Genomic DNA, 85,054 nt, shown 5'->3' on the forward strand with positions numbered 1-85,054 from the left:
CTCCGCCAGTGAGACGAATCGGCAGGATAGCAAAGCTCACGCGACGACCAATCTGAGAAAAACGTGACTCAGTAGAACTAGCAGGCTGCTGAAAAAGTCCCGTTCCGACGGCGATGGTTCGAGACGGCTGCTTCGCAGCCTCCTCACCATGAGGGAGTTTATTTATATATAACAACCGCGTAGCCCTCACCCTGAGGAGCCCGCCTTGGCGGGCGTCTCGAAGGGCGGGGGCGGCCCACGGGTTTTTCAGCAGCCTGCTAGAGCGAAGCGTCAGGTCGCGGGTTTCTTGCTGGGGGCGGGGGCGCGGGGCAGACTGTCGAGCGGCAGGGCGTTGTCGGGCAACCGCGTCCAGGTCTTGGTCTGGCCGAGGACGGAGATGCCGACATAGCCGCGCAATTCCAGCTTCTTGCCGTCGTCAGCCAGATCCATGCGCGCGTCGTAGACGGTGCCGTCGCGGGGATCGAGCACTTTGCCGTCCTCATAGGCCAGACCGTCGCGCTTCATGCCGGTGACGATCGGCAGGCCGAGGATCGGCAGCCCCTTCAACGGTCCCTCGCACTTGTCACAGGTCTTGACCTTGCCCTCTTCGCCGGGCTTGGGGAAGGATTTGACCAGACGACCCTCGAAAACCCCATCCTTTTCCGTGAAATAGAACCAGGCGTTGGGCTTTTCGGAATCGTCGTAGGACTGCCAGAATCCCTTGACCGTGCGCTCCTCGGCCGCAACCGGATTGTGCATGATCGAAAAAAGCGCCAGAACGGCGCAGGTCGCAGACAATTTTTTCATGCGCAACGCTCCTTCGCGGAGTCCGGCGCAACCCGGCGTCCGCGCTTCGCGGAAAAGTTCGCGATAGAACAAGGTCCACACGGCGGCGACCCGAGCCTCGGGCCGTCCATCGCACGTTGCGTTCTATAGACCCTGAGCCGGCGGTTGACCAGACAGAATCGGCCGATCCTGCCCGCGCGCGAGCACGATGCTGCAGTAGAGACGCCAGCCGGGCGCCGATCCGGCGCGGCGCGCCACGCGCAGTTCCAGTTGCGAGACTGGCCCCGGAATGCGCGCGCGATGCGCCTCGATGCGCCACCGGGCGGCGAGCCAGGCAACGCCCGCGAGAATACAAGCGACGCCGATCAGCCCCCACGACAATGCGCCCATCGCAGCCTCCCCAGAACGAAACAAAAACAAACAAGATTGTAAGGCATTCTTACACAGCATGCTGAATTGTCAATGTCCGTTAACCAAAAGCGCTGCGGCATCCGCGCATTGATTCAAGCGAAGGCCTTGCGTATGGTTATCTTACGCGGAGGCGCGGCATGGCTTACAATCCCGAAGACGACGAGATGCGCCGGGCGGCGGCGCGCGATCTCGCCAAAATGCTGCTGAGCGAGGCGAAGCGGCTAACCCTGCAGTTCGAGACCATCCAAACACTCGATCCCGCCACGTTTCAGGACGCCGTCGCCGAATTCGCCGCGCGCGTCGAAACGCTCCGCGGCGGGGCCGGCGCGGCCCGCGTCGAAGGCTTGGCCCGCCCGGAGCCCGAGCGCCCCTTCGACGCCGGCAATACCGAGAATTTCATCCTCGACATCATCGGGATTTTCCCCGAGGGCGCCTCGGTCGAGAACATTTATAATGGCGTGGTGGAATCCGGCGCCGCCATGAGCCGCGAAGCCTTGACCGTGCGCCTGCACCGGATGTTGCGCGCCGGGAAGATCATGCGGCCGTCGCAAGGCCATTACGCCCTGCCCCAAGCGCCCGTCACCCCGCTGCGGCGCGTTCCGTAAGACGGGCTTACAAAAAAAACGGGCCGAACCGGCCCGCCTTTCCGTGGTCTGGACACAGCCCCTCAGGCCATGGCCTTCTGCAGATTCTCGGAGACCTTGTCGAGGAAGCCTGTGGTGGTCAGCCATTTCTGGTCGGGACCGACCAGCAGGGCCAGATCCTTGGTCATGAAGCCGCTCTCGACGGTGTCGACGCAGACTTTTTCCAGCGTGGCCGAGAACTTGGCCAACTCTTCATTGTTGTCGAGCTTGGCGCGATGGGCGAGGCCGCGGGTCCAGGCGAAGATCGACGCCATGGAATTGGTCGAGGTCTCCTTGCCCTTCTGGTGCTCGCGATAGTGGCGGGTCACCGTGCCGTGCGCCGCTTCCGCCTCGACCGTCTGGCCGTCCGGGGTCATCAGCACCGAGGTCATCAGGCCGAGCGAACCAAAGCCTTGCGCCGCCGTGTCGGACTGCACGTCGCCGTCGTAGTTCTTGCAGGCCCAGACATAGCCGCCCGACCACTTAAGGCACGAGGCCACCATGTCGTCGATCAGGCGATGCTCGTAAGTCAGGCCGAGCGCCTTGAACTTGTCCGCGAATTCGGCGTCGAAAATCTCCTGGAACAGATCCTTGAAGCGGCCGTCATAGGCCTTGAGAATGGTGTTCTTGGTGGAGAGATAGACCGGATATTTCCGCGCGATGCCGTAGTTGAAGGAGGCGCGGGCGAAATCGCGGATGGATTCGTCCAGGTTGTACATGGACATGGCGACGCCGGCGCCCGGGAATTTGAACACTTCCTTCTCGATGACCGTGCCGTCGTCGCCCTCGAATTTGATGGTCAGGCGCCCTTTTCCCGGCACTCTAAAATCGGTGGCGCGATACTGGTCGCCAAAGGCGTGACGGCCGATGACAAAAGGCTGCGACCAGCCGGGCACGAGGCGCGGCACGTTCTTGCAGATGATCGGCTCGCGAAAGATCACGCCGCCGAGGATGTTGCGGATCGTGCCGTTCGGCGATTTCCACATGTCCTTGAGGTTGAACTCTTTCACGCGGGCTTCGTCCGGCGTGATGGTCGCGCATTTCACGGCGACGCCGTATTTCTTCGTGGCTTCCGCCGAGTCGATGGTGACCTGGTCGTTGGTGGCGTCGCGATGCTCGACCGAGAGATCGTAATATTTCAGGTCGAGGTCAAGATAGGGATGGATCAGCTTGTCCTTGATGAGCTGCCAGATGATCCGGGTCATTTCGTCGCCGTCCATTTCGACGACCGGATTGGCGACCTTGATCTTGCTCATGCCCTGATCACTCCCTAGCTCTGCGGCGAATTGGCGCACCGGGCGCGCCAAGCCGCCGCCCTATAGCATCGGGTCTTGCCCTCGCCTAGTGCGGCTTTAGGGGAGCGCCGGGCGAAAGCCTGACATCTTTCCGATTTTGTCAGAGGCCATCCGTCTCATCGGCGAGGTCGGGAAGCAAGCTTGCAACGCGGCGCAAACCCCGCCTCCAAGACCGCGCCCTCCCCGGCCGGCCCTTCCCCGCACGCGTCGTTTCGTCTCAGGGTCGATCCATATACGCCGGGCGATTGCGCGGTATAATCACAAACAGGACATTTTAAGTCCACTTTCAGACGGTTAATTCCACGCGCTTTTCCACGCTTCATCAAGGTATGGTTTCATGTCCGACGCGCGCCTCGCCCGCCATGTCCTGATTGTCGAGGATGACCGTGACGACGCGTTCTTGCTGAAGCGCGCGCTCGGCGTCGCGGCCAAGGAAAAGCGCATCGACCTCAGCGTCGTACACACCGAGGACGGCCTGGACGCGCTCGGCGACATCGCCTGCAAGGATTTGATGAACCGCCTCCCCGACATCATCGTCGTCGATCTCAACATGCCCAAGGTCGACGGCGGGCGTTTTCTCTCCGCCCTGCGCTCCGATCTGGAGCTCACCCACGTGCCGGCGGTGGTGCTGACCACGGCGACGGAGAACTACGTGCTCGACAACGCCATGGCCGAGGGCGCGGACGCGGCCTTCTCCAAGCCGAACTCGCAAGAGGAATTGCTGGCGATCGCGCGCGTGATCCTGTCCTACGGCTCGGGGGCTGCGACCACGCGTCCCTAGAGAAAAGCTGGACAGACGCCGGCTGTCGCCGCTATTCAGCGAGACAGCCGGAGCCTGAGCCATGACGCCGAGAGCGCATCCGACCAATTTCATTGAATTCACGGCGGACTTCTTGTCGAGCCCGGAATTCAACACGGGCGGCGCGCGCATCGAAATCACCAACGTCCGCACCTTCAACCGCGACCTGTTCGCCATGCTCGACGACTCGCCGACGCTCGCGGACGCGGAAAACGCCTTCAAGCTCTACATGAACGCGGCCTTCGCCATCGACGTCGAGCAAGCCCCCTCCAGCGCCCGCACGCCGTTCCGCTCGTGCTATCTGAAATTGCTGCAAGGCTGGGGGTTCGACTCCAACGGTCCCGAGGGCGCGGTGATGAAAGGCTGGGTGGAGAGCCGCTTCGGCCTGCGCCCGAGCTACCACAAGCACCCGCTTCCCCCCGGCGACGCGGCCGCCTGGGGGCCTTATCTCAAGGAGAAGATGGACAGCCGTTTTCACTCGAACTCGATCTATTCGCAGCTCGACCTGTTGTACGAATTCACCCAATACCTCCTGCGCCGCTTCGTCCACGGCGAGCGCACGCATGTCACGCTCTATCGCGGCCTCAACCTGTCCGAGGCCAGCCACCTGACCCGGCGCACGTGCTGCCTGATCTGGCTCAACAATTGCGTCTCGACCTCGACCGACCCCGATGTCGCCGGCTGTTTCGGCGACATCATCGTCAAGATTCGAGCGCCCGTGTCCAAAATCCTGTTCGTCAACAACCTGCTTTCGATCAGCCCGCTGCGCGGCGAGGGCGAGGTTCTGCTCATCGGCGGCGATTTCTGGGTGACCCCGCAATCATGACCCAATCCCGCGCCCTCGCTGTCACATCGCTTGATCTCGAAAGCCGCGCCAGCGCCGCTTTTCTCGGCTTAGCCATCGGCGACGCCTTCGGCGCCACCGTCGAATTCATGACCGAGCGCGAAATCGCCGCGCAATATGGCGTGCACTGGAACATTGTCGGCGGCGGCTGGCTGCGCCTCAAGGCCGGCGACATCACCGACGACACGCAAATGTCGCTGGTGCTGGCGCGTTCGCTGGTGAAGCGGGGCGGGTTCGACGCCCAGGATGTCGCGGACGGTTTCGCCAACTGGCTCAAGTCCGGCCCGCTCGACGTCGGCAACACCTGTCGGCGCGGCATCCGCCGCTACATGACCCACGGGACCGTGGAGGGGCCCTATTCCGAGGGCGACGGCGGCAATGGCGCGGTGATGCGGGTGCTCCCCGTTGCGCTGGCGAGTTTTGGGCGCCCCGAGATCGGCGAAACCTGGGCATTGGCGCAGGGCCGCATCACCCATCACCAGGAAAAGTCGGACGCGGCCTGCGTCTGGTTCGTACGGCTGATCCAGCAGGCGCTTTTGACCCCCGACAAGACGGTCTTGCGATCTCTGGCGGACCGCTGGATCGAGGAACACCCGTACTTTCGCTACGCCGCCTACACCGGCCCGTCCTCCGCCTATGTCGTCGACACCATTCGCACCGTGCTGTGCGGATTTTTCGAGACCAACACGTTTGAGGACTGCCTCATTCGCGTGGTGAACCGGGGCGGCGACGCCGACACGACGGGCGCGATGGTCGGCGCCCTCGCGGGAGCTTTGTATGGCCTCGACGCGATCCCAAAACGCTGGGTGAAGGCGCTGCAAAAGGAAGTGCGCGAAGAAATCGCGACGATCACGCCAAAACTGCTCCGATTGGGGGTCGCCTAGCAGCGAAGCGACGGCCCTGCCTTTTCTCCCCGCATCAGCGGCGCGGACATCCAAAACGCGTTCGGCTGTGCTTTCCGGAACCATTCAACCCACGAGCGTCATTCCAGGGCTTGTCCCGGGCATGACGCCGGCCCGCCAGACCGAAGGGGGCATCCAAAACCGCCCCGGTCGTCATTGCGAGCGAAGCGAAGCAATCCATGGCTCTCGCGAGTGACGCATGCCCCTCGCGAGCGAAGAATGGCGGACCAAAACCGCGTTTTCGTAAAAAGTGAAAACGGACAAGCGGGGCTTGACAAAGGAGAATTTTTGTTCGCGTTATGTTCCACGTGAAACATTTTCATCACAAGTCATTGAAACTGAACACATTTCCGCCAACCTCACGCAATCCCGCCCTCGCGCTCCCACGTCCACAACCGCGAGGCTGCAATGCCAAAAACCAACGTATTTTGCTCAAAATTTCGCACAAAAACACAAAAAATCACGCGATTACGATCACTTTTCGCGAATCGATTTCAACCAGAAATAGAAACTCGACAATACCCCCCGCTGCGCACCGTCACCCGAAATACCAAAAAAATGTCATGAGACGCGAACGACTCGCGCTGAGAAGCGCGACCCTTAGAGGCCGCTACACCCCAAGACCCAGGGTTTCGCTTGCTGCAATTCATTTCTGACTCGACTTTCTCGCTGCGTTTACACACGCTATGCTACCCAAACCGAGTCCATCATCGGGTCGGGAGGCGTGTTCATAAAGCGCGACGGATAGCGTCTTGAAGCGTTATCGCGTGAGTTTATCTTTCTAATTGTTGTCTCCGATGCCCAATAGCCCCGACATGCTAAGAAAATTCGCAATTTTAAACGCAAGCAACGCGCCAGCGGCCCGCTATTATCGGCTTCAGGTCAATCCGCCAACTAATACTCCCAAGAACGGTGAATTATCGACCGACAAAATGTTGCCAATCCAAGCATCAGCACCGCCGGACATATTTCAACACCATATCTCAACCAATGACACACGTGTTATTCTTGGCCGCATTAACTTTTGTATCTATTGCGGAGCGCCTACTAAAACTGCCAAGGGGGACGCCCCTCCAACCGACGAACACGTCATACCAGAAGGCCTCGGAGGGAATCTTATTTTGGAGCGGGCAAGTTGCCAATCGTGCGCTATTTTGATCAACAGCTTCGAAGGAAAGTTACAAAAAACCCTATTCCACGCCCCGAGGCGAAAGCTGAACATTCGCGGAAAGAGGCGTCCAAAAGACACATTGTTTGAAGTGACAACGCGCATTAACGGCACAGACACAACGCTTAAACTTCCTCTAGAATCGCACCCTACAGCATTACTGCTTCCACAAATGCTACCTGCTCGTATAATGACCACACGAGCACCTAATGTTCCCGGCTTTTCCGGGATAAGCTTGCATTCTCTTGTGCCAACCGACCCGCTGCAATACTCATCCTTAGATAATTTCGCTACACCTGGGCTTGATCTTGTGAGGTTTTGTCAACTTCTAGCAAAAATCGCACATTCTTATGCCTCTGCGTTCATTCAGATAAAATCATTTAATCTGTCCAAGATACCAGAAGTAAATCACGAACCATCAAGATTGGTGCCATTAATACTGAGACGTTATGAAAGAACAGAATACGACATTTCCTGCTACGATTACGTGGGAGGATTAAGCGGAGATTTTTCTGCGTCTGGTTTTCTTCATGAGATAGGAATTGGAAATATTTCAATTTCAAGGATGGATTTCACGTGTGTTTTCGTTCGTTTGTTCGCTAATATGGGCGCACCAATCTATTGTGTCGTAGTTGACTACAAAATTTGATTAAACTAGATTTTATATTTTTTTGGGGGGTCCACGCCTATTCTCGAACCCATCTATTGATCGATCCGCTCCGGCCTTGGCGGCACTTAATAGGGCGCAAGATCCCGTTACCCGCCATTCCGCCCACGCCCCCCCGCCTTGCCATCCCCTCCCCCCGCGCCTAAAACCCGCGCGACAAAAAAGGAGGCCATCTTGGTTGGAGCAGGCGCGGACCGCACCCCCCTGTTCGAGGGTGAGCCGTCCATCATCCTCGTCCGCCCCCAACTCACCGTGAACATCGGCATGGGCACCCGCGCCACGGCCAATTTCGACACCAAACCGTTGACGCGGCCGTATCTCTGAGCGATACATTCAAGGACAAAATGCAGACGTACCATGATCCGGTCGTTCAAGGACAAGGTCGCCGAGGCCGTCTTCTCCGGAAAATGCCCAAAGGGTTTTCCGGCCGATCTTTTCAAGGCCGCGCGACGCAAACTGGAAGCCGTCAATGCGGCGGCGGTCCTCGACGACTTGCGAGCGCCCCCTGGCAATCATCTTGAGGCCTTGTCCGGCGACCGCCACGGACAATATTCGATCAGGATCAACAGCCAGTGGCGCGTTTGCTTTTCCTGGACGAGCAGCGGCGCCGAGAATGTGGAAATCGTCGACTACCATTGAGAGCAACAGGGAGGGACACTTGACCGATCAACTCGAAATCGTCGCAACCCTTCCGCCGATGCATCCCGGCGAAATGCTGCGTGAAGAGTTTCTTCAACCGCTAGGCCTTTCCGCCGGGCGCGTCGCCAAGGCTTGCGGCGTGCCGCGAACCCGGATCGAGCGCATCGTCCGCGAAGAACTGGGCATATCCGGCGACACCGCCGTGAGGCTGGCGAAATTCTTCGGCACGACCCCGGAATTCTGGATGAACCTGCAAGCCCGCTATGAGGTCATGAGGGCGCAGCGCGACTCGGCGACCGCTTTGGCCGGTATCGTGCCTTATGAGCGCAATCGGGCGGCGTGAGGCGACGCGGCGAAAACACCTGCCCAACTCCAAAAATTGCGCTAGAACCCGCCCACACATTTCGGGGAGCAAAAAATTGGTTGGAGCAGGCACGGACCGCACAAAACCCCTGTTCGAGGGCGGGCCGTCCATCATTCTCGTGCGCCCCCAGCTTGCCGTGAACATTGGCATGTGCGCGCGCGCCATGGCGAATTTCGGCCTGTCCGACCTGCGCCTCGTCAGCCCGCGCGAAGGCTGGCCGCGCACCGGCGCCCGCCGCAAGGGGGCCTACGCCGCCGCCGCCGGCGCCGTCCATCTGCTGGAAAAAGCCACCGTCTACGAAAGCACCGAAGCCGCCACCGCCGACTTAAACTTCGTCTGGGCAACGACCGCGCGCGAACGCGGCCAGTTCAAGCGCGTCGAGACCCCGGCGCAGGCCATGCCGGAATGCGCCCGCGCCACGCTCTCGGGCGAAAAGCACGGCATCCTCTTCGGCCCCGAGCGCACCGGCCTCGACAACGACGATGTCGCATTGGCCAGCGCCATCCTCACTTTCCCCGTCAATCCCGCCTATGGCTCGCTGAATCTGGCCCAGGCGGTCCTTCTCTGCGGCTACGAATTTTTCAAGGCCCGCGAGGGCGGCGAAAAACCCTTCGCGCAAGACGAACGCTCACCCCCGGCGCAGCGCGAAATGACCCTCTCCTTCTTCGAGTTTTTGGAAGGCCATCTGGAGCGCTCGGAATTTTTCAAGCCGGATTCGAAGCGCCCGGTGATGCAGCGCAATCTGCGCAACATGTTTCATCGCATGAACCTCACCCAGCAGGACGTGCGCACGCTCTGGGGCGCGGTGGTGCGACTGGTCGAAGGTCCGCGCAAGGAGATCCAAACCCGCAAGCGGATAAAACAACCGAAGCCGGCGCCGCAGCCCGCGGAAGACTCAGCCGCCGACTGAGCCCGAAAACATTCCGGCCAGTTTTCTCCGCAGCTCCTCCACCGACACCGGCTTGTGCAAGAAATCGCAGCCGCTGGCGCGAATTTCTTCAAGGCGCTCCCGGGCGGTGTCGCCGGTGACGATCAGTTTCGGCAAGGCATGGCCGCAAAGCCGCTCCACCTCCAGCGCCGCCTGAATGCCGTTGAGGCCCGCGCCCAAGCGATAATCGGTGACCACGGCGTCGATCCGGGCGCCCGCCTCGACCTGTTCCACGGCGGCCTCGCCGCTCTCCACCGAAACGGTCTTGTAGCCCCACTCGGCCACGGTCTCTTCAAGACTCAGGCGCAGAATCCCATTGTCCTCGACGATCAGGACGCAGCCGAGATGGCCGGGCGACGGATCGGGCGACGGCGGCTCCACGCTGGCGCACAAAACGTCCGGCAGGCTCAGCGAGAAGCGCGAGCCGCGCCCGACGCGCGAGGACACGTCCACCTTCACCCCGAGCAGCGCGCTCAAACGGGCGACGATCGCCAGACCAAGGCCGAGCCCCCGCTCCAGGTCCCGGCCGGGATTGTGCAACTGGTGAAATTCCTCGAAAATTTCGGTCTGCTTCTCCCTGGGCACGCCGACGCCGGTGTCGATCACGTCGACGCGGATGCGATCGCCGCGCCGCCGCGCCCCGATCAGCACGCCGCCGCGCTCCGTATAGCGCAGGGCGTTCTCGATCAGGTTGCGCAAGGCGCGCTCGAACAGAGCGGCGTCGGTGGACACGCAACAAAGGTTTCCCGCCACGCGCACGCGCAAAAACAGCCCCTTCGCCGAGGCTTTGGGCCGGTACTCGCGCGCCAGGCGATCGATGAACGCCGGGATGGGAACCGGCTCCAGCGTCGGCTCGATAATGCCGGCGTCGAGGCGGGAAATGTCGAGAATGGCGGTGAGCAGCCCGTTGATGCCGCCGACCGCCTGTTTCATCATGTCCACGGTGCGGGCGGCGCGGGCATTGTCCTTGACCTGCCCTTCCACCAGCGACAGCAGCAGCACCAGCGACTGCACGGGCTGGCGCAGGTCGTGGCTGGCGGACGCCAAAAATTTCGATTTGGCGACATTGGCGCGCTCGGCCTCGGCGCGCGCGTGGCGCATCTCCGCCTCGAGCTGCTTCTGCTCGGTGACTTCGGTGTTGGAGCCGAACCAGCGCACCACCTGTCCGCGCGCGTCCAGTTGCGGCGCGGCGCGGGTCAGGAAGGGACGATACTTCCCGTCGACGCCGAGAAGGGGGAAGGTCATGTCGAAAGGCTTGCCGGTGGCGACCGAGGTGGACCAGCGCGTCATCACCTCGGGCAGGACTTGCGGATCGTGCACGCTCCGCCAGCCCCAGCCTTCCATCTGCTCCGGCGTCGTCCCGGTGTATTCGTACCAGCGCCTGTTGTACCAGCGGATGGAACCCTCTTCGTCGGCGATCCAGGCGAGCTGCGGCATCGCGTCGGCGAAGGCGCGCAGGTCGGCCTCGCGTTCGCGCAACGCCTCTTCGGCCTGCTTCTGCGTGGTGATGTCGCGGAAATAGACGGAAAGGCCGCCTTCGAGCGTCGGAGAGACCGAAAAGAACACCCAGCGCCCGAGGATCGGCGAAACCATCTCGAAATCGACCGCCCGCCTGTCCTCCATGGCGCGCCGGTACTGCGCGTGAACCTCGGACTCGCGGACCATCGGGAAGACGTCGAAAAACGGCTTGCCGAGAACGTCCGCGCCGGATTTTTCCAGCATGGCCTCCGCGCGCCGGTTGAAATAAACGAACCGCCAATCCGCATCGAGCGCGTAAAAGCCGTCGGTGATGCTGTCGAGAATCTCGTCGGCCCTGCGCTTGGCCGCCGCGAGTTCATCGCGGGCGCGCGCCCGTTCGGTGATGTCGAGCAAGGTCATGAAGGCGCGCGCGGGCCGGCCCCCGGCGCCGCTTTCGACGCGCGCGCTGCAGTCGATGACCCGTTCGAGCCCGGCCGCGCCTGTCACCCGGAATTCGATCCGGCCATCCGCGCCGTGCTCGAAAAGCGCGGCGACGAACGCCTCAAGGCCGGCCCGGTCCGCCGGATGGACGTGCTTCAGCGAATGCGCGAACCCGGCCTTGAAGGCGCCCCCCTCGACAGGCGTGAGCGGCGCATAACCCATCACTTTCTCGAAATTGTCCGCCGGACGAATGCGCCGCGCGATCAGGTCGATCTCGATGAAGGTGAGACGCGCGGCGTCGGCGGCGTGGCTCAGATAGTTCTGGCTCAACCGCAGCTTCGCCTCGCCGTCGCGCAGGCGCTGTTCGGCGCGCTTGCGCTCGGTGATGTCGATGTTGGTGCCGATCACCCATTCGGTTTCGCCGCGCGCATTGGCCCGCAGGGTTTCCGTCGCCTGGATGATCCGGATTTCGCCGTCGCGGGCGCGGCGGATGCGGAATTCGCGCCGGCCGACGCCGCCCGTCTCCGCGTGCGCGCGCAATTGCGCCTCCTGGTCGGCCCTCTCCTCGGGGAGCAGCGCGCTGGCCCACAGATCGTAACGGGCGCGCCCGCCCGGCGTCGGCGCGAGCCCGTAGATGCGGAACATTTCCGCGTCCCAGACCAGTTCGTCGGTGCGCAAGTTCCATTCCCAAACGCCAAGGCCGGCGGCCTCGGCGGCGAGCTGGAAGCGCTGCTGGCTCTCGCGCAGGGCGTTTTCCGCGCGCCGCTCCGCGTCGATGTCCCTGACCACGCAGATCGCGCCGGTCACGGCGCCGCTGTCATCGCGCAGCGGCTTCGCGGCGACATGGGTCCAGATGGCGGCGCCTTCGGGCGGCTGGTAGAGCGACTCGAAGGCGACGGCGTCCTCGCCGCGCAGGACCCGCTCCACGGCGAAATCCGAGGCCGCGACCCGCCGCCCCCGCGGGTCGAGGGAGATCCAATGCGCAGCGGCGTTCGCGTCCCGGCTTGGCGCGACCTCGCCGACAAAACGGGACATGGGCGCGTTCTTGAGAACGATTCGGCCCTGCGCGTCGAGGACCGCGATGGCGACGGGCATATGCTCGAAGGCCTCGGCCAGCATCAGCTGGCTTTCGCGCGCTTCGGCCTCGGCCTGCTTGCGCGCGGTGATGTCGGTGCGAATGGCGACATAGCGCTCGGGGCGGCCGCTTTCGCCCAGGAAGGGCACGATGGTGGTTTCCACCCAATAGGACGAGCCATCCTTGGCGCGGTTGCGGATTTCGCCCCTCCAGACGCCGCCGCCGGCGATCGTCCGCCAAAGCTCGCGAAAAAATTCCTTGGGGTGATGGCCGGAATTGACGATCTGGTGGGTCTGGCCGAGCAATTCCTCGCGGGCGTAGCCCGAAACGGCGCAGAACTTGTCATTGGCGTAGGTGATGACTCCCCTGGGATCGGTGATGGCGACAATGGCGTGTTCGTCCAGCGCCACCTTGAGGTCGCCGACCTCGCGCAGCGCGGCGCGCAGATCAGACTCGACAGAGCGCTCCTGGGTGATGTCGGCGCAGACGCCGCTCCAGACCACGGTTCCGTCCTCGAGCCGTCGCGGCCGCGAGCGAAACCGCAGCCAGCGCGTCTGCGAGCCGTTGGGGTGATGGAACGGAACCTCGAGGAAAAAATCCGTCAGCTCGCGGGCGCTGCGCTCTTCCTCCTTCAGCAGCCGGCGGCGGTGCTCCAGCGGAATTTGGCCAAAGACAGCGTTGGCGTCGGCGAGAATCTCCGCCAGCGCGACGCCGTTGATCGCTTCCACGCCGGCGCTGAAATAGAGAAAGCGCCGCGTCCCGTCGGGCGCGCGCGAAAAACGGTAGATCGCGTGTCCCGGCAGATTGTCGCCGAGCGCCCGCAAATCCTCCTCCCTCGCGCGCAGCGCCTCTTCCCAAGCGCGCAGCGCCTCTTCCCTCGCGCGCACCTCTTCCCTGGCGCGCGGCGCCTCTTCCCCCGCGCGCGGGGCCTCTTGGACCCGCTTGCGGGGGAAAATGTCCTCCGAGGTGATGATGATCCCGGCGATCTCGCCCTCGACGTCGCGCCAGGGCCGAACCTGCCACTTGACCCATTGCGGGGAGCCGTCGGCGCGCACAAAAAGATCGCCCTCCGCGCTTTCCTCGGCCCCCGCCAGGCAGCGCCGATGAACGGCCGTCCACGCGTCGCCGATCGCGGGAAAGATGTCGTAATGGCTGCGCCCGAGCGGCGTCTCGCCCAGATTGTAAGCGTCGCGCCAGCGGGCGCTCGCGGCGAGATAGCGCATGTCGCGGTCGAACATCGCGATGGCCGCCGGCGCATGTTCGATGAATTCCGCGAACATGCGGTCGCGGCGGCGCAGATGCGCGATCTCCACATCGCCGGCGGCATTCGGCCCGGTCATCCCGCCCCATCCCATCACGCCCAACAATGGCGTGGCCGGCGATCATGCCGGAAGCCGGGGGCGACCGCAAATGGGAAAGTCGAACGGCGCTTTCCAAAGCGTTGGAATAGCTGAGTTTCAGCTCGGTCTCTCGCGTCGGGCGACCGCGCTCAGCCGGCCATGCGGCGCGCGCGCTCCATGGCGGAGAGACCGTAGCAGCCGCGCCCCGTGGAAATCAGCCGCCCGGCCTTGATCATGCGGTGTAATTTTACAGAAAGATTTCCCTTGGTCATTTCGACGCCCATTTCGGCGAGCAGTTCGAAAAGGGAGTCGACATGCATGCCGGCCTCGTCGCCCTCGACGAGTTCGAGGAGAATCGATTCGAGTTCGCCGTGCTTTTCGGACGCCCGATCGGCCGGCCGCGCCGAGGCGACCACGGACAAGCCGGACCGCATCGGCAGGTCGCCCGAGGCGACGAGGAACTCGACCGCGGCGCGGCGCAACTCCAAGCCCGCGTGAGGGTCCTTGGCGGCGAGGCCGGCGATCAGGATTTCAAGCCGCGCCAGCAGGCGCTGGGCCTCCTCGCGCGCCTCGCGCCCGGCCAGGGCGATGAAGTCGCCGTTCTGTTCGAATGTCGCGCGCATGGTTCCGCCTCCTCAAACTCGCCGCCAGGCGAGGCCTAACCCATGGTTAAGCTTGAAAACCGCCAGGGAAAATCTTTAAAAAAATTTTAGCGGCGCCGCGCCGATTGGCAATTGTAATCTTTACACGCGCCATGCTTGAGCCTAAAGATGGTAACTGTAAATTAACCATATTGGCCGCAATTTTTACAAATTGTGACCAAACGGCGCCATTCGGGGGAACGGTCGATGAGCAGCAGGTCCATATCCGGCGCGAACAGTTCCAAGCGAGCCCGCGAAAGCAAGCTTCTGGCCCTTCTCGCGCCCATCTTCCGGGCACATTCGCCGATCCGCGCGAAAACCGTCGCCGCCTCGGGCGATGTCGATCACGGCGAACTCGGCTGGACGGTGAGACTGCGCCGCGGCCACGACCTGCCGCCGCTGCAACTTTCGATCCTGCCGCAACCCGGCGCCCGCATGGCGCTGCGGTTTGATTGCTGCGCCCGCGAGCGCAACGAAGGCTGCTGAGGCAAGGCCAAGCCCGGCGTTTTTTCCGCCCCCGGCGCCAGTCCGGATTGTCGCGGCAGACGCCGCGATATATACAGGCCGCGCCTTGGGGTTGGGGAGAATGCAAGCATGGCCGCGGACATTGCAGCGGAAAACTACCGCCCGTCCGACGACGAACCGTTCATGAACGATCGTCAGAAGGAATATTTCCGCAGAAAACTGTTGAAATGGAAAGACGAAATTTTGCAGGAGGCGCGCGAAACGCTCGCAGCCCTGCAGGCCGAGAGCGAGAATCACGCCGATATCGCCGACCGCGCCTCATCTGAAACCGATCGCGCCATCGAACTGCGCGCCCGCGACCGCCAGCGTAAACTGATCGCAAAGATCGACGCGGCGTTGGCGCGCATTGACGATGGCAGCTACGGCTATTGCGAGGAAACCGGCGATCCGATTTCCCTCAAGCGACTCGACGCCCGGCCGATCGCCACGCTGTCCATCGAGGCGCAGGAACGCCACGAGCGCCGCGAACGCGTCTACCGCGACGATTGAAAATGTTCAGGCGAATTTTTTCGCGCCTGATTTTGGCAATGAACACGACGCCGCCCCGGTCGCCCGGGGCGGCGCTCTTGTTTTCACGGACGCCCTGCGACACTCACGGTCTCGGCGGGCGACCCAAAAGCTTCGCCATTTCCTCTTCCAGGGACTCCAGCGTCTCCGGGTCCGGGCGCGGCGGCGGAGGAGCCTGGGGCGCTTCCTGCTCCGGCTTGTTCGGCTCGGGCTGCTGCGGCGGCGCGAACAGCTCGGGCGCCGGCGGCTCAACCGGGGACTGCGGCGGTTCGGGCGCCGCGACGGGCGGCGGCGGCTCCACGGCGGGCGGAGGCGGCGGCGGGTTGCGGCGCGCCAGCGGCGGGATGACGAAGCGCGGCCGTTGTTCCGCGCCCGGCGCCGTCGGGGCGCCGGGGAATCCCGCGGCCCCGCCTTGCGGCATCCTCGGCGGCAGCGGCGCCCTGAAGGTGGGACGCGGCGGCGGGGCGAACCGCGACGGCGGCGGGGGCGGCGGCTCGACCGGGGCGGGTTCGGGCTCGGACGGCGTCAGCGGCGTCGCCTCCAGAGCCGCCTTCAGCTCTTCCTCCAGATCGATTTCGGGCAGCCCCTCCAGCTTGGGCTCGGGGTGAGGCTCCGCCTTGTCCTGCGGTTTGGGCGACAGCTGCGGCGCCGGCTTCGGCTCGAACCGCGCGACATCGGAGCGCGGAGGCGGTTCGGGCGCCAGGGGCTCGGGCTTGGTCTCGTGCGCGGGGGCGAGCACCAGCGGCGAGGGCGCCGAAGGCGCGACCTGCCCCGATTCGAAACCGCCGCGCGGCGCGCGGGCTTCCGCGCGGACGATGCCGGATTCGACCAGGACGTCGTTCGGCCCGCCGATCAGCAGCAGATGCTCGACATTGTCGCGGCGCACCAGCAGCAGCTGCCGCTCGCCGTCGAGATCGAAATTCTCGACGAAGCCGAGGCGCAATTGCCGCGATCGCTCGCCGCTCGGAATCCGGCGACGCAATTCCAACAAGATCTTCACCATATGCAGAAGCAAAATGACGAAGACGACGAACGCCAGACCGGCCCCGATCCAGGCCACCAGGGGATGGCTACGCAGAAACTCGTCCATTGGCGGCGCATGCTCCTTTGCCACATTTACCTTAAACTATAACGCAGGGTCGGCGCGTGCGCGCGCCAAAGGTTAAAGTTTGGTTAATTTCCGTTTGGAGCCGAAGCAAATTTCCGCGAAATCGTCGGCCGCCTTAAGCTGTTATTTGTCATGAATCCTTATAAACTCCCGTCACCGCGTCGCGATTCCGGCGCTTTTTCCGGCAAGCGTCGGCTTCGCCCCACCATCTTACGACAGGCCCCGCATGAGCCCAAGTTCCATGCACATCGCCGCACAGCGGAGCGAACGCGCGGGCCAGCCGATGCTGGTCCTGGCGCTCGCGAGCGCCTGCATCGCGGTCATGGCGAGCTTTGCCTGGCTGCCCAACGAACAGACCCCGATGCTCCTGCTTGTCCTGTTGCTGAGCCTGGCCTCCGTCGGCGCGCTGGCTCTGATCGGCTTCGCCGCCGGCTTTCTCCGCACCAACGCCACGCGCGCCGGCGACGACATCGCGCGGCTGCTGGCGGACACCAGCCCCGATGGCTTGCTGGTGACCGAGGGCGAATCCGCGATCCTCTACGCCAACGACGCCTATGTGGCGCTGGCCGGCGGGACGGCGCCGAGCGGCCGCGACGGCGGCCCGCGCACGGTCGACCGGCTGTTTTCCGGGGCGCCGGAGGTGGCGGAGCCGCTGTACCGGCTGGCGACGGCGGCGCGCGAGGGCAAGCGCTGCGCCGAGGAATTGCGCGTCACCCCCGCCCTGCTCGGCGACGCCGAGGTGGCCTGGTACCGGATCCGCGTGCGGCCGCTGGAGCGCCACGACGCCGGCCGGCTGATCGGCAAGGCCGGCAAGGGCGGACGCAAGCTCGCCCTGTGGACCATCGCGGATGTGACGCGCGAGCGCGAACGCCACGAGAACGTCTTTCAGGAACTCCAGCACGCCATCGATTTCCTCGACCACGCGCCGGCCGGCTTCTTTTCGACCGACGGGCGCGGCAACATCTCCTACATGAACGCCACGCTGGCGGACTGGCTGGATTTCGATCTCGCCCAGGTCGGCACCGGCGGGCTCGCGCTGCGCGACATCATCGCCGACGATTCCGCCTCGCTGCTGGTGTTCGGCTCCGGGACCCCCAACACGGTGCGCACCGAGCAGATCGACCTCGACCTGCGCCGCCGCGACGGCTTGCGCCTGCCCTCGCGCCTGCTGCATCGCGTCGCCTTCGGCGCCGACGGCGCGCCGGGCGCCTCGCGCACCCTGGCGCTGAACCGTTCGCCCGGCGGCGAACCGGCGGAAGAGGCGCGCGCGGCGGAAGTGCGCTTCGCCCGCTTCTTCAACTCGACCCCCATGGCCATCGCCACCGTGGACCGGTCGGGAAAAATCCAGCGCTCCAACGCGGCCTTCGCCAAATTGCTGCCGGGCGCGGCCAGCGCCGGCATTGTTCTCGCCGGCGTCGCCGAAGCCCATCGCAACGGCCTTTTGCGCGCGATTCAAGACGCCTCCAGCGGCAGCGAGGACAACGCGCCCATCGACGCCGCCCTCAGCGAAACCGGAAAATCCGCGCGCCTGTTCGTCACCCCCAACGAGGACAGCGGCGAGCGCGGCGCCTCGGTGTTCGTGCTCGACACAACGGAGGAGCGCAACCGCGAGGAGCAGCTCCACCAGTCACAAAAAATGCAGGCGGTGGGCCAGCTCGCCGGCGGCGTCGCCCACGATTTCAACAACGTCCTGACGGCGATCCTGGGCTATTCCGAGCTTTTGCTGGCCAATCACCGGCCGACCGACCCGTCCTTCCAGGACATCATGCAGATCAAGCAGAACGCCAACCGCGCCGCCGGCCTGGTGCGCCAGCTCCTGGCTTTTTCGAGACGCCAAACCCTTCGCCCGCAAGTCCTGCAACTCGGCGACGTTCTGTCCGACCTGCAAATGCTCACCCGCCGCCTGGTCGGCGAAAAGATCGAGGTCAGCTCCAAACAGGCCCGCGACCTCTGGCTGGTGAAGGCCGACCTCAACCAGTTCGAGCAGGTCATCATGAACCTGATCGTCAACGCCCGCGACGCCATGCCCGACGGCGGCAAGATTTCCTTGCGGGTGAAAAACGTCGCGGCGTCGGAATGCGCGGCCTACAGCTACAAGCAATTGCCGGAAGCCGATTATGTCGTGGTCGAGGTCGAGGACACCGGCACCGGCATTCCCTTGGAAATCCGCGACAAGATTTTCGACCCGTTCTTCACCACCAAGGAGGTCGGAAAAGGCACCGGCCTCGGCCTGTCCATGGTCTATGGCATCGTCAAGCAGACCGGCGGCTTCATCTACTGCGATTCCACCATCGGGCGCGGCACGGCCTTTAGAATCTTCCTCACCCGCCACATCCCCGGCGTCGAAGCCCCCGCCGAGGAGGAAAAGCCGGCGACCCCGGAGAAAAAGCCCGCCGCCGACCATACCGGCGCCGGCGTCGTCCTGCTGGTCGAGGACGAGGAGGCGGTGCGCTCGTTTGGCGCCCGCGCGCTCTCGTCACGTGGGTACACCGTGCTCGAGGCGGAAAGCGGCGTCGACGCCCTGCGCGTGGTCGACGAGAACCCCGGCCGGATCGACCTCGTCGTCTCCGACGTGGTCATGCCGGAAATGGACGGCCCCACCATGTTCGGCGAATTGCGCAAGCGCGGGATCAAGGCGCGGGTGATTTTCGTCTCCGGCTACGCCGAGGACGCGTTCTCGAAAAACCTGCCGGAGGGCGAGGACTTTGGTTTTATGCCGAAGCCGTTTACCCTCAAGCAGCTGATCGAGACGGTGAAGGCCAATATGAGGTAAGCATAGGCCATCATGGCGCAAGCTTGCGATGGCATCAAACTTTCGCCGGCTTCGCCGTCCACGCTGCAAGGCTCGAAAAGACTTGATCCGAATTTCATGATTGTTCGCCTGCTTAGCCTGTCCTTCCTCCTGGCCGTCCTCGCCGTCGTCGGGCTCGGCGGGCTGGCCTTTTATCGCGTCACCCGCGCGGAGGACGCGCGCGCCAGCGACCGGGGCGATCTCTGGCTGGTCGCGCACAATCTCTGTTCCGCCATGGACCGGCTGACGGGCCTGCCCCTGCCCTGCCTCAAGGTCGATCGCGACGCCGGCTTCATCGTGCTGCGCGCCCCCATGGACCACGCCCGCGTGCTGGTGGTGCCGATCCGCAAAATCACCGGCATCGAGAGCCCGCTGCTGCTGAAGCCGGACGCGCCCAACCCCTGGGCCTACGCCTGGAGCCAGCGCGCCTATGTCGCCGACGGCGCGGGCCGCACGCTCGGATGGGACGATTACGGGCTGGCGATCAATTCAAGCCGGGCGCGCACCCAGGACCAGTTGCACATCCACATTTCCTGCGTCGACCCCAGGCTGAAGCGCTATCTGGCCCGCCACGCCCCGCCGCTCGGCAAATGGACCACCATCGACCTCGCCCCCTGGGCCGACCGCTACCGGGTCAAGCGCCTGGACGAGACCGGGCTGAACCGCGATCCCTTCAAGATCGTCGCGGAGGAATCGCCGGGCGCCCGGGCCAATATGGGCGCGCATTCCCTCGCCCTGGTCGGCTATGGCGACGCCAGCGCGCGCCAATTCGTGCTGCTCGACGCCAGCGGCTACGGCCATGCCGAGGAATTGCTCAACCACAGCTGCTGAGCGGCGCCCGCGCGCCCAGTATACTGACGTTGCGTCAGTATAGCGTGAATTTCGACTGCGCAAAACAGCGATATATTTCACCGTCTTATTTGTAATTTAACGATGTTCGACAATCATGCCCCCGTTCATTCCGGATTTGCTGGAGCAATTTCATGCTCGGTCGTTTCAAGATTGGCCACCTTTTGCTCGCCATGGCGCTGGTCTCCGCGCTCGGCTTCGGCGCCGTCCTCGTCAATGTCGTCTGGACTCTCAAGGCCCAGGGCGACTTCCAGGCGCGGGCGCGCGTCGCCGCGCAGACCGCGCTCGACGCCTCGCAATTCGGCGCGATCCTGCTGCAAATGCGCCGCAGCGAGAAAAATTTCATTCTGCGTCACGACGACTCCTATATCGCCGAATTCGACACGCGAGCGCAGGCCGCGCGCGACCAGTTGCGCGCCCTGACGGAGAAAGCCGCGCAACTCGATGACCCCGAGTTGAAACGCGATCTCGGCGCCATCGAACAGCCGCTCAACGCTTACGCCGTTTCATTCGCGGAATTCGCCGCGACCTTGCGGACCATGGGCGTCACGCCGGAAAATGGCCTCGAAGGCGAGGTGCGCGCCGCCGCGCACGAGCTTGAAAAAGCCTTCACCGCCCTGGAGCGCCCCGCCCTGAACGTGAAGGTGTTGACGCTGCGCCGCCACGAGAAGGATTTCATGCTGAGGCGCCTGGACAAATATGTCGCCGCCAACGCGACGGTCGCCGACGAGTTGAAGCGCGCCATCGCCGCCGACCCGGGCCTGGAGTCGCAGCGCAAGAAACTCGACGATCTCGTCGACCTCTATTCGGCGCGCTTTTCCGCCTGGGCGCGCGCGGCGCAGTCGCTCGGCGACATCGAGAAGAAGATCATCGAAAGCTACAAGAGCGCCGACAAGGCCGCCAACGCCATCGTCGCCCGCGCCACCGCGCTCAGCGCGGAAAAATTCGCCGAGAACGAAGCCGAGGCCGGCCATGCCCTGAATGTCCTGATCGCCAGCATCGCGGTCGCGCTCATCGCCGCCTTCGCCCTGGCCATCGCGGTCTGGCGCTATCTGGCGGGTTCGCTTGGGCAATTGCACGACGCGATGCGCGCGATCACCCGGGGCGAAACCGCGCTCGACCTCAAGCGCCTCGACTCCGCCAATGAAATCGGCGCCATGGCCCGCGCCGTGGAGGTGTTTCGCGAGAACGCCGAGGCGCGCGCCCGTCTGGAGGGCGAGGCCAGGACGGAGCGGGCGCGGGAGTCCGACCGCCAGCGCGGGCTCGAACAGATGATCGCCGGTTTCCGCTCCAGCGTGAACGACATTGTCGCTGCGCTCGGCGCGCGCACCGGCGATATGGACGACACGGCGAAAAAACTCGGCGCGGTCGCCTCCCGCGCCAGCGGCGCCGCCGGCGAAGCCCTCGGCGCGGCCAGCCAGTCCTCGGAAAACATGCAGACAGTGTCCTCCGCGGCGGAGGAGCTGACCTCGTCGATCCTGGAAATCCTCCGGCAGATCGAAGGCATGCGCCATCGCGTCGACCAGACCAGCGCCTCGGCGCGGGAGACGGACCGCCATGTCGGCGCCCTGGTCGCCCTGGCGGAAAAGATCGGCGCCATTGTCGAGATCATCCGCAACATCGCCCAGCAGACCAACATGCTGGCGCTCAACGCCACCATCGAGGCGGCGCGCGCCGGCGAGGCCGGTCGCGGTTTTGCGGTGGTCGCCTCGGAGGTCAAGACGCTGGCCGAACATACGGCGCGCGCCACCGACGAGATCGGCGCCCAGATCGGCGACATCCAGGCCGCCACCAGGGAGGCGGAAAGCGCCATCCAGGCGATCGCCCAGGCCGCCGAGGACATTGACGGTCTGACCGCCACCATCGCCGCGTCGGTCAGCCAGCAGAGCGAAGCCACGGAGGAAATCGCCCGCGCCGTCTCCCGCGCCGCGCAAAGCTCGACGGTCACCAGCGACAGCGTCACCCATGCGGCGAGCGTGATCGGCGAAACCAATGTCGAGGCCGGGCGCGTCGCCTCCGTCACCGAGGCTCTGGCGCAGGCCGGGACAACGCTGACGCAGACGGTCGAAACGTTTTTGGTCGATCTGACGCGCGACATCGGGGAGCGGCGAAACGCCCTGCGCCGCCGCTCCACCCAGGCGCTGGTGATTTTTTCAAACGGCGAGAACGAGCCGGCGCAATTGGTCGACATCTCCGACAATGGCGCGAAATTCACCTCGTCGGGACGGCTCAAGACCGGCGACGCCATTACGCTGCAATTCGAGGACGGCTCAAAAATCCGCGCCAAAGTGGCCCGCACGGAACCGGGTTTCGCCGCGGCGCAATTTGCGGAAGCCCAAAGCGGCTCGCTCGACCGCACCGCGGCCTGATACGATTTCCGAAGGATCAGTTCGGAAATCGTATTCCGCTCGCGCGGAAATCCGCCCTTCGCCTGAAGGATTTCCGCGCGATTTCGTTTTCGCGGATCGCGAAGCGATCTTGCGGAAACCGTATGACGCATTTTCTTCACGCGAACCGGCATCCACTTCGCTCGAAAATGCTCCAAGCAGGATTTCCGAAAAGTGGCCCCCGGTTTTCGGATAAAAATCCTGCAAAAACGAAGGAACCTAAGCAAGCATTCGTTGGGCGACCAACGAATGCTTGCTTAATGGGGAGCGGGCGGGGGGTGAGGGGCTGGAGCATTGGCTTCAGCGGCGTCGCGTTTCTCAAGACCCGCCCCCAAATCCTGCCTGAGCACGGCGGCAAGACTGCGAAACAGCACCTTTCGGTTCGAGGAGGGCCGCCAGATCAGCGCGATTTTTCGCGCCGCGCCCTCTTCCGCCAGCGGAACCGACGAAAGATCCAAGCCGCGCAAAATGCCCGAAACCACCGCCATTTCCGGAACCAGCGTCACGCCGAGCCCATTGGCCGCCATCTGCACCAAAGTGTGCAGGCTGGTCCCCTGAAATCCGGCGTTGCGCCGCGCCCCTTCCAGCGCACAGGCGGCGAGCGCGTGGTCGCGCAGGCAATGGCCCTCCTCGAGCAACAACAAATCCTCCCCCGCCAACTCCTGCGGCGGGACGTTTTTGCGGGCGGCGAGCCGGTGGCGCGGCGGACAGACCACATAAAAACGGTCGCTGGCGAATTCCGCGGTCTCCATGTCGTCGCACGGATAGGGCAAGGCGAAAATCGCCGCGTCGATCTGGCCGCTCTTCAGCCGCGCCAGCAGTTGCGCGCTCTGCTCCTCGCGCAAAAACACTTTCAGGTCCGAAAATTTCTCGCGAAAAATCGGCATGATGCGCGGCGCGAGAAACGGCCCGATGGTGGGGATCACCCCCAGATGTAGCGCGCCCGACAACGGATCGCGCGCGGAATCGGCGGCCTCCACCAGTTCCTCGGCGTCGCGCAGCAATGTTTCCGCGCGCGCCGCGAGTTCGAGGCCGATGGCGGTCGGAATCACTTTTCGTTTGCTGCGCTCCAGCAAACGCACGCCCAAAAGCTCTTCCAACTCCTGAATGGCGGCGCTCAGCGTGGACTGGCTGACCAGACAGTCTTCCGCGGCGGCGGAAAAATGCCGCCGCTCGACGACGGCGACAAGGAAGCGAAGCTGGCGCAGCGTGGGAAGATTCCGCATGTGTGACCTCTTGCTTCGCCCCCCGCGCAAGAGACCACCCCGTAGCCCTCACCCTGAGGAGCTTGCGCAGCAAGCGTCTCGAAGGGCGGGGGCGGTCCACGGGTCAGCCATCGAAAGGCAAGCCGATGAGCGAACGCGCCCTTATAATCGTTTTTTCCGATCAACAAAAATCATTTTTTGCGTTTTACCCGATCACGGCTTCCGTCTAGGTTGCGTTTGCCGGCGACAAAGCCGAGCCCCAGCCGAACGGCGGGATAAAACGTTTTCGAGGTCGCAAATGTCGCTCATCAACACTCAAGTGAAACCCTTCAAGGCCACTGCGTTCAAGCAGGGCAAATTCGTTGACGTCTCCGAGGCCGATCTCAAGGGCAAGTGGTCGGTGTTCTTCTTCTACCCGGCCGATTTCACCTTCGTCTGCCCGACCGAGCTCGAGGATCTCGCCGACAGCTACGCCGAATTCCAGAAGCTGGGCGTGGAAATCTACGGCGTCTCCACCGACACCCATTTCTGCCACAAGGCCTGGCACGACACCTCCGCCGCGATCAAGAAGATCAACTACTTCCTGGTCGGCGACCCCACCCACGCGATTTCCCGCAACTTTGACGTGCTGATCGAGGAAGCCGGCCTCGCCGACCGCGGCACCTTCGTGGTCGACCCCGACGGCAAGATCGCCATTCTCGAAATCAGCGCCGGCGGCGTCGGCCGCGACGCCAAGGAGCTGCTGCGCAAGATCAAGGCCGTTCAGTATGTCGCCAGCCACCCCGGCGAAGTCTGCCCGGCCAAGTGGAAGGAAGGCGAAAAGACCCTCGCCCCCTCGCTCGACCTGGTCGGCAAGATCTGATCCAACACAATTCCAGAGCCGCGGTCTCCCCTCTCCTGCGGCGCTGAGAACCCCCGGGCCACGGCCCGGGGGCCTTTTTTAAGAAGAAAACGCGAATAACTTTTGGAGACTGGACCATGCTGGACGACGCCATCAAGAGCCAATTGCGCGCCTATTTCGAGCGGATCGTCTCCCCGATCACCCTGACCGCCACGCTCGGCGCCGACGAAAAGTCCCAGGAGATGAAAGCGCTGCTCGAAGACGTGGCGGCGCAATCGGACAAGATTTCGCTCAAGCTCGACGGCGGGGACCCCCGCGTCCCGAGCTTTGGCATCGCCCGCGACGGCGAGGCGCCGCGCGCCAGTTTCGCCGGCCTGCCGATGGGCCATGAATTCAACTCGCTGATCCTCGCCCTGCTGCATGTCGGCGGCTACGCGGCCAAGGAATCGCCCGAAGCCATCGAACAGGCCAAGGGTTTGAGCGGCGATTTCGTCTTCGAAACCTTCTTCTCGCTGTCCTGCCAGAACTGCCCCGACGTGGTGCAGGCGCTGAATCTGTTGGCGGCGCTGAATCCGCGCGTAAAACACGTGGCCATCGACGGCGCGCTGTTCCCGGCGGAGGTCGAGTCCCGCAAGGTCATGGCGGTCCCGGCCATTTTCCTCAATGGCGAACCGTTCGGCCAGGGCCGCATGGGCTTTGAGGAAATCCTGGCGAAACTCGACGTCAACGCCGGCGCCAAAGCCGCTGAAAAACTCGCCGACAAAAAGCCGTTCGACGTGCTGGTGGTCGGCGGCGGCCCGGCCGGCGCGGCGGCGGCGATCTATGCGGCGCGAAAAGGCATCGCCACCGGCGTGATCGCGGAACGGTTCGGCGGGCAGGTGCTCGACACCATGTCCATCGAAAATTTCATTTCCGTCCCGCACACCGAAGGACCAAAACTGGCGGCAGCGCTGGAGCAGCACGTCAAAGCTTACGAAGTTGACGTGATGAACCTGCAAAAGGCGTCAAAACTGATCCCCGCCGGCGCCGATGGTTTTGTCGGCGTGCAACTGGAGAACGGCGCGACGCTGACGGCGAAAACCGTGATCCTCTCGACCGGCGCGCGCTGGCGCTCGATGAACGTGCCCGGCGAGCAAGACTACCGCAACAAGGGGGTGGCCTATTGCCCGCATTGCGACGGTCCGCTGTTCAAGGGCAAGCGCGTGGCGGTGATCGGCGGCGGCAATTCCGGCGTCGAGGCGGCCATCGACCTCGCCGGCATTGTCTCGCATGTCACCCTGATCGAGTTCGACGCGCAATTGCGCGCCGACGCGGTGCTGCAAGCCAAACTGCGCTCGCTGAAAAACGTCGATGTCCTCGTCTCCGCCCAAACCACGGAAGTCCACGGCGACGGCGAAAAGGTCGTGGGTCTCTCCTACAAGGACCGCAAGACGGGCGCCGCGCACACACTCGACCTGGAAGGCATTTTCGTGCAGATCGGCCTGGTCCCCAACACCGAATGGCTGAAGGGAACCCTCGCGCTGTCGCCGCGCGGCGAAGTCGAAGTGGACGCGCGCGGCGCGACATCGCTCCCCGGCGTGTTCGCGGCCGGCGACTGCACGACCACGCCGTACAAGCAAATCATCATCGCCATGGGCGACGGGGCGAAATCAGCGTTGTCCGCCTTCGACCACCTGATCCGCATGGCGCCGGAAGCGGTGGCGGCCTAGCCACGACTGGTCGGGACGATCCCTTCTCCCCATCGCCCGTCTTTAGACGGGCGTTCTGACGAACGCCCTGCGGCGGGAGAAGGTGGCTCGCGGCGACAGCCGCGAGACGGATGAGGGGTTCGGAGCCTGCCTCCCCTGCGCCAAGGGCCTGCAAACCAAGCGTTTGCGGGCCCTTGATGCTTTGGCGCGCCTCCCCATCTAAAGTGCGGCGCTGATCGATGCGCGCCCAACGCGCAAGAGCGCGCTCCTCCCGACATTCGAACGCTTCAGCCACGGGGTCGCCTGTGAACGCTTCCGCTCGCCCGCAAGTCCTGATGTGCCCGCCCGATTTTTTCGGCGTGTCCTATGTCATCAATCCCTGGATGGAGGGCCAGCAGGGCCACACCGACGCCGCCGAGGCCCAGGCGCAATGGACAGGCTTGAAAGATCTGATCGCGCGCCACGCCGACGTGAGCCTGATCATGCCGCACGCCGGCCTTCCCGATCTCGTCTTCACCGCCAACGCCGGCCTCGCGCTCGAAGGCAAGGTTCTGCTCAGCCGCTTCCGCCGCCCGCAGCGCCGGGGCGAGGAACATTGGTGGCGCGCCTGGTTTGAAAAAGCGGGCTACGAGATCATCACGCCGCCGGAAGAGCTGTGCTTCGAGGGCGCCGGCGACGCGCTCTTCGACGAGGCCCGGCAAACAATCTGGCTCGGCCACGGTTTTCGCTCGGACCAAGAGATGGCGCCGCTGGCGGCAAAGATTTTCGGTCGCGAAACCGTGCCGCTACGGCTGATCGACCCGCGCTTCTACCACCTCGACACCTGCTTCTGCCCGCTGCCCGACGGCGCCCTGCTCTACTATCCTGCCGCCTTCGACGCGCCATCGCGGGCGGAAATCGAGCGCCGCGTCGCCCCGGACCAGCGCATCGCCGTGGACGAGTCCGACGCGATAAAATTCTGCTGCAATGCCGTGGCGCTCGACGCCATGCTGGTGCTCAACGACGCCAGCCCCGCGCTGGAGGCGCAGGCGCGGGCGCACGGACTGGCGCCCACGCGCGCGCCGCTCACCCAGTTCATGAAGGCGGGCGGCGCCGCCAAGTGTCTGACCTTGCGGATTTAAGTTCGTCCGCACGACGCAGGGGATTCGACCAAGGCGAAAGCCGGCCGCAACCGCCCGGTCGCCAACACCCACAACCTTGAACGCGAACAAAAAAAGAACTTGTGAACAAGAACAAACGCTGTACATTGGGGTTCAGAGCGGTTGCGTCAGCCGCGTCAAACATGCCAGAAGGGTCAGTCCGATGTCGCAAGCGAATCTTCGCCTCGTGGAAGGAACCTCCGTGGACAAGACCAAGGCTCTCGACGCCGCCCTGTCGCAAATCGAACGCGCCTTCGGCAAGGGCTCGATCATGCGGCTGGGCAAGAACCAGGCCGTCACTGAAATCGAGACGATCTCCACGGGATCCCTGGGCCTTGACATCGCGCTGGGCGTGGGTGGCCTGCCGCGTGGAAGAATCATCGAAATCTATGGCCCGGAATCCTCCGGCAAGACCACGCTCGCGCTCCATACCATCGCCGAAGCGCAAAAGAGCGGCGGCGTCTGCGCCTTTGTCGACGCCGAACACGCGCTCGACCCGGTTTACGCCCGAAAGCTCGGCGTGCAGCTCGACGACCTGCTGATTTCCCAGCCCGACACCGGCGAGCAGGCGCTGGAAATCACCGACACGCTCGTGCGCTCCGGCGCGATCGACGTGCTGGTGGTCGACTCGGTCGCGGCCCTCGTCCCTCGCGCGGAAATCGACGGCGAAATGGGCGATGTCCAGCCCGGCCTCCAGGCCCGCCTGATGAGCCAGGCGCTGCGCAAGCTGACGGCGTCGATCTCCAAGTCGAAGACCATGGTGATCTTCATCAACCAGATCCGCATGAAGATCGGCGTGATGTATGGCTCGCCGGAGACGACGACCGGCGGCAACGCGCTCAAATTCTACGCCTCGGTGCGCCTCGACATCCGCCGCATCGGCGCGATCAAGGACCGGGAAGAAGTCACCGGCAACCAGACGCGCGTCAAAGTGGTGAAGAACAAGGTGGCGCCGCCGTTCAAGCAGGTCGAATTCGACATCATGTATGGCGAAGGCGTCTCGAAAATGGGCGAGTTGGTCGATCTCGGCGTCAAGGCCGGCGTGGTGGAAAAATCCGGCGCCTGGTTCTCCTTCGACAGCCAGCGCCTCGGCCAGGGCCGCGAAAACGCCAAGGCTTTTCTCAAGGCCAATCCCGAAGCCGCCGCGCGCATCGAACAGACCATCCGCGAGAACGCCGGGCTGATCGCCGAGAAGATTTTGGAAAACGCCGATCCGTCCTCCGGGGACGACGAATAGCGAGCCGTCCATCGCTCGACCGCCCAAAGAGTAGCCCTCATCCCGAGGAATCCGCCATAGCCCGCGTCAGACGGGCGTCTGAAGACGCCCTATGGCCCGCGTCAGACGGGCGTCTGAAGACGCCCTATGGCGGCTGTCTCGAAGGACGAGGGCGGTCCACGGTTTCCGAGTTTGCGCCGACGCCGCCCAGGCGTCGGCTTTTTTCGTCGCGGAATGGCCGCGACATCCCCCCTCGGCGCGCACCGCCTTGAACCGCCTGAAAACTCCGCGAATGCGCGCGTCGCGCCCCTCTCGACTTAAGGACGCCCCTCCATTAGATAGAGCCGCTTGCACCCGTGAACCCGTTCCGCCCGGCGCGACGTTCAGGCAAGTCGGAAAGCAAAGGTTTGGGCAGTCCATGAGCGGCGTCAACGAGATACGGTCGGCATTTCTGGATCATTTCGCCAAGCACGGCCACACCAAGGTCGAGTCCGCGCCCCTGGTGCCGCGCAACGATCCGACCCTGATGTTCACCAATGCCGGCATGGTGCCGTTCAAGAACGTGTTCACCGGCGCGGAAAAGCGCGACTATGTCCGCGCCACATCGTCGCAGAAATGCGTGCGCGCCGGCGGCAAGCACAACGACCTCGACAATGTCGGCTACACCGCCCGCCACCACACGTTTTTCGAAATGCTGGGCAATTTCTCCTTCGGCGATTATTTCAAGGAACAGGCGATCGCGCTGGCCTGGGAGCTGATCGTCAAGGATTTTGGCCTGCCGAAAGACCGCCTGCTGGTCACGGTCTACCACGACGACGACGAAGCGTTCGGCCTGTGGAAGAAGATCGCCGGTTTTTCCGATGACCGCATCATTCGCATCCCCACCTCCGACAATTTCTGGTCGATGGGCGACACCGGCCCCTGCGGCCCCTGCTCCGAGATTTTCTATGACCAGGGCGAGGCCCTTTTCGGCGGCCCGCCCGGCAGCCCGGACGAGGACGGCGACCGTTTTCTGGAATTCTGGAACCTGGTGTTCATGCAATATGAGCAGGTGGCGCCGGGCCAGCGCGTCCCCCTGCCCCGCCCCTCGATCGACACCGGCATGGGCCTGGAGCGCATCGCCGCCCTGATGCAGGGCGTGCACTCCAACTTCGACATCGACATGTTCCGCGCGCTGATCCGCGCCGTCGCCGACGCCACCGGCGTCGAGCCCGACGGCGACATGCGCGCCAGCCACCGCATCATCGCCGACCACCTGCGCGCCTCCGCCTTCCTGGTCGCCGACGGCGTGCTGCCGTCCAATGAAGGACGCGGCTACGTCCTGCGCCGCATCATGCGCCGCGCCATGCGCCATGCGCAGCTGCTCGGCGCCCGCGATCCCCTGATGTGGCGTCTGGTCCCGGCGCTGGTGCGCGAAATGGGCGCAGCCTATCCCGAGCTGGTCCGGGCGCAGGCCCTGATCGAGGAAACGCTCAAACTCGAGGAAACCCGCTTTCGCACCACTCTTGCGCGCGGCCTGTCGATCCTTGACGAAGAAGCCCGCGACCTCACCGCCGGCCAGAATCTCAACGGCGAAGTCGCCTTCAAGCTCTACGACACCTTCGGCTTCCCGCTCGACCTGACGCAAGAAGCCCTGCGCGCGCGCAAAATCGGCGTGGACACCGACGCCTTCAACGCCGCCATGGCGCGGCAAAAAGCGGAGGCGCGAAAAAGCTGGTCGGGTTCGGGCGAAGCGGCCACAGAAACGGTCTGGTTCGCCGTCAAGGACCGCGTCGGCGCCACGGACTTTTTGGGTTACGAGACCGAGCGCGCCGAGGGCGTGGTGGTCGCGCTGGTGCGCGACGGCACCGAACGGCAAAAATTTTCGGCCGGCGACAAGGGGGGCGTCATCCTCAACCAGACGCCATTTTACGCGGAATCCGGCGGTCAGGTCGGCGACACCGGCGTCTTGCACGCGGCCGGCGTCAAATTCCGGGTCGACAACACGGCGAAAAAGCTCGGCGACCTCTTCGTCCACGAGGGCGAGGTTCTGGAGGGCGCCTTCGAGGTCGGCGCAGCGCTGGAGCTTGACGTGAATGTCGAGCGCCGCGCCGCCATCCGCGCCAACCATTCCGCCACCCACCTGCTGCACGAGGCGCTGCGCCAGGTGCTCGGCGATCACGTGGCGCAAAAAGGCTCGATGGTCGCCGCCGACCGCCTGCGCTTCGATTTTGCTCACCCCAAGCCGGTCACCGATCAGGAACTGGCGGAGGTGGAAGAAATCGCCAACCGCGTGATTTTGGAAAACGCCGCGGTCGAAACCCGCCTCATGGACCAGGAGCAGGCGATCAAATCCGGCGCCCGCGCCCTGTTCGGCGAGAAATACGGCGACGAAGTGCGCGTGGTGTCGATGGGCCATGGCGACCGCCACGCCTTCTCCGTGGAGCTGTGCGGCGGCACCCATGTGCGCCGCACCGGCGACATCGGACTTGTCTCGATCGTCGGCCGCAGCGCGGTGGCCGCCGGCGTGCAGCGCATCGAAGCGAAAACCGCTTTTGGCGCGCGCAAACATCTGAATGCGGAAGCGCGCGTGCTGCGCGATCTCTCGGGCCTGCTCCGCGCCCCCGTGGAGGACGCCGCCGAGCGCCTCGCCGCCCTGCTCGAAGAGCGCAAAAAGCTCGAACGCGAACTCACCGACGCGCGCAAGAAACTCGCCATGAGCGGCGGGGCGTCCGCCGAACAGCCGGTGAAAGAAATCGGCGGGATCAAATTCTTCTCGCGCGCCGTGACCGGCGTCGAGATGAAGGATTTGAAGTCGTTGGCGGACGAGGCCAAGCAGGCGGTCGGCTCCGGCGTGGTCGCCATTGTCGGGGTGTCGGACGATGGCCGCGCCGGCGTGGTGGTCGCGGTGACGCCCGACCTCACGCCAAAATTCAATGCGGTCGATTTCGTCCGTCTGGCTTCCGAAAAACTCGGCGGCAAGGGCGGCGGCGGCCGTCCCGACATGGCGCAAGCCGGCGGCCCCGATGGCGCGGCGGCAGATGCAGCCCTGGCGGCGGTGGCGCAGGCGCTGGAGCAACGCGCAAGCGCGTGATACGATTTCCGAACGATCAGTTCGGAAATCGTATTCCGCTCGCGCGGAAATCCGCCCTTCGCCTGAAGGATTTCCGCGCGATTTCGTTTTCGCGGATCACGAAGCGATCTTGTGGAAACCGTATGACGGCCTCTTCCTTCTCCCCTTGCGGGAGAAGGTGGCTCGGCGGCGAAGCCGCCGAGACGGATGAGGGGGACTACCTCTTCTCCCGCCGGTGCAAAAACGCCAGCCTTTCAAACATATGCACATCCTGCTCGTTCTTGAGCAGCGCGCCGTGCAGCGGCGGAATCAGCTTCGACTGGTCGGACTCGCGCAATTGCTCCGGCGAAATATCCTCCGACAGCAGCAGCTTCAGCCAATCCAGCAGTTCGGACGTTGACGGCTTTTTCTTCAGCCCGGGAACCTCGCGCATCTGGAAGAACAGCCGCAGCGCCTCTTCCACCAAAGCCTTTTTGAGCCCCGGGAAATGCGCGGCGACAATGGCCTCCATCGTCTCGCGGTCGGGAAATTTGATATAGTGGAAGAAGCAGCGACGCAGAAACGCGTCGGGAAGCTCCTTCTCGTTGTTCGAGGTAATGATCACCAGCGGGCGTTTTTTCGCCCGCACCGTCTCGCCGGTCTCGTAGACGTGGAACTCCATGCGGTCGAGTTCAAGCAACAAATCGTTGGGGAATTCGATGTCGGCCTTGTCGATCTCGTCGATCAAGAGCACCGTGTGCTGGTCCGCGTCGAAGGCGTCCCAAAGCTTGCCGCGCTTGATATAGGCGCCGATGTCGGCGACGCGCGGATCGCCCAGCTGCGAGTCGCGCAGGCGCGACACCGCGTCATATTCATAAAGGCCCTGCTGCGCCTTGGTCGTCGATTTGATGTGCCACGTCAGCAACGGGGCGCCCAAAGCCGCCGCCACTTCCTCCGCCAGCACGGTCTTGCCTGTGCCCGGTTCGCCCTTGACCAGCAGGGGCCGTTCGAGCGCCAGCGCGGCGTTGACCGCGACCTGCAGGTCGCGGGTGGCGATATAGCTGTCGGATCCAGTGAAGCGCATGGGGGGTTCCGCGATGAAGACGCCGGGATTGTGGCGCCGCAGCATCACGACGGCAAGCGTCGGGACTCGCGAATCCGAAGGCGCGAGCTTGCGGCTAAACGTAAGCAAAGTCTTAAAATTTCTCCTCCCAAAGGAGGAGAGAGGCGGAACAAGCCGGCCAAAACTCGGTCAGCGCTCGGATTTTCTGTGACATTTGTACAACGTGCGGTCTCAGAATAGCCCGTTTCGCCCGGTTTACGCCCCGAATGAGGCCACGGCGCCTTCTTCGAGCGGGGCCGCTGGATTATTGTGAAGTTCTTGGAAGCTCCCGGTCGCGCCACATGGCTAACCCGCGCTGCGACCGGGTGAAGAAATTCAAATCCGTCACTGAAGCCCTCGGGAGGGGTATTCAAATGAAACTCACCGCCAAATTCGCCGGAGCTCTGCTCGGCGCAATGACCTTCTCGGGCGCCGCGCTCGCCAGCATCGCCGGCCCGACCAACCCGACGGGCGAACGCGCCGGTCTCGACCTCGCCTCGCCGCTGCCGGAAGGCGTGTATTTCCTCGACTTCGCGTCGGTCGGTTCCTGGCGCTCGCTGAAGGGCGACAACGGCTTCGACTACAACGTTCCGCTCATCGCCTGGTCGACCCCCTGGACCGTTGCCGGCGGCCGCATCCAGCTGATCGCCGCTGCTCCGATGATCTCGGCGAGCAACAACGTCCCGACCGCGCACATCCGCGGCATGTACAACCCCTTCGTCGCGGGCCAGATCGCCTGGAACATCGGCAACGGCTTCTCGGTCTCCTATCTCGCCGGCGCCTATATCGGCATCAGCGGCACCAACCTCTTCGTGAACGGCGCCCTCGCGGCCCAGAACCCGATCAACCAGACCACCTTCCATCAGCAGTTGGCTTTGGCTTGGCACGGCGACGGCTGGAACGCGACCGCCAACCTGATCTACAACCTGATCGGCGACACCAACAGCGTCAACCCGCTCGCTCCGGTGCCGGTGCGCAACGCCAGCTTCTTCAGCTATGACCTCGGTCTGACCAAGACCCTCGGCAAGTGGGAAGTCGGTATGGTCGCCTACGGCACGGTCGCTCAGACGGGCACCTACAACGACGCGAACCTCGGCCCGAACACCTTCCTCGCCTGCAGCGGCTGCTCGCAGTTCGCGCTGGGCGGCCTCATCGGCTACAACTTCGGCCCGGTCATCACCCAGGCGACCATCGCGACCGACCTCTACGTGCACAGCGACGGCAACTACTGGCAGCAGAAGGAGACCCGTGGTCTTCTGCGCACGATCATCCCGCTGTGGAACCCGGAAGCCCCGAAGGCCGTCGTCGCCAAGTATTGAGATTTTTCTCACGCGGTCAGGCCCCGCGCCTGACCGCTCCGCTTATGACCGCCGGTGGCTCTCCATCGGCGGTTTTTCTTTTGCGGGTTTCCGGCGCATAATCACGCCATGCTGATCTCCTTCTTCACGGCGCTGCGCGAGGCGCAGGTTCCGGTTTCGCTACGGGAATATCTCACCCTCTGCGACGCGCTGTCGCGCGACCTCGCGCAAAAGTCGGTCGAGGATTTTTATTACCTCGCCCGCGCCGCGCTGGTGAAGGACGAGCGCAATCTCGACAAGTTCGACCGCGTGTTCGCAACCGTGTTCAAGGGCCTGGAGCCCGGCGAGGATTTTTCCGCCAAAGCCGCCATTCCCGAGGACTGGCTGCGAAAGCTCGCCGAAAAATATCTGACCGAGGAAGAAAAGAATCAGATCGAGGCGTTGGGCTGGGACAAGATGATGGAGACGCTGAAAAAGCGTCTGGAGGAGCAAAAAGGCCGGCACCAGGGCGGCAACAAATGGATCGGCACGGCGGGAACCTCGCCCTTCGGCGCCTATGGCTACAATCCCGAAGGGATTCGCATCGGCCAGGACGGCAACCGGAATTTCCGCGCCGTAAAGGTGTGGGACAAGCGCGACTTCAAGGATCTGGACGGCGACGAGGAGCTGGGCCCGCGCAATATGAAGCTCGCCCTGCGCCGGCTGCGAAAGCTGGCGCGCACCGGCGCGGCCGAGGAACTCGACCTCGACGGCACCATTGCCGCCACCGCCCGCCAAGGTTTTTTAGATCTCCGCCTGCGCCCCGAGCGCCGCAACGCCGTAAAAGTCCTGCTGCTGCTCGATATCGGCGGCTCCATGGACTGGCACGTCACCCAGGTCGAACAGCTCTTCTCCGCCGCGCGCTGCGAGTTCAAGCACTTGGAGCATTTCTACTTCCACAACTGCCTGTACGAAGGCGTGTGGAAGACCAACACCCGCCGCCACGCCGAAAAAACCTCGACCTGGGACCTGCTCCACACCTTTCCGCACGACTACAAGCTGATCTTCGTCGGCGACGCCGCGATGAGCCCCTACGAAATCGTCATGGAGGGCGGCTCGGTCGAGCATATGAACGAGGAGCCGGGAAAAGTCTGGCTGGAGCGGGCGCTCACCTGCTGGCCGCACGCGGTCTGGCTCAATCCCACGCCCGAGACGCATTGGCCCTATACACAGTCGATCGCCATGATCCAGCGCATCATGGAAAACCGCATGTATCCGCTGACGCTCGAAGGGCTTGAAACGGCCATGCGCGAGTTGACCCGCTGAGCCGCTGTCGCCCGATACGGTTTCCGCAAAATCCCTTCGCGATCCGCGAGAACGAAATCGCGCGGAAATCCTCCAGGCGAAGGGCGGATTTTGCGCGAGCGGAATGCTTCCTTGCACACAAAGAAACGCCCGGTCTCACGACCGGGCGTAAAGTTCTCGGGGAGACCGCCGGCTTATTCGCGCCGGCGGGAACCCGGATTACTTGAGGTCCTTCGAGCTCAGGTCGAAGGAGAGCGTCGCCACGAAGCGCTGGTTGGCGTAGGTCGAGCTGTTCGAGCAGGCCACGGCGCTGCAATTATCCGGAATGCCCGTCAGAGTGTAGGCCTGCGTGGACGACAGGCTGGTGCCGTAGTAGCGCAGGTCCAGCGTGGCGAACTTCCAGGTGTAGGACACGCCGGCGTTCCAGTAGGCGTAGCTCGGCAGCTTGCCGGTGACCGGGTTGCCGACATAGGTGTAGAACGGAGCAAAATTGTTGTTTCTGTAGACGCCGTCAACATTGCCCAGCCACTGATAGCCATACTCGCCGGAAATGGCGAAGGCCGACAGCGAACCCGGCATAATGTACTTGACGGTGCCCGACAGATACTCGCCGTCCGCGCCGGTGTTCAGGTAGCTCGGGGTCGCGAAGAAGTTGAGGCCGAGCGTCAGGCTGTCGTTAACCGCATAGGTCGGCTTGAAGTAGGCCTCGACGAAGGTCGGATTGCGCGGCGCCAGGCCAGCCGGAGCGCCGCCGGCGACGCCCGTGAGACCGATCGGGGAATCGACATAGCCGTAGACGATGGCGCCGACATCAAAGGCGAACGAGCCGAACGTGCCGCGCACGCCGCCCATGCCGTCGATCTCAGCCGCCGGCGAGCCGACCGGGAAGACGTTGTTGGTGAACTTGATCGATTCGGCGGACGTGCCGATGTAGAGCTGCCAGCTCGGATCGAGGTTGTAGCGCAGTTCCGCGCGGCCCCAGACGGACGGCTGGTGGTTGGACTGGGTGATGCCGCGGAACAGGTAGTCCGAGGTCAGCGTCGCGCCGATGTTGAAGTCCCACGGGCTGACGGTGATGACCGGAGCGATCGGGGCAGACTTGCTGCTCGGCAGGTCGCCGGCGAAGGCCGATCCGGCGGAAATCGCCAGCACAGCGGCGGCGATGGAGATCTTGTTCATTTTCTTTCTCCGACTTGGAAGAATTCAGTGAGGTGAACATGCTCCCGCAACCGCCAAGCTCTCAAGGTCAAGACTTGGGCATTTGCCTAATTATTGGCCAATTATCGCCGGCTTGCGTGACTTGCCGGACGCACGTTGCTTAAATGTCACATAATTGGGCGCCGCTCGCAGCGAGCCGCCCCCCTCCGAGGAAAGTCCATGGATTCTAAGGGGAAGCGCGCGGCGGCCCGAGGCGCGTCAGCCGGGCGCGCGCCGATTCGTCGAGCAAGTCGCCGGCCGGCGTGACGAAGCGGTGCCGCCAGTTGGGCTTTTCGACGGTCGTGCCGGGAACATTGGGCTGCACGTCGCTCGCCAGAGCGTCCTCCAGCGACACAAGCTTCAGCACGCACGAGGTCTTGGCGATAAAACTCAGCGCGGCCTCTACCACCGGCTCGGCGTCTTCCGGCGCCGGGCGCTCGCCCGAGGCCACGCCGGCCTGCTGGAACGCCCACCACAGCAGGCCACGATCCCAGGCGCGAATATCCTCCAGCTCTTGGCGCTCCGCCTCGCCCTCCAAATCGGCGCCCTTCCACCAGCCGGCCGTCGAAATCATGTCGTGGGTCGAGGTCAGCGCCGCCGCCTGCGGCGACCACGCCTCCGGCGCCCTGAAACCGTTGGCGTCGCGCTCGAAGCGCAGCACGCGCATGCCCGCCACCCCCTGCGCCGCCAGTTGGTCCTGATAGCCCATCGGCAGGGTTCCCAAATCCTCGCCGATCACCAGCGCGCCATGGCGCCAGGATTCCAGCGCCGCCAGCCGGTACAGGGTTTTTGCGGGATAATCGACATAGGCGCCGTCGAGCGCGCCGCCGCCCTCGGGAATGAGCCACAGCCGGCTCAGGCCCATGACATGGTCGATTCGCAGCCCCCCGGAATGGCGCAGATTGGCCCGCAAGGTGTCGATGAAGGGCTCGAAAGTCTTCGCCGCGAGCCCGCGCGGCGAAAAGCCGGTCAGCCCCCAGTTCTGGCCCTCAGCGGAATAATAGTCCGGCGGCGCTCCGATGGTCAGGCCCTGCAAGACTTCGTCGGGACGCGCCCAGGCATGGGCGCCGCTGGGGTCGATGCCGATGGCGAGGTCCGCGATCAGACCGGCGCGCATGCCGTTGTCGCGGCAGGCGCGCTGCGCCGCGCCATAGCTGCGGGCGACGAGCCATTGCAGGAAAATCTGGAATTCCATCTCTTCCGAACGGGCGGCGGCGCTCTTTTTCGCCTCGCGCGGTCCCAAACCCTCGGGCCAGCGCCGCCAGCTCCACAGCGCGGGATCGGCGCCGGATTGGGCGCCGTGCAGCACCTCGAACAGCGCGAAATCCTTCAAAAGGTCCGAAGCGCCGTCACGGAAGGCGCGGAAATCCGCGAGAGTTTTTTTGCCAGCCTTGGGCAGCAGGTCGTAGAGGGCGCGAAACAGCGCGCGCTTGGCCGCATGTCCCGCCGGCCAGTCGATCTGCGGCGCGTCCGCGAGCCTGTTCATCCGCTCGCCCAGGCCCGCGGTCTCGACGGCGCGCCTGATCAGGGATTCGGGAAAAACCAGCGCCGCGCTGGCGCAGAGCGGATTGTAAAACAGCCGCGTCGAGGGGGAATAGGGGCTGTAATGGTCGGGCGTCGCGCCGAACAGGGCGTGAACAGGAGAAATCGCCAGGAAATCGGCGCCGAGCCCGGCCGCCGAGCGCGCCAGCGCGGCGACGCCGCCGAAATCGCCGATGCCGCAATCGTGATCGCCGCGCAGCGAATAGACCTGCGCCGCCAGCCCCCAGCCGGACGCGCCGCCGCTCAGGTCGGCGAAGGTCGTGCAACGCTCCGGCGCGACGGCGAGGACGCGATCGCCGCCCGGCAGATGCAGGCGATGGTAGCCGGGCGCGTCAAAACCCGGAAGGGCGAGGCCGGACGCCGTCTCGACCGGCCGGATCAGACGGCGCGTTCCGTCTTCAAGCGTCGCCTCGACCGGGGTCGCCGCGCCCGCGAGGGGAAGGGGTATGGACTCGCCGACGCGCACGGCGAAACCGTCGCGCTTTCCGCCTTCGTCCTCGATCAGCCTCAGGGAATGCCGCAAGTCGCCGTCATTTGAAGCGGGAAGCTCGAGCGCGGCCAGAATGGCGCGCAGACTTTCGGCGGAAACGCGACGATCGGCTCCGCTCTGGTCGCGCCAGAAAATTGAGACTCCCGCGCGGGTTGCGAGGTCCTCGAGCAGCTCGTCCGACATGATTTTCCTCCCGTTGCCTCATGTCGCGAACGATGCGCGACGCGCAAAGCCAATGCAAGTCCAAGGCTTTCTCATTGATGTTGCGTCGCAAAAAAGGACTCTCGCTTTCCAGAACATGTGCTACCATGCGTTGACAACAAAACTGACATCGAATCTTTACAGTTGCGTCATAGGAAATCCTATCGGCCAGGGCGAACAGACCATGTGCACGTTGCTTTGCGAGAGGGATTCTGAGGTTTCGCGATCGGTCGCGCGAGCGCTGCGCCATCGCGGCATCGCCGACATCCAGATCGTCAGCAACGCCGCGATGGCGTCCCGCCTGCTCGACGTGCATGAGGTCGCCGTCGCCGTGGTGGATTTCGCCGGGGAGCAGGAAACGGCGCGACTGGTGCGCTCGCTGTCGGCGCGGGGCGCCGAGGTCATCCTCTATTCGCACCAGCCGCCCGAACCGGACGCCTTCGCCGACCTGCACTATATTTTCGTCGACAAATCCTTGGACATCGAGGCGCTCGCCCGTGTCGCCGCCGCCCAGCGCCGCCTCGCCCAACGCCACACCGCCTTGGTCGCCCTCGCGCCCCCTCCTCCCCTGTAGCCGATCAGGACCGGCGCGCCGCCCCGACAAGGTTCGCGCCAGTCTTTGATGCTTTCTTCGGCGAGTCTCCCTCGGTTCGGACTCGCCATGCTGTCCTTTTCTCGCCTGCGCGCCGCCGGCAAGGTCTCGAGCACCGGAAGCGGCGACGCCGCGCCGCTCGAACACGCGGCCGCGCGCCTCGTTCCGCAGCTGGGCGCGGTGGTGGAGGCCTACCACCAGGAATTCGGGCAGGACCCGGAGCTGGCGCTGCTGACGCGCAAGGGCGTCGCGGCGGTGAAGCGGGAGCAGGCCGAGCATTGGCGCGACCTCCTGACCGCGCCGGCCGACGAGGCGTTCAAGGCGCGGGCGCGCCGGATCGGCGTGGCGTACGCCAAGGCGGGCGTTTCCCCGCGATTCTACCTGCAAAGCTACCTGTTCTTCTTCGAATCCCTGGTTGAGCGGGCCGGAGGGGAGTCCAGCGAAACCCGGCGCGCGCTCGCGCGCGCCCTGTTCGCCGACATGGAGCTGGCGCTCGCCGCATACGTCGAGAACGCCGAGGACCAGATGGTTCAGCTCAGCGCTCAGAACATGGTCAAGTCGGTCGAAGAGGAGGTGCGGGTCGCGCATCGGACCGCGCGATCGCGCGCCAGCGATCTCACCGAGATCGTCGGGGAATTGTCGCGCTCCATGGAGGAATTGCGGCGCGGATTCGAAATGATGGAAGGCAGTTCGCGGACCAACCGCGACGAGATCAAGTCGGTCGCTTCGGCCGTCGAGGCGTTGCAGGGCAGCAGCCGCGAGGTCGGCGACCAGGCGGAGGAGACGTCGCGACGGGCGAGCGAAGCGGTCGCCGTCTCGCAGGAGGCGGCGCGGCGCATGGCGCGGCTGACGGAAACGGCGGGACGGGTGGCCGAAATCGTCAAGATGATCGCCGCCATTTCCTCGCAGACGAACCTGCTGGCGCTGAACGCCGCCATCGAGGCGTCGCGCGCCGGAGACGCCGGGCGCGGCTTCGCCGTGGTCGCGGCCGAAGTCAAGCAATTGTCCCAGCGCACCGCCATCGCCACCAAGGAAATCTCCGAGCAGATCGCCGAGATCGTCGCGGCGACCGACGCCACTTCGGCGGCGCTGGCGCAGGTCGGGGACATGATCGGCGACATGGACGGCATGGCCCGCGGCGTCGCCAGCCACGCCGCCCATCAGGTCGCGCAACTCGACGAAATCACCGTCAACGCCCGCACGGCGGCGTCCAACGCCAACAATCTCAGCCGCAGCGCGCGCATGTTCACCGCCGGCGTCATCGAGATCGAGACCATCGCGACAAACGTGCAGGATTTCGGGGCCAAGGTGGCGGGCATGCTGCGCAGCCTGACCAACCGCCTCACCATCACCGTGCGCGGGTTTTTGGGCGTCGATGGTCGACGGCATCCGCGCGTTCCCGTCCGTCTGCGCATCGACGTCGACTGCGGCGAACGCCACAACGAGATTTCGACGCTGGAGATTTCGGAAGGCGGCTGCTCGCTCTGGATCGTCGGGCACGCGTTCGAGGACGGCGCCGACATCGTGCTGCACATCCCCGAAATCGGCTCCGTTCGGGGCAAGACGAGGGGGCGGGATCCCGATGTCGCGCACATCGAATTCGTCGAACTCTCGGCGGCGCAGCGCGACGCGCTGGCGGCGCTGGTCACGCGCGAGATCGACAAGGACGCGCCGCTGCGGGCCATCGCGGCCCGGCGCCGCGACCTGGTGCGCGAGGCGATGGAACAGGCGCTCGCCCGCGACGAGATTTCGCTCGAGGACCTGTTCAGCACCGACTACACCCCGATCCCCGACACCAATCCCGAACAGGTCGCGACCCCCTCGCTGGAGCTGCTCGAACGCATCCTGCCGCCGATCCTGGAAGCCGGGCTCGCGGACGATTCCCGGCTGGCCTTCTGCCTCGCCGCCGACCGCAACGGCTATATTCCCGTCCACAACACGATCTGGTCGCGCCCCCAGGGCGACGATCCCGTATGGAACGCCCGTCACGCGCGCAACCGCCGCATTTTCGACGACCGCGCCGGCCTTGCGGCGGCGCGCAATCTCCATGATGTGCTGGTGCAGTCCTATCCGCGCGACCTCGGCGGCGGCGCGGTCGAGATGATGAAGGACATTTCCATGCCGATCGCCATCGGCGGCCGGCATTGGGGCGCCCTGCGCATCGCCTTGCCCGTCGGCGCCTGAACGCGCCGGCGCCGGCCAGGCCGAAGTTTATTCGGCTGCGTTAATAGCGGCGCAAGGTTTGATCTCTATCAATAAAGCGGATCGGCATGGGTCGCGGCGTCAGCGACCTCATGAGGCATGAGGCCGCACGGTCCCGCCGCCAGGACGGCATGTCCCGCATTTCCCGACTTTCCAAACGCGCGTCGCGGCCGGTCGCCCATCGGCATGCGCGGACGGCGCACATCGAGACATCGGACATGAACCAGCAGCACGCGTCGAACGCCGGCGTCCTGAACGAGAGATTGCAGTTCATGCGCATGGACGCGCGCACCAGCGCGGCGCTTGAAAAGCTCAAACCGGTCATCGATCGGGAATTGCCGCTCGCGCTCGACACGTTCTACGATCAGGTGCGCGCGACGCCCGACACGATGCGGTTCTTCGACAACGAAAACAGAATCAAGGGCGCCAAGAGGCAGCAGCTCGGCCATTGGTCGGCCATCACCACCGGCCAGTTCGATCAGGCCTATTACGAGAAGACCCGCCGCATCGGCCTGGCGCATGCGCGCATCGGCCTGGAGCCGCGCTGGTATATCGGCGCTTACGCCCTGATCACCGAGACCCTCGTCACGGCTGTGGTCAAGGAGCACTGGCCCCGTTTCGCCTTCGGATCGCAGGCCAAGGCGGAGGAGCTGGCGACGGCGATCAGCGCGCTGATGAAGGGCATCTACCTCGACATGGACCTCGCCATTTCGGTCTATATCGACGCCGCCGAGGACGCGCGCAAGCGCCAGGAGGCGGAGGCCGCCGAGCGCGAAAGTCAGATGAAGGCGCAGGCCGAGGAGGCGCGCCAGGCGGCCGAGGCCGAGGCGCTCGCCCGCGAGCGCTCCACCGTGGCGCGCACCATCGGCGCGGGGCTGGCGCGACTGGCGGAAAAAGATCTCACCTGGCGCATCACGGAGGAACTGCCGGAGGCATACGCCCAGGTGCAGGCGGATTTCAACGAGGCGGTGGAGCAGCTCGCGGCGGCTTTCGAGGCGGTGCGCGCCTCGACCGACGCGGTGCATTCCGGCTCGGAGGAAATCGCGGTCGCCTCCAACGACCTGTCGCGGCGCACCGAACAGCAGGCGGCGAGCCTGGAGGAGACGGCCGCCGCGCTGGATGAGATCACCGCCACGGTGAACAAGACCGCCAGCGGCGCCCGCATCGCCCGCGACTCCGTGTCCGGCGCGCGGGTCGACGCCGAGCACGGCGGCGCGATCGTGCGCAAGGCCGTGGAGGCGATGAGCAAGATCGAGAAATCCTCGCGCCAAATCAGCCAGATCATCGGCGTCATCGACGAGATCGCCTTCCAGACCAACCTGCTGGCGCTGAACGCCGGGGTCGAGGCGGCGCGCGCCGGCGACGCCGGGCGCGGTTTTGCCGTCGTCGCCTCGGAAGTGCGCGCCCTGGCGCAGCGTTCGGCGGAGGCGGCCAAGGAGATCAAGGATTTGATCTCCACCTCCGGCGCCCAGGTCAGCGAAGGCGTGTCTCTCGTCGCCGAAACCGGCAAGGCGCTGTCGCAGATCGAGGGACGGGTGGGCGAAATCGCCGGCGTCATCACCGACATCGCGGCCAGCGCCGAGGAACAGGCGACGGGCCTGCAGCAGGTCAACAGCGCCGTGAACCAGATGGACCAGGTCACGCAACAAAACGCCGCGATGTCGGAGCAGGCGACGGCGGCGAGCCAGTCGCTCGCCCAGGAAACCGACCGCCTGGCGACGATGATTTCGGAATTCCACATTCTTCGCGCGCAGGAGAGCGTGAGACGCCGCGCCCCGGAACGGATTCGCCGCGAACTGGAGAAAACGGCGCCCCACGCGTTTCGAAAATCCGCGCCCCCGCCCACCCGCGCCCAACGCGCGCCGCTGAGGGCCGCAGCCGGCGCGCCGCGCCCACCCGTCGAGGACGACGACCAGGATTGGCGGGAATTTTGATCCGTGATGACCGAGACGCCCGAAACCGCCGTATTCGCGCTGCCGGCCGCGCTTGACGCCGACGGCGCGGTCCATCTGGCCAATGCGCTGTGCGACCTGCGCTATGGGCCGTTGACGCTCGACGCGGCGCCCCTGCGCCGCATCGGCGCCCAGGGCCTGCAAACCCTGCTGTCGGCGGCGCGAAGCTGGCGCGCCGACGCCGTCGCCCTCACCTTCGTCAATTTCAGCGACGAGGCGCTCGACCAGATCCGCGCCATGGGCGTCGATCCCGCTCAGGAATTTGGAGACCCTTGATGAGCATGACGATTTTGACCGTGGACGATTCGAGAACGATGCGCGACATGCTGAACCTCGCGCTCTCGGAGGCCGGCTACCGTGTGGTGCACGCCATCGACGGCGAACACGGCCTCGAAGTGCTGCGCGCCGAAAAACCCGACATCGTCATCACCGACATCAACATGCCCAGGCTCGACGGCTACGGTTTTATCGAAGCCGTGCGCGACGATCCCGGATTCCGCAACCTTCCCATCCTGGTGCTGACCACCGAGAACGCGCCCGACAAGAAGGAGCGCGCGCGAAAGGCCGGCGCGACCGGCTGGATCGTCAAGCCGTTCAACGCGGAAAAACTCGTCAGCGTCGTGCGCCGCGTCGCGGCCTAAGCGAACATGCGTTGGTCGCCCAACGCATGTTTGCTGAGGTTCCTTTGTTTTCGCAGGATTTTCATCCGAAAACCGGCAGCTGCTTTTCGGAAATCCCGCCTAGAGCGCATTCGCGCTCCAGGATTTTGTTTTAACGCGTTTTCTTAACGCGAACCGGACCCTTCGCTTGAAAACGCTATGAACCGGGGAGAACCGGCGTGGACCCGATGGAGACGATCCGCCAAACATTCTTCCAGGAATGCGAGGAGCAGCTGAACGAAACCGAAACCGGGCTGCTGGCGCTCGAAATCGGCGAGGCCGATTCCGAGACCGTCAACGCCGTGTTTCGCGCGGTCCATTCGATCAAGGGCGGCGCCGGCGCCTTCAAATACGAGCGTCTCGTGCGCTTCGCCCATGTGTTCGAAACCGCGCTCGACGGCCTGCGCAACGGCCGGCTGGAGGCGTCGCCAAGTGCGATGAAAACCATGCTGCGCTCGGCAGACCTGCTCGCCGATCTGGTGCGCGAGGCGCGAGGCGACGCGGCGGTGGACGATGCGCGGCTGGAGGCGCTGCGCGACGAACTCGGCCGGCTGGCCGAGGAGCCGGGCGAACCGGCGACGCAAGCAGCCGACAGCTTCGGTTTCCAGCCGCTCACCCTGTCCCTCGGCGATCTCGCGCCCGAAACGCCGCCGTCGCAGGGGTGGCGCATCGTCTTCCGCCCCGCCCCCGACCTGTACCGGCGCGGCAACGAGCCGGCGCGCATCCTGCGCGAACTCGCCGAACTCGGCGACATGCGCGTGACCTGCGACGCCTCGGCGCTGCCGCTGCTCGACGCCTTCGATCCGGGCGGCGCCTATCTCGCCTGGAGCATCGACCTCACCTCCGCCGCGCCGCGCGAAAAAGTCGAGGACGCCTTCGACTTCGTCATCGACGATTGCGAATTGCGCGTCGCGCCGCTCGCGCCGGCGCCGGACGCCGAAGCGGCGAACGCGGACGGGCTGGAGTTCACGCCGCTGTCGATCGACCTGCCCATGATCGACGCGCCGACCGCTCCGCAAGCGGCGGCCTCCCCGCCCCCCACGGAGCGCAAGGTCGAAACTGTGCGCGCCGAAGCGACCGTGTCCCAAACCATCCGGGTCGATCTGGAGCGGGTGGACCGTCTGGCGAATCTGGTGGGCGAGCTGGTCATCAACCAGGCCATGCTGTCGCAAAGCATCGTCGAAGCCGCCTTGCCTCGCGCCTCAAAAGCCTTCGACGACCTGACCGCGCTGGAGCAGCTCACGCGCGAGATCCAGGAAGGGATCATGGCGATCCGCGCGCAGCCGGTGAAACCGTTGTTCCAGCGCATGACCCGCATCGTGCGCGAGGTCGCGGACGCCACGGGCAAGATGGTGCGGCTGAAGACCGAAGGCGAGGCGACCGAAGTGGATCGCACCGTGTTCGAAAAACTCGCGGACCCGTTGACGCACCTGATCCGCAACGCGGTGGATCACGGGCTGGAGACGCCGGACGAGCGCGCCGCCGCCGGCAAGCCGGAACATGGCGAAGTCCGGCTTACCGCCGCGCATCGCTCGGGCCGCATCGTCATCGACGTCAGCGACGACGGCAAGGGGATTGATCGCGCGAGGGTCAAGGCCAAAGCGGTCGAGAAGGATTTGATCGCGGCGGACGCGCAGCTTTCGAACACCGAAATCGACAATCTGCTGTTCCTGCCCGGATTTTCGACGGCTGCCGCGGTCTCCGACATTTCGGGGCGCGGCGTCGGCATGGATGTGGTCAAAAGCTCGATCCAGTCGCTGGGCGGTCGCATCTCCGTGTCGTCGCGGCCGGGGCTCGGCTCCACCTTTTCCCTCAGCCTGCCGCTCACCCTGGCCGTGCTCGACGGCATGGTGGTCAAGGTCGCCGAACAAACCCTCGTTGCGCCGCTGACGACCATCGTCGAGACGCTGCGGCCCAAGGCGAGGGACGTGCACCGGCTCGGCGTGGACCAGCGCGTGCTCGCGGATCGCGGCGTGTTCGTGCCGCTGATCGATGTCGGGATTGAAATGGGTTTTCGAACGACGCCGGCCGATCCGCTGTCCGGCGTCGTCATCATCGTCGAAGGCGACGGTGGCGCCCGCTGCGCGCTGATGGTCGATTCAATTCTCGACCAGCGCCAGGTGGTGATCAAGAGCCTGGAGACCAATTACCAGCAGGTTCAGGGCGTGGCGGCCGCCACCATTCTGGGCGATGGCCGAGTCGCGCTGATCCTCGACATCGACGCCTTCGTCGCCGTCACCCATTCGCAACCGCCTCTCGCCGCAGTGAGCTGACCCATGCACATTCCCGACACGTCCGCCGGCGCCTCAAAAGAATTCATCGTCTTCCGCCTGGGCGCGATGGAATTCGCCATCGACATCATGGCGGTGCGCGAGATTCGCGGCTGGACTCCGGCGACCGCCCTGCCCCATGCGCCCTCTTTTGTGCGCGGCGTCATCAACTTGAGGGGCGCGGTGCTGCCCATCGTCGATCTCGCGGAGCGCTTGGGCTTCGACCCCATCGAACTCTCGGCGCGCCGCGTGGTGATCGTGGTGCAGATCGGGGCGCGCCTGGTCGGCCTGCTGGTCGACGCGGTCTCCGACATCCTGTCGCAGCCGCACGAAACCATCCAGCCGATCCCCGATGTCGCCTCCGAAGTGGTCAAGCTCTACGTGCAGGGCGTGTTCGCTTTCGAGGACCGCATGATCGGCCTCATCCGCCTCGAACATCTGGCGCCGCCATCCCTTGGAGAAGCCGCTTGAGCGCGCTGCGCAAGGACAGTCTGATCGAGGGCGATTTTCCTCTCACCCTGGAGGATTTTCGCGACATCGCCGCCATGCTCTACGCCGACGCCCGCATCCATCTCACGGACAGCAAGGCGAGCCTGGTCTATTCGCGGCTGATCAAGCGGCTGCGGGCGCTGAACCTCGAAAGTTTTGCCGATTATTGCGCGCTGTTGCGCGAGGAGGAGGCCGAGCGCAGCGAAATGCTGTCGGCGCTGACCACCAACGTCACCCGGTTTTTTCGCGAGCGGCATCATTTCGAACATTTTTCGAGCAGCGTTTTGCCCGGCCTGCTGGCGCGGGCGCGGCGCGGCGCGCGCGTGCGTCTGTGGTCCGCCGGCTGCTCCAGCGGCGAGGAGCCCTATTCCATCGCCTTGACTGTTCTTGAGCAGGACCCCCGCGCCGCCGATCTCGACATAAAGGTGCTGGCGACCGACATCGATCCGCGCATGATCGCGCGCGGCCGCGACGGCGTTTATCCCGAAGCCGCGCTGGCCGAGGACGTTTCCACCGGCGCCCTGCAGCGCTTCTTCTTCAAGGAAGGGAGCGCGCGGCGCGCCGCCGGCGAACTGCGAAAAATGGTGGCGTTCCGCCGGCTGAACCTCAATGGCGACTGGCCGATGCGCGGCCCCTTCGACATCATCTTCTGCCGCAATGTCGCGATCTATTTCGACGACGCCACGCAAGAAGCCCTGTGGGCGAAATTCGCCGCCATGCTGGCGCCCGGCGGCTGGCTCTACATCGGCCATTCCGAGCGCGTCGACGGCCCCGCGAGCGCCTACCTCGACAGCGCCGGCGTCACCGCCTATCGCCGCAACGCCAAACCGCAGGGAGGCGCGCAATGAAGCCGGTGCGCGTTCTCGTCGTCGACGATTCCGCGACCATGCGCGGCATGATCGCCTCCACCCTTTCGCGGGCGCAAGGCATCGAGGTCGTGGGCACGGCGTCCAACCCGCTCGAAGCGCGCGAGGCGATCAAGGCGCTCAATCCGGACGTGATGACGCTCGACGTCGAAATGCCCAAAATGGATGGGCTGAATTTTCTCGACAAGGTCATGCGCCTGCGCCCCATGCCGGTGGTGATGGTCTCCTCGCAAACGGCGCGCGGCGCCGAGGCGACGCTCGCGGCGATGGAGCTGGGCGCGGTGAGTTGCGTAGCCAAGCCGACCATCGACAATCCCGGCGCCTTCGACAGCCTGCCGTCGCAAGTGGTGGCGGCGGCCTCCGCGCGCATCGGCGAGCGGGTCCGGCCAGCCATGGCGGCGGCCCCCGGCTATCGCTGGAACGGCAGGATCGTCGGCATCGGCGCCTCGACCGGCTGCGTCGAGGCTTTGCTCGCCATCATGCCGAGTTTTCCGCAAAACGGACCGCCGGTGCTGATCGCCGTGCACATGCCGGAGAATTTCACCAAATCCTTCGCCCGGCGCCTCAATTCCGTGACCGATGCGGAAGTCATGGAAGCCCAGGACGGCGCATCCCTCGCCCAGGGCCGCATCCTCGTCGCGCCCGGCGGCGTCCACATTGAGGCGGTCGACGCGGCGCGCCCCCATTGCCGGCTTCGCCAGGGCGAACGGGTCGGCGGCTTCCGTCCGTCGGTGGACGTGCTGTTTCACTCAATGGCCGAACATTTCGGCGCCAAGGCGGTCGGCGCGATCCTCACCGGCATGGGCAGCGACGGCGCGGCGGGGCTCAAGGCTATGCGCGAGGCCGGCGCGCGCACGCTCGGCCAGGATGAGGCGAGCAGCATGATCTACGGAATGCCCCGGGCCGCAAAATCCTGCGGGGCCGTGGAAATCGAAGCGCCGCTCCAGGACATCGGACGGCGCATTGTTGAATTGACCAGTTGGGAAAGGCGTTAAAATGGGCTCCCTCGCAGAAAGACTTGAAGTGACCGTGGTGGACGACACCGCCGTCAGCCGCGCGCTGATCATCGACGCGCTCGAACAGATCGGCATCACCCGCATCGCCCAGGCGAAGGACGGCAATCAGGCGCTAAGGGACATTTTGGCGAAGCCGACCCATCTGGTGATCTCGGACATGAACATGCCGGGCATGGACGGGCTGGCGCTGCTGAAAAAACTGCGCGAGACGCCGGCGACCGCCCGCATCGGCTTCATCCTCGTCACCGGCAGCCCGGACAAGACCCTGGTGGAGCGCGGCAAGGCGCTGCAACTCAACAATTACGTCGCCAAACCCTTCACCGTCGATGCTGTGCGCAAGGCGATCGAGGCGGTGGTCGGGCGGCTGCAATGACCGCTGCGCCGCTGAAAACGATCGCGATCGTTCAGGGAGAACACGCCGTCAGCCGCGACCCCGAAACGGTGTTCTCCACCGTGCTCGGCTCGTGCGTCGCGGTCTGCCTGCACGACCCCGCGGCCGGCGCCGGCGGCATGAACCATTTTCTCCTGCCCGGAGAACCGGCGGACCTCCAGAAGCGGGACGTCGAGCGCTATGGCGTGTATCTGATGGAGGTCCTGATCAACGATCTCATGAAGCTCGGCGCCCGGCGCGAGCGCATGCGGGCCAAGGTGTTCGGCGGCGCCACCATCTTGCGCGGACTGGGCGCGATCGGCGCGGCCAACGCCGAATTCGCCAAGAATTTCCTGCGCCACGAGGGCATAAGGGTGGTCGCCGAGGATTTGGGCGGCGAACGCGCCCGGCGCCTGCAGTTCTGGCCCGTTTCGGGACGCGCCCGTCAGCTCTATGTCGCGTCGGAGCCCAGACTCGCCGCCGCCGAGGCCGCCAGGGCGAGCACCTTCAACACTGGCGCCCTCCCCGCCGGCGACATGGAGCTGTTCGCATGACGGCGCGGCCGGAGGGCGAGACCGATCTGGCGAGCGCGCTGGAGCGCGCGGCCGAGGCCTTGCGCCTGACCTCCGCAAGGCTGCACCGCGTCGAGACCGCGATCAGCGAGGTCATGCGGACCTCCGGGGGAGCCTCGCTGTCGCATTTCGCCGATCTGCAGGAACTCGACCGCAGCGCCCAGGAGGTCGCGGGGCTCGCCGATTTCATCGACCAACTCGGGCGGCGCACGCCCGGCGCGGTCATGGTCGACGTCGCCGAAGCCGTGCGGCCCCTGCTGCTTCGCGACCTCGCGCGCTTTCTCGCACGCCATCCGACGCCCGCCGCCGCTCCGTCCCACGCCGAGGACGACGACGTTTTTTTCGCGCAAGGCTGACGCGGCTTCCGCAAGATCGCTTCGCGATCCGCGAAAACGAAATCGCGCGGAAACCCTTCAGGCGAAGGGCGGATTTCCGCGGCCATTAACGTCGAAACGCCTTCAATTCTAAGGCGACATTAATGGATTTAGAACAACTTTAACGTGTATTTCAGCCGCAGAGCAGATCCATGAAGCTAGAAAACTGGTCGTTGACCAAAAAGCTGACCGCTGTCGTCGCGATCCTGTTGTCGCCTCTGGTCCTGATGCTCTGGTCCGCCTACAACGAAAAGGACTCGCTCATCCATTTCGCACGGCAGGAGCAAGGCGGCGTCGCCTATATCCGCACCTTGCAACAAGGCTATGTCGCGGCGCTCAACGGCGACGCCCAAGCGGCGGAGGCGGCGGCGTCGGCCATCGAACAGGCGCGCGCCGACCACAAGGGCGCGCTGGCGATCGGCGGCAAGGCCCGCGCAGCCATCGAGGCGCTGCGCGGCGACGATCTGGCCGCCGCCGCGACAAAACTGTCCGACGCGATCAGCCTGGTCTCCGACAAGGCGAAAATCACGCTCGATCCCGATGGCGATTCCTATTTCGTCGGCGACATGCTGGTGGCCCAGGCGCCGGCGATCCTGCAACGGACCAGCGAACTTTCGGGCGCGGCGAGCGCCTTGCAGTCCGCCCGCGGCGAAGAGGCGCTGATGGCCTTCGCGGTGGCGCGCGACCAGCTGGCCACCGCCGCGTCCGCCTTCGCCATCGATTACGAGAAGGCGATCAGGGACAATGGCGCCGTCGCCGCCGCGCTCGGCGCGGAGGTGAAGCTTTTGGCTGCGCGCGTCGACACGTTGCATGGCGCCGCCGCCGCGCGCGATCCCGCCGCTGTCCTGGCGGTCGCGCCAGATGTCGCCGAGACCGCCGCCGCATTGATGCCGAAGCTCGACGACGTGATGGCGAGTCTGCTCGACGCGCGCATTTCCGGCTTCAAGACCGAAGTTCTGGCGCGGGTGACGCAATCGCTGGTGTTCGTCGTCCTGGGCCTGCTGGCCGCGATCATCGTGATCCGCTCGATCTCGCGGCCGCTGGGCCAACTCATCGGCGCCATCGGCGCGATCCAGGCCGGGCGCCTCGACATCGACCTGCCCCAGGCCAAGCGTGGCGACGAAATCGGCGCCATGGCCCGCGCGCTCGAAGGTTTTCGAACCGCCGAGAAGGAAAAGATCAACCTCAACGCCGCCCGCGAAGCCGAGGCCCGCGCCCGCGCCGAGGCCGACCGCAAGGCGGCGGAAACCCGCGCGCAAGAACAGGTCGAGCAGGAGAAGGCGCGACGCGAGGGGGAGCGCGCGGCCATCGCCGCCGAGCGCAGAATCGTCGCCGACACGATCGGCTCCGGCCTGGCGCGCCTCGCGGCGCGGGACCTGACCGCGCGCCTGAAACTGCCCGATGTCTACGCCAAGCTCGAATCGGATTTCAACGACGCCGCCAGCGCGCTGCAACAGGCGATGGAGGATGTGATCGACAGCTCCAACGCCGTCGGTGCGATGAGCGGTGAAATCGCCGAGGCCGCCTCCGACATTTCGCGGCGCTCCGAGCAGCAGGCGGCGACGCTCGCAGAAACGGCGTCGGCCATCGAGGAGCTGACGTCAACCGTGAGGGCCGGCGCGGAGGGCGCCGGCAATGCGGCCGGCAACGTGCGCTCCGCGCGCGCCGAGGCCGAACAGAGCCGGGGCGTAATCTCGCAAGCCGTGTCCGCCATGGGCGCCATCGAGCAATCGTCGCGCGAAATCGGCAAGGTCGTCGACATGATCGAGGAGATCGCCTTCCAGACAAACCTTTTGGCCCTCAACGCCAGCGTCGAGGCCGCGCGCGCCGGCGAGGCGGGACGCGGCTTCGCCGTGGTCGCCTCGGAAGTGCGGGCGCTGTCGCAGCGCTCGGCCTCGGCGGCCAAGGAGATCAACGGGCTGATCACCTCGTCGGCCGACGCGGTCGAACGCGGCGTGGGGCTGGTGGGCGGCGCCGGAACCGCGCTCGCCCGCATCATCGAACAGGTCGGGCTGCTCGACGCGCAGGTCTCCAGCATGGCCAAGGCGACGCAGGAGCAGGCGGCTACCCTGACACAGGTCAGCAAGGCCATGGCCTCGCTCGACCAGACGACCCAGCTCAATGCGGACATGGTCGTCAAGACCTCGAAAGCGACGGAGGCGCTCGACCGCCAGAGCGAGTCTCTGCTGGCGCTGGTCTCGGACTTCCAGATTTGCGAGACAGGCGAAGGCGCCGCCCGCCGCGACAAGACGGCGAAGTCCTCCGCCGCCTGAGGCCCCCTCTTCCGGTCGGTGGCGGGAAAAGATAAGCTTTGGCGATGATCTGGCTCGCCCTTGGAGTCCTGACCGGCTTCGCCCTGCTGACCGTGCTCTGGCCCCTGGCGCGCGCCGTCCGGCGCAGCCGCGAGGGCGAGGCGGATGTCGCCTTTTTTCGCGCGCAAGTCGCCGCATTGGACGCGGACCTCCGGCGCGGCCTCATCGATCCCGCCGGGGCCGAAGCGGCGCGGGCCCAGGCGGCGCGCCGCCTCCTCGCGCTCGATCTTTCCGCCCCGGCCCCGGCGCGTTCGACCGGCGCGCGCTGGGCCGCCGCGTTTTTGGCGGCCGTCGCCATGCCCGCCATCGCCTTCGGCCTTTACGCCCATGTCGGCAAACCCGCCCTGCCCGACCAGCCCCTTGTCGCGCGCCTGCGACCAGACCCGGCGGGCCAAGCCGAGACGCCCGCCCAGGCGGTCGCGCGTCTCGAAAAACATCTGGCCGAGCACCCCGGCGACGGCCAGGCCTTCGAACAGCTGGCGCCGCTCTATCAAAGCCTGAGCCGGTGGGACGACGCCGTTCGCGCGCGGGAGGAGGCGCTGCGTCTGCTGGGCGAGACAGCCCTGCGCCACGAGGCGATCGGCGAAGCCATGATCGACGCGCGCGAGGGCGTCGTCACGCTCGAGGCCAACGACCATTTCGAGCGCGCCCTGGGCCTGAACCCCAGGCTCGGCGAGGCGCGCTTCTACATCGGGCTGGGCGCTGCGCAGGATGGCGACATAACGCGCGCGCGGGCGATCTGGACGGAGCTGGCCAGGGAAACACCTGACAATTCAAGATTGAAAGCGGCGATTACGCAACAACTCGCCAAGCTCAACGCGCTTGACGCCAAGTGAATCAAGTTTTGATGAACCGCAATTTAAAAAAACTAAATCGCCGATTCCGTTGCGCGCGGCAGATTGCTTTGGTCAAGCTCAGGTTTTAGCTTTTCCTTGGACGCCACGCTTTTTTTGGAGTGGCGAACCAAATAAATACCAATAAAGGGACGGAATCAACAATGAAAATTTACACCATTGTCACTTTTGCCGCGTTTGGACTCTTTGCCAACGGCGCCTGGGCCGGCGTCGGCGACGCCGGCGACCCCGCCGCGGGCGAGAAGATTTTCCAGAAGTGCCACGCCTGTCACAACATCGGCCCTGACGCGAAGAACGCCGTCGCCCCGGTCTTGAACGGCATCTCCGGCCGCCACAGCGGCGCCTACCCGGGTTACGCCTATTCCGACGCCAACAAGAATTCGGGGATCACCTGGGACGAGGCGACCTTCAAGGACTATATCGCGGCGCCGCAGAAGAAGATTCCCGGCACCAAGATGACTTTCCCCGGATTGCCGAACGAGAAGGACCGCGACGACATCTGGGCCTTCCTCATCCAGTACAACGCCGACGGCGCGAAGAAGTAAAAAATCAATGCCGGCCGCGCCGAACGCGGCCGGCGCCTTTCCAGGGCCGGCGCGCCCGAACTCGGCCTTTCTGCTTGGCGACGCCTCAGGCGGTCTTGCCCCGCCAGATCCAGCACGAGCAGTCCGGCGACGTCTCGCCCTGCACGAACATGCACTCGGAGGGAGCCAGAAACGACTTGCAGCCGCCGCAGGTGTGGCCAGCGGCGGCGGCCACCGAACTGAACCTCACGGCGGATTTGGGGACCTTGACCTGCGCCTGGGCGCCCGTCGCGGCGAGCAAGGCGGCCGAACCCGCCGCCACGCCACCCGTCAGCAGCATACGGCGCGAAACGCCCTTTGATTGATCAACGTTTTTCATGAAAAGCCTCCAAGACCGCACAGGTCAGGTTTCGCTCGCGCATGACGAGCGGATACGCTCACGCGGTCCAAACCATGTTCGGAGGCTAGAGTTTTTCACGTTTCATAGAAACATGAAAAACTCTAGATTCTTGTTTTGACGCATTTTTTCACGCGAACCAGCATCCGCTTCGCTTGAAAATGCTCTAGCCGAAGCCTGGCGACTCGGAATTGATGCAGTGCAACATTCGCCTGCTCATTGCGCATAGCCGATATCAAATTTACACATTGAGGAAGCGGCGCGGCGTCCGTCCAACCCGATTATTTGAGATTGCTGAGATAGGCCGAGACGGCGCGCTTCTGGTCCTTGCTGAGCTTGTGCGCGATCGGCGACATGATCGCGGCGTTGTCTGGTTTCTTCGGGTCCAGCCCGCGAATGGAATCCCATTCCTCGAGTTCGCGCACCATGTACTCGTAGATCTGGCCAGCCAAACGCGGAAATTCGCCGGCGCCATTGGCGTCTTCGCCATGACAGGCCGAACAGGGGGGCACTTCCTCGCTGGGAACGCCTTCATCATAGATTTTCTTGCCGGCCGCCACCAACGCCTGCGGCCCCGGCGAGGCTGGCGGGGGATTGAGGTCCTTGAACTGCGTGCTCACCGCCTGGATCATCTCGGGCGACAGCCCCTTGGTGACTTCGTTCATGAAGGGATCGGTTCGACGGTGCTCCTTGAGCGCCGTCAACTCATACGCAATGTATTCGGGTTGCTGTCCGGCGAGTCGCGGGATGGGCTGGGCGCCAAGAAAACCTTGTCCGGACAAACCATGACAGGTTTTGCAGAAGACCAATTTGGCCTGAACCGCCTGCGGGGAAACCGCCGCCGGCTTGCTGTCTTCGGCGCGGACCGCGCCCGCGCTGAAAAGAACAATGAAAGAAGCCGCCAAAGACAGCGACCCGCGATTGAAGAATGCCATCTCTCCCCCCAAACGACGTCCTTCACACCAAGGCAAATAAGCCTGTTCATTTGCACCTTCGGTGAAATGACAGCTCCTATCCCCCTGCGGAAGCTTTCCTGTCACGCAAAGCTTTTGTGATTATTCTATGATCGACGCCAGACGTGCTGTCGACCGAACGAAAGCTTGCGTTTTCAGGCTTATTGGGCGCCGCCGCGTTCCTTTTCAGGAATCCCGACAACAACCGGGAGATTTGTAACAGCGCCGCCGTCAGCTTGGCAAGACGGAGGCGACCAAGAGGAACAGGCGCCGAAACGACCATGCTGCGACGCAAAACGCCCCACCAACAGCCGAATACAAAAAAAATTCCTTCCATAACAGGGCGCTAAGAAAACTTTTCGGGATTTTCTGCTGAAAACGAAGCCATTAACAAATAGTGTAAACAGTTCAGCGTTGATGCATATTTGCAACTCACCGACCAAAACACACAAATCATTTCGGCAATACACCACCTCCCAGTTGTCATCGTCCGAGGAGGCGTTTACGAATCGCTGAGGTTGTGGTTTGTGTTTTCTTACCTTGCGTCGAGCCGAGAAGAACAAGAATACTCCAACGGGCGGACGAGAAGACCACAACCAGAATCGCAATCAATAAATGCGCGGGGGGCGCGGGTATGGGGACCACCGGGTTCAAATTGGGCGTGCGATCCGCAGCTTTTGCTCTCGCGCTCTGCGGCATGAGCCATGCCGCCGACAGGGGCAAGGGACCCGTCTCCCGTCAGTCGATCGAAAGCAAGATCGAGTATTGCCTGATCTGCCATGGGACGTCCGGACAGGGGTTCCGCGGCTATTACACCATGCCGCGCCTCGCCGGACAGCAGCCACAATACATCGAGAACCAGTTGCACGCCTTCAAGGAGGGCCGCCGGCTGAACCCGATCATGCAGAACGTGGTCACCGGCATCAGCCCCGGCATGATCCAGCCGCTGGCGGAATATCTCCGGTCCCTGAACGCGGCGCCCCATGGCGGCGGGCCCACCGAGGGCGCGGGCCTGGGAAAACGCATTTTCGAGGTGGGGCTTCCAGACGCCAATATTCCCGCCTGCGCCGTCTGCCACGGGCCGGACGCCCGGGGGACGCGGCAAATTCCGCGCCTGGCCGGACAGCTCTACTGGTACGTGACCAAGACCCTGACCAATTTCAGCAGGGAGCGCGGACAACGCGGCGAAGATTCCTCAGGGATCATGGCGCCGGTGGCGCGCAACCTGAGCCCGGCGCAAATTTCCGCCGTCGCCGCCTACGTCAGTTCGCTCAGGTGAGTCGGTTCGTCTGACCATTCGGAATTGAAGTCCGTTCAAGCGCGAGACCTTGGATCATGAACCGATTCGCTCTTCATCTGGCGGCCCTGGCGATCACGCTGGCTTCGACCGGCCCGCTTCTGGCGGAGGACGATCTCCCCATCCGCAACTGCACCTTCTGCCACGGGGTTTCGGGCCAGGGTTTCATGGTCGCGCCGCGAATTGCCGGGCAGCGGCCGCAATACATCGAAAATCAGCTCAAATCCTTCATGGCCCAAGTCCGCGACAATCCCTACGCGCGAAAATACATGCACAACGCGTCCGCGAACCTGACGCCCAACCTTGTGACCGGCTTCGCCCAATATTTCGCCTCGCAGGCGCCCCGGCCCGCCGACGACGGCGACAAGAATCTGCTCGCGACCGGAAAAGACATTTTCGAGAACGGGATCCCCAGCCAGAACGTCGTCGCCTGCGTCGTCTGCCATGGGCCGAGCGCCGAAGGCGTTCGCCAGATTCCCCGGCTCGGCGGCCTCTCCTATCTCTACGTCAAGCGGCAACTCGACCAATGGAACGAGGGCTACCGCCAGGCGGCGCACCCGATGCCGAAGGTCGCGAAATTCCTGTCGCCGGGCGAGATCGACGCTCTCGCTTCGTATCTGAGCTACGTGGAATGATCCGGGAAAGCACGCGTCGGGCCCTGGAAACCAGTTGTTAACCATAAATCAAAGTTGTTGCCGCAAAAGAGGTCGAGACGTCTCGGCTTCAAATGCGTGTCACGGCGGGGTCCCGCCGAATTCGGGACAGAGACGGCGAAAAATCGCCGCCGGTTGAGGTCGAGGGGGGGAAAGATCGGATGGTCTTGAAGGTCGCAATCGCCAAGGCGTTTCAAGGCGAAGACCGCTTGCGGATTTCGCTCCGGAGCGCCCTATCCCTCGCCGCGCCGCTCGCCGTCGCCTTCTCCTTGAGCGCGCCCGAAAAAGCCGCGGCGCTTCCGAGCTTCGCGCGGCAGACCGGTCAGACCTGCTCGACCTGCCACACGGCCTATCTGCAACTCACCCCGTTCGGCCGGCTGTTCAAACTGAACGGCTATATATCCGGCGGCGGCGGCCCCTACGGCGCCAGCGGCGCGCAGGACGCGCTGTTCGATCCGCCCCTGCCGATCGCCTTCCTCTGGCAAGCGGGCTACACGAACTATAATCGCGGTCTCGACGCGCCGACAGGAAACTATAGCGTTCCCTCGCCCAACGGCGGCTTTTCCGGCCAGAACAATTATGTTGATCTCGCCCAGCAGGCCAGCATCTTTTACGGCGGCAAGGTCTACGGCAACCTCGGCATGTTCGCGCAGTTGACCTACGCCAACGATCGCGCGCGCGTGTTCGGCCTCGACAATCTCGACATCCGCTATACCGGCCAGTTCACCGCCGGCAACATCGATGTGCTCTGGGGCATCACCGCCAACAACAATCCGACCGTCCAGGATGTCTGGAACACCGTCCCGGCGTGGCAGGCGCCCTTCCTCGACACCCCGTTCGCCTTCGGACCCGCCGCCGGGACCATGCTCGACAGCCTGGCCTCGCCGAGTCTGGCTGTCGGCACGGGCGCCTATGTCTTCATCAACAACACCTATTACGCGGAAATGGCGGCTTACGGCTCGCTGACGCCGACCATGCAGACCAAGCTCGGCTCCCCTTCGCCGCCGGACCCGGCCTTCACGATCGACGGGCTTGCGCCTTATTACCGGCTCGCCTTCGCGCCGGTCTGGGGCGAACACGCCTTCGAGATCGGAACTTATGGGATGTTCGCCAACATCCTCCCGGACCGCACCTTCGGCGTCGGCACGAACAAGATGGCCGACGTCGCCTTCGACTCCCAGTACCAGTGGCTCACCGACGAGCACGCCGTCACCCTGCGCGCCAACTACATCTTCGAGCGCCAGAGTCTCGACGCCACCACGCTGATCAACGGAGGCGGCAACGGGGTCAATTACCTGCGCAACTTCAGGCTTTCCGGCGAGTATGTCTACAATCACATGTACTCGTTCACCGCGACCTATTGGCAGCTCACCGGCAGCTCGGATGCGGTGCTGTACGCCAATAACATCAACTACTCCCCGAATTCCGCGGGCTGGGTTTTCGATGTCGCCTATCTGCCGTTCATGCGCGGCGGGCCCAAGATCTGGCCCTGGCTCAACACGCGCCTGGGCGTCGCCTATTCCTTGTTCAACAGGCTGGACGGCGGCGCGACCAATATCGACCCGATCAATTGTCCGAACTGCCGCAACGCCAAGGACAACAACACCTTGTTCGTCTACGCCTGGACCATGTGGTGATTTGAACCGCTTCTACGCCTTCGCCATCGCCCCGCCCTCGCGCGGGGCGATTGTTTTTGGCCCCGCCCCCGCTTGGCGCTGAGCCGAACGCTGCGATAGGGTCGGCCTGGAAAAAATCGAGACCGCCTCCGTGACCAAGCCCCGCACCAGCCTGACCCATCCGCTGCAAATCGCGCATGTGCGCGCGGGGCCGTCGCTGGGGCGCATCGGCGTCACCTTTTGTCCGGGCAAGCACGACAGGGCCGCGCATTCCGGCGTCTGGGCGCGCGACCTCGGCGCCGATCTCGACGCCATCGTCGCTTCTGGCGCGCGGCTTGTGGTCACACTGGTCGAGCCGGCGGAACTTCTGGCGCTCAAAGTCCCCGATCTCGGCGCCAAGGTGTTCGAAAAGGGTCTCGACTGGCGGCATCTGCCGATCCCCGATTTTTCGATCCCCGACGCGGCGTTCGAGCGCGCCTGGCGGACGCACGGACGCGACATCCGCGCCCTGTTGCGCGGCGGCGGCGATGTTTTGGTCCATTGCAAGGGCGGTCTGGGCCGCGCCGGCATGATCGCCGCGCGGCTGCTGGTCGAACTGGGCATGGAGCCCAGGCAGGCGATCAAAGAGGTCCGCGCCGCGCGCAAAGGCGCCATCGAAACCCCGACACAACTGGCGCTGGTGCGCCAGACGACGCCGCTGGTCGATATCGACTCGATCGACGCAGCGCGCCTGCAAAAACTGGCGGGCACGCTCGGGAGCAATCCCGGCGGCGTTTTTCGCGATGACGAGGGCCGGCGCTTTTACGTCAAGACGCTCGAATCGGCGGCGCACGCGCGCAATGAATATCTGGCGGCGAAATTCTATCAGCTCGCCGGGGCGCCGACGCTGACCTATCTGCGCGCCGGCGATCCCTGCGAGGTCGCCACCGAATTCCTCGCTCTGGACAAAAAAACCATCGCCGAACTCGACGAGGCCGAACGCCGGCAGGCGCGGCGCTGGTTCGGCGTGCACGCCTGGACCGCCAACTGGGACGCCGCCGGCTTCCATGGCGACAACCAGGGCGTGGCGGAGGGCGTGGCGATCACGCTCGACGTCGGCGGCGCGCTGGCGTTCCGCGCGCAGGGCGATCCCAAGGGCAAGGCGTTTGGCCCCACGGCTCCAGAACTCGAAACGCTGCGCGCCGACCCGGACAATCCGCACGCAACAAAACTCTTTGGCGACATGAGCCCCGCCGAACTCCGCGAGTCCGTCGCCGTGGTGACGCGCATTCCCGACGCCGCGATCGCCCGGATCGTCGCCGAGCATGGCGGCGGCGCGGCGCTCGCGGAGAAAATGATCGCGCGCAAGGCCGACATGGCGCGGCAGGCGCTGGGCTGGCGATAAGGCGGCGGCGAGGCGAAAAAATCCAGCTTCCAGGTCGCCCGCCGCCCCACAACCATTTTGAAATAATTGCTATTTAAAGTTGTAGTCCATTGCGGGCCAACACCCGTGCGCCTGGGTCGCAACACGCAAGCGGACAGTCCCGCGCTCGGATGGCGCGGGTCAGCGCGGCCCGACGATCTCCGCATGCATCGCCGGTGAAGACGGGTGGGTTGAGGAATGGTCCGCGTCTTTCACGATGAGCTTCTCCCGGCGATCCCGCGTCCTGCATTTGACCGACGGGAAGGCGCCAGCGATTGATCCCCAACCGGCAAAGCCTTCTCCTTCACTGGCCGCTGGCGATGGCGAGCGGCTTCCTTGTGTTCGTGCTGGTCCTCGCATGGACGCTGTATTCGACCCAGGTCCAGTTGCGCTCCGCCACCGACGCGCGCCTGCTCGCGGACAGCGCCCGGCGCGCCGCGGTGGTCGAGGACTTCTTGTCGGAGCAGGAAAAACTCGCAACGCAGCTCGCCGGCAGCCACGAGATCGAAGCCTACCTCACCAATGAAGCGCTGGGCATGTCGCCGCGCTACGGCTTGAACGCCAACATCGGCTTCATCGAGCAACGCTTCCAGAAAACCATCGAGCGCATGTCCTTGCGCGGCGACGCCTTTCTTCGCCACATCGGCTTCGTCAAACGCGACGGCGCCGCCGTCGTCGCCGTCGGCGACGGCTCGATTCCCGAAATCGGCGATTTCCCCCCGATTTCCCAGCCGCCGCGCATCAACCCGCGCGCCTGGACGATCGAAGTCATCGCGCCGGTGTTCTTCAAGGATGTTCTGGTCGGCGCGATCGCGACAACCGCCGACCTGAAGGCCCTGTCACGGCTTCTGATCGAAGCGGATGACAGGGCGGGCGGGTACCACGAATTCCTGCTGATCGGCGACGGAAGCCACGCGTTATCGCCTCGTGACGCAAGCGCGAACTTCGATCTGGTGGAAAGGTCGCTGGCGGAACTGCCTGCGAACCGGCTCACGCCCGCCGTTTCCGAGCGCAAGGGCTTCGACGGCATGCTGGCGCTGCGGACGCCGATCAAGGGCGCCCCGCTTTCCCTGATGACCCTCGCCTCGGAGGCGGCGGCTTACGGCGGCGTCGCCCCGCCGGCCTATGCGCTCTATCTCGCCGCGTTTCCCGCGGCCTTGTTCCTGATGGCGGTGGGGTTCGAGCGGCAGCGCCGTCGAACGGCGCAATTGAAAAACGACTACGCCGAATCCGACCGCCGCCGTCACGAACTTTCGCAACACAACGACGCCCTGTCCGAAGAAATCGCCTTGCGCAAGGCGCTGGAAGACGATCTGCGCCGCAAGACCAGGGCCCTGAAGGAAACCAATGCGGATCTGCGCATCGCCGCGACGGCGTTCGAGTCGCAGGAGGGCATGATCGTCACGGACGCCCATCACAGGATCCTCAGGATCAACAGGACGTTCGCCGAGCTGTCGGGCTACCGGGCCGATGAACTCGTCGGAAAATCGACCGCGCTCTTCAATGCGCAAGACGACACATCGAACCTTTACGCGGAAATACTCGCGGCGAGCGAGCTTTCCGGGCGGTGGCAAGGCGAAGTCCGGTTGCGGACCAAGCGCGGCGCGGCGATCGCGCGATGGCTGACGGTTTCGGCCGTCCAGGACGACAGCGGCGCCCACTCGCACTATGTCAAAACCTACTACGACCTTTCTGAGCGCAAGGAGGCCGAGGCGAAGATCAGGGAGCTGGCGTTCTACGACCAGCTGACCGGCCTGCCCAATCGCACGATCCTGGTCGAGCGCGCGCGCCAGGCCATGGCGCAGTGCCGGGCCCTGAAGACCTATGCGGCGCTTCTCTTCGTCGATCTCGACCAGTTCAAGAGGCTGAACGACACGCTCGGTCACCACAAGGGCGACCTGCTGCTGAAACAGTCGGCGGCGCGCCTGATCCGTTGCGTCGGCGATGGCGACACGGTCTCGCGGTTCGGCGGCGACGAATTCGTGGTCCTGCTGACCGATCTCGGCGCATCCGACGTCGCGGGCGCGGCGCTTCAGGCGGAAACGATCGCCGAGAACATCATCGCGCGAATCGCCGAACCGCAAAATCTCGACGGCCACAGCTTCCGCTGCACGGCGAGCATCGGCGTCGCCCTGTTTCACGATGACGGGCAAGGCATGGACGATCTGCTCAAATGGGCTGACATGGCCATGTATGAAGCCAAGACGTCGGGACGAAACGCCGTGCGCTTCTTCGACCCGACGATGCAGAGGCTGGTCGAGGCGCGCGCCGCCATCGAGGCGGACCTGCGGGAGGACATCGCCCGGAACAACATCCTCCTCCATTACCAGCCGCAGGTGGATGACCAGGGACGGCTCGTCGGCGCGGAGGCGCTGTTGCGCTGGCCGCGGGCGGGCGGCCAGGCGCCCTCGCCCGTCGAGATCATAGAGGTCGCCGAAAGCTCGGGGCTGATCATCCCGCTCGGGGACGGTGTGTTTGAAGCCGCATGCCGCCAGTTGGTCGAATGGGCGCGGTCTCCCGCGATGGCCGGCTTGACGCTTGCGGTGAACGTGAGCGGGGTGCAACTGCACCACCCCGGCTTCGTCGAACGCGTCAGGAAAACGGTGCAGCGCACAGGCGCCGATCCGCGCCTCCTGAAGCTGGAAGTCACCGAGAGCTTTGAAATCTCGCGGATCGAAGAGGTCATCGCCAAGATGACCGTCCTCCGCAATCTCGGCATTCGGTTTTCGCTCGATGATTTTGGCACCGGATATTCGTCGCTGTCCTACCTGAAGCGCCTGCCCATCGACCAGCTCAAGATCGACAAGAGTTTTGTCAGGGACGTCATATCGGACCCCAATGACGCGGCGATCGCCGAGACGATCATTGCGCTCGGCGAGACGCTCGGGCTCTCCGTCATCGCCGAGGGGGTGGAGACCGAGGAGCAGCGCGCCTTCCTGGCGGACCGCGGCTGCCGCGTCTACCAGGGCTTTCTATTCGCCCGCCCCATGCCGGCGGAGCCGTTCGCGCAATTCGCGACGCTGTTTTCCCGCGTGAAGCCTGAAACGGGATCGCCACACCAGGGGAGCCATCTGCGGTCCAGCGCATGTCTCTGACGCCGGAGCGCAAGCGGCTGATCGTTCAAATTGTCCATAATTTTGAGTGAGGCTCATAATGTTTCGGTTGTTTGATCCTCCCACGAAAGTCCCGGAGGTGTCGTTCAAACGCGGATCGTCCTGCTGCAAGGGGCGAGCAGATCGTTTGAATGCATTCCCCGACGCATTGGTCTGAGAGGGTCGTCGCCATGTTCTGGAAGCGCTTGCTTGGCCGTCGTCACGGCGTCGCCCTGGCTGCGGTATTGGCCTCCACCGCCGTTTCGGCGGCCGATCTCGCCGAGATCAAGGCGAATGGCGAATTGCGCCATATCGGCATCCGCTACGCGAATTTCGTCACGGGAACGGGCGACGGTTTTGATGTCGAGATGATGCAGGGCTTCGCCAGAAGCCTCGGCGTTTCCTACAAGCTCGTCTATTCCGATTTCTACACGGTGATCCGCGACCTGCTCGGCAAGGACGTGCAGCGCAAGAATGGCGACGTCACGCTGACCGGCGCGTTCCCCGTCAAGGGCGACGTCATTGCGACCGGCTTCACCATGCTGCCGTGGCGCGAATCGATCCTGCTGTTTTCGGAGCCGACGTTTCCCTCGCAGGTCCTGCTGATGGCGCCCGCCGAGTCCGATCTCCAGCCGATCAAGGACGGTTCGGATGTTTCCGAGGACATCAAGGCGACCAAGCAGCTGATCGGGAGCCGGAGCCTGCTGGTGATGGAGCGCACCTGCCTCGATCCCGCGAACTACGGGCTGACCGGCGTCGGCGTCGACCTGAAAAAGTACACGAAGAGCGCCAACCTCAATGAAATGATCCCCGCGCTTCTCAACGGCGAGGCGCAACTTGCGCTGCTCGACGTTCCCGACGCCATTCTCGATCTGCGCAAATGGGCGGGCCGCATCAAGGTGCTGGGACCGATCTCGGAGCAGCAGACGCTGGCGACCGCCTTTCCCAAGGATGCGCCGGAGCTCCGCGACGCCTTCAACGCCTATCTCCGGGAGATCAAGGCGTCCGGCGACTATGACCGTCTCGTCGACAAGTACTACCCCGGCATTCGCCTGTACTTCCCGCAGTTTTTTGCTGCGAAGACAAACTGATGCGGTATGCGCCGGGCAAGCTGTTCCGGCAGCTCGCGAATCACTGGCTCCTGATCGCGGCCGGAATCTTCTCGCTGTCGATGGTGGTCATGACCGCCAATCTCTATTCCTCGCAGGTCGAACTGCGCGGCAACGCCGACGCGCGGCTGATCGCGACCAGCGACGCGCGCAGCGCCGCAATCGGCGACTTCATCAGGGAGCGCCGGCAGGACGTCATCCGTCTTGCCGGCAGCGACGTCATCGCCGACTATTTCGGCAACCGCGACCTCGGAATGTCGGTCAAATACGGGCTTTTCGCCAGCTTGGCCTTGATCGAGCATAGTTTCAAGGAGGTCCTGGAGAAGGAGAGATTCCAGGATCAGCGCATCTACGCGCGCTTGACCTTTTTCGACCGCGACGGCGTCCCCCAGGTGAGAGTGGGAGCCTCCGCAGCGCAGGAAAACCTGGGGGGGGACAGCGCCGAGCCGAACATCTCGATCGACGCCGCGCACCGGCTGATGCTGATCCGCGCGCCGGTGATCTACAAGGGCGAGGTCCGGGGCGCGGTGGAGGCGGTCATCGACCTCGACCTGCTCGCGCCTCTGATGGCGTCCAACGAGCTCTGGCGGCCGCGCGAGTTTCTTCTGGACAACACCGGCGTCGTCTTGTTTCCAACCAAGCGGAAGCCCTCGTTCAACAAAGCCATGGACGTGGAATTGGCGAGCCTTCCGCCCGGTCGCATCCTGCCGCTGCCCGAAGCGGCATTCCCTGAGCTGAAGGGCCATTTCGCCTTTCGCGCGCCAGTCAAGGGCGCGGAGCTTTCCATCGTGAGGCTGGCGAGCGAGGAGGAGCTTTACGGACGCGGCCTCTCGCCGATCACCGCCTTCTGTATGGGCCTGTTTTCCGTCCTGCTGTTCGCGCTGGCGCTCGGTTTTGACCGGATGCGCAAGAGTGCGGCGCGGCGCCACGAGGAGAAGATTCAAGGACTGGCGTTTTACGACCAGCTCACCGGCCTGCCGAACCGAAGCCTGCTGATCGAGCGCATCCAAGACGCGCTTGCCGCCAATGCGCGGCAGAAGTCCTTCGGCGCCCTGATGTTCATCGACCTCGACAATTTCAAGACGCTCAACGACACCCTCGGTCACGATATGGGCGACCTGTTGCTGACCAAGGTCGCCGCACGCCTGACGGGATGCGTCGACCGCCACGATACGGTCTCCCGCCTGGGCGGCGACGAATTCGTCGTCCTGCTTGGCGATCTCGGAACGCGGGACGCCAAAGTCGCCGCGTTGCGCGCCGAGACGGTCGGAGAACGGATCCTCGGCGCCTTTGCCGTGGATTACAATCTGAAGGGCTACGATTACCCCTGCACGCTCAGCATAGGCGTCGCCCTCCTCGAACCTGAAAGCCTCTCCGTCGACGACCTGCTGAAACGGGCCGATCTGGCCATGTACGACGCGAAGGCGGGAGGCCGAAACGGCCTGCGGTTCTTCGATCCCTTCATGCAGACCATGATTTCCGCCAAGGCCGCGCTCGAGGCCGACTTGCGGGAAGACATGAAAAGGGATCGGATCCTGCTGCACTACCAGCCGCAGGTCGACCATCTGGGCAGGCTGGTGGGGGCGGAAGCGCTGGTGCGCTGGGCCCATGCGCAAAGGGGCATGGTTCCTCCGGCTGAGTTCATCCCCGTTGCGGAAAGCGCCGGACTCATCCTGCCGCTGGGCGCCATGGTGCTGGAAATCGCTTGCCGTCAATTGGCCCGTTGGGCCGCCAATCCGGCGACCGAGCATCTGACCGTCGCCGTGAACGTCAGCGCCATCCAGATGCGTCACAAAAATTTCGCCGAACAGGTTTGCAGGATACTGGAGACGACGGGCGCGAATCCGCATCTTCTGAAACTGGAACTTACGGAAAGCACGCTGATCAAAAATATCGGCGACGTCATAGCGAAAATGGAAAAGCTGAAGTCAATCGGCATCAGCTTCTCTCTTGACGATTTCGGCACCGGATTTTCTTCGCTTTCCTATTTGAAGCGCCTGCCGCTCGACCAGATCAAGATCGACATGAGCTTCGTTCAGGATGTGCTGATCGACGCCAACGACGCCGCGATCGCCCAGACGATCATCGCGCTGGGCAACATTCTCGACTTGTCCGTTGTGGCCGAAGGCGTTGAAACGGAGGAGCAATACGACTTCCTGGCCCAACATGGGCAATTGAGTTACCAGGGCTATTTGTTTGGGCGGCCCTTGCCGGCTCCGGATTTCGAGCGGCTTGCGGCGGCCTTCTCGCCGCGGCGCAATTCGTCAACGACGATGCCGAGCTTGGACATCGCGAAAGCGGGGTGAACGGCTGCGCCTCGGCGTCGGCTTGCGGGGACGTCGCCGATTGGCTCCGGCATGGAGCTCTACTGGCGCCGAATGTGTCCAACACTTTGTTTTACCGCTATGCATCCAACAAGATACCAAAGCAGCGCCGCCGTTTTGATCGAGTAAAGCGAGTTGCTTATCGTCAACAGCGCCATGATATAAACGGCGACAAACACCCGAAAGCGCCATTCCTGATCGTTGCTGACGGGATACAGTATAAAAAGACCCCAAAGCCCTGCAAAACCGATCAAACCGGTTTTGGCCAACAAATATGTATAGCCCGAATCCGACACGAAGCGCGTGACGGGCACGAAAGCCAGAACCTCTGAGAGATCAAGCCCTGACAACATCTGGCCAGAAAGCATCACGCGACCGCCAAGTCCGTTGTCCCAGGCCACATTGGCGTTGAGAATTCCAACGACGGCCAGCAACCAAAGCGCGACAAACGGAGCGAGCAGCATCGGAACGCGTCCGATGGATTTCGCAATCGGAAAAACAACAAAACAACTCAGCGAGACCATCAATCCGAAGCGCGCGTCGGCCAGAATAAAAATCGCAACGATCGGCAGCAACTTCAGCATCATCAGGAGCGGACGCTTGAAATTGCGCAACACCGTCCAGGAAAAGGCGATGGCCCCGAAATTACCGACCGACACAGGCTCGAGAAAAACCGAGGACACACGATGGTCGCCGAGAAACGGCAAGAGACTCCGCCCCTCGGGACGAATGCCGCTCGCAAAAAGGTGGGTTCCCGTCGTGTCGGCGGCGGCCGAACTGATCGTGCCGCGAGACACATAATAGGCGAAGATGTCGATGAATTTCAGATATTGAGTCAGGAAAAAAAATTCGAACAGCCCAACAACGAGGACGATCCAGACGCATAACGCGACCAGACGATCGCCCATCGCGGGGTCGCCAAAACGGCGTCCCACAAACACGAAGGCGATCGGAATCAGCACATCCCGAACGGACTTCATGTCGAGCGCGCCCTGCATGGAGGCCAGGAAGACCGCGTAGGACAAATAGGCGGCGAGCACCGCATACAATGGCTGATTGTCTCGCAACACCAGGACGAAGGCGGAGCCGATCAGCGCCATCTCCGCGGCCATGACGACGCCCGTATTGACACTGAAAAGCCGCGTATTGACGAAGCACAGGACGAAATTGAAACACAGTGACGCGACGACCAGACCTGCCGTGAAGATGGCCGCCGGCTCTGCTTTCGCAGGCCGCTCCAAAGTCACGGCTCCGGCGGCCACAAATGTCATGCGGCGATGTCCTCCCGGACGATGACGGTTCCGGCGATCTTCTCGACCTCCCCGCTGAACGTCTTGGACAAGTCGACGAGGGAGCGCGGCTGCAATTTGGCGCTGTCGAGAAGCAGGACAATGAAATCGGCCATCCCCGCATAATCCAGGGCGAAGCCGGTGGTCGCGGCGCTGATCAGGATGAGCTCCGAGGTCCCTTCGAGGTGGGGCGCCAAAGCGCTTCGCATCTCTCGGGCGGTGGGGCGACGGCGAAGGAGCCCCCCCGCTTTACGAAGGGAAGCGACCGCAAACGCGCCGCGATCAGAGCTTTGGTCGTTCGCGTAGCGCGCGCTGGAACGAGCAGGCGCCAGTCGTTGTTTCCTCAGACGCCAACTCTCCATTGCATCGTTGGAGTCGAGATCGCCGTCGACCAATGTCACACGCCGACCGTCGGCGTAAGCGGTCGCGGCGAGATCGAACGCGATTTGCGTTCTGCGGGAATCGTTTTCGAGGCCCCAAAGCAGAATGACCCGCGAACTGTCCGAAGATTCGGCGCCGGTCATCGGCTTGAGGATGCGGCGCATCTGTCGCGCAAGATTCGGATTTGCTTCCGTTCCCGCATCCGCCAGCTCCGCCGGCGACAATTCGGCGAGCACGGGGATGCCGAGCAATCGATCGACATCGGCTTCCGGCTTGCCGGCGCCGCCGCCATAAAGATCGTGAACATAGCCCAGCGCCGAGCCAACGCCGATGCCAAAGATCAGCGCGCCGCCCAGGATGAGCAGCAAGGACGGTCCTGACTTCTTGAAATTCGGCACGGCCTCGCTGATGATGGTCGATGTCGAATCGTTGACCTGTTGTTTCTCCTCAAGCTCCTTCGCACGCGATGTGAGCGACTGATAGAGTGTTCGAGACGACTCGAGGTTGCGCGTGAGCGCATTCAGCTCGACAACGGCATCCCTCATTTCAAAATTCTTGTTGTCCAGCTTCGTCAGGACCGATTGCAGGGCGTCTTCCTTGCTTTTGGCCTGGCGATAGGCGCTGTAGGCGCTTTTGGCGAGGTGGGAGATCTCCTGTTTGATCTGGACTTGCATGCCCTTGATTTGCTGGCGCAACTCGACGGCGCTGGGATGCAGCGGCCCGAACTGCACGTCATAGGCGTCTTTTTTCTGCAGCAATGCGGCGTATTGCGCACGGAGAGTGTTCAAGACAGGCGACAGGGCCGCGCCACTCAAGGAATAGGCGTCGCCCGCCGATTGCTCGACGCGTTTGACTTCCTCGTAATAAGCCAGGCGATCGGCGGCTTGCGTTCGGGCCAGGCCGAGTTGGTGGTTGGCGTCGCTGATCTGCTGCTCGATGGTCAGTTTGCCATCGAATGTCGAGAGATCATGGTCGGCCTTGTATCGCGTGACCTTTGCTTCCGCTTTCCGAATTTTTTCGGCCAGCTGGTCCGCCTGCTCGGTGAGCGCCTGGCTCGCGCGTTGCGCCGCCTGGTTGCGCGAGACGTTCTGCTTCTCCAGAAACGTGCGCGCGATGGCGTTTGCGAGACGCGCGGAAAGCTCGGGGCTGCTTGTCGTTACGATGACATCGAGAATATAGGCGCGCTCACCCCGAGACACCTCAACCGCGTTGCTCAGCTGGACGATCGCCGATTCCCTGCGATCTTCCGGCGTGGGTTTCAGGCCGAAAAGCGCTCGGATGCGCCCCGAAGGTTGGAAGCGTTCGTCGCTGTCGAGATGCTCGCTGTCGACAACGGCGCCAAGAACCGTCCTCGACAACAGGAAATAGCGCTGCGTTTCGAGATCGAGCAGCAGACCGTCGCTTCCCTGGGCCGCCGCGGCGGCATCGCTCTTGGAAACGGGAATGCCGCGCGGGTCGACGACCAATTCCGCGACGGAGCGGTAGCGCGTGGGCGCGAGCGCATAAAACGCCAGCCCCAGGATCAAGGCGGCGCTCGCCGAAACGATGATCCATCGCGCATGGCGCTTCAGGAACGCGATGAGACTGGAAAGCTCAAATCTGTCCTGAACCGTGTCGGGCCGACTGTCGCCGAAAGGCAGAGTATTGAATCCGCCCATCTGAGAAAGGCTCCTTGCCGCAATCGGCTTCTGCTCACGGTCCTTTGCGCGCGCGAACAATGGCTGATGAGTCGGAGATCACTATGCTGAGGAACTGTTTAATAATTTTCTAACCATACCGACGAGCGTCGCCGAACGATCCGTTCCGCCGCGAAAATGCCGCCGTCATTTCGAAAGGGATGAAACACAAGAATTGGTCGAGTCAACTTGGCGCTTCCTGTGTGACACAAGCACCCGCGTCTGCGGCCGGTCCGCGCCGGCGCGCGGCTCGACCGACAAAGGATAGTCCGGAGTCCACCATGCGCCGGCGGCCCAATAGGTCCATCCCAGCCACACATCGCCATTCTGGTCCAGATGGCTGAGCGCCGCATCGAGCGTCGCCAGACACGCGACGCTGGGCCCCGTCCCGAATTCCGCCAAAAACCCCTTGCGTTTCTGGCCGCGCAGCCAATCGGTCGCCTCCTTGAGCGCCTTGACGCCGACCTCCGGCGGCTGACAGGCGGCCTTCGTGCCGGAAAAATCCTGATCGAAATATTGGTGAAACTCGATGGCCGTGTTTTCGCAAGGGTCGGCGATCGCGCGCATCGCCACACTGTTCGGCGCGCCATAGGATGAAGCGTTCCAGCTGTGCGCGCCCGTCCATGCATTGCCGGGAGCCAGCACAAGATTATGAGCGCCGGCCGCGCGGATCGCGGCGATAGCGGCGTTCGCCGAGGCCACCCAGTGTTCGCTGATCATCCCGAAGGGCTCGTTCATCAATCCGAAAATGACCCCTTCCTGATTGGCGAAATGAGCAGCGAGCCTTTTCCAGAAGTCGGCGAATTTTTCTGTCGGCGCGCCCGCGTCGCCAATGCGTTCGCCCCGGTAACGCCCGTAATTATGAACATCAAGGATCACTGCGAGTTTTCGTCGACGGGCGCGCGCAACGGCGTCGTCAAGTCGCGCCAGCTCCGCCGGCTCCAGTTCGCCTCCGGGCTGGGTCTGCAATCGCTCCCAGAGGAAGGGCAGGCGGATGACATTGAAACCACGCTTGGCGACGAAATCCAGATCGTCGTCGGAGGGGTAAATGTAACCCTGGCCGTAAATGCTTTTCTCGGAGCCGAATTCCGCGCCGGCAAGATTGAGTCCGGTCAGAACCAAGGCGAAAGCGTGATGACTCGAAAAAACGAGAAGGGCGACCATGAGCAAGACGCTCACCTGAGCGCCCCAAGGGCCGCTGTGACGGAAGCGCTCTGGCGGAGCCGAGAAGGACATGACGTTCTGTCCTCTTCAAGTCGGGATCGGCTTCTGGACGCCGGAGGAGGCCGCTTCGACGCATTCACGATAAAGATCAAAATAATGCCTTGAGACTTGCGGCCAGGCGAAGCCTTCAGAAATCTTGCGCAGGTCATCACGCATGTGGGGCGAGGTCGCGAGGTCGACGAACGCTTTGCGGATCGCCTCGGCGCTCGCCACGGGATCGGTGAAGTCAGAAACGCGGATCGCGCCATGTCGCGCGGCAAAGCTTCGAAAAGCGTCGTTGCCGTGAACCACGGGAACAAGGCCTGCGCTCAACGCCTCGACGAGAACGATGCCAAAGCCTTCGTATGCCGACGCGCTGACAAAAAGGCTCGCGCGTGAAATCAACTGCGCAATGGCGTCGTTGTCGGCGCCGACATGGACGCTCACCCGGTCCTCAAGCCCTCGCGCGACAATCTCGCGGCGCAAGAGTTCGCTCGTCCAGTCGGACTCCATTCCCACAATATCGAGGCGCCAATCCTCCCCGTCCTGAACAAGGTGACGGAATGACTCCAGGAGGAGATCCAATTTCTTGTTATGTGAAAAACGCCCGATCGTGATCAGGGATCTGACGGGACGCAGGCTCGCAGCCCCTTGGAATTTTTCGATATTAACCCCGTTTTCGATGAGCCTTAAATTCTTCGGCGCAATCGCGCTGAACGTCTCGTAGTCACTGACGCTGCTCGCGATCACCGCTTGATAGAACGACGCTGTCAGACGTGTGATCGTGTTGAACCAAATGCGCTTCAGGAGTGTGTGCTTCGATGTGTGGAAGAAGCCGCCATGAGTCGTCGCCACAATGGGGCATCGCCGCAGGCCATGCGTGAGAGCGAGGAAGTCGAAGAAGAAATCCACGGCATGGACATGAATGAGATCAGCGCCGGCAAGCTGGGCCAGCACCCTGGGAGCGATGGGGTAGCGCGTTGAACCGTAAAACGGAATCCGAATGATCTCGACCCCGTCATGCGCATCGCGCGGGCTGAGCCTGGAGCCGCGCGCCGCAAAATTCTCGTCGAGCGTCACGACGCGGACCGTGGCGCCGGCGAGGCGCTGCTCTCGCGCCAGGCGTCCGACGAACTCTTCGAGCCCCCCGACAAGAGGCCAGTACTGTCGCACGACATGGATAATTTTCATGATTTCTGAAGCCGCGGAGACTGGAGCGCTTTGCGGGCGATTGAAGCAGATGAAAATCTAACTTTTCGCTAATCTGCATTGATTGGGCCGACGGCGCCCCCAGGCCTCTTCTTCAACCGACTCTTCCGCGTTCCGCGCCGGAGGGCGGCGACCGGCGGCGCGGGCGCTGACCTGAAATGGCGCGGTTCACGCGCCCGCGCCGCCCCGTCTCTGCGCCAAATTGGCGCCGATCTGCGCCAACGCCATCCACCCGCGGATCTGGCGCCGCTTGCAGGAGAGCAACAAAAGCTTCGGTCTCCGAAGCAGTCCCGAACCCTTGCTCAACAACTCAAGCGTGGGGTATTTCCATGCCGAATGGCGCCGAGATGACGACGTTCGATCGCTCCGTATTGGCCTGCGCCGCGCGGCTGTCTTGCCCGGCGAAGACCGAGGATCCGATCGACAGCAACAGCTTCAACCTGGGTCCGATGCGTGTCCAGCGTCTGACATTGGACGCGGCTCTCAACAGAGTCGCGGCGGGCATGGAACGGGACGAGCCCTGTCTCGTGGCTTTTTGCAACACGAATTCCACGAACTACGCCTATTCCAACCCCGCATATCGCAGGGCGCTTTCAAACATGCTGGTGCTCAACGATGGCATCGGGATTGAACTCATGGCTCGGCTGATGACCGGGCGGGGCTTTCCCGCGAATTTGAACGGCACCGACTTTGTCCCGCAATTTTTGCAGTCGCAACGCCGGCCGTTGCGAATCTTCCTGCTTGGCGCGAAGCCGGACGTGGTCGCAAAAGCCGCCAAGACGTTCGCGGCGCAATTTCCAGGACATACAATCGTCGGCTATCGCGACGGATACTTCCAAAAATGCGAGGAGCAGGCGGTCGTGGCTGAAATCGCCGCTTTGCGTCCGGACGTCGTGCTCGTCGCCATGGGCAACCCCACGCAGGAGCTGTTCATGGACGCGCACGCAAAGAACCTGAACTGCCGTCTGATTTTCGGCGTCGGCGCGTTGTTCGATTACGTCTCGAGCGCCACGCCTCGCGCCCCGATGTGGCTGCGGCGCGCGCGGCTCGAATGGCTGTTCAGACTTGCGCTTGAGCCGAAGCGTCTACTGCGCCGCTATACGCTCGACATCCTGGTTTTCGCGTGGTCTGTGTTCCAGTTTCGCGCGCGACCGTCGAACGAGTTGACCTGAAAGCGAAAGCTGCGAATGGGCGCACGCGTTCCGATGGAGCGCGCGCCCTCGGATCAGGCGACCAACTTTGTGTCCTCAAAAAGGTCCGGCGCGAGGATCCGATCGGCGACGTCAGTCCAAGTCAAAAACTGGCGTTTTGTCGCGTGCGGCATGGCCATGGCGGCAAGCATGGCTCTCTTGACGGAGTCGCGATCCGACGCGTCATAGCCGACGCGCATGGGGTTGTCTCCGACGACGGTCTCCGGACAAATCGTGGGAAGACCGAAGAGTTCGTATTGCATCAGCTTCATTGATGTGTCGGCGAGGTAAAACGGCGCCTCGCCGCGATAGGGCGCGATGCCGAAGGTTGCGTGTTTGATGTAACGCAACGTTTCGCGATGGGGCATCTCATCATAGACGACGACGTTGCCGGGCCTGTCGGTGAGCCATTTGTCGCCGGATCCGATGACATGGAATGTGACGTCGGGCATCTGATCCGCGGCTGAACGGATCAGCTCTCGATCAAACAACATCGAGCCCACGGAAACCGCGTTCAATTCGGCGGTGTAGGGATTTGGGTCGGCCTGGTCCTTGATCGAGGGGTCGATCCCGTGCGGCGCGTAGAAGACGCGCGCATTCCCAGGAAACTCGTCGCGCAGCAGGCGTGAGGGCACGGCGATGCTGGTGAGTTGCGGCGCGACGTTTTGCAGAACTTCGTCTGGGTAACTCGCGGCGTTGATGGTTTTCATCGCATCGGAGGCGATGTAAATCGTTTGGGAGTCCGGATTAAGCTGCTTGACCAGATCAAAGAAGATGATGGCGTATCCGCTTTCGAAGATGATCGTGGTCGCTTCCTCGATCCAGGTTTTGAGGATCTCGGGCGCCGCGCTCTGGTAGATGCGGAAAAACAGGTTTTCGACTGGACGCAACGCTTTCAAGCGCGTGTTGAATGCGTGAACAGGGGTTTTCCAAAGATAGCAATCCACGTCATTGACTGTCTCGACCCTGTTTGCGCGATCGTAGAGATCGTGTCGAGGATCGGGCCGGAAGCGCGTTATTTCTGAAAACCTCGTCGAAAAGAAACGTGTCGTTCCGCGTTTCGCCAATTCATTCGCAATGAAATGCATATTGGCTTTGCGACGTGAACGAAAGTCATGCGCACTGATGATAAGGAAGTTCTTCTTTGCGTGCATCTCATTCGGTCTGCGGAAAAGAACGATCATGCGATGGTAGCTGGAATCCTATAACCCTGAATTAAAATTTGGAACACATCGCGGCGGGCGGGACGGCGCTCGACCGGCGTGGCTATTTGGCTTCGCCCGCGCAAAACCGGCGTTCGGCTTTGCCGCGACCGACGAAGCTCGGCAGCCAATTCTCGCCCGGCGCAAGCCGAGCTTAACAATATTTCGTAAATGAATCACAGTTTACTAAGATTCTTGGTTTCGTTTGCTGCGTATATCCGCGCCGCCTATCATGTTTTCCGTAATGACGTGTCCTCCTTCCCAATGATTCAGGGATTGCGCATGTGTGGCATCGCAGGTTTTCTGGGACGGAGCGCCGATCCTGCCGCTAAGGAACTGGCGCAACGCATGATTTCCGCCCTCGCGCATCGCGGCCCCGACGGGAGCGGCGTGCATGTCGACGGTCCCGTGGCGCTCGGCCACACGAGGCTCAGCATCATCGATCTCTCGGGCGGCCACCAGCCCCTGCTCGACGAAAGCGGCGATCTCGCCATCAGCTTCAACGGCGAAATCTTCAACTATGTCGAACTCCGCGACGCGCTCGTCGCGGGCGGCGCGCGGTTCCGCACGAAGTCGGACACGGAGGTCATCCTCGAGCTTTATCGCGCCAAGGGCGAGGCCTGCGTCCAAGACCTGAACGGCGATTTCGCCTTCGCGCTCTGGGACCGGCGCCGGCAAAAACTGATGCTGGCGCGCGACCGCATGGGCGTGCGGCCGCTTTACTGGACGCGTGCGAAAAACCGCCTCTATTTCGCCTCCGAGGTGAAGGCGCTGCTGGCGACCGGCGAGGTCGAGGCGCGGCCCGACCCCATCGGCCTGGATCAGCTGTTCACGCTCTGGGGCGCCATTCCGCCGCGCACCATGTTCAAGGGCATCCAGCAGCTTCCGCCCGGCCACGTGATGATCGCCACGCCGGACAAGGTCGAAATCCGCCGCTACTGGCGCCTGTCCTTTCCGACCGCCGCGGAGGACGCCGCCGCGCGCGTCGACGAGGCGGCGCTCGCGGAGGAATTGCGCGCGCTGCTCGCCGACGCCACGCGCATCCGCCTGCGCTCCGACGTTCCCGTCGGCGCCTATCTCAGCGGCGGGCTCGATTCCGCCATCACCGCCACGCTCGCCTCCGACATCGTCGCGCAGCGACTCAAAACCTTTTCCGTCACTTTTGAAAGCGGCGAGTTCGACGAGAGCGCCTTCCAGGCGCAGATGGCGGAGGCGCTGGGAACGGCGCACGCTTCCATCGCCTGCGCGAAAAGCTCGATCGCCGCGATGTTCCCCGGCGTGATCGGCGCCATCGAGCAGCCCGTGTTGCGCACCGCGCCGGCGCCGCTCTACCAGCTCTCCGACTTCGTCCGTCAGAGCGGTTTTAAGGTCGTGCTCACCGGCGAGGGCGCCGACGAAGTGTTCGCCGGCTACGACATTTTCCGCGAGGCGAAGGTGCGCGGTTTTTGCGCGCGCCAGCCGGACTCGGCGTGGCGTCCCCTGCTGTTCGGAAAACTCTACCCCTGGCTTCCCGGGCTTCAGGCGCAGAGCCCGGCCTATCTGAAGGCCTTTTTCGGCATGGCGCTCGATCGCGTCAACGATCCGCTGTTCTCGCATCTGCCGCGTTTCGAGACCACGGCCAAGGCCAAGGCCTTCTTCTCAAGCGACCTCAAAGCCGCGCTCAAAGGCTATGACGCGCTCGCCGAATTGCGCGCCGACCTGCCCGCCGAATTCATGCGCTGGACGCCGCTGGCGCGCGCGCAATATCTCGAAACGACCTACCTGCTGCCAGGCTACATCCTGTCCGCGCAGGGCGACCGGGTCGCGATGGCCCATGGCGTCGAGGGCCGCTTTCCCTTCCTCGACCACCGCGTCGTCGAATTCGGCGCCCGCGTCCCCGCGCGCTTAAAACTCAAGGGGCTGCGCGAAAAGCACATTTTGCGCGAGAGTTTTTCGAACCGCCTTCCCGCCGCCATCGGCAATCGGCCGAAGCAGCCGTATCGCGCCCCCGACAGCGCCTCCTTCTTCGGCGCGGACGCGCCCACTTACGTCGCCGAGCGCTTGTCGCCTGCGTCCGTCGCCTCCGCCGGCCTGTTCGACGTGGGCGCCGTCACAAAACTGGCGCGCAAATGCGCGGGCGGCGGCGCGCCGGGTTTTCGCGACAACACCGCGCTGGTCGGGGTGCTCTCGGGGCAGCTTTGGAGCGAGCAATTTTTCCGCGGCGCGGCGCAACGGCGCGCCCCTGCGGCCTGAATGGAGACAGACATGATTGAAAAGGACATCCGCGACTTCATCGCCCAGGACCTGCTGTTCGTTGACGACGTCAACGACATGGCCGGCGACCAGTCCATGCTCCAGGCGGGCATGATCGATTCCACCGGCGTGCTCGAACTCGTCGCCTTCCTCGAAGGCCATTTCGACATCGCCATCGCCGACGCCGACATCGTCCCCGAGAATCTCGACACGATCGACGCCCTCGTCGCCTTCGTCACGCGGAAGAAGGGTTTGGCCGCCGCCGCATAAGGGAGCACGTTCATGCGCGTCGAGCATTTTCTGGAAGCCAGCGCTCAGGTTTGTCCTGACAAGCTCGCCCTGATCGAGGGCGGGAACCGGTTGACCTATCGCGCGCTCGACGAGGCCGCGCGCACGCTCGCCGCCGCCCTGGCGGAGAGGGGCGTGGCGCGCGGCGACCGCGTCGTCATCTTCGCCGACAATTGCTGGGAGGCGGTGGTCGGCCTGTTCGGCGCGCTCAAGGCCGGCGCGGTGTTCTGCATGGTCAATCCCTCGACCAAAGCCGAAAAACTCCGCTTCATCCTCGACGATTGCAAACCGACAGCAGTGATCACCATCGCGCGCCTGCTGGCGACCGCGCGCGCCGCTCTGGCCGAGCAGGCTTTTGTCAAAACCGTGCTGGTCGCCGGCGGCAAAACCGATCTTGCGGCGAACGAAACGCCTTTCGCCGAAGCGCTGGCGCCGCGCGAAAAACCTTTGCGTTTCGCGGGGATCGCCTGCGATCTCGCCATGCTGGTCTACACCTCGGGCTCGACGGGTTTTCCCAAGGGCGTGATGATGACGCACCAAAACGTCGTCGCGGCGGCGACCTCGATCACGACCTATCTGGACAACACGCCCGACGACATCATTCTCAACGTCCTGCCGATTTCCTTCGACTACGGCCTCTATCAAGTGTTGATGGCGGCCAAGGTCGGGGCGACCCTGGTGCTGGAAAAATCCTTCGCCTTCCCGCAGGCGATTTTTAATCGCATCCGCGCGGAGAAGGTCACCGGTTTTCCCATTGTGCCAACCATCGCCGCGCTGATCCTGCAAATGCGCGATCTCAAGCCCGGCGATCTCGACCTGCGCTACATCACCAACACGGCGGCCGCGCTGCCGCCGGCGCATATCCAGCGCCTTCAAGAGCTGTTTCCGGCGACGCGGCTTTATTCCATGTACGGCCTCACCGAATGCAAGCGCTGCACATACCTGCCGCCCAGCGAGTTGAAGTCGCGGCCGTCGTCGGTGGGCGTCGCCATTCCCGGCACCGAAGCCTATGTCGTCGACGACAATGGCGAAAAGGTCGGGCCTGACGTGGTCGGCGAACTCGTCATTCGCGGCCCCCATGTGATGAAGGGCTATTGGCGCAACCCTGAGGCCACCGACAGAGCGCTGCGCCCCGGCCCCCACCCCTGGGAAAAGGTTTTGCACACCGGCGACCTCTTCCGAACCGATGCCGACGGCTTTCTCTATTTCGTCGGGCGCAAGGACGACATCATCAAGTCGCGCGGCGAAAAGGTCAGCCCCAAGGAAGTCGAAAGCGTGCTGTTCCAGTTGGAGGGGGTGAAGGAGGCCGTGGTCATCGGCGTCCCCGATCCGGTGCTGGGCGCGGCGCTCAAAGCCGTCATTGCCCTGGCGCCGGGGGTCGCGCTCGCCGAGCGCGACGTCATCCGTCATTGCGCCGCCCGTCTCGAGGATTTCATGGTGCCGAAATTCGTCGAGTTCCGCGCCGAATTGCCCAAAACCGACAACGGCAAGATCAGCCGCCGCGAAACCGCGCTCCTGGAGGCCCAGTCATGAATATCGTCGCGCCCCTCCCCTTCTCGCTGGCCGCCTTGCGTCTCGACGCGGAAGCCGAGACGCGCCGCATCGCCGCCGCCCTGCGCGAACAGGTCCTGCATCGCTTCCGCAAGCGCGGCGTGATCGTCGGGCTCTCCGGCGGCATCGACAGTTCGGTCACCGCCGCGCTCTGCGTCGAAGCTGTTGGCGCCAAGCGGGTGCTCGCGGTTTACATGCCCGAGCAGGATTCCGATCCCGAAAGCCTGCGGCTTGGAAAAATGGTCGCGGAAAAACTGGGGATTGCCGCCGTCACCGAGGACATTTACGGCATTCTAGAAGCCAGCGGCTGCTACGCCCGCCGCGACGCCGCGATCCGCTCGGTGATCCCGGAATACGGGCCGGGCTGGACCTGCAAGGTCGTGCTCGACGACGACATGCGCGCCAAGGGCTACAATCTTTCGACCCTGGTGGTTTGCGCGCCTGACGGGACGCAGCAACGCAAACGCCTGCCGCACGACGCCTATCTCGCGATCATCGCGGCGGCCAACATGAAGCAGCGCGCCCGCAAGCAGATGGAATATTACCACGCCGACCGCCTGAACTATGCGGTGGCCGGCACGCCGAACCGGCTCGAATACGACCAGGGTTTTTTCGTGAAGAACGGCGACGGCGCCGCCGACGTCAAGCCGATCGCGCATCTCTACAAGACGCAGGTCTACCAGCTCGCGGAGCATCTGGGCGTTCCCGCCGAAATCAGCCAGCGTCCGCCGACGACCGACACCTGGTCGATGCCGCAGAACCAGGAGGAGTTTTATTTCTCGGTCGATCACCGGACGATGGACTTGTGCCTCTACGCGCTGGAGAACGAAGTTTGCGCGCAGGACGCGGCCTCGGCCTGCGGGCTGGGCGTCGCCGAGGTGGAGGCGGTGTGGAAGGATATAGCGGCCAAGCGCAAGGTCGCCGCCTATCTCCGCGCCCCCCCGCTCACCGTACAAGAGGTGTGATCGGTCACGGCGCGGCGGCTTCTTGGCCGGACGCTCGACCCTCCTGGCCACGGCGGCTCGAAACGTCCCCCGTGAAATCCTCGCCACTCGACACGAGTTCGAGCGGAAAGCAGCGCGCGGGGTTGCCCATCGCCAAAGTGTTCGCGGGCACATCGCGCGCCACCACGCTGCCGGCGGCGACCACGGAGCCACGGCCGATCCTGACGCCTGGCGCGATGACGGCTCCATGCGCGATCCACACATTGTCCTCGACCACGATCGGACCTGTCGTCTCGAACTCCGGCGCGGAATCGTCCAGCCGCGCGAACGATCCAATCATGCAGTTGGCGCCGATGCGGACGGATCGTGAGGCCTTGATGATGCCGCCATAATTGAAAACGACGCGCTCACCAATGACGATCTCAGCCCCGGCGTCGCACAAAAGCTCCTGCGGCGCGATTCCACGGCGAAAGTGCGCACGCCGGCCGATGCTGACGCGGCCCTTCGCCGCCAGCACGATGTCGTCCTCCACCCGGACGCCGCGCGCCAATGCGCAGCCACGGAGCACAAGGAGCGCGCGCGGTTCGTAATAAAGCGCGTCGATCAACCGATAGAAAATTCTGCTGAGGACCTTGAACGTCATGGCGCCCGCCTCCGCTCGACGATCCGCGCCGGATATCCCGAAACCACCACGTTCGGAGGGATCGTCCGCGACACGACGGAACGCGCGCGGACCGTGACATTGTCGCCGATGCGCGCGCCCGGGAGCAGGATGACATTGTCCTCCAGCACGACATTCTCGCCGACCTCGATCGGAATCGGACGCGGAACCTGATCGCGTTGCCGAAGCGAATGCCAATTCGTATCCAGAATCTTGCAATACATGCCGATGCGACAGCCGCGGCCCAGCGTCACCGAATGGGTGGCCTCGATGGAAGCGCCGGAGCCGATGATGACGTCCTCGCCGATGTCCAATCGCCCGCCGGATTTCACATACAATTCGATCGGGCGCTGCCGGGCGTCGAGAACAGTGTTTTTGCCAAGAGACAATCTCCCCAAGCCGCGATACCAGACGCACCCGTGAATTTTCGGCTGCGCGCCAAGGCAGGCGAAAAAAAGCTTGAAACGGGATAGCCCATAGAAAAACATCATTCGACTGAAACCCATGTCAGGTTCTGGCTCTGCCGACGCTCAACGTGCGCGAGACAACGCGCTCGATCGGCAACACGTGGCGGAGCCTGTCGCGAACATCGCGATAGACATGCGGCGCCCAATGTCGAACCGCCAAAAGATACGCGCACCCGCCGAGCACGACGACGACAGCGATTTGCAAGATCAGCCTGCCGCTGAGCATGGGCGCCTGCGACACCGCGTAAGCGCCGCCGATGGTCGTTCCGGCCAAGAGAACCGGGACATAAAAGCACGAGAGAATACGCCGGATGCTGATCCCTTCCTTGAGGAAAACGATCGAAGTCAGATAAATCGGATGCAAGATGTAGTACACGCTGACGCCGATGGCGACGCCGACGGACGACCCCATGATCGCGCCAAGACCGACAAAAATGAAGAAGAACGGCGCGCTAACGCACTGGTAGCCCAGGAGCTTCGAAAAACCTCCGCGCGCCTGGAGAAGGCTGCCCGCCGCCCATGAGACGGCGTCAAGAGGAAGACCGATGCTGAGAATCTGGATGAGCGGAACAGACTCCATCCAGCGCGCACCCAGGACGAGTTGCAGCCCTGGGTCGGCGATCGCGGCTTGCATGAAACACACGGGAACCGTGACGAGCCCGAGGAATTCCGCCATTTTGAATGCGATATCCCGCTGCCTGACCGGTTCGCGATTCAATGTGACCAGAGTCGGACGCAACACACTGGAAAAATTCGAGGCCAACATCAACACGGGCTGCGACACGATCCGGTAGGCGAAGTAATAAGTCCCCACAACCGCTGGCGTCGCGAGGAGTCCCAGCGTGATGAAATCACCCTGGCTTATGCAGACGTAGAGCATGCTGATGCCGAATACGCTCGCGCCTCGCCTGAGCATGCGGCTTGTTCCTTTCGCCAATCGAAAGGGACGCAAAGGCATCGGCGCGGTTCGCCACATCACCACGGCGCGCACAATCGCCAGGAGTGGCAAGGGTAGAACGAAGCTGACAGCCCCCAACCCGCGCCAGGCGAAAACAATCATCAGCAATTGCGTCGCCACCAGTTCCACCGAGCCGTAGACGGCAAGGAATTTGAACCGCAGCATCGACTTCAATCTGGCTTGCGGGACGGTGGACAGCGCCGCGATGGGAAGGCTGACCGCGACGATCCAGACAAGGCGCGCGACTTCGTCATCATGATAGAGCTTCGCCCCGATCGGGGCATAGGCCGCCATGGCCAGGGCCCCCAGGGTGGCCGCGCCAAGACTGAGCACAAAGGCTTGCGTGGCCCAAAAGCGCATTCTGGTATGACGTTGCTGAAAAACGTCTTCTATGCCGAAGCTCGTCAGGCTGCTGAAGAAAAAGGTGATGGTGTAGGCGAGCCCCAGAATGCCGAACTCGGCCGGCGCGAGCAGTTTCGCCAGGACAAGTTGACTGAGGAGCGTCACCACGCGGCTGCCGATGTTCAGCAAAACGGTCCAGGCGACCCCGGACGCCGCTGCTTTTCCGATTTCCGGAGCCGCGCTTGCACCCTTGTCCGAGTTGTCAGGCATTCGTCCTTGTCCGTCGGCGTTTCGAGCAATCTGATCCAGATCATGCTCAGAAAGATATCAATGCGCCGCTAACTCGCCTGCTTAACGAAAAGCCACTGTTTCCCGATGTTCGAACCGGTTTCGATGTTCGGGCGCATGTCCAATTCCGCTCTCGCTGCGGCTCCCGCGCCTGCGCTAGGCGAACTCGGATCCTCAGCTCGGCTTCGGATGCGCCCGTTTCGCCATCCAGTTCACAGATCGGCGCCGCAAGGAATTCAGGACAAAGAGCGCGGCCAGTCCGTAATATTCGATCGAGCCTCTTTCCTGACGATATCTGTTCCTGGATTGCAATCGACCTTCGCGTTCCCGCGCCAATTGAACCGCATCGGGATGAGGATCATGCATCAGGGAAGGACTGCCGATTCTGTATTTCAACACAATGTCGTCGAGATAAAGCGCGCCGAACGCGCGCATCATGCGCGTATTGAAATCCGCGTCTTCCATGAGCCTGATCGTGGGATCGAACCCGTTCAGCCGCACGGCGCACGCGCGGCGCACGACCGCGGCGCTGCACACCAGCAAGGTGCCGCCAAACAGCATTTCCGAGACAAAGCCCCATCGGGTCCCAATCCGCCCCCATGCCGCCGCATTCCGCGCGGCGTTGCTGAAATAAAGCCTCTCGTGCGCCATTTGCTCCGGGGAGCAATCGCCAAACGGCTCGATCCGACCAAACACCATTCCGACGTCGGGATGGTCAAGAAACGCTCTCTTGACCCTGAGATAATGCCCTTCCGGCACGAGATCGTCATCATCCAGAAAGTGGAGATAGTCGCCACTGGCCTCGGCGATCGCCAGATTTCGCACGATGGAGGGGCGCCCGCCCGTCGGCTCGGGAGTCTTGCGATATGCCACGCGAGAATCCGCGAGCGTCTCTACGACATCACGCGCCGAACCTTCGGGGCTGTCGTCGACGACGAAGACTTCGATGTTGACGCCATCTTGCGCAAGCACGCTCTCCAACGCCGCACGGAGCTGCGCCGGTCGCCGAAACGTGGGAATGATGATTGAAAATTCTGCAGCCATTATTCCCTACGAATAGCTCGACGAGGACCCGTATCCCAGAATGCGCTTGAAATGTTGAAAGGTGGAAAACAACGGTCGCGCTGAGGTGACGATCATTCGCGTCCTCAGCTCTCCGCCAAGATGGCTGAGGAACTCGGCGGTGCCGGTCGTACTGACGCCATCCAGATCGAATATCAGCCCCAATTCATGGGCCTTTTGCATCGCCGTCCAGATCAACAGGTTCACCGATCCCTTGTCGCCCGCTTCTGGATACCGCACCGTCAACAAGTAAGACATCACCCGGCGATCCCAGACGACAAAGGTCATGGCGATCGGCGAACCGCTTTCATCGAGGCAAGCGAAAATCTCTCCGCAGCCTCGCGCGCAACACGCCGCATGGATTTTTGAAAATCGTTCCAAAGGAAGGTTCGACTTCAATCCTTTAGCCAGCAAGCACTTGTTGTAAAATTCTGTAAATACGTCGGGATCATTGATGGAAACGACGCTGTAGTGATTTTGAGAGGCCCGAATGTTGCGTCGCGCTCTGGGGTGCATTTGCTGGAGCAGCACGTCAGGAGTGTCGCGGCAATCGATATGGAAGGTATATTGTGTTCGAACCTGAAAGCCATATTCCTGAAACGCCAGGCCATCTGCGAACGCCAAGCCATCCTGACATGACGGGTCGCAAATCTGAAAAAAATAGTCATGCTTTGGAAGCTGCTCTATCAGCTTCTTAACAATTGCGACCCGGTTCTTCAGCTTTGTCTGGTATTTTCCGTCATTCTTTACGACACAAGGACCAAGCGCATGTGTAAATGGCGGCAACATGAGTTGAGTAAAGCCAAACCGTCTGATCACGACGTAGGGAAGCCGACCAACAATTTCGTTCCCTTCGGAGACCTCGACCTCTGAAAACTGCCCCCCGGAAACGGCGTCCAACCACCAATGCTCATGAAACAGGGTGGCGTTTTGGGCGTCATTCGCGCCAATAGGCGGGCGTTCATGGAGTTTGGGTTGCGAAGACCGCGATTCCGTTTCCCGCGTCGGAGACATTTCACAGTCCACAGTCATCTCTCCGTTGACCCCCGCAAGTCAGCGCGCCGCCTCGCCCCAATGAAAGCCAAAACCATCGCGTATCGTCAGGATCGGGCGATCCGCGACCTTGAGATACGCCTGACGGCAGTTCTATATCATCCTCAGACGCCCAAAAACACCACGCGGCGGGTACAACGGCGATCTCCTCGGCGTTGTGGTAAAGACGGATGAACAACAGGGCATGCTGTTCCGCGCTCCCGCGCCATCGGCGTTGGTGACGAACTCGTCAAGGACTTGACCTAAACCAGGCAAGACCGAGTTGATCCAGAGACGCCTGCATCCACGCGTTCGTTCGAACAGCGAAAAGCCCAAGGCCAGTTATGATCCTTGGGCTTTTTATTTAATTTGGTTGCGGGGACAGGATTTGAACCTGTGACCTTCAGGTTATGAGCCTGACGA

General features: G+C 63.7%; 70 protein-coding genes. 48 read left to right on the top strand and 22 right to left on the bottom strand.

Annotated elements, in window-relative coordinates:
• Nucleotides 1-270: 270 nt before the first annotated feature.
• Both GJ654_RS15765 and GJ654_RS15770 read right to left on the bottom strand, forming a co-directional pair.
• Entirely contained in the window at nt 271-786 is a 516-nt protein-coding gene (locus GJ654_RS15765; RefSeq protein WP_155447136.1) for a DUF2147 domain-containing protein, read from the bottom strand.
• 123 nt (nt 787-909) lie between these two features.
• The gene (locus GJ654_RS15770) at nt 910-1,155 is read right to left on the bottom strand and encodes a hypothetical protein (RefSeq protein WP_155447137.1); all 246 of its coding nucleotides are present in this window, start codon (nt 1,153-1,155) and stop codon (nt 910-912) included.
• Between the two features lie 158 nt (nt 1,156-1,313).
• Here GJ654_RS15770 and GJ654_RS15775 point away from each other — a divergent pair, with 158 nt between their 5' ends.
• A complete protein-coding gene (locus GJ654_RS15775; RefSeq protein WP_155447138.1) occupies nt 1,314-1,781 on the top strand; it encodes a hypothetical protein in 468 nt (155 codons plus the stop codon).
• Nucleotides 1,782-1,843: 62 nt separating this feature from the next.
• Here the strand turns inward: GJ654_RS15775 and GJ654_RS15780 are convergent, their stop codons facing one another.
• Nucleotides 1,844-3,055, bottom strand: a complete 1,212-nt coding sequence (locus tag GJ654_RS15780) for an NADP-dependent isocitrate dehydrogenase (protein ID WP_155447139.1) — start codon at nt 3,053-3,055, stop codon at nt 1,844-1,846.
• Nucleotides 3,056-3,431: 376 nt separating this feature from the next.
• Here GJ654_RS15780 and GJ654_RS15785 point away from each other — a divergent pair, with 376 nt between their 5' ends.
• The 8 genes from GJ654_RS15785 to GJ654_RS15820 all read left to right on the top strand — a co-directional run bounded on the left by GJ654_RS15785 (nt 3,432) and on the right by GJ654_RS15820 (nt 9,387).
• Nucleotides 3,432-3,875: a response regulator gene (locus GJ654_RS15785; RefSeq protein WP_155447140.1), complete on the top strand. Its 444-nt coding sequence runs from the start codon at nt 3,432-3,434 to the stop codon at nt 3,873-3,875.
• Between the two features lie 61 nt (nt 3,876-3,936).
• Nucleotides 3,937-4,719, top strand: coding sequence for an NAD(+)--dinitrogen-reductase ADP-D-ribosyltransferase (locus tag GJ654_RS15790; RefSeq protein ID WP_155447141.1), 783 nt, complete (start codon nt 3,937-3,939; stop codon nt 4,717-4,719).
• Complete coding sequence (gene draG / locus GJ654_RS15795) at nt 4,716-5,621, top strand: ADP-ribosyl-[dinitrogen reductase] hydrolase (protein WP_155447142.1); 906 nt, start codon at nt 4,716-4,718, stop codon at nt 5,619-5,621. Before GJ654_RS15790 ends, draG begins: the two co-directional genes overlap by 4 nt.
• Before the next feature lie 815 nt (nt 5,622-6,436).
• Complete coding sequence (locus GJ654_RS15800; RefSeq protein WP_155447143.1) at nt 6,437-7,456, top strand: hypothetical protein; 1,020 nt, start codon at nt 6,437-6,439, stop codon at nt 7,454-7,456.
• A 192-nt stretch (nt 7,457-7,648) separates the two neighbouring features.
• The gene (locus tag GJ654_RS15805; protein WP_425540398.1) at nt 7,649-7,798 is read left to right on the top strand and encodes a hypothetical protein; all 150 of its coding nucleotides are present in this window, start codon (nt 7,649-7,651) and stop codon (nt 7,796-7,798) included.
• Nucleotides 7,799-7,831: 33 nt separating this feature from the next.
• Nucleotides 7,832-8,113, top strand: a complete 282-nt coding sequence (locus GJ654_RS15810; RefSeq protein ID WP_155447144.1) for a type II toxin-antitoxin system RelE/ParE family toxin — start codon at nt 7,832-7,834, stop codon at nt 8,111-8,113.
• A 58-nt stretch (nt 8,114-8,171) separates the two neighbouring features.
• Nucleotides 8,172-8,456, top strand: coding sequence for a HigA family addiction module antitoxin (locus GJ654_RS15815; protein WP_246664786.1), 285 nt, complete (start codon nt 8,172-8,174; stop codon nt 8,454-8,456).
• Between the two features lie 76 nt (nt 8,457-8,532).
• The gene (locus GJ654_RS15820) at nt 8,533-9,387 is read left to right on the top strand and encodes an RNA methyltransferase (protein ID WP_155447146.1); all 855 of its coding nucleotides are present in this window, start codon (nt 8,533-8,535) and stop codon (nt 9,385-9,387) included.
• Here the strand turns inward: GJ654_RS15820 and GJ654_RS15825 are convergent.
• Nucleotides 9,373-13,719: a PAS domain S-box protein gene (locus GJ654_RS15825; protein ID WP_196305582.1), complete on the bottom strand. Its 4,347-nt coding sequence runs from the start codon at nt 13,717-13,719 to the stop codon at nt 9,373-9,375. The two genes, GJ654_RS15820 and GJ654_RS15825, sit on opposite strands and share 15 nt — an antisense overlap.
• Before the next feature lie 149 nt (nt 13,720-13,868).
• Nucleotides 13,869-14,342, bottom strand: coding sequence for a hypothetical protein (locus GJ654_RS15830; RefSeq protein WP_155447148.1), 474 nt, complete (start codon nt 14,340-14,342; stop codon nt 13,869-13,871).
• A gap of 225 nt (nt 14,343-14,567) precedes the next feature.
• On the opposite strand from GJ654_RS15830, the gene GJ654_RS15835 reads away from it, so the two are divergent.
• Both GJ654_RS15835 and dksA read left to right on the top strand, forming a co-directional pair.
• Nucleotides 14,568-14,846: a hypothetical protein gene (locus GJ654_RS15835; RefSeq protein ID WP_155447149.1), complete on the top strand. Its 279-nt coding sequence runs from the start codon at nt 14,568-14,570 to the stop codon at nt 14,844-14,846.
• 108 nt (nt 14,847-14,954) lie between these two features.
• On the top strand, nt 14,955-15,374 hold the full coding sequence (dksA, locus tag GJ654_RS15840; RefSeq protein ID WP_155447150.1) for an RNA polymerase-binding protein DksA: 420 nt from the start codon (nt 14,955-14,957) through the stop codon (nt 15,372-15,374).
• A 103-nt stretch (nt 15,375-15,477) separates the two neighbouring features.
• On the opposite strand, the gene GJ654_RS15845 is transcribed toward dksA, so the two are convergent.
• Nucleotides 15,478-16,482 (bottom strand): hypothetical protein, encoded by a 1,005-nt coding sequence (locus GJ654_RS15845; protein WP_155447151.1) that lies wholly within the window; start codon nt 16,480-16,482, stop codon nt 15,478-15,480.
• A gap of 244 nt (nt 16,483-16,726) precedes the next feature.
• Between GJ654_RS15845 and cckA the strand changes: the two genes are divergently transcribed.
• From cckA to GJ654_RS15860, 3 genes are all read left to right on the top strand, one after another.
• Nucleotides 16,727-19,273, top strand: coding sequence for a cell cycle histidine kinase CckA (cckA, locus tag GJ654_RS15850; RefSeq protein WP_155447152.1), 2,547 nt, complete (start codon nt 16,727-16,729; stop codon nt 19,271-19,273).
• A 12-nt stretch (nt 19,274-19,285) separates the two neighbouring features.
• A complete protein-coding gene (locus GJ654_RS15855) occupies nt 19,286-20,122 on the top strand; it encodes a CDP-diacylglycerol diphosphatase (protein ID WP_155447153.1) in 837 nt (278 codons plus the stop codon).
• A gap of 152 nt (nt 20,123-20,274) precedes the next feature.
• The gene (locus tag GJ654_RS15860; protein WP_155447154.1) at nt 20,275-22,509 is read left to right on the top strand and encodes a methyl-accepting chemotaxis protein; all 2,235 of its coding nucleotides are present in this window, start codon (nt 20,275-20,277) and stop codon (nt 22,507-22,509) included.
• A gap of 275 nt (nt 22,510-22,784) precedes the next feature.
• Here the strand turns inward: GJ654_RS15860 and GJ654_RS15865 are convergent, their stop codons facing one another.
• Complete coding sequence (locus tag GJ654_RS15865; RefSeq protein ID WP_155447155.1) at nt 22,785-23,753, bottom strand: hydrogen peroxide-inducible genes activator; 969 nt, start codon at nt 23,751-23,753, stop codon at nt 22,785-22,787.
• A gap of 277 nt (nt 23,754-24,030) precedes the next feature.
• Between GJ654_RS15865 and ahpC the strand changes: the two genes are divergently transcribed.
• The 5 genes from ahpC to alaS all read left to right on the top strand — a co-directional run bounded on the left by ahpC (nt 24,031) and on the right by alaS (nt 31,689).
• The gene (gene ahpC / locus GJ654_RS15870) at nt 24,031-24,594 is read left to right on the top strand and encodes an alkyl hydroperoxide reductase subunit C (RefSeq protein WP_155447156.1); all 564 of its coding nucleotides are present in this window, start codon (nt 24,031-24,033) and stop codon (nt 24,592-24,594) included.
• Between the two features lie 116 nt (nt 24,595-24,710).
• Nucleotides 24,711-26,282: an alkyl hydroperoxide reductase subunit F gene (gene ahpF / locus GJ654_RS15875; RefSeq protein WP_155447157.1), complete on the top strand. Its 1,572-nt coding sequence runs from the start codon at nt 24,711-24,713 to the stop codon at nt 26,280-26,282.
• A 284-nt stretch (nt 26,283-26,566) separates the two neighbouring features.
• Complete coding sequence (locus GJ654_RS15880; RefSeq protein WP_264586281.1) at nt 26,567-27,382, top strand: dimethylarginine dimethylaminohydrolase family protein; 816 nt, start codon at nt 26,567-26,569, stop codon at nt 27,380-27,382.
• 181 nt (nt 27,383-27,563) lie between these two features.
• The gene (gene recA / locus GJ654_RS15885) at nt 27,564-28,637 is read left to right on the top strand and encodes a recombinase RecA (protein WP_155447159.1); all 1,074 of its coding nucleotides are present in this window, start codon (nt 27,564-27,566) and stop codon (nt 28,635-28,637) included.
• Nucleotides 28,638-29,034: 397 nt separating this feature from the next.
• Nucleotides 29,035-31,689 (top strand): alanine--tRNA ligase, encoded by a 2,655-nt coding sequence (alaS, locus tag GJ654_RS15890; protein ID WP_155447160.1) that lies wholly within the window; start codon nt 29,035-29,037, stop codon nt 31,687-31,689.
• A gap of 196 nt (nt 31,690-31,885) precedes the next feature.
• Here the strand turns inward: alaS and GJ654_RS15895 are convergent, their stop codons facing one another.
• Nucleotides 31,886-32,731, bottom strand: a complete 846-nt coding sequence (locus GJ654_RS15895; protein WP_155447161.1) for an AAA family ATPase — start codon at nt 32,729-32,731, stop codon at nt 31,886-31,888.
• Between the two features lie 392 nt (nt 32,732-33,123).
• On the opposite strand from GJ654_RS15895, the gene GJ654_RS15900 reads away from it, so the two are divergent.
• Nucleotides 33,124-34,068, top strand: coding sequence for a transporter (locus tag GJ654_RS15900; protein ID WP_196305583.1), 945 nt, complete (start codon nt 33,124-33,126; stop codon nt 34,066-34,068).
• 108 nt (nt 34,069-34,176) lie between these two features.
• Complete coding sequence (locus GJ654_RS15905; protein ID WP_155447163.1) at nt 34,177-35,352, top strand: vWA domain-containing protein; 1,176 nt, start codon at nt 34,177-34,179, stop codon at nt 35,350-35,352.
• 198 nt (nt 35,353-35,550) lie between these two features.
• On the opposite strand, the gene GJ654_RS15910 is transcribed toward GJ654_RS15905, so the two are convergent.
• Nucleotides 35,551-36,510 carry a TorF family putative porin gene (locus tag GJ654_RS15910; protein WP_155447164.1) on the bottom strand — a complete coding sequence of 320 codons (960 nt, stop codon included), beginning with the start codon at nt 36,508-36,510 and terminating at the stop codon, nt 35,551-35,553.
• A gap of 205 nt (nt 36,511-36,715) precedes the next feature.
• Nucleotides 36,716-38,743 (bottom strand): 4-alpha-glucanotransferase, encoded by a 2,028-nt coding sequence (malQ, locus tag GJ654_RS15915; protein ID WP_155447165.1) that lies wholly within the window; start codon nt 38,741-38,743, stop codon nt 36,716-36,718.
• Between the two features lie 202 nt (nt 38,744-38,945).
• Between malQ and GJ654_RS15920 the strand changes: the two genes are divergently transcribed.
• From GJ654_RS15920 to GJ654_RS15990, 15 genes are all read left to right on the top strand, one after another.
• The gene (locus GJ654_RS15920; protein ID WP_155447166.1) at nt 38,946-39,335 is read left to right on the top strand and encodes a hypothetical protein; all 390 of its coding nucleotides are present in this window, start codon (nt 38,946-38,948) and stop codon (nt 39,333-39,335) included.
• Between the two features lie 87 nt (nt 39,336-39,422).
• A complete protein-coding gene (locus GJ654_RS15925; protein WP_196305584.1) occupies nt 39,423-41,537 on the top strand; it encodes a methyl-accepting chemotaxis protein in 2,115 nt (704 codons plus the stop codon).
• Between the two features lie 236 nt (nt 41,538-41,773).
• Nucleotides 41,774-43,489, top strand: coding sequence for a methyl-accepting chemotaxis protein (locus tag GJ654_RS15930; RefSeq protein WP_155447168.1), 1,716 nt, complete (start codon nt 41,774-41,776; stop codon nt 43,487-43,489).
• A 6-nt stretch (nt 43,490-43,495) separates the two neighbouring features.
• Entirely contained in the window at nt 43,496-43,783 is a 288-nt protein-coding gene (locus tag GJ654_RS15935; protein WP_155447169.1) for an STAS domain-containing protein, read from the top strand.
• A complete protein-coding gene (locus GJ654_RS15940) occupies nt 43,783-44,148 on the top strand; it encodes a response regulator (protein WP_155447170.1) in 366 nt (121 codons plus the stop codon). The genes GJ654_RS15935 and GJ654_RS15940 overlap by 1 nt, the downstream gene beginning before the upstream one ends.
• Before the next feature lie 206 nt (nt 44,149-44,354).
• Nucleotides 44,355-46,439, top strand: a complete 2,085-nt coding sequence (locus GJ654_RS15945; protein WP_155447202.1) for a chemotaxis protein CheA — start codon at nt 44,355-44,357, stop codon at nt 46,437-46,439.
• 3 nt (nt 46,440-46,442) lie between these two features.
• Nucleotides 46,443-46,907: a chemotaxis protein CheW gene (locus GJ654_RS15950; RefSeq protein ID WP_155447171.1), complete on the top strand. Its 465-nt coding sequence runs from the start codon at nt 46,443-46,445 to the stop codon at nt 46,905-46,907.
• The gene (locus GJ654_RS15955; RefSeq protein WP_155447172.1) at nt 46,904-47,773 is read left to right on the top strand and encodes a CheR family methyltransferase; all 870 of its coding nucleotides are present in this window, start codon (nt 46,904-46,906) and stop codon (nt 47,771-47,773) included. Before GJ654_RS15950 ends, GJ654_RS15955 begins: the two co-directional genes overlap by 4 nt.
• Nucleotides 47,770-48,786, top strand: a complete 1,017-nt coding sequence (locus GJ654_RS15960) for a protein-glutamate methylesterase/protein-glutamine glutaminase (protein WP_155447173.1) — start codon at nt 47,770-47,772, stop codon at nt 48,784-48,786. Before GJ654_RS15955 ends, GJ654_RS15960 begins: the two co-directional genes overlap by 4 nt.
• A gap of 1 nt (nt 48,787) precedes the next feature.
• Nucleotides 48,788-49,180: a response regulator gene (locus GJ654_RS15965; RefSeq protein ID WP_155447174.1), complete on the top strand. Its 393-nt coding sequence runs from the start codon at nt 48,788-48,790 to the stop codon at nt 49,178-49,180.
• The gene (locus GJ654_RS15970) at nt 49,177-49,731 is read left to right on the top strand and encodes a chemotaxis protein CheD (protein ID WP_155447175.1); all 555 of its coding nucleotides are present in this window, start codon (nt 49,177-49,179) and stop codon (nt 49,729-49,731) included. Before GJ654_RS15965 ends, GJ654_RS15970 begins: the two co-directional genes overlap by 4 nt.
• Complete coding sequence (locus GJ654_RS15975) at nt 49,728-50,105, top strand: hypothetical protein (RefSeq protein WP_155447176.1); 378 nt, start codon at nt 49,728-49,730, stop codon at nt 50,103-50,105. Before GJ654_RS15970 ends, GJ654_RS15975 begins: the two co-directional genes overlap by 4 nt.
• 170 nt (nt 50,106-50,275) lie before the next feature.
• Entirely contained in the window at nt 50,276-52,396 is a 2,121-nt protein-coding gene (locus tag GJ654_RS15980) for a methyl-accepting chemotaxis protein (RefSeq protein ID WP_155447177.1), read from the top strand.
• Between the two features lie 44 nt (nt 52,397-52,440).
• Nucleotides 52,441-53,271, top strand: a complete 831-nt coding sequence (ccmI, locus tag GJ654_RS15985; protein ID WP_155447178.1) for a c-type cytochrome biogenesis protein CcmI — start codon at nt 52,441-52,443, stop codon at nt 53,269-53,271.
• Nucleotides 53,272-53,432: 161 nt separating this feature from the next.
• On the top strand, nt 53,433-53,834 hold the full coding sequence (locus GJ654_RS15990; RefSeq protein ID WP_155447179.1) for a c-type cytochrome: 402 nt from the start codon (nt 53,433-53,435) through the stop codon (nt 53,832-53,834).
• 85 nt (nt 53,835-53,919) lie between these two features.
• Here the strand turns inward: GJ654_RS15990 and GJ654_RS15995 are convergent, their stop codons facing one another.
• Together GJ654_RS15995 and GJ654_RS16000 are read right to left on the bottom strand one after the other, a co-directional pair.
• The gene (locus GJ654_RS15995) at nt 53,920-54,192 is read right to left on the bottom strand and encodes a hypothetical protein (protein ID WP_155447180.1); all 273 of its coding nucleotides are present in this window, start codon (nt 54,190-54,192) and stop codon (nt 53,920-53,922) included.
• A 299-nt stretch (nt 54,193-54,491) separates the two neighbouring features.
• Entirely contained in the window at nt 54,492-55,250 is a 759-nt protein-coding gene (locus tag GJ654_RS16000) for a c-type cytochrome (RefSeq protein WP_264586280.1), read from the bottom strand.
• Between the two features lie 610 nt (nt 55,251-55,860).
• Between GJ654_RS16000 and GJ654_RS16005 the strand changes: the two genes are divergently transcribed.
• The 7 genes from GJ654_RS16005 to GJ654_RS16035 all read left to right on the top strand — a co-directional run bounded on the left by GJ654_RS16005 (nt 55,861) and on the right by GJ654_RS16035 (nt 66,638).
• Nucleotides 55,861-56,442 carry a c-type cytochrome gene (locus tag GJ654_RS16005; protein WP_155447181.1) on the top strand — a complete coding sequence of 194 codons (582 nt, stop codon included), beginning with the start codon at nt 55,861-55,863 and terminating at the stop codon, nt 56,440-56,442.
• A 56-nt stretch (nt 56,443-56,498) separates the two neighbouring features.
• Complete coding sequence (locus GJ654_RS16010) at nt 56,499-57,095, top strand: c-type cytochrome (protein ID WP_155447182.1); 597 nt, start codon at nt 56,499-56,501, stop codon at nt 57,093-57,095.
• A 179-nt stretch (nt 57,096-57,274) separates the two neighbouring features.
• Nucleotides 57,275-58,750 (top strand): hypothetical protein, encoded by a 1,476-nt coding sequence (locus GJ654_RS16015; RefSeq protein WP_155447183.1) that lies wholly within the window; start codon nt 57,275-57,277, stop codon nt 58,748-58,750.
• Nucleotides 58,751-58,880: 130 nt separating this feature from the next.
• The gene (locus GJ654_RS20990; protein ID WP_264586279.1) at nt 58,881-60,113 is read left to right on the top strand and encodes a cyclin-dependent kinase inhibitor 3 family protein; all 1,233 of its coding nucleotides are present in this window, start codon (nt 58,881-58,883) and stop codon (nt 60,111-60,113) included.
• A gap of 293 nt (nt 60,114-60,406) precedes the next feature.
• A complete protein-coding gene (locus GJ654_RS16025; protein WP_155447184.1) occupies nt 60,407-63,226 on the top strand; it encodes a bifunctional diguanylate cyclase/phosphodiesterase in 2,820 nt (939 codons plus the stop codon).
• A 188-nt stretch (nt 63,227-63,414) separates the two neighbouring features.
• Nucleotides 63,415-64,314, top strand: coding sequence for a transporter substrate-binding domain-containing protein (locus GJ654_RS16030; protein WP_155447185.1), 900 nt, complete (start codon nt 63,415-63,417; stop codon nt 64,312-64,314).
• Complete coding sequence (locus tag GJ654_RS16035) at nt 64,314-66,638, top strand: putative bifunctional diguanylate cyclase/phosphodiesterase (RefSeq protein WP_155447186.1); 2,325 nt, start codon at nt 64,314-64,316, stop codon at nt 66,636-66,638. Before GJ654_RS16030 ends, GJ654_RS16035 begins: the two co-directional genes overlap by 1 nt.
• Before the next feature lie 59 nt (nt 66,639-66,697).
• On the opposite strand, the gene GJ654_RS16040 is transcribed toward GJ654_RS16035, so the two are convergent.
• The 4 genes from GJ654_RS16040 to GJ654_RS16055 all read right to left on the bottom strand — a co-directional run bounded on the left by GJ654_RS16040 (nt 66,698) and on the right by GJ654_RS16055 (nt 72,396).
• A complete protein-coding gene (locus GJ654_RS16040; protein WP_155447187.1) occupies nt 66,698-67,927 on the bottom strand; it encodes a surface polysaccharide polymerase in 1,230 nt (409 codons plus the stop codon).
• Nucleotides 67,924-69,984: a GumC family protein gene (locus GJ654_RS16045; protein ID WP_155447188.1), complete on the bottom strand. Its 2,061-nt coding sequence runs from the start codon at nt 69,982-69,984 to the stop codon at nt 67,924-67,926. Before GJ654_RS16045 ends, GJ654_RS16040 begins: the two co-directional genes overlap by 4 nt.
• 165 nt (nt 69,985-70,149) lie before the next feature.
• Nucleotides 70,150-71,181, bottom strand: coding sequence for a glycoside hydrolase family 5 protein (locus GJ654_RS16050; RefSeq protein ID WP_196305585.1), 1,032 nt, complete (start codon nt 71,179-71,181; stop codon nt 70,150-70,152).
• 72 nt (nt 71,182-71,253) lie between these two features.
• Complete coding sequence (locus GJ654_RS16055; protein WP_155447190.1) at nt 71,254-72,396, bottom strand: glycosyltransferase family 4 protein; 1,143 nt, start codon at nt 72,394-72,396, stop codon at nt 71,254-71,256.
• A 176-nt stretch (nt 72,397-72,572) separates the two neighbouring features.
• Here GJ654_RS16055 and GJ654_RS16060 point away from each other — a divergent pair, with 176 nt between their 5' ends.
• Entirely contained in the window at nt 72,573-73,586 is a 1,014-nt protein-coding gene (locus tag GJ654_RS16060) for a WecB/TagA/CpsF family glycosyltransferase (RefSeq protein ID WP_155447191.1), read from the top strand.
• A 53-nt stretch (nt 73,587-73,639) separates the two neighbouring features.
• On the opposite strand, the gene GJ654_RS16065 is transcribed toward GJ654_RS16060, so the two are convergent.
• Nucleotides 73,640-74,788, bottom strand: a complete 1,149-nt coding sequence (locus GJ654_RS16065; RefSeq protein ID WP_155447192.1) for a glycosyltransferase family 1 protein — start codon at nt 74,786-74,788, stop codon at nt 73,640-73,642.
• Between the two features lie 300 nt (nt 74,789-75,088).
• Here GJ654_RS16065 and asnB point away from each other — a divergent pair, with 300 nt between their 5' ends.
• From asnB to nadE, 4 genes are read left to right on the top strand one after another with little or no spacing between them, the layout of a single operon-like run.
• Nucleotides 75,089-77,038: an asparagine synthase (glutamine-hydrolyzing) gene (gene asnB, locus GJ654_RS16070; protein ID WP_155447193.1), complete on the top strand. Its 1,950-nt coding sequence runs from the start codon at nt 75,089-75,091 to the stop codon at nt 77,036-77,038.
• A gap of 12 nt (nt 77,039-77,050) precedes the next feature.
• Nucleotides 77,051-77,308 carry an acyl carrier protein gene (locus GJ654_RS16075; protein WP_246664785.1) on the top strand — a complete coding sequence of 86 codons (258 nt, stop codon included), beginning with the start codon at nt 77,051-77,053 and terminating at the stop codon, nt 77,306-77,308.
• A gap of 12 nt (nt 77,309-77,320) precedes the next feature.
• The gene (locus GJ654_RS16080; protein WP_155447195.1) at nt 77,321-78,859 is read left to right on the top strand and encodes a class I adenylate-forming enzyme family protein; all 1,539 of its coding nucleotides are present in this window, start codon (nt 77,321-77,323) and stop codon (nt 78,857-78,859) included.
• On the top strand, nt 78,856-79,842 hold the full coding sequence (nadE, locus tag GJ654_RS16085) for an NAD(+) synthase (protein WP_155447196.1): 987 nt from the start codon (nt 78,856-78,858) through the stop codon (nt 79,840-79,842). The genes GJ654_RS16080 and nadE overlap by 4 nt, the downstream gene beginning before the upstream one ends.
• Before the next feature lie 4 nt (nt 79,843-79,846).
• Here nadE and GJ654_RS16090 read toward each other — a convergent pair whose 3' ends face one another.
• From GJ654_RS16090 to GJ654_RS16110, 5 genes are all read right to left on the bottom strand, one after another.
• Entirely contained in the window at nt 79,847-80,464 is a 618-nt protein-coding gene (locus GJ654_RS16090; protein WP_155447197.1) for an acyltransferase, read from the bottom strand.
• Complete coding sequence (locus GJ654_RS16095; protein WP_155447198.1) at nt 80,461-80,988, bottom strand: acyltransferase; 528 nt, start codon at nt 80,986-80,988, stop codon at nt 80,461-80,463. Before GJ654_RS16095 ends, GJ654_RS16090 begins: the two co-directional genes overlap by 4 nt.
• 1 nt (nt 80,989) lies before the next feature.
• Nucleotides 80,990-82,519: an oligosaccharide flippase family protein gene (locus tag GJ654_RS16100; protein ID WP_155447199.1), complete on the bottom strand. Its 1,530-nt coding sequence runs from the start codon at nt 82,517-82,519 to the stop codon at nt 80,990-80,992.
• 192 nt (nt 82,520-82,711) lie between these two features.
• A complete protein-coding gene (locus tag GJ654_RS16105) occupies nt 82,712-83,581 on the bottom strand; it encodes a glycosyltransferase family 2 protein (protein ID WP_155447200.1) in 870 nt (289 codons plus the stop codon).
• 6 nt (nt 83,582-83,587) lie between these two features.
• The gene (locus tag GJ654_RS16110) at nt 83,588-84,613 is read right to left on the bottom strand and encodes a GNAT family N-acetyltransferase (protein WP_196305586.1); all 1,026 of its coding nucleotides are present in this window, start codon (nt 84,611-84,613) and stop codon (nt 83,588-83,590) included.
• Nucleotides 84,614-85,054: the final 441 nt, after the last annotated feature.

The sequence above is a fragment of the Rhodoblastus acidophilus genome (genome assembly GCF_009720655.1).
Lineage (GTDB): Bacteria > Pseudomonadota > Alphaproteobacteria > Rhizobiales > Beijerinckiaceae > Rhodoblastus > Rhodoblastus acidophilus_A.

Bases quoted from the DNA above. Each gene is read 5' to 3' on its own strand.
- GJ654_RS15765 (WP_155447136.1), bottom strand. From the start codon at position 786: ATGAAAAAATTGTCTGCGACCTGCGCCGTTCTGGCGCTTTTTTCGATC.
- GJ654_RS15770 (WP_155447137.1), bottom strand. From the start codon at position 1,155: ATGGGCGCATTGTCGTGGGGGCTGATCGGCGTCGCTTGTATTCTCGCG.
- GJ654_RS15775 (WP_155447138.1), top strand. From the start codon at position 1,314: ATGGCTTACAATCCCGAAGACGACGAGATGCGCCGGGCGGCGGCGCGC.
- GJ654_RS15780 (WP_155447139.1), bottom strand. From the start codon at position 3,055: ATGAGCAAGATCAAGGTCGCCAATCCGGTCGTCGAAATGGACGGCGAC.
- GJ654_RS15785 (WP_155447140.1), top strand. From the start codon at position 3,432: ATGTCCGACGCGCGCCTCGCCCGCCATGTCCTGATTGTCGAGGATGAC.
- GJ654_RS15790 (WP_155447141.1), top strand. From the start codon at position 3,937: ATGACGCCGAGAGCGCATCCGACCAATTTCATTGAATTCACGGCGGAC.
- draG (WP_155447142.1), top strand. From the start codon at position 4,716: ATGACCCAATCCCGCGCCCTCGCTGTCACATCGCTTGATCTCGAAAGC.
- GJ654_RS15800 (WP_155447143.1), top strand. From the start codon at position 6,437: ATGCCCAATAGCCCCGACATGCTAAGAAAATTCGCAATTTTAAACGCA.
- GJ654_RS15810 (WP_155447144.1), top strand. From the start codon at position 7,832: ATGATCCGGTCGTTCAAGGACAAGGTCGCCGAGGCCGTCTTCTCCGGA.
- GJ654_RS15815 (WP_246664786.1), top strand. From the start codon at position 8,172: ATGCATCCCGGCGAAATGCTGCGTGAAGAGTTTCTTCAACCGCTAGGC.
- GJ654_RS15825 (WP_196305582.1), bottom strand. From the start codon at position 13,719: ATGACCGGGCCGAATGCCGCCGGCGATGTGGAGATCGCGCATCTGCGC.
- GJ654_RS15830 (WP_155447148.1), bottom strand. From the start codon at position 14,342: ATGCGCGCGACATTCGAACAGAACGGCGACTTCATCGCCCTGGCCGGG.
- GJ654_RS15835 (WP_155447149.1), top strand. From the start codon at position 14,568: ATGAGCAGCAGGTCCATATCCGGCGCGAACAGTTCCAAGCGAGCCCGC.
- dksA (WP_155447150.1), top strand. From the start codon at position 14,955: ATGGCCGCGGACATTGCAGCGGAAAACTACCGCCCGTCCGACGACGAA.
- GJ654_RS15845 (WP_155447151.1), bottom strand. From the start codon at position 16,482: ATGGACGAGTTTCTGCGTAGCCATCCCCTGGTGGCCTGGATCGGGGCC.
- cckA (WP_155447152.1), top strand. From the start codon at position 16,727: ATGAGCCCAAGTTCCATGCACATCGCCGCACAGCGGAGCGAACGCGCG.
- GJ654_RS15855 (WP_155447153.1), top strand. From the start codon at position 19,286: ATGGCGCAAGCTTGCGATGGCATCAAACTTTCGCCGGCTTCGCCGTCC.
- GJ654_RS15860 (WP_155447154.1), top strand. From the start codon at position 20,275: ATGCTCGGTCGTTTCAAGATTGGCCACCTTTTGCTCGCCATGGCGCTG.
- GJ654_RS15865 (WP_155447155.1), bottom strand. From the start codon at position 23,753: ATGCGGAATCTTCCCACGCTGCGCCAGCTTCGCTTCCTTGTCGCCGTC.
- ahpC (WP_155447156.1), top strand. From the start codon at position 24,031: ATGTCGCTCATCAACACTCAAGTGAAACCCTTCAAGGCCACTGCGTTC.
- ahpF (WP_155447157.1), top strand. From the start codon at position 24,711: ATGCTGGACGACGCCATCAAGAGCCAATTGCGCGCCTATTTCGAGCGG.
- recA (WP_155447159.1), top strand. From the start codon at position 27,564: ATGTCGCAAGCGAATCTTCGCCTCGTGGAAGGAACCTCCGTGGACAAG.
- alaS (WP_155447160.1), top strand. From the start codon at position 29,035: ATGAGCGGCGTCAACGAGATACGGTCGGCATTTCTGGATCATTTCGCC.
- GJ654_RS15895 (WP_155447161.1), bottom strand. From the start codon at position 32,731: ATGCGCTTCACTGGATCCGACAGCTATATCGCCACCCGCGACCTGCAG.
- GJ654_RS15900 (WP_196305583.1), top strand. From the start codon at position 33,124: ATGAAACTCACCGCCAAATTCGCCGGAGCTCTGCTCGGCGCAATGACC.
- GJ654_RS15905 (WP_155447163.1), top strand. From the start codon at position 34,177: ATGCTGATCTCCTTCTTCACGGCGCTGCGCGAGGCGCAGGTTCCGGTT.
- GJ654_RS15910 (WP_155447164.1), bottom strand. From the start codon at position 36,510: ATGAACAAGATCTCCATCGCCGCCGCTGTGCTGGCGATTTCCGCCGGA.
- malQ (WP_155447165.1), bottom strand. From the start codon at position 38,743: ATGTCGGACGAGCTGCTCGAGGACCTCGCAACCCGCGCGGGAGTCTCA.
- GJ654_RS15920 (WP_155447166.1), top strand. From the start codon at position 38,946: ATGTGCACGTTGCTTTGCGAGAGGGATTCTGAGGTTTCGCGATCGGTC.
- GJ654_RS15925 (WP_196305584.1), top strand. From the start codon at position 39,423: ATGCTGTCCTTTTCTCGCCTGCGCGCCGCCGGCAAGGTCTCGAGCACC.
- GJ654_RS15930 (WP_155447168.1), top strand. From the start codon at position 41,774: ATGAACCAGCAGCACGCGTCGAACGCCGGCGTCCTGAACGAGAGATTG.
- GJ654_RS15935 (WP_155447169.1), top strand. From the start codon at position 43,496: ATGACCGAGACGCCCGAAACCGCCGTATTCGCGCTGCCGGCCGCGCTT.
- GJ654_RS15940 (WP_155447170.1), top strand. From the start codon at position 43,783: ATGAGCATGACGATTTTGACCGTGGACGATTCGAGAACGATGCGCGAC.
- GJ654_RS15945 (WP_155447202.1), top strand. From the start codon at position 44,355: ATGGAGACGATCCGCCAAACATTCTTCCAGGAATGCGAGGAGCAGCTG.
- GJ654_RS15950 (WP_155447171.1), top strand. From the start codon at position 46,443: ATGCACATTCCCGACACGTCCGCCGGCGCCTCAAAAGAATTCATCGTC.
- GJ654_RS15960 (WP_155447173.1), top strand. From the start codon at position 47,770: ATGAAGCCGGTGCGCGTTCTCGTCGTCGACGATTCCGCGACCATGCGC.
- GJ654_RS15965 (WP_155447174.1), top strand. From the start codon at position 48,788: ATGGGCTCCCTCGCAGAAAGACTTGAAGTGACCGTGGTGGACGACACC.
- GJ654_RS15970 (WP_155447175.1), top strand. From the start codon at position 49,177: ATGACCGCTGCGCCGCTGAAAACGATCGCGATCGTTCAGGGAGAACAC.
- GJ654_RS15975 (WP_155447176.1), top strand. From the start codon at position 49,728: ATGACGGCGCGGCCGGAGGGCGAGACCGATCTGGCGAGCGCGCTGGAG.
- GJ654_RS15980 (WP_155447177.1), top strand. From the start codon at position 50,276: ATGAAGCTAGAAAACTGGTCGTTGACCAAAAAGCTGACCGCTGTCGTC.
- ccmI (WP_155447178.1), top strand. From the start codon at position 52,441: ATGATCTGGCTCGCCCTTGGAGTCCTGACCGGCTTCGCCCTGCTGACC.
- GJ654_RS15990 (WP_155447179.1), top strand. From the start codon at position 53,433: ATGAAAATTTACACCATTGTCACTTTTGCCGCGTTTGGACTCTTTGCC.
- GJ654_RS15995 (WP_155447180.1), bottom strand. From the start codon at position 54,192: ATGAAAAACGTTGATCAATCAAAGGGCGTTTCGCGCCGTATGCTGCTG.
- GJ654_RS16005 (WP_155447181.1), top strand. From the start codon at position 55,861: ATGAGCCATGCCGCCGACAGGGGCAAGGGACCCGTCTCCCGTCAGTCG.
- GJ654_RS16010 (WP_155447182.1), top strand. From the start codon at position 56,499: ATGAACCGATTCGCTCTTCATCTGGCGGCCCTGGCGATCACGCTGGCT.
- GJ654_RS16015 (WP_155447183.1), top strand. From the start codon at position 57,275: ATGGTCTTGAAGGTCGCAATCGCCAAGGCGTTTCAAGGCGAAGACCGC.
- GJ654_RS16030 (WP_155447185.1), top strand. From the start codon at position 63,415: ATGTTCTGGAAGCGCTTGCTTGGCCGTCGTCACGGCGTCGCCCTGGCT.
- GJ654_RS16035 (WP_155447186.1), top strand. From the start codon at position 64,314: ATGCGGTATGCGCCGGGCAAGCTGTTCCGGCAGCTCGCGAATCACTGG.
- GJ654_RS16040 (WP_155447187.1), bottom strand. From the start codon at position 67,927: ATGACATTTGTGGCCGCCGGAGCCGTGACTTTGGAGCGGCCTGCGAAA.
- GJ654_RS16045 (WP_155447188.1), bottom strand. From the start codon at position 69,984: ATGGGCGGATTCAATACTCTGCCTTTCGGCGACAGTCGGCCCGACACG.
- GJ654_RS16055 (WP_155447190.1), bottom strand. From the start codon at position 72,396: ATGAAAATTATCCATGTCGTGCGACAGTACTGGCCTCTTGTCGGGGGG.
- GJ654_RS16060 (WP_155447191.1), top strand. From the start codon at position 72,573: ATGGCGCGGTTCACGCGCCCGCGCCGCCCCGTCTCTGCGCCAAATTGG.
- GJ654_RS16065 (WP_155447192.1), bottom strand. From the start codon at position 74,788: ATGATCGTTCTTTTCCGCAGACCGAATGAGATGCACGCAAAGAAGAAC.
- asnB (WP_155447193.1), top strand. From the start codon at position 75,089: ATGTGTGGCATCGCAGGTTTTCTGGGACGGAGCGCCGATCCTGCCGCT.
- GJ654_RS16075 (WP_246664785.1), top strand. From the start codon at position 77,051: ATGATTGAAAAGGACATCCGCGACTTCATCGCCCAGGACCTGCTGTTC.
- GJ654_RS16080 (WP_155447195.1), top strand. From the start codon at position 77,321: ATGCGCGTCGAGCATTTTCTGGAAGCCAGCGCTCAGGTTTGTCCTGAC.
- nadE (WP_155447196.1), top strand. From the start codon at position 78,856: ATGAATATCGTCGCGCCCCTCCCCTTCTCGCTGGCCGCCTTGCGTCTC.
- GJ654_RS16090 (WP_155447197.1), bottom strand. From the start codon at position 80,464: ATGACGTTCAAGGTCCTCAGCAGAATTTTCTATCGGTTGATCGACGCG.
- GJ654_RS16095 (WP_155447198.1), bottom strand. From the start codon at position 80,988: ATGGGTTTCAGTCGAATGATGTTTTTCTATGGGCTATCCCGTTTCAAG.
- GJ654_RS16100 (WP_155447199.1), bottom strand. From the start codon at position 82,519: ATGCCTGACAACTCGGACAAGGGTGCAAGCGCGGCTCCGGAAATCGGA.
- GJ654_RS16105 (WP_155447200.1), bottom strand. From the start codon at position 83,581: ATGGCTGCAGAATTTTCAATCATCATTCCCACGTTTCGGCGACCGGCG.
- GJ654_RS16110 (WP_196305586.1), bottom strand. From the start codon at position 84,613: ATGTCTCCGACGCGGGAAACGGAATCGCGGTCTTCGCAACCCAAACTC.